Here is a 95,649-nt window from a genome sequence, read left to right on the forward strand (position 1 = left end):
AACCCCGCCTCACCCGTCATTGAAGCCGGACTCGGACCCGAACACGGCTACATGATCTACCACACCAGCAACGACAGCGGCCTGTCACAGGGCGACCCCACTCGGCCCGGCGTCGCCACCTACGACTACATGGGCAACATGCGCGAAATACCGGCCAGCGCCGAAGTACCAGTCACCCAAATACGGGATGGGCTGCGGGAGTTCTTGCAGGACGGGCGGAAGCCGACGACCCTGCGCGCTCCAGATCGTCCGGGCAACCCCAGACCTACTGGCGCACAGCCTGACGGCCGCCGAGATTAGCGCGCTGTCCGCGACCGGCGGGGCCGTTCGTCAAGTGCCATTCCGATCGACCGGACCAGACTGGAAGCGGGAGCCGTCCGGATGGTGCAACTCATGCACGGTGTTCGGGCCACTGCCTGTCAGGATGGACGTGAGCTGTGGCAGGCCCATCGACTCTCGCGCGCTATCGACGCGCAGCGGCAGCCCAAGCGCTCGCCGACTTGGGACGCGGCTGTTCGGGGTCCCACCGCCAACTGCCCGACCCAAGGTGAGAGCGCGGCGCCCGCAGCGTCGAAAAGTATGTCGTTTCGGGCCAGGCCTTCGCGAAACTGTCGGTGCTCGCCGATACCATTGCTGTAGTCGGAGCGAGGCGCTCGATGTCGACGTTCGTGCTGCACACCGCCACCAATCGGATGCTCGATCTCGCGCAGCTGAGCGAGCAGGACTACATCCTGATCAGCTCCATGCGCGGCCAGATCCGCCACGGCGACCGCGTCCTGCTCTGTCAGGCGGCGGCCGCCGGTGACGACGAGGGCGCCGAGATGTACATCAAGCAGCGCAACGACCGCTACTTCGCGGCCCACTTCCCCGGCAGCGGGTGCACCCAGGTCCATGAGATCGCTCGGGAGTCCGATGAGCACCGGCGTCAGAAGGACTACTGGCAGCGCGCCGCGGAGGAGGCCGGGTACCAGGCATCGCAGGAGCTGCGGACCGGAAACGGCACGATCCTCGACGTCGCGATCGAGGGGCCGCGGCGTACCGGAATCGAGGTACAGCACTCCGCGCTGGACACCAAGCTGGCCAAATCCCGCAGCACCCGGTCGTTCCGCGCCGGATGGCTGCCGGTCTGGTTCCTCGACTCCGATCACACCCCGCGGTGGTTTCATTCCGTCCCAGCCGTGAACTGCAACGTACAGCTCCCGTGGAGCACGACCCTGCCGCCGCGCCGATCAGCCACCGCACTGGGGCCCAGCAAGTTCGTCGCGAAACTGTGCACCGCGACAAACTTCGGGACCTGTCCTGCTGGACCCAGGAACCGCAAGAAGCGCCCATGCGGCCACCACCACCCAGCCCGCGAGCCCTGGTTCGGCCTAACAGTCGATGACGTTGCGGCCATGATCCCAGCGGAACAGATCGTGCCCATGCGCGACGTGCGCGGCAACGTTCACCTGGTCGATCACGAAAACCTCGCGTTATACGAGGAGCTCACCGGCTCTGACGCCGCCTACCGACCCACCACCTCGAAGCAACACCGCCGCAGCACCACCACAAGCAGCCGCTGCGCGAATCCGATCCACGATCAAGTCGCGGCGTACGTCGAGTCGACCTGTTCTAAATGTGGTCATGCACCGACCGGACCCGGCGGTGTGCTCTGCCTCGCCTGCCGGATGGCTTTAGAGAACCGGCCGGTCAGCAGCTACTACGAGAACCTGTTCTAACGAGTCCCGATTCCAGTAGCCGTGACGCTGGCTTGCGCTTCTCAATTCGGGCAGGGGTCATTGCGGAGTCCGCCGGTCTTTGTGCGGGACGATCACCTGGCTGCCGCCTGCCCACATCGCTCCACATACCGGACATTTGACGTACCATTCGTCGCCTGGCGCGCTGAAATCCAGTTTGACCACGCTGTCCGGTGCCCGGGCAGTTGTCGGTTGATTCGGCTTCGCGAGTAGTCATTCGGAACCCTAACTGGAGACAATTGTCAATCTGGAGCTGATCAATGTAGAAGTCAGGTGGTTTGGGCGACATAGCTGGGCGCCATGGCTTCCATCTGCTCAATCACGAGCCGGATGGCTTCGGGCTGCTTGTCTGGTGGGTACTTGTGCTTCACGAGCAACCGCTTGATGGAGGACCGCAACTTTGCGCGCACATCGTCACGCACTGTCCAGTCGGTTTTTACGTCGCGCCGCATGACTTCCACCAGCTCGCGTGCGATCTGGGCGAGCACATCATCGCCCTGCAGCTCGACGGCGGACTCGTTTGTGCTGACCGCGTCGTAGAACGCCAACTCGTCGTGAGACAGGGGCGGGCTGAAGCGCTGGCCGCGGTTGCCTTCGGCGGCGACTTCCTTGGCTAGCTCGATGAGTTCTGCGATCACCTCGGCCGAGGTGAGCTGCTGGTTGGTGTACTTGCGCATCAGCTCGGCGATTCGCTCGGAGAATGCCCGCTGGCGAACCAGGTTGTGCCGCGTAACCTGATCCGACTCCTCAACCAGAAGTGCACGCAACGCCTCGATCGCGAGATGCGGGTTCGATGAGGATTGTGCCTTGAGCTGGAACTCCGGTCCCAGGTCGGACAGCGACGGCTTCGGCAGGCCAGCGGCGTCATAGATGTCGACGATCTCACCGGACGCAGTCGAGGTCGCCACGAGTGCGGAGAGCATCCGTTGGATCTCCTCCGGCACGGGCTTGCCCTCGGCCTGCCGCTGTTGGGCGTCGAACTTGCCCATCCATACCCGGACCTCCTCGTAGAACCTCGCCGTCACGCGGAGGTGTTCGAGGGTCTCGTTGCCTGAGCACAGCGCCCACGCTCGGGCCAACTGGTTGGCCAGCTTGCGGAAACGGTCACCGAGCGTCTCTTCCCCTTCCGGTACCTGGTTGCCGGGGGTCGTGGGCGAGCGGACGTAGTTGGTGAGCCCGTAGGCCGCCTTGACCCAGCTTTTCGGGCCTCCGTCGAGCTTGGTCCGCCACGGGTAGCCGGCGCACACTTCGTCGAGCGAGGCGATGAGCGTGGTGGTGAGGTCCACCGCCTCGTCGATGTTCTTACCGACCGGCTTCTTGGCGCGGTCGGTGTCGGTGTATTCGGCGAGCGCCCTGTTGAGGTCGTCCGCCAGAGGCGCGTAGGCGACGAGCAGCCCGTCGGGCTTGCCGCGGAAGGTGCGGTTCACCCTCGCCAGGGTCTGCATCAGGAGCGCACCTTTGAGGGGGCGGTCGAGGTAGAGCGTGTGCAGTGGTGGTGCGTCGAAGCCGGTGAGCATCATGTCTTTGACCAGGACGATCTGAAGCTCGTCGTCGGCGTCGCGGAGGCGCTTCTGGATGACCTTGTTCTGCCCGTCGCGGCGAACGTGCTTGGCCACCGGCATGACATCTTGAGCCGAGCCGGAGTAGACGACCTTGATCACGCCCTTGTCGACGGCGTCGTTGTGCCAGTGCGGCTTGAGCTTGACGATCTCGTCGTAGAGGTGGGCGCAGATCTCGCGGGTCGCGCCGACGATGAACGCCTTGCCGGGGGAACCGATGAACTTTCGCATCTGCTCCGAGCGGTTCTCCCAATGGTTGACGATGTCCACAGCCAGCGCCTCCAGACGAGCAGGCGCCCCGTAGACCGCGTTGATCACAGCAACCGACTTCTCGATCTTGGCCCGCTCCACCTCGTCGAGCCCGACGGTCGCCTCGTCGGCGGCACGGTCTAGGTCGTCTTCGCTGACGTCCTTGATTAGGCCGACCTTGATCAGCCGTGGCTCGAAGTAGACCGGGACGGTGGCGCCGTCGTCGACCGCGCGAGTGAGGTCATAAATATCGATGTAGTCGCCAAATACCTCGCGGGTGTTGCGGTCCTCGAAGGAGATCGGCGTTCCGGTGAAGGCGATCAGGGCGGCGTTGGGCAGGGCGTCCTTGAGGTGACGTGCGTAGCCGTCGAGGTCGTCGTAGTGGCTGCGGTGAGCCTCGTCGGCGACGACGATGATGTTGCGGCGGTCCGACAGCAGTGGATGCTCCAGCCCGGCGTCCTTCTCGGCCTTGCTGAGCCCGAACTTCTGCAGCGTGGTGAAGTAGATGCCGCCCGTCGCGCGGTCGGCCAGCTCTTCGCGCAGTTGCGCGCGGGTCGTCACCTTGATCGGAGACTCGCTCAGCAGGCGGGACCGGTTGAAGACTTCGTACAGCTGCCCGTCGAGTTCCTTCCGGTCGGTCACCACGATGATGGTCGGGTTCTTGAGCTTGGGCTGGGCAGCCACAAGGTGGGCGTACAACTCCATCTCCATGGACTTGCCCGAGCCTTGGGTGTGCCACACGACCCCGGCCTTGCCGTTGCTCTCCACCGCAGCCACGGTCGAGCCAACCGCTTTGGTGACTGCGAAGTACTGGTGCGGCTTGGCGATCCGCTTCGCGTAACCGTCGGCTCCACCGTCGAACGCGGTGAAGTTGCGCTGCAACTGGAGGAACCGCTCCGGGTTGAACACCCCCTCGACGAGGAACTCCAGTTCGGTGCCGAGGTGCACGTCATCGAGTGGTTCGCCGAGCTTCACCGGCTTGCCGTCGTCGTCGACATTCCAAGGCGAGTAGTGGTTCAGCGGCGTGAACGGAGTGCTGTAGCGGGCGGTGATCCCGTCACTGATCACGGTCACCACAGCGAACCGGAACGCCATCGGGAACTCACGCAGGTAGGTCGCCAACTGGGCGTGTGCCGCGTCCAGATTGGCCTTGGCCGCGCCCGCCTGCTTAAGCTCGAAGATCGCGACCGGCATGCCGTTGAGGTAGAGCACCACATCGAAACGGCGCTCAACCTCAGCAGTGCGGACGGTGACCTGGTTGACCGCGAGCAACTCGTTGTCGCCGACCTGGTGGCTAACCAGCCGGATAGTCGGGTTCTGCTCAACCCCGTCAGCGTCGATGTAGCTGATCCCGCGATAGCCCTGAACACAGATCTGGTGCAACCGGTAGTTCTCCGCGATGGCGTCCTGCGAGGTCGGCTGGATGATCTCCGCGAGCGCCTGCTCCAGGTACTCAGCCGGCACCTGCGGATTCAGCTCCCGCATCTTGGCCAACATCCGCCCGGGAAGCACGATGTCATCCCACGACTTCCGCCCGTTTTCAGCGCCCGGCGCGATGGCGGTCCCTGGCAGTGGCCGCCACTCCTGCTCGGCCAGCGCCTCCAGTCCAATGTTCTCCCAATCTGCCTCGCTAAACCCCGGCTGCCCTGCCATCACACAACCCCCTCCAGGATTCTCTCGCTCTCTAGTACACGGACCTTTCCAGACATCAGCAGGGGCAGCAGTTGATCACGTGTCGTCACAAGAGTTTCGTTCTCGGACAGTGCTGCCGCTATCCGGTTCTCTATCGCCGTGAGCGCGTGCTCCACTTTTCCGCTGGCCTCGGAGCGAACCATTGGCAGGAGAACCGCTTCGAGCTGGCTCCTGTTGATGGCACCGAACACAGTGCCTTCTGCCTCGTAGGGCGCCCACGCCTCGTGTGCCGCTCGTACCTGATGAAACAGCGTCATCGGACGCTGGGAGCGAGAACGTAGGCTTGCAACACCTCGCCCGATGCACATGTCCTCGTTCGCGATATTGGTCTTTCCCACAGGTGCGCGAACGCTTACAAGAGTATCGCCGGTTCTGGCCGTTCGTACAGGCGCGGTCGTCCACACCCGCCTCCGGGGAAAGCGGATGCCGAAGTCCCGCACGCCTTGGTAGAAGGGAAGGCCATCTTCCTTTTCGTTATAACTCGTTCCCGGAGGCGACGAACCCATCGTCACGAGCGCCTGAGACGCGAGTGGGGAAGACCGACCATCGAGAGATTTTGATAGAACAGCTTCCGCTAGCTTGTCGGAGAGATCCACAACACGGTCGTTAGCGGCGATCTTGTCGTCGAGCGCTCCCAGCACATCCGCAATTGCGTGCTGCTCTAGGAGGGACGGAACTGGAAACCTCAGGCGGGCAAGTGTTTCCAGATTGATATTATCCTGGACTGAACCGTTGGCCTGGTTTTGAATACTACTCTTTAGGTATCGGAATGAATACTCAATGAAGCGCACGTCGGCTTTCGTTGGATCTGCCACGAATCCGACAATGCTATCAGGAAAGCATGCCGGGGATTGCAGGATTCCCGTTTCTGCAATATTGGCGGCAATTGTAATGCACATCGTCCCGGCTGGCCAAAGGCGACTTTGCGCGAGCCCTGCATCGCTGTAAGTTTGAGTGAATTTCGTAATGCGTCCATCCGACGCCTTGACGTCGCCTGTTTGGATGAATGGGTAGGCGCCGCCGTAGAGGTGCTCGGCGTATCGTGGACGGTGGCGCGACCGCCCACGGTTCACCTCGCCTAAGTCATTAAGATTGACTAGCTGCCACGTCCCAGAATAACTACTTGACATTGACCTCTAGCCTTTCGAGCTGTTCGCGGACGACCTTTTCTAGGTGTGCCGAGTCGTCAAATGCCGACAGTAGTTCCTTGGTCAATCGCTCGATCTTGTGGTCGATGGGTTCGCCGTCGTCTTCGATCTCAGCGGCGCCGACGTAGCGGCCTGGGGTGAGGGCGTAGTCGGCGGCCTTGATGTCGGGCAGGCCGACTGACTTGCAGAAGGCGGGCATATCCTCGTAGGTCAGGTGCTTCTGTGCGGCGGATCGGGTGCCGCGCCAGGCGTGGTAGGTGTCGGCGATCTTGGCGATGTCTTCATCGGACAACGTTCGGAGTGCTCGGTCGACCATATAGCCGAGATCACGGGCGTCAATGAATAGCACCTGCCCGGTTCGGTCTACTGCCCCATTCTTTCCGGCTCGCTTGTTTCTGGTGAAGAACCATAGACAGGCTGGAATTCCCGAGTTGCTGAACAATTGGGTCGGCAGCGCGACCATGCAGGAGACGAGATCGGCTTCGACGATCTCAGCGCGGATAGTGCCTTCTCCATTGGAGTTCGATGACATCGAGCCGTTCGCCATCACCACACCGCCGCTGCCACCGGGGGCGAGTTTGGACAGGATGTGCTGAATCCACGCGTAGTTGGCGTTGTTGGCCGGCGGTACACCGAACTTCCAGCGTGGGTCCTCGGTGTTTCGGGACCAGTGCTTGAGATTGAACGGTGGGTTAGCCATGACGTAGTCCATCTGGACATCGGCGTGCTGGTCGCGGGCGAACGTGTCGCCCCACCGCGCCCCGAGGCCCTTGTTGTCGATACCGTGGATGGCAAGGTTCATTTTCGCCAAACGCCAGGTTTCCTCCAAGCTTTCCTGGCCGTAGATGACGATATCCTTCGGGTCGCCGTCATGTTCGTAGATGAACTTGTCCGTTTTCACGAACATGCCGCCTGAACCACAGCACGGGTCGTACACCCGCCCCTTGGAAGGTTCCAGGACTTCGACGATTACCCTTACCACGCTGGTCGGTGTGAAGTACTCGCCACCCCGCCTGCCTTCTGCCAGCGCAAACTTGCCGAGGAAGTACTCGTAGACTTCGCCCATGAGGTCGCGGGCGCGGTGTTCGCCTTGGCGGCTGAACTTGGTGCTGTTGAAGAGGTCGATCAGTTCGCCGAGGCGGCGTTGGTCGATGTTGTCCTTGTTGTAGAGGCGTGGCAGCGTGCCTTGCAGGGTGGGGTTGGTCTTCATGACGAGGTCCATCGCCTCGTCGATGAGTTGGCCGATGTTCTTGGCGGGCTCGGTGCCCTCGGCGGGCTTGCCCTTGGCGTATTGGGCGAGGTAGGCCCATTGGGCGGTGGGCGGCACGACGAACACTCCGTACCCCTGGTACTCCTCGGGGTCGTCGATCAGGTCCTCGATCTGCTCCTCGTCGTAGCCCTCAGATGTGAGGTCGGCGCGGATGGTGTCGCGGCGTTCGTCGTAGGCGTCGGACACGTACTTGAGGAAAACCAAGCCGAGGATGACGTCCTTGTATTGGTTCGCGGACAGCGAGCCGCGGAGCCGGTCGGCGGCCTTCCAGAGGGTGTCCTTCAGCTCCTTCATCGTCGATGGGGCCGATGGCTCCTGCTTTTTACGGGGAGGCATGCTGCCTGTCCTTCCTATTCCGTTGTCCGCGTTGTGAGGGTTACCGCGCCGGCGGCAACCCCATCGATCATGGCCGTAACGAGATCCCGCGTCGCGTCCAGGTGCAGCCGCAGAGCAGCCTCGTGGTTCGCCGCTGCGGCAAGCACGTGTTCCAGTCGCTCCACCTCAGAGATGTCGAGGATTGGCACGTTCCACGTTTGCCAGTCGCTGGGCTCGTTCGGCAGCCGGTTGATGATCGCCGCCATCGCGTGGGGGCCGATCCCTGCCTGCGAGCCGATCCGGAGGATCTTTGACGGGGAGGCCACCAGTGATCCGCCGTGGTCGTCGACCCTCGCAGTTGGGCGTGGTCGTTCCGCGAACACGACATCCCCCGGATCTGTTCGGACTGCGCGCGAGTACAAGCGCTCCGCGTCGAACGGATCTAGGCGCGCGGTGCCGTGGGGGTCGGTCGCGGATAGGACCGCAACGGAACCGGCAGCGTTGTAGTGGCCGGGATCGATCCGGCTGCCGCGCAGCACCCGCACGTGTCGCAGGTCCTTCAACTCGCCCAGCGACCGCCTGCGTAGCAGCATCGAGCCAGAGGCGCGTTCGGCCAGCACGTCGTAGGGTCGGATCGACTCGCTCGTCACGAGGGTGGCCGCATTGATCATGGCGAGGTGTCGTTCGATCTCCGTCGTCGCGAGCCGCAATGCTCGGACCCCACGGGGTACGACGACGGCGCGGGCACTCAGGATCGGTGGGAGGTCGTGTGGACGAAGGTAGCGGAAGGCACGACCTCGCGCGGCAGCCAACGCGCCGGTCACGTCGGAGGCAAGGTCGCCGAGGTCAAGCTCATCTCGGGTGAATGCGGCCAAGTCGGCGACCATGGGCCGCCCCGTGAACCCTCCGGTCGCGCAGACCCACAGGCCCAGCGCTTGGCGGTGCGCCTCGCGCCACATGCCCCGAGGAAGACGTAGCGCGACGGCGAGGCTCTCTGAGCGGAGAGTCTGCGCTCGGTGTCGCTCCTGCTCTCCCTGCAGTTCGTCGCACAGGACGCCAGCAGGGCCGACGACGATTGCGAGTTCGCCCTCGGCGAGGTCGAGCACTAGGTTGTCTACCAGGTCGAGCACCTCGTCGGCGGTCCTGCCGATGGTCGACAGCAACCGGACGCTTGGGGCTGCCGCGTCGTCAACGGTCTCGATCTCGCGAATCGCCGCCCTCCGTCTGATGTCCCGCAACTCTGGGACGTCGCCGGGCACCACGAGGTGGGCGAAGGTGTCAGCGAGCGCGAGCGTCACGCTCGACGTCGGGCCGACGTGTACGAGCGACAGGTCCTCGGGGTCGAGGTGGAGTGCGCAGGCGTCGGCGACAGCGTGGATGAGGTCGACCGCGTCGGCGGTGAGGTCGCGAGCGCCGACCGCCCGCGCCGCCCTGCCTTGCTCCAGTCGCTCAAGCGCCTCGCGCGGGCCGTACGACGCTTCAAGCAGGTCGTCAATGAACCGCAGAGTGCGCGCAGCGGGCATGGACGCCTTGACCTCGCGCAGCAACACCCGGTCGCCGGGGTCGACACCGCGCGCCCGGGAGATACGTTGCTCTGCCGTCGTCTCCGCCAGTTCCTCCCCAGTCAACGCCGCGAGGCAGAGCCACGTGACGAGTTCGTCCAGGGCGACGTCATCGGGCACGCTCAACGCTGGTGCGTCGAGATTGGCCTCGCTGTTGTTACCGCGACCAGTACGCTGCAGCCACTCGACGATGTCTTCGCGACGGAACCGCTCCACCCCGCCGGAAACCTCGACCGGATCGGGGAAGGGCAGATGCTGACCGCGGACACGCGGCCTGTTGCGCCACATGCTCACGACCGGGCGACGGACCCGAGCCAGGTCTGCGACATCCTGCAACGTCAACGTGGGCGCGGCATCCTCCACAGCGCACCTCCCTTCGGTGATCTTGTCGATGTCACACAGAGTACTGCGTGGGATCAAGTCAGCGACGACACAAAGTGATAATCCGGCTTATCAGCTGCTTCATTCGGAGATTGACCGGGTCGCCGTCAGTCTTGCCGCACAGCTGCCGGTCGTCGGCAGCATGAGACACGGGAGAAGGCCAGTGTCCGAGCACATCAAGCACCCAGCCCACTTCGACAACGACGCCTCAGCCGTCGTGATCGAGAGCCTGACCATCCATGACCGCGAGGTGGCACGCGAGGCCCAGCGGTGGGTCTCGGGCGAGCGTGGTCCTCTCGTGGAGAATCTCGACGCGCTCGCGAGCGCCGACCTGACGAACTACGTCACCGAGGCCGTGAGGATCGGTGCCCACGCGCTGAGCGTGACCGGACAGGCCCAGGAGGCCCAGGCGCTCGAACGGATGTTGAAAGACGTCGGAGACAAGACTTCCGACTCCGCGGCCCACGCGGCCGAGCTCACCGCGCGAGCAGTACGAGAAGCGTCCGAGGCCGTGATGGCGGCAGCCCGGGACGCCAAGACAGCCATCACAGAGGCGGACACCCGCAGCCGTAACGAGCTCACCACGGCGGTGATGACGGCGAAGCAGGACCTCAATGCTGAGCTGCGTCGAATCTTCGCTGGTGAGAGTCCCGAGCTGGTCGCCCGCCTCCAGCCACTGCTGAACAAGTTCGGCACCGACCTCGATGCGAAGGTGAGTGCGGGAACCGCTGAACTGCTGACGAACGCCGCTAAGCAGTTCGACCCGTCCGAGCCGACCTCGCCGATGGCCAAGCATGCCGCGGCACTCACTGCCAACCAGGAACAGCTCACCCAGCAACTGGCCAAGCAACACGCCGAGTTGACGAACAAGATCGAGGAGGTGTCGGCGGTCCTGCGCGTCAAAGAGGCCACGACAGCGCTCGCGAGGGTGACACCAATCAAGGGCGAGTCCTACGCGGGCTCGGTACACACGGTGCTGACCGGCATCGCCACCGGACTCGGTGACGACTACACCGACACCAGCACGACCGCGGGTCGGCTGCCTCGCTGCAAGAAGGGCGACGGTGTGCTGAGCCTGAACGACGGCGCCGCTCGGGTCGTCGTCGAGATGACCGACTCGGCCCGCACCAGCTGGACAGACTACTTCGCCGAAGCCGAGCGCAACCGCGACGCCGCCGCATCGCTGGGCCTCGTACGCACCATCGACCAGAATGGCGGACAGACTCTCCGGGTGATCGGCGCCCAGCGGCTCGTGCTGGCCTTCGACCCCGACAACGACAACCCCGACCTGCTGCGTACCGTGATCATGCTCCTGCGAACGACGGCCATAGCAACAGCAAGCCGCAAGGGAGTCCATCACGTCGCCACCGCCGAGGAGAAGATCACCGAGGCGCTCAACCAGCTCGTGAAGATCGACTCGGTTAAGAAGCTGTCCGCGACGATCCAGAAGTCCGCAACGAAGATCGACAGCGAGTGCTTCGCCCTGAACTCGGCCGTTCGGCGTCTGCTCGACGAGGCGCTCGTCGCGCTGGCCGGCACTCAGGCAACTGGTCCGGAACTCGTCAGCACGGCCGACGCCCACGGTGCCGCGTGACAGGGAGGAGGGCGGGCTGCCACAGCGTGTGAAGACGGCCCGCCCTCATTCGCCTCATGCCAGGGAGACCCCGGCGCATCACAGTGGTCCGGCAACTGTCGTTATTGGTGCCTGGCTTGAAACATACCTACGAAACAAGACCAATCTCGCGAAGGAACCTACTTGGCCCTTTCTGGATTACTCGATGGTACCTTGTGACAACAAATCCTGAGTAAAAGACTCGCACCTCGTCGCGTGCTCTAGTGATGGATACATAAAACTTGCGGCGGTCCTCGGCTAGTTGTTCGGGGTTGTTGTGCGATAGGTAGTACGGGATACTGTCTTCGTCAGCACCAATCAACAGGACCACGTCGAATTCTCGTCCCTTACTCGATGTCATGGTCGTTACCTCGACCCGGTCGAGCTTGCGTGCGCGCCCAGCAAACTGCTGCACTGTCAGTCCTCGCATGCTTCCGGACGTCAGCGACTCGATCATTTGTCGCATCTCAAGCGCGTCGTCAGCCAGCGAGACCTGCTCCAAGGCGCGTTCGAGCCCGCCGGCCATGAGCGCGGCCACCAACTGCTCCATCGGCGTGTCGGGCTGGTCCGCGTACCCCATCAGCAACTCGACAAGCGCGACGTCGTCGGCCTGGGACCAGCGCGCACCCACGATCGAACGCCACCGACGCAGCTGATCACCCAGGCGGTAACCACTCAGCTCGCGCCCCAATGTCGCCCACGCGGCACATCCCTCTACAAACGCTGTGACAGTCGTCAAGCGATAGTCAGTTTCACGCACGAACGCCTGTATGTCGCTGTTTCGGAGCACGTTAGCGACTTCCTCACACTGCCGGTTCTGTGGGCAGATGACGGCGATCTCATGCAGGGGAATGCCGCGCTGCTGCGCGCTTCTCACATGATTGACCACCTGCACATATTGGTCCGAAAGGCCACCAGGGCAGAACACGGCCGATACGTGGCCGCCGTCACGATTGCTCGTAATAAGTACCTGCCCCCGCCGCCGCATGAGATTGGCGATCCGGATAATTTCCTGTCCGCACCGATAGTTATGCTCCAGCTCAACAGGTGTCACTTGTGAGTGCCGCGCAAGATCGTGCAGCAACTCGGGACGGGTCCCGGTAAAGGCGAAGACCGCTTGGTCCGGGTCGCCAACGGCGAATAGTTCAGAATTCACCGTGTAGTCGAAACACAACGCGCGAACCAACCGGTCCAACCCCGGCGCAAGATCCTGGTACTCGTCGACGTACAGATGGGGATACTCAGCGGTCAGCACCTTGCGGACGACGGTGTGCTGCTCGACGAACTCGACCGCGATCGCCACGATGTCGAGGAAGTCGTGCAAGCCCTGTGCGCGAAGCTTCGCCTCATAACGTCGCGCGACCTCCGGAACCTTCTCACCGGCAAGCGACCAATCGTGCTCGGACGCAAGGCGCTGCCGGTTGATTTCGATGGTCGACCGGACGTTGCGGGTGTCCTCGCCTGGTGCGAAGATCTCCGCAATGGCCTGGTCATACGCCTGCGTACACTGGCGCGTACTGGCAATAGTGATCTTGGTTAGTTCTGGGCGGCCCACAACCGCAGCGAACGGCTCAATGACACGGCGCAGAGCAAAGCCGTGCACTGTTCCCAGGAACAGGGTGGAACGACCTTCGACGCCGAGGTCTTCAACGCGCTGCCGCAGCTCGCCGGCAGCGGCATTGGTCAGGGTGATACACGCGGCACCCTGCGGTCTGGGGATCTTGTTCGCGAGATCGTACGCCAGTCGCGTCGCCAGCAGCTTGGTCTTTCCGCTGCCGGGCGGAGCCAGTACGGCACAGTGACCTTCGGTTGTGAACGCCTCCCACTGCCGCTGGTTGGTCTTGAGCTGCCTGATCGAGGCGGACAACGCGCTCACTGCTGCTCCAGATACTGCAGCGCGTCGGCGACATACTGGGGTGGCCTGACGTCACGCAGTGCCAGTCGCTGCGCGTAGCGGCCTTTGCCACCCGCGTTGCTGATCATACCCATGAACTCGTCAAAGCCGGGATCTTGCTGATCCCAACCGTCGATCTTGATGATCGAGGGTGCCTTGCACAGCTCTTTGAGACTTTCAAAGCATGGAGTGATATTGCTGGGATCGGCGACCAAGAGATCATGCTCGAAGGTGCTGCTACCGACGAATACGCCGTGCTCGGTGGGATCAGCGTCGGGATGTCCGAGCAGGTCCACCAGCGAATCGGCCCGGCGGTCACCTTGGCTAATCCCGTCGCCGTTGACATCGCCATCGGTGAAGACAGCCCAGGGGATCTCCAGGGCATTGCAGAACTTGATGTAGGACGCGAAATGTGTGCCGTGGATGGCACATACGGAGATACCCAGCTTGTCGAGATTCATACCGAGCGCTTCGGCCAACTTGGGCACAAGCACCTGCTCCGCAAAACCCTCGACAAGGAGGACCCGACGCGCGAATACCAGCTCGGCCCGGGTGGCGTCGAGGTATCGGGCAATATCATCCCATTCGGCCGGGTCGAGCTCCGCTTGGTGTGCTGCCGCGGCCCGCGTCTGGTTGCCCACCGTGCGCAGGACCACCAGGCTGCGCGGATCGACGACGCTGGCGATATGCGGAGATTGCGTGGTGACCAGCGTGGTGTTGGCGTACTGCTGCTCGTCCAGCAGCCGTCGAAAGATCAGCCGTTGGAGATGGGGATGCAAGTGGGCCTCGGGCTCCTCGATGGCCATGACCACGTGCGCGATATCAGCGTCGCTGTACCGCCGCACGTCCAAGCCAAGTTCGTGCAGTGCGAGATAGATGACGTTGAGGGTGCCGAGGCTGGCACTGCCCAGGCTGCGGTGGGCATCCCCGTCGAGGAACAGGCGCATGCTCCGGATCAGTCGTAGCGGATCATCAGGAGCCACCGCGAGTTCAGTATCGACAGCCTGGTTCGGCCCGACCATGTCGACCAGTCGCTGGGCGATGTTGCTTCCCAGGTCCTTCACCAAGTCGAGGTCATTGAGTTTGTCGTTCGCATCCTTCATCGCTTGGCGTACCTCGCCAAGGTCTTGTTCGGCGGTTGCGGAGGCGACGCCTTGCAGCAGTGCACGTAGTGGCGAGCGGCGCCAGTTTCGGATGTCTGACTCGACATCCCGCAGCGCGTGCAGGAACAGCAGGAACAGGTAACTGCGCAGGTCAGACGCGATAGTCCGCTCGAAGTTGTTACCGCCGTACACCGCACCGCGGTACTTCGGCGTCTGTACATCGGCACCGGTATCGACGGGCGCAAACCGATAGGTCAGCCTGGCCCGCAGAGGGTCTTCTTCGACGAGCGCGTCGCTGAGCGCCGCGACCAGCCTGGCTTCATCAGCGAAGTGGATGATGTCGATAGATGCCTCGATGACATGGCCGGCCGCCATAGGGTCCCAACCGTCCGAACCATCCGAGAGGCCGTCCCAGAAGTCTTCTCGTGTCAGTTGGCGGTCTGTAAACGACATGCTGGTATCGAGGATGAGCCGCAACGCGTGCAGGAAATTGCTCTTGCCGACCCGGTTCTCGCCAACGATCACCGTGCCCGGCAAGAGCCTCAGCTCGACGTCTCCCAGATTGCGGAAGTTCTTGACTGAGATCCGGTCGATATGCATGTGCTGCTCCGGCTACTCGCTTGTGTGCCCGAATGCTTCGCTGACGCCACGGTGATCGTGCCGACCAGAAACGACGTTACGCCCACTAACAGGTCCGGATCGGGAACCACCCGCCGCGCAGGCCGTCGGCGCGGTGAGCCAGACCCTCAAGCTGATCCACGACACGATCCGGCGCTCGTCGATCCCCGCTCCACCCGGATTGGACGACGCCGCCCGCGCACTCAAGCTCGCCCAACGGATGCCTGACGAGGCAGGAGGGGGCTCAACTCACACCACGGTCCCCTCGGACGAGGCGTAGACCGGTTCCCGCCGTGCCGGTTGCTCGGCACCGCTGTGCAGGCCGCCGAGGGCCGACGGCAGGTACCCGGCTTGCCGCCACCTGCGCAGCACTTTCCGGCCGTAGTTGTTCGTGCCCGCGAGCCGGTCCAGCTCCGCGCCGGTCGGTGTGCGGCCCTTGGCCCGCTCGGTGACGTAGTAGGCCCACATCCGCTGCTCGGCGGTGGGCTCGGCGGGCGGGCGAGACTGGTCCGGGACCACCGCGAGACGCACTACCGACCCGGTTTCCTCGCCGGTCTCGCCCGTCTCTGCGGTCTCGGAGCTGGTCTCGCTCGCAGTCTCGTCGCGGTGGCGCTTGAGCGCACGGTTGAGCAACTCGACCGCCAGCAACAACGCCAGCGGCGGGCACGCCGCCACCGCCACGGCAAACACGCTCAACTCCGGAGCCGCCGCCACGTTCGCGCACAGCGAGAGGCAGATCCCGAACAGGAAGGACGACCACGCCGCCCACCGGCCACCGGCACGGCGGCCGGTCGTCTTCCACAGCTCGACCGTCGCCATGGTCAACAAGCCGTCCACGATCAGCGGCCAGATCGTCGCGGTGGCCTCGTCCGCGCCGAACCGCAGTGCGAACTGTCGACCATGCCGGTAGGAGGCATAGGCCGCGCCGAGTGCGACCAACGCCGTGCACGCGCACTGCACCCACAGCGCGCGGTCATTCCGAACCGGGGATGCCGTGGCGCTCACCGCAGCACACCCCCAGCCGTATGCCGCCTGTCATCGAGGCAGCAGCCAACGCATGCGAACACCTGAGAGCCGGTCACCGACCGGCCCACCGGCACATGCGGCACGCGGACGCGGACGCGGAGATAGTCAGCTCCACACGACACGGACGCCAACCCATCGGCCTGCAAGGGCGACAAGCGAACGATGATCTCGTCCGTGCTCACTGCGCACCACCGCCCGAACGACGGCGACGCCGGACAACATCGACGGTGGCGGAAACCAGCAGTTCACGACGGGTGCGGTTTCGTGTAGATGCTGTACGAGCCGCGCCGGGGGCACTCGCAGCAATCACACCATGCTTGACCTGGTGTTTTTCCAGTCTGACGACCTTTGCGTCGTCGCTTGCTTCCGCAGCGGTCTGGGCGATGCCGTCGATCCTGTCGCTGGGTAGCGTGATGTCGATCATGGCGTGGTCCGTTTCGTGGTCGACGCTGACATGGAGTTTGCTGAGTTCGTAGAGCCGGGCCTGGAGCTCGACCGGCGCGCGATGGAGGTTCACCGCCAGGTGCGGTAGCAGGTTGACGAGGTCGAGGTCCTCACGGGTCGCAACAGCTGGCGACCTCTGGTCGTGGTGATCAAGTTCGGTGATCTGGTCGAGCACGAGCCGGTGTTCGACCCCGAGCGAGTTGTATCGCTCGCTGAGCCCCTGGGTAAAGGGATCGTTGGGGTCGGCGTCCTCGGCCTGGCTGAGCACGTTGCTCTGCTTGCGAGCCAGCTCCGCGGCACGCTTCTCCAGTCGCACGCGACGCTCGGCGCGATCCCGGTGTTCCCGATCATCAACCTGATCCAGCTGCGGGGCGAGTAGCTCCATCCGGCGGTCGCCGAATAGGTACTCCGCGTAGACCTGGTTCACAGCGACGAGGATCGCGTCCTCGCGCATGTACATGATCTGGGGATGGTCGGTGAACTTGTCCAGGCGGCCGCGGTTGTTGTTCTTCGGCCAGCATCGGTAATAGTTGTGGCCACGGTGGTGCTGTCCGAGCATCCGCCGCCCGCACCGGCAAACGACGCGCCCGCGAAGCACGTAAACACGTTTGGTGTTCGGATGCGGGTTGGCTTCGCTGCCGTCTCTCGATCCACGCTTGGCCAGACGGCGTGCGACCAGCTCGTCGTACATCCACTTCGGGATCAATGGCTCGTGCGCCGGCTCGACCGACCATACCCACATCTCCGGCGGGTTCACGACCCCGGTACCGCCGCGACTCCGCCGCGCGCGGCGGTTGTACACCTGATATTCGGTGTATTTGGGGTTCTTCAGCACGTCCGCAACAGCGGACTTCGACCACGCTCCCCTGGCGCGCCGACCACCAGGCGGTTCCGGCGGCGGGTGCGCCTCCAGATCCGCGTTCAGACGTTCGGCAATCGTGTCGAACCCCAGTTGCTCGTGATACCGCCACTGAGCCATCAAAGTGACCGTCTCGGCTCGCTGAGCGTCCGGCTCCAAACGGGTCTTCGTGATCCCCTTCTCTGCCTTGACTGGGGGTTTGGGTGCCGGTACTTCTTCGCCCGATACCCATAAGCGGTTTGCCGATGTTGTAACCCTCACGGACGTGCGTGCATGTCCCGCCCCACGACTGCTCGAGCATGTTGAGCACTTCGTACTCGGCCACGGACTGATTGATCCGCCGCTGCAGAATCTGTTGGGCACGACCACCACTGAGCATAATCGGTTCATTCGACGCAAACACCGTCACGCCCGCGTCTTCCAGTCGACGCTCGACACTCAGGGTCTCGTACATCTTGCGCGCGATCCGCGACATCGACTCGCAGATCACCACGTCAAACCGACGGTCTGACCGCGCAGCCTCAGCGAGCAGATCACCGATTCCACCATCACGAGCGATCGGGATGTCGTACCGCTCGTAATTCGACTTCCTACCCCGCTTGTCCAACTCCATACGTCCGGACTCGACATCGAAGAAGTGTGCGGCGATCACCCAGGAATCCGGCAGCGCGACCTTCGACGTTCAACGCCAACGTCACGGCACTCGCGCCGAGCAACATCCTCCGCGCAGGGCGCAACACTTCGAACGGCGCACTTGCATCGGACAAGTGGCGCGTCGCGATCAGGAGACCGACAACGGTCAGGTCAACCGCGGGAGCCACCAACGGGGCGACGTACGCAGGCACTCCCAACCTCAGTGCCAAACTCAGCACGTTCCCAAAACCAAACAGGAAGGTCAGGGCCACGACCACCATCATCAGGACCGACACGAACCGCACTACCGACCACCGCTCCCCCATCACCGGGAACCCCGCTTCGGCCGCCGCTCCATCGCCAACAGCACATCAGCTCGAATCAGCAGCACCAGGCACAGCAACCGGTGTGATAGCCGCCGGAATCTCGGCCTGGCTCGGCGCACTCTGGGTGAACATGCTCGTCACGCCCACACGTTCCCGGCGCCGGTATACGGCTCCACCCGGCCGCGAGTTCCCGTAACTCCGCGCGGATCGCGAGTGCCTGTGCCACCGACTGTGGCGTGATGAACACGAAATCCGCGAACGGGCCGCGAACCGGTGCGGCAGCGAATAACGCGACAGCGCCGCCACCAGCGGCGGACCCGACACCAAGCTCGGCACCCGCGGACACGCGTCCATCGTGCGCGATTCCCGGCGCACCGGCTCGACGTTCTCCGCAACCCATGCCTGCCACAGCTCGACCACGGCGGCGGTGAATTCGGTGACGCAGGGCGAACCGATCCTCGGCGGCTTGGAAAAGCGGTCGGGATCCACAGTGGCTTCCCGCTGTTCGGCATCGGTGACCAGCACCGGGGCCGCCCGCCCCCATGGCCGCCGGCCAACCGGTTCAGGGTGATCGTCCTGGCCGCGAGCAGATCCGGCTCACCCGCCGCCGCGATGGTCGGGAACAGTCCAATATGGTCGGTCAGCTGAGCGGCCCCGGACAGCACCACCGCGCGTCCAGGCAGCCGTGCAGCCGTCCCGCCTCCGGTGTCACCGGAAGCCGTTCCGATCGAACAGCGCGGGCGCCCCACCCGGGGTCTGCCACCACGCTCGATGAGCGCCGAGCCCGTCCAGCGACACGGCCCAATACGAGACCACCATCATCGGCTACCGGATCTGTTCGGATATCGCTCGGACAACGGCGTCCGCGGCCAGGCCCGCCCCGCCAATGGACACCAACCCGCACCCGGCTGGTCGCGCAGCAAGCCGACCTCGGTGGCGATGTCGTCGGTGGCCAGGCGCGCGGTACCCGCCACCACGCTCAGCGTGCGAGAGAACACCACCTTCGGGATCGGCCGCCCGACCCGGGCGAACTCCGACCCCGCCTTGCTGGACATGGTCTGCTCGGCGCTCTCCCAGACCAGCACGTCCTGATACAGCCGCGTCCACACAGGTACGCGACAATGTGACGGGTCTGCTCGACATGGACACCGAACTGCTCCGCATCAGGGGCGCTCCAGCCAATATCGCCACCCACCGTCGCAATCAACCCGTCCAGCCACCACTCATCGAGTAGATCACCGGCAAGATCAGGCACTCCTCAACAACTGGGCGGCGTTCGAGCAGGTCAAGGGCCTTACCGAGGTCGTCGATCATAGTAGTCACGCTGCGCGGCAGCAGACACAAGCATCGCCGCAGCACCCGCCATGCGGCATGACAGGACGTTGACCTCGGCAGGGCGGAGTCGGGGGTGTTTCCGCCGGGAGCGGAACCGCTGCCTCCGGGTTCCTGATCGGTGCCAGGATGGCCGGTATGGCGGACATTCTTCCCTTCCACCAGGACCGTACGCCCGCGCCGGATGGCGAGCCGGAGCCGTTGTGGCGTGAGGTGCTGGATCGGAGCCTGCGTGCGACCAGGGAGACGCAGGGTGGCCGCCGTGTGGACATCGCGGAGCGGGCCGGCATCTCGCCGCAGTACCTGTCGGAGATCGAACGCGGTCGCAAGGAGCCCTCCAGCGAGATGATCGCCGCGGTCGCCGGCGCGCTCGGTGTCGGCTTGCCCGACCTGCTCGCCGGCAGCGCCGCGGCACGAGTCCCGCAGTCGGGCGCCATCCCGCGGGACCCGTGCTCATGGCTGCCTGAGACCGCGGTCTCAGGTGCGGTGGTCGAGGACGTGGTCCGCGAGCCCGTAGCTGACGGCGCCCGCCGCGTCGAACACGCGGTCCCGGTCGGTGTCGTGCCGCAGGTCCGCGACCTCGCGACCGGTGTGTGCTGAGAGGATCTCCTCCAGTTGGGTCCGCACTCGCACCACCTCGTCGGCCTGGAGGATGAGGTCCGGGATGGTGCCGCGGCCCTGCGCCGCGGGTTGGTGCAGCACCACCCGGGTGTGGGGCAGCACGGCGCGGTGGCCGGCCTCGCCCGCGGCCAGCAGCACCGCACCGGCCGCGACCGCTTGGCCGACGCACGTCGTCGCCACCGGCGCCTTGATGTAGCGCATGGTGTCGTACAGCGCGAGCATCGCGGACGAGTCGCCGCCCTCGGAGTTGATGTAGAGGTTGATCTCCCGTTCCGGGCTGTCGGCCTCTAGGTGCAGCAACTGGGCGATCAACGCGTTCGCCACCCCGGAGTCGATCGCGGTGCCGAGGTAGACGATCCGCGACGACAGCAGGTGAGAGTAGACATCCATGATCCGCTCGCCGCCCGCCTCACGCGTGATGACGTTCGGGATGGTGTACGTGCTCATGCGCGAGCTCCCGCCGCCGAGCCGAGGCCCAGCCGGTGTGTGCGCACGGGCACGACCTGGCCGAGATCGTCGACGATGTGGTCGATGAAGCCGTACTCGCGTGCTTGCCCGGTGGTGAACCAGCGGTCGTGCAGCGAGTCTGCGAAGATCTTCTCGATCGGCTGGCCGGTGTCCTGCGCGATGATCCCGAGCACCGTGTCCCGGGTGTGCCGCAGGTCGTCCGCCTGCACCTCCACCTCGACCGCCGATCCGCCGATCCCCGCCGAGCCCTGGTGCATCAGGATGCGGGCATACGCGAGGGCGAAGCGCTTGCCCGGTGTGCCCGCGGACAACAGGAACTGCCCCGCACTGCACGCCAGCCCCAGCACGAGCGTCGCCACGTCGCACGGCACGAGCCGCATCACGTCGCGGATCGCCAGCATCGCCGGGACCGAGCCACCTGGCGAGTGGATCCACAACGCGATATCCCTCCCCGGATCCTCACTCGCGAGAGAGAGCAGTTGGGTGGCGAGCACTGTCCCATTGTCGTCGTCAAGCACGCCGTCGAGGACCAGTACCCGCTGACTGAAGGACCGTTCTCGGAGCCGATGGTCGAACAACGGCTGCTTCTCGTCGTTGGTCATGCCCCGACAATGCCGCCGCCCCGATGCCGTTCGCTGGTTTCTCTGCCGTGAGCAGATCAGCCCTCAGCAGACCGGGAACCTACCCCTCCACTGTGGACTTCACCGTGTTGAACTTGTCGTGCGACCGCATCGTGATCAGCCGCAGGCGAGCGGCTCATTGTTCAAGCTGATCCTCAATGTGGGATGTCATATGCCGCTTACCCGTAGTGACCTGGCTCTGCGGAATCCCACTTGCGACCGGCGAGACCACTCCTACCCGAGAAAGTCGCCAACGGCCTGTAATGAAGCACTGGAGTCAACGAAACCGGGTGTAACCTCTCGGAAAGTTGATCAGCGAAAATGGGCAGAGTCGGACGTTTCACAGTTCTGGGTCACCCAGAACTTGGATACTCTTCTTTATACCAATCGGTCAATTCTGAGTATATTTCGGAGAGGTCGGTTTTTGGATTCACCATAAGAGAGCCTACGATTGCCGACCCAATCAATATGAAATCGCCGGCCCGTATCCGATAGTCTTCAACCGAGCGGCCAAAGACAGTTCTAATCACGGCCTCAAGGTCTGCCACCGAGGCCTTCAAAATATGGGACGCGTTATCATGTGCCCGAACTGCAACGTCTTCAAAGTCATGTTCGACTGGTTGACGCCCAAGCGCGTCTTCGACTTGTCGCCACAGCAGATAGGTGACGTATCGAGTGGCCTTGTCGTCTACGGGGACTTCATGTTCCAAACGAAGGGCCGACGCGTGAAACCTCGCGATATCGCGCTCTCGGGCAGCGAGGATCATCTCGCACAATATACCCCAGTTCTGCGGCTCGATCACAGGACCAGACTCCCGGTTTGATGTCAATTCGCCACCTTTCATAGCCCATATTATACCGGTCGCCTCTTAGGGGCCAAAAAATCGTTGCAGACGGTGGATACTCGTGCAGCGACGCGCTTGATCGGCTCCTTTATCAACTGACCGAGGAAAATGACCGAAACTGCTAGTGCTCCGGCATCAACTGGGCCTCCGGTCACATGTGGCGAGGTCGCAACTTCCGCAATGTCGCTCGCGCGCCGGGTCAAGGCTTCTGTGGGCGAACTGTTGGGCTTATCTGCGTACTTGTCGGGAGAGGTTGCTTCTTCCCCGCCGCCGGTGCAGCCGGTGTCGTCGACGGTGGCTTGGGCGGGTGGGTGCCGCCGATCCATGTTTCGGGGCTGCCGGGCTGGATGAGGGGGGTGAAGGTTACGGGCGTTTCGCCAGGGTTGGGAGTGGCGATGGTGTTGCTGATGGGGGGTTGGTCGGAGGAGGGGCCGCTGGTGGGGGTCAGCAGACCCCATGCGGTGCGGTAGCGTTTGCGGTCCCCGATGCGGTGCGGCGCGACGGTGGCAGGGTCGACCGAGCGAGCAAAGGAGCTCGCATGTCAACAGCAACAGTCACAGAGGTGCACCGCGGAGGCGCCGGGCAAGGCACGGTCGCACTCGCCGCCGCGTGCATGCCGATCCTCGGATCCACGTCGATCGCGCCCCTGCAACCAACGATGGCCGCGGCGTTCCCTGACCAACCGGGCGCAGCGGTGCTTGCCAGCCTGATCCTTACCGCTCCCGCGCTGGTGATCGGCCTGACTGCGCTATCGCTGGTCGGATCATCGATCGGGTCGGGCGCAAAAGCGGGTGCTCGTGATCGCCCTCGTCCTCTATTCGCTGGTCGGTACCGCTCCACTCTGGCTACCGACCCTGCCCGCGATTCTGGTTAGCCGCATCCTCATGGGGATCGCCGAGGCGGCCATCTTCTCCTCGGCGATGGCTACCATCTCCGACCTGTTCGACGGACATCGGCGTGCAAGGGACTTCGGACTGCTGAACCTCGTGACCGGGCTGGCGGCGGTGGTGTTCATTGCGGTTTCGGGAACCCTCGGCAACGATAACTGGCGCACACCGTTCTGGCTTTATGCACTCGCTCTGCTAATCGCGATCGCCGCCGCACTCGTGCTGAAGCGGGATCCGACGCGCACGCAGCGGGTCGCACTGCCGAAGGTGGACTGGCGACGGCTCCTGGTGCCGATCATTTTCACCCTCGTCGGCGGCGCAGTCTTCTACGTGCCGTCACGATGCTGTCGTTCCGTCTCGCCGACCTGGGAGTTACCGCGACCGCAGAAATCGGGACCATCAGCGCGGTTGCCGCACTCGCGGCAGCACTCGCCTCGCTGGCGTTCCCCGCATTGCTGCGGCGGATACCGCGCGTGCTTCTCGCCCTCTCGCTGGGTCTGATGGGCCTCGGTCTACTCCTGATCGGTCTGCTGTCAGCACTCTCCTTCGTGATCGCCGGCGCGGTGATTGCGAACGCCGGCGGTGGTTTGCTGCTGTCCACGTTGCAGACCTGGATCGTGCAGGGACTGCCGTATGAGCAGCGTGGTCGCGCATCCGGCGCATCAACGGCCGGGTTGTTCGTCGGACAGTTCCTCGCGCCTCTGGCGGTCTTTGGCATCTCAGCAGGAGTTGGGCTCCGGCCGGCGATCGCGATCGCCGGTGTCGTCGGGCTGGTTTCTGCGGGCGTTGGCGCGGTGATCGGCCGCGTCCGTGCCGAAGTACCTCCAGAGCACACATGAGCTCGGCCGGCTCGTCGCCAGTTGCTCGATTCTTTCTTCGTCGAACCCGCGATGATCTTTGGGCGTCGGCACCAGTCGACTGAGGCCTGCGGCTCCATCTATTGACTTGGAGCAGACGCTGCGCATCGCGGACCGTTTGTCATGCTTGCGCTGTGGGGCGGACGACGACCTCACTGACGTCGATGCCTCGGGCTGCTGGATCGCATAGCCGATGACGGAGGCGATCGCAGACGGCGGCATGGCGATCTCGTCGCGCTGCTTGGCCATGGCCGCCGCGACCTCGATGCCCGCCCTCTTGCCAACGCCTTCTGTGTTCGTGAAACCAGGCCGGAAGATTGGCAACGCCGCCCGTCAACGGTCGAGCTACGGATGCGGGCGTACTTCGTGACCGAACGGTCGAAGGGTGCACGCCAACCGGCGCGGAGCTGGACCGGATCGCTGGCACGAACAACTATGGCCGCCGGGTGTTGCGGCGGTGGCGAGAGATCGGACATCCTCCGCCCCACGACCGGCCACAATGCAGTCTGGCCGACGTCCCGATCGCGGCCCGACCGGTGGTGCCGCGATTACGGGTGCGGCGATTCTTCTGCGACACGCGCGACTGTCCGGTGAGGACGTTCGCCGAACAGGTTGACGGGCTGTTGTGGTCCGGCGTGGCTCGCCGATCTCCTGCTCGAGCACGCGAACCCCGGCGGCCTCGTCTGTGCTCTCGCCGGGTGCGTGGCCGGGCCGCTCAGCCACAATCCTACGCGGGCGATGGCGCCGCACGGGCGATGGCGAGCGCTTGGTCGTAGAGGTCGACCAGGTCGTCGCGGCCCTGCCCGGCGATCCAGGTGCCGGTGGCCGCGTCGGAGCAGGCGAACGAGATGGCAATGACGGCGCGGGCCTCATGGTCCGAGGAAGCCCCATCGCGGCCGTTGGTGTGCACGCGGTCGCGGACCACCGGCATCAGGTCGTACTGCCACCGGATGCGTTTTTGCTCATAGCGGGCGCGTAGGGCGGGGGTGCGGAAGATGAGGGTGGCGATGACGAGGGCCTGCTCCGGGGTGTGGTTCGCCCCCACGATCTCGGCGAACCCGGTCCGCAGTGCCTCCCAGGCAGACACCTCGGCGGGCTGCTCTTCGACGGTCTTTCTGAGCAGCGCGCCCAAAGCGTCCTGCTCCCCGCAGACGAGGTCTTCCTTAGTGCCGAAGTAGCGGAAGAGGGTGCGCTGAGAGACACCGACCTCCCGGGCGATCTGCTCGGTCGTCGTCCCCTCATAACCCTGGGTGGTGAACAGCCGGATCGCGGCGTCGAAGATTTCCTGGCTGGCCATCTGCCGCGACCGCTCCCATACCGAGGAAGCGCTTCCATCCTGCCTCATGCCGCCAGCTTACCCCGCTGCCAGTGTGTACTAGTCAGCCAATTTGGCAGTCACTGACTCACTGCGCTACGCTGACTGAGTTGGATACCCCGGGGGATGGGAAGCGAGGCTCTTGTCATGGCCGCAGTCGTCTATCGAGGTCAGCTGACTCTGATCACCGGGGCCAGCTCCGGGCTGGGCGCCGAGTTCGCGCGGCAGCTGGCCCGGCGCGGGTCGGACCTCGTGCTGGTGGCCCGCCGCAAGGATCGGCTGGAGACCCTCGCAGAGGAGCTGTCCGGTAGGTACGGGATCGAGGTGCACACGGTGGCCCAGGACCTTGGTGAGGCTGGGGCCGGGACCCGGCTGGCGGCCGAACTGGAACGTCGGGGGCTGACGGTGACCAGCCTGGTCAACAACGCCGGGTTTGGCACGTTCGGCCCGTTCCACCGGGAAGATCCAGAGCGGCTGCGCCAGGAGATGGCGCTGGATGTGTTGACCGTCGTCGACATCAGCCGTGCCTTCATCAACCAATTGCGCGACCACGGCCGGGGAGTGCTGATCAACGTGGCCAGCATGGCTGGCTACCAGGGCAATCCGAACATGGCGGTGTACGGGGCGACGAAGGCGTTCGTGCTGAACCTGACCGAGGCCCTCTGGGTGGAGTCGCGCGGCAGCGGCCTGAAGGTGATCGCGCTCTCGCCCGGGGCCACGCGCACGGAATTCTTCGACGTCGTCGGCACCGACGATGCCGCGGGCGGGCGACGGCTGCAGGAGCCGAGCGATGTGGTCGCCACCGCATTGAACGCCCTGGACCGCAAGAACCCGCCGCCCGACGTCATCGCCGGTCGCGCCAACCGCATCTTGGCCGCCGCGTCCCGCCGCCTGCTGAGCCGGGCCCAGGTCGCCCGTGTCGTCGGCCGCATGACGGACCGCTGAAGCCACAGCTGGAGCGGCCGCGGTTCCTCCGCACCGAGGCCCACAACAAGCACGAAGGAAACGACAGCATGCGACAGAACGCCGGTTGGGCGGTTCACACCCCCGGGGCGCCCCTCACCCCCTGGACCTTCCAGCGCCGCGACCTACGGGACGACGACGTCGCCGTGCGGGTCGAGTACAGCGGTATCTGTGGCTCGGACCTCCACGCCGTCCGCCACGGCGATGCCGCGGCCATGCCGCTGGTCGCCGGCCACGAGATGACCGGCACCGTCACCGCGATCGGCACGTCCGTCACCCGTTTCCAGGTCGGCGACCGGGTCGCCGTCGGCAATGTGGTGGACTCGTGCGGAGCCTGCCCCGCTTGCGTCGAGCACCGTGAGAACTGGTGCTTCGCGTTCCCCACCGTCACCTATGGCGGCGTCGACCGCGTCGACGAAAGCATGACCCAGGGAGGTTTCGCGTCCGAGTACGTGGCCCGCGAGGCCTTTGTGTACCAGCTGCCGCCCGGACTCGACCCGGCCGGCGCCGCCCCGCTGCTGTGCGCCGGCGCCACCGTGTTCGCTCCGCTGCGGCACTGGAAAGCCGGCCCGGGCACGACAGTAGGCATCGCCGGGATCGGCGGTCTGGGCCACCTAGGGGTGAAGTTCGCCCACGCGCTCGGCGCTCACGTCATCGCTTTCACCACCTCCAAGGCCAAGGCCACTGAGGCACTCGCTCTGGGGGCCGACGAAGCGATCCTCTCCAGCGACCCTGTGCAGCTGGACGCGGCGAAGTGGCGCTGCGACCTGATCCTGGACACGGTGGGCGCTCCGCACGACATCAACGGCTACCTTCGGGCCCTCAAGCTCGACGGCACCTTGTGCACCGTCGGAATCCCGCCCCAGGACTGGCACGTCGAGCCCATGAGCCTGCTTTACGGCGCCAAGCGGCTGGCCGGAGGCAGCGGCGACGGTACCCGTCTGGTCCGCGACATGCTCGACTTCAGCGCCACGCACAAGATCACCGCTGAGATCGAGCTCGTCCCCGCCACCGCGATCAACTCGGCCCTCGACCGGCTCGAGCGCGGCGACGTCCGCTACCGGTTCGTCCTGGACATGGCCCGATGAGCCACGACCCCGCCGACCGCGGCCCGATCGTCCAGATCGACTCCGGAGACATCCTTGGCACCAGGAGCAAAGGTATCCAGGTCTTCAAAGGTGTCCCCTACGCCGCGCCGCCGATCGGCCCGCACCGTTTCGCCCTACCGCAACCGGTCACCCCTTGGCGCGGTGTACGCGACGCCACGACACCGGGCCCCAGCGCGCCACAGCATGTCGCGCTGTTCAAGGCTCTTGACCTTCCTCCGATCGTTGGTGACGGCTGGACGCGCGGTGACGACTACCTCACGCTGAACGTGTGGGCCCCCGACCCCGGAGCTCGGCCCGCCGAGGGCGGACGGCCGGTGATGGTCTGGGTGCACGGCGGCGCCTTCACGATCGGCACCAAGGACGCCGCCGTCTACGACGGCTCCGCGTTCGCCCGCTCCGGCGTCGTCTGCGTGGCCATGAACTACCGTCTGGGCGCGGAAGGCTTTCTGCCCGTACCCGGCGCGCCCACCAACTTGGGGCTGCGCGACATGATCGCCGCGCTGCGATGGGTACAGGCGAACGCCGCGGCGTTCGGTGGCGATCCCGGCAACGTCACCGTCTTCGGTGAATCCGCGGGCGGCATGGCTGTCTGTTGTCTCCTGGCCAGTCCGCTCACCAAGGGCCTGTTCCAGCGGGCCATCGTGCAGAGTGGGCACGGCTCAGCGGTCTACCCGATCGAGGTCGGGCGGCGCATGGTCGACAAGACCGCCTCGTACCTGAAGGTCAGTCCCGACGTCGGGGGATTCCGTTCCACCACCCCGGAGCAGACGCTTGCCGCGTTCGCCAAGGCCGGGCGCCCCGGTCGCGTCGACCGGCGCGACGAGCGGGGCCACGATCCCTTGATCGGCCTGTCCCCCAGCTGCCCCGTGTACGGCGACGATGTGCTCCCCATCCATCCCCTGGCCGCCCTGGAGCGGGGCGCGGGCAAGGAGGTGGACCTGCTCATCGGCACGACGGCGGAGGAGGCCCGATTCTGGTTCGAGGCCACCCCGCTTCGCCGGCTGCCCAGGCCGGTGGCACGGTGGCTGCTGCGCCGGGTCACCTCGAATGCCGACGCGCTCCTTGCCGCCTATGCCGCGGAATTCCACCACCTCAGCCCCGCCGACCAGTTCACGCAAGCCATCACGGACCTGACCTTCCGGTGGCCCGCACGGCAGTTCGCCGAGGCGCACCGAGGGCGCAGCCACGTCTTCGAGTTCGACTGGCGCTCGCCGGCACTCAATGGCCGCCTGGGCGCCGCGCACGGCGTCGACCTCGCGTTCACGTTCGACACCCTCACCACGGCGGCCGGGCCCAGGGGCATGCTCGGCGAGGATCCGCCCCAGGACCTCGCCGACCACATGCACGGCCTCTGGGTGCGTTATGCGACCACCGGCCTGCTGCCATGGGCGGAGTTCATCCCCGAGCGCCGCCTCGTGTACCAGCTCGCCGCCCGCACTGCGGTACACGAAGCGGTAATGCCGGTCCGCCCCTTCCTCTGATGCGAGGAAGGAGTGGAGCGCCGCGCTCCTCGTGACCCTCGGCTCATACTCGAGGTTCTCACCTCATCGACGAACGCGGTCAGTGCTGGACGGAGCGGGTGACGCGGGGATGATCGCTCGCTTCCTCGGCGTCCTGCGTCGCGGCGCAGGTGGCGAGCAACCGGATCGCCGCCGCGGAGCGCGATCCGGGTTCGGGCGCATAGGCGTAGATCCACCGTTCCCCATCCTGCAGTCGTAGCGCCTCCACCTGCATGGTGAGCTCGCCGACGACGGGATGGTGAAGCCGTTTGGGGCCACGGCAGCGCGCGTCGACCTCGTGCTCGGCCCACCAGCTACGAAACTCGGGACTGGCGACGGACAGTTCACCGATCAGGGCGTGCAACTGCTTGTCGCGTGGGTAGCGCCCCGCGGCCTCCCGGAGGACCCCGACGCTGATGCGCGCGTTCATCTCCCAATCTGTGAAGCGATCGCGCGTCGAGGGCCGCAGGAACAACCAGGGCGGGTGGTTGGCCGCCGCGGACGGCATCGGTTCGAGGCCGACCAGCAACGCCCGCCCCACGCGGTTCGTCGCGTGGACGTCGCCCCGCGAGTCGATGATCATCGCCGGGATTTCGAGACTGTCGAGCATCAGGCGCATGCCCGCATCGAGGGGTGCGAGGCGCAGATCGCCGGGTTCGGGTGCGGCGACGATCGAGCGGACGAGGTTGTGGAAGTACAACCGCTCGACCTCGGCCAGCCGCAATGCGCGGGCGATCGCGTCGAGCACCTGATCGGACGGCTGCAGGTGGCGGCCCTGCTCGAGGCGAGCGTAATAGTCCAGACTCACTCCGGCCAGCATCGCGACTTCCTCCCGTCGCAAGCCCGGAACGCGGCGCTGACCGCCGGTCTGGATACCGACGTCGGCGGACTGTACGCGCGCCCGCCGGGTGCGCAGGAACTCCCCCAGCTCACCGTTTGTCGGCCATGCTCCAACGGTACTGGCCGGGTGCGCGGCCGCGGGTAGGTCTGTGCGTCCGAGGATGCTCCGCCACTGGTCGGGCCGGTGCGCCGGACCCATAGTCGACGCATGACCACCATCACTCAGACCTTCCAGCTCGGCGGCAAGACGGTGCGGCGCATCGGGTTCGGCGCGATGCAACTCGCCGGCCCGGCGGTGTTCGGTCCGCCGAAGGACCCGGATGCGGCCCGCGCCGCACCGTCGAGCTCGGCGTCAACCACATCGACACGTCGCAGGCCTACGGTCCCGACGTCGTCAACGAACTCCTTGCCGAGGTGCTGTATCCGTGTCCGGACGACCTCGTCATCGCCACGAAGGTCGGCGGCACCCGCGACGAGAACGGCGGCTGGATCTGGGCCGCACGCCCCGAACAGCTGCGGGCGACCGTCGAGCAGGATCTGCGCACCCTGCGGCGGGACCGGATCGACCTGGTGAACATGCGTTTCGGCGTCGGGGGCCCGGCGCCGGAAGCCGTTCCACTCGCCGCGCAACTCGGTGTCCTCACCGAGCTGCGCGACGAAGGCAAGGTCGATCTCATCGGCCTCTCGACCGTTTCCGCCGACGTCGTCAAGAATGCTCTGGAGATCACGCCGATCGCCGAGGTGCAAAACGCCTACGGCATCGCGAACCGCACGGACGAACCGATCCTCGATCTGTGCCGTGAGCACGACATCGCCTACGTTCCCTATTACCCGCTCGGCTCCGCGTTCACCGGGAGCCCGCAGACGCTCGCCGCCGATCCGGCGATCGCGTCCGTGGCGGCCAAGTGCAACGTTTCGGCGTCGCAGACCGCGCTCGCCTGGCTGCTCGCCCACCACGACCGCATGCTGCTCATCCCCGGCACGAGCTCGGTCGGCCATCTCGAACAGAATCTGGCCGTCGACGGGATTCAGCTGGATGACCACAACCTCGCCACGCTCGAGGCCGTCATCCACCTTGGCGCGCCGAGCTTTTAACGACACCAGGATCCACCGCCAAGTGCCCGTTGACAGATCACGACCGCGTGGGCACGGTCTCGGGCTGGTTGGAGGCATGAGTAAACACCGTGATTGACAGCCTTCCGCAGGAATTCCGCCCCGTTGTCGTGCGCTTGCTCGCCGAACGGGACCCCGCGCTGCTGTCGGCCCTGCGACACAGGACAAGCCCACGCTGGATCAGCAGGAAGAGGTGATCGGCGTCCTGGGCGATGCTTTCACCGAGCACCTCGAACCCACCGGGCAAGGCGTGCTCATCGACAACGCACTGGGTGCAATCCTGACCCGGTGGCCGGCCCCACTTGGGAACGAGCGATGGCCCCACCTGCCCGAAGCGGATTCGTGCTCAGCCGGGCTCGGCCGATCCACTACGACGTTGGCCCAGGGTGGCCGTTGCTCGATCCTCGCCTGCTTGCCGGCGGCGATGAGCAGGTCTATGTGGAGCGCCCGCACGCGAAACGTCGACTTACGACGTTGACGGGCAACGAGCGGCGGCCAGGCTCGGCGAGAGCGTTGGGGCCAGACGTCACCCGTAGTCGACGGGGCGCGCCGGGATCAGGTGCAAAATCAGGAGCCCGGCATCCTGAGCAGCGTCACGCCCGCAGTTCTACTTCTCCAGCTTTTCGAAAGGGAATTCCTCGATTCGCATCCATTCGCCGGCCAGTTCGTCCGTGTCGATGACCCAGACGGCGTCCGGATTGCTTTCCACGAATTCACGCTCGTCTGGAGTGAGGCCCGGGTCTTGTTCTTGCCTGGGCTTGATCCTAAGACCATGCCGCTTGATTCGCTGCACGGCTTCGGCTCGGCCGGTGGCCGCTACCGCAACACGGACAACCGTGCAGACGCCGTACGGATTCGGCACCCAGAAGCTGAAGACCTTCATGGTGGTCACCTCCTCCTTCAGGCCTTGTAGTAGAAATTCCGCGCATGGATTTTTCATTATTACACCTGTACGTGTGTGCGGGTGCCGCAGTTCCTGCGGACGATAACTTTGCCTGGGCCTCGGTAGTTTTCGGCATGCCGCTTTTCCGCCCGCGTTGCCGTCGTGATTTTCCTGAACTCGCGGAAGTAGGAGAGCCCCTGGATCATGTACCGACGGCGGCGACACCGGACGCGATCCTGTCGATGATGGGGTCGCCGTTGGCGTAGTCGTAGTCGCTGGTGCCGGGGTTGTTGTCGGGGACGGCTTTCGTGATTTGAGCGCTGGGGGTTCACTCGGTGAGCAGCACACATTTGCGGAGCAGGTCGGGTTGACGCGGCCGAACATTTGGCGTTTGAGCATCGTGAGGCGGTTGACATGGCCTGCGACGATGCCGCTGTTCCAGCGGAGATCCATGCCTCCAGATCCCGGCCGCGCAGCGAGCACATCATGGTGGCGAAGGCACACACGTGGCCGGCCAGGGCTTTCAGTGGTGTGCTGGAGGCGAGGATCGTGTCTAATCGTTGCTGGTCAGCCGGGTCCATGTCGACGGGGTCGGCCATGATCCAGCTCACGACTCGGCGGACGGACGGCGGTTTGCGTGGTGGCCGAGGAATACACGCGGTCGTACGAAACTGGTTCAGGTAGTGGCGGACGAGGGTCGGGCCGCCGCGGTAGCAGCGTGCGGTGATCTCCTCGAAGAGAACGGCGGCGCTGGTGGATCCAGCGTTCGTGAGGGTAGGGCTTGAACTCGTTGAGCAGGCTGGGCCGGTCGCCGATTCCGTTGCGGGTCAACAACTCGTCCACCGTGTCGGCGCAGGCGAAGCCGCGCACAGTGCCGCACGCGAGGCCGAGTCGGCGGCAGATTTCTTTGATGGCAACGCCTTCGGCGAGCAAGGCGTGCACCGCTGCGTGACGTTCCCGCGCTCGCACCGCCCACCGATCCGTCCGGTCGCCCGGCTCGCGTTCCTCCCGCTACTCGAACGCGGCGTCCAAGGCCGCCATCACCATGCTCACGGTCCGCTACGCCCGGCTGTTGCCCGGCATCCGGATCAAGGCGGCCGAACCCGGCAGCGGCGGCATTGGGGCACTCGGGCCGCGAGGGCACCGACGCCATCATCTGCTTCGCCATCGGCGGGGACAAGAACCTCACCGGCCTGTACCGCGACCGCGACGGCGACGTCCCCTGGTGATCCGACCCGTCGATCTCTCGAACCCAATCTCGGCAAGGAGCATCATGTTTCTCATGACCGGAGCCACCGGAGCAGCCAGGGCTCCGGCTTCCTCCCGTCTGGGAGCCAAGTCCTTTTTCTCGTATTCCATTGTCCGCCTGGCCAGCAACGCCCCGCAGACGCGCGTACGGTTCCGACGCAGCGCCGTGGGATGAGCGTCCAGCGCAGTCGGCGCACACCCCGTCACACATCGGTCGTCCCGGTCACTGCCGAAATCACCGGGCCGCCAGAAGACTCTGGGTGTACGGGTGCTCCGGCGCGGAAATCATGCTCGACGTGGCACCGAGTTCGACAACCTCTCCCCTGTGCATGACCACGAGTTCGTCGCAGAGTCCCGCTGCCAGGCTCAGATCGTGTGTGACGAAGAGGATGGAGAGGCCGAGATCCGTGACCAGGCCTTGGATGACCGTGACTACCTCCGCCTGGGTCGTGACATCGAGCGCGGATGTGCACTCGTCCGCAATGAGCATCGAAGGACCCGGGATGAGAGCCAACGCGATGGCGATGCGCTGAGCCATGCCCCCAGACAGCTCGTGAGGGTACGACCTCATGACCCGTTGGATGTCCGATGGCAAGAACCCCAGGCGCTCGAGCAGATCCGCGTGCCCAGCCACCCCGATGCTCGCGGTGCGGTCACGGTGTTGTCGTGCCACCTCGCGCATCTGGCGATCGATCCGGATCAGCGGATCAAGCGACGCCTTCGCCTCCTGCATGATCAAGCCGACCTTCGCACCGCGTATCCGTGCGAAGTCCCGCGCCGTCGCGAGAGGTTCGCCCTCGAGAGTCATCCCGCCACCGGAGACGCGGACGTTGCTCTCGAGCAGACCGATGATGGATCGGGCCAGGGTCGTCTTTCCGCTTCCCGATTCTCCGATGACCCCGATGATGCGCGCGCGGGGAATGTTCAAGGAGACGCCGGCAATCAAGTCGGTGTCGACTCCGGCGACCGATGCCGTCACCTTCAGGTCTTCGATCTTGAGCAGCAGATCGCCCGCGGTCATCGTTTCCTCCTCGGATCCATCTCGGTCGCCAGCGCGTCACCGAGCAGGCTCACGTTCAGCACGACCAGCGCGATCGCCAAGCCGGGTATCACCGCGACCCACCAGGCCGACGTCAGCAGATCCTTGCCGTCGGCGAGCATCTGCCCCCAGCTGATATCGGGTGGTGTCACCCCGAAGCCGAGGAAGCTGACGGCACTCTCGGCCAGCACGATCGTGCCGGTCTGCAACGTCGCCACAACGACGACGATGCCGAAGACGTTCGGCAACACATGCCGCAAGGCGATACGACGCTCTCGAAGTCCCGCCGCCCGAAGCCCCATCACGAAAGGCCGCTCCCGCAACGATCCGACCTCGGCGCGGACCACTCGCGCATACTGCGGCCAGCTTGCGAGGGCGAAGACGAACACCAGCACCGAGACCGAGTTGCCACGAGAAGCGACGACGGCCATCGCGAGCAGCAGAGCGGGGATGGCGAGCTGGGCGTCGGCCAGCCGGCTGATCACCCGGTCGACGGGTCCTCCGGCATAGCCGGCCAGCAGCCCCAAGAGCGTGCCGGGAACGAGGCCCGCCACCATGGAGGCACCCGCGATCGCGAAGGTCAGACGTGCGCCGAGAATCAGACGCGCCAGCACATCGCGTCCCAGTTGATCGCTGCCCAGGGGATGTGACCAGCTACCCCCGGCCCAAACCGGAGGTTGGAGGACAGCGTTCAAATCCTGGACGCGGGCCCCGTCCAGGGGCAGCAGGGGTGCGAGCACCGCGACGCCGACCAGCAGCACCAGCGGAAGGCTCAGCCAGATCAGCGGCGCTGACGGTAGCCTCAGTCGTCCCCGTCGGGCCGCAGTGGCGGCATCGATTGCCATCATGACCTCCTAATCCGTGGATCAATCCAGGCGCACAACAGATCCACACCCGAGTTGATGACAACGAAGGCCGACGCGCCGCAGATCACGAGCGTTTCGACCAGCGGCAGGTCACGGGCCTGCACGGCCTGAATCGCCAAGGTTCCCACGCCCGGCCAGGCGAAGACGGCTTCGACCGTGACGGCTCCGGCCAGCAGCAGGCCGGCCTGGAGACCGACGACGGTGACGATGGCCAGTGACGAATTGCGAAGTGCGTGATTGACCAGCACCGATCGTGGGCTGAGCCCCCGTGCCCTCGAGGCGACGACGTACGGCGCGTTCAACGAGGTCATCATGCTGGCTCGGGTGATGCGAGCGATCTGGGCGAGCGGCAACGTCGCGAGTGCCATGGCCGGCAGGACGAGCGACCAAAGCGAGGTGAACTGTCCGACCGGGAACCAGCCGAGACGGACGGCGAACACCAGGACCATGACCAGTCCCAGCCAGTACACCGGAATCGACTGTCCCAGGACAGCGATACCGGACGTCACCCGGTCGATGAGCCGCCCGGCATGCAGAGCCGCCAGCATTCCCAGCGGAATCCCGATCAGCGCCGCAAGGAAGAGCGCCGTGCCGGTGAGGAGGGCGGTCGCCCCGATGCGATCGCCGATCATCGACAGGTTCGACTGCCCGAATCGCAACGAATCGCCGAAGTCTCCCCGTACCCACCGTCCCACCGACTCGACGTACTGGACGGGTAGCGGACGGTCGAGCCCCAGGTTGGCGCGGACCGCGTCCAGCGCCTCGGGAGTCGCACTGTCGCCGAGGATCTGCACGGCGGGATCTCCCGACGCGTGAACGAGGAAGAAGGCCACCGTCGCCGACAACCACAGCGTTGCGATCCCCTGAAGGATTCGAGATAGGAAAACCATCGTCAGGCCTTCTGACTTTCGGTGCTCGTCAGGCGTCCGTGAGCCGCCGCCAAGAGCCGATTCGTGTAGGGGTGTCCGGGGTTCGCGAAGATGTCGCCCGGGCTGCCGGACTCGACGAAAGAGCCGCGGAGCATCACATGCACCTGCTGCGCGATCGTCGGCACGATCGCCAGGTCGTGGGTCACGAGCAGGATGGCGATCGAATAACGCGCCTGGAGCTCGGCGAGCAGATCGACGATCTTGCGCCGCACAGTCATGTCGAGGGCGGAGGTCGGCTCGTCGGCGATCAGCACAGCGGGCCTCAATAGCAACGCCCGCGCGATGTAGACACGCTGCGCCTGCCCGCCGCTGAGCTGGTGCGGACGGCGGGCCAGCAGTTCAGCCGTCAAGCCCACCAAGGACAGCAGATCCTCGTCGGCGATCCAGTCCGTACGAGGTTCGTGAATGCGCCGCAACTCGGCCAGACCCGCCTGAACGGTCTGCCGCGGATCCAACGCGGACTTGGCATCCTGGAAGATCACCTGAATGTCGGCCCGCTGATCCAACGTCAGCCGGGCGCCGAGAACTTCGCCTTTGAGCGTGACAACACCCTCCGACGGCATCGCCAACCGGGCCGCCACCATCGCCAGCGACGTCTTGCCCGAGCCGGACTCGCCGACGACCGCGGTCGTCTGACCCGCCATGAGACGGATGTCCGCACGCTCGACCGCGACCAACTCCCGTCGCCGCGAGCGATGCACGACCCGGACACCGACGGCGCTGAGTACTTCGTCTGACATCGCTTACCTTTCGCGTCGGTGACGCCCGGGAGTCATGACCGGGCGTCACCGACAGATCGATTCAGCCCACGGACACCTGGGTGTAGTCCGGCACGAGGTTGAGCGGAACCTGCCAGCCCTTCACTCGTGTGCTCAGCCCGTACGTCCCGTCGTAGCGGATCAGCGGAACATCGCATACGTCGTCGGTGAAGACCCGATGGTCCAGGTCACTGAACACGCGATCCTGCTCGGCCGGCGAGGTGGCTGCCAGCCCCTTCTCCCGAGCCTCCAGGTATTCGGGATTCGAGCAGTTCTGAGTGACGCCCTTGGGGCTGAGCATGCCGAGCGACGGCACGTCGACCGATCGGTAGATGTTCAGCAACGGGCCGATGTAGATCTCCATGCCCTTGGCCACCTGCTGTTCGCGGTACTTCGCGTAGTCCAACGGATTCGTGCGCACCTGGATACCTGCCTTCTCGAGCATGCCGGCGACGGCCTCTCCCAGTTGTGCGTCCTTGGGTGCACGGTTGGTCGTGTAGCTCAGCGTGATCTCGGGCGTCCCACCGAGCTGAGCCACCAGACGCTTGGCCTCCGCGGGGTCGTAGGCCGGCGGCTCGGGGTTGTAGGACTTGGGGTCGTTGAGCAGGTCCTTGAACAGCGAGTCCAGCCTGTCGGCCCCACCGTTGGGGAACAGTGCCTTGACGATGGCCTGCTTGTCGATCGCGTGGGCGACCGCTTGCCGCAGCACGACATTGTCGAACGGCGGCTTGTCGGTCATCATCACCAAGATCATGAAACTGTCGATCGGAGACGATTCGATGGTCGTGCCGCTGCCCGATTTCGATTTGAGCGTGGCCGCGGCTTCGGGCGTCAGGTCCAAGGCGACGTCAGCCTGCCCTGTCGCCACATACGACGCCCGCGTCGAGGGATCGGCGGCCCAGGAGAAGTCGATGCCGGCCAGCAATGGCTTCCCACCCCACCAGCTGTCGTTCCGCTCGAGTTTCAGGCTGGACCCCGGTGTGTAGCTGAGCACCTTGTACGGTCCGGTCCCGACAGGGGCCCGGGAGAAGGCCTTGCCCGCCGATGCGTACTGCTGGGGCGGGATCGCGTAGATCATCGTCAACAGCTTCGGCAGATCGTTGTAGACGAGCTTCGTCTCAACCACGAGATCCGCGCCCTGGGTCTTGGCGTTCGCGATGTTGCCGCACCATGCGCCGACGATCGCCGCAGGATCGGTCCTGCACTGGTCGATGGCGAACGCCGCCGCTGTGGCGTCGAACTTCTCGCCGTTCGTGAAGGAAACACCCTGGCGAACGGTAAACGTCCAATCCTTTCCCTGTTGCTGCCAGCCCGTCAGTAGCCCGTCCTTGGTCACCTGCCCCGTGGCGGGATCGTTCTTGACCAGGGAGTCGAAGATCGGCCCCCAGACGCGGGCATCACTCGACGAGGACTGCACCGGGTTCATGCTCGGTGGTTCCGCCGCGGCGACGACCCTGAGGGTGGAGCCCTGCTGTTGGCCGGCCCCGCCGTTTACCGAACATCCCGTGAGGGCCACCACAGCGATCGCCCCGACGGCCAACCAGCGTCGCCGGGCGCCCGGAATTCTGAGACGCGCGATCATGGTCAAACTCCTCCTTGTGTCGTCACCAGACCTGATCTGCCCCCGAGCCTTCTTGCCGCGGTCGCGGCACCCCGTTGGTTGACTACGTCGACGTCCACGCCATAGACGCTGGTGGCCACCTCGACGGAGACGAATCCGTCCAGCACGTCGTCGACGACCCGCTCGATCGGACGGTCCAGCGGATCGCCGTGACCACCACCGCCACTCGTCGAGACCGAGACGATGTCGCCCTTGCGCAGCTGATAGCCCTGGCACAGCGGATGGAGCCGTACTTCTTCGGGCGTCCCGGCGTTGACGACGACGCTTCCGCCTTCGCCGGATCGGCCGCCGTCCACGCCCCACGCCGGATGTTGCACGCCTCCCACTCGGCTGGTCAGTTGCAGACCGTCGGCCAGGACCCGGACCGTGCGCGTCACGCCCAACCCGCCCCGGTGGCGTCCCGCTCCGCCGGAGTCGATGCGCAGGCGATACTGCAGCACCTCGATCGGTGCGGTCTTCTCGATGAACTCGACGGGAATGTTCTTCTGGGAGACGTAGTAGATGCAGTCGTAGCCGTCCGCGTCCGACCGGGCGCCCCATCCGGTCCCCAGACCGTCGACGAAGCGGACCGTCGAGCCGGACTTCGCATCAACGCCGCTGATGTCGTAGACCACGTACGGCGGGGTCGCCGCGGGAGAGGACTGGTTGGTGGCCTGTGCCAGCGCGCCGAGCAGCGCGTTGGTCGCACCGATCGTCAGTATTCCCCGCTGCCCCAGCGGGGCAGGACTCCTCGGCGCCAGCAGGCTACCCTCGCGCAACATCACGTCGCTGAAGGCGCGCATCGTGCCGCCGTTGATCCCCACCGAGCCGTCCAGCCGCGAGTAGAACATCGCCAGGTTCATCGCGAACACCGTGGGCGTGGCAATGAAGTTGATCGGATAGATCGACTGGTCGTCGGTCTTCGTAGCGTCAAGGACCAGGCTGTCGCCGGATCGCCTGAGCGACAGCGTCACGTGGACGGGGTCCATATCGTCCGCCGGTGCGTCGATCCACTGGACGAACTCGTACTCGCCCTCGGGGATGCCACCGACTGCCTGCCGCATCAGTTCCTCGCCTTGGGCGAAGGAACGATCGATCGCCGAGCGGCTTCGCGCCACACCGAAGGCCTCGAAGAGCTCCCGGACCCGGCGTGCACCCAGCTGACAGCCCGACAACAGCGCCTGCAGATCGCCTCGAAGGTAGTCCGGGAAGCGGCTGTTGGTCGCCATGATGCGCAGGATGTCCTCCTGAGCGACGCCGGCCCGCGCCAACTTGAGCGGAGGGATCCGGGTTCCTTCTTGGTAGACGTCGCGTGCCGCGGGCGAGCTGGAGCCGACGAATCCTCCGCCGATGTCCCACAGGTGACCGAACACCTGCGAGAACGCGACGACTTCCTCGTCGATCAGCACCGGCGCGATCATCACGAAATCGGGCGAATGCGAGATGCCGCCGTGTGAGGAATAGGGATCGTTGTAGGCGAAGACGTCGCCGTCGCGCATATCGGACAGTGGAAACTGTTCGAGTATCACATTCACCGCGGTCGCGCCGAGCGGCATGTTGGTTCCGGTGATCAGCTCGCCCGCGGCGGTGAAGAAGGCGACGAAGTAGTCCTTCTTCTCGCGGATGATGGGAGAGCGTGCGGTGCGCTCGATGACCAGTTCGACCTCACGTCGCGCCCCGGCCACGCGCCCCTTGAACAGCTCGAAGTCCGCGATTGCCAGTTCGGTCATCAGCGGCCTCCTACCTTGTGGAGAAAGTCGCGTAGCGCGGCGCGGTACGTGTTCCACGACTGCTCATGCGTGCGGATCGCGTGAGGTGACTCCTCCAGCAGCACGAGCTCGGCATTGGGGAGCCGGTCGTGCTGCTGGACGCCGAGATCCCGACCCGTCACAAGGTCGTGCACCGTCGACTGGACGACCAGGCTGGGGGCCGTGATGCTCGGCAGCAGGTCACGTGTGTCGTGAGTCCGTGACGCCGAGATGAGCGCCAGATGGCCCTCCTTGTTGTCGCGGATATCGGTCCAGCCGCCCCTGTCGCCTGTGAGCTCGTCCACGTGGGTGTTGAAGTAGTCCGGCCGGTGTGAGAGCAGGGCGGCGTTGAGCTGGTACTGCGCGAAGGAACGCTCTCGAAGCTCCATCGCGAACGCGAAGCTGTGGTCCATCCACGGGTCCGCGTAGTGCCAGGCCTGGCTGAAGACCGCCGCCTTCGTCCGCTCGGGGTTCTTCGCGGCGAAGATTTGGGCGATGCAGCCACCCAGGCCGCCTCGGCCGAAGACGACGGCGTCGGCGATTCCCAGGTGATCGGCCAGCTTGACCAGATCGTCCGCGTAGCGTTCGGTCGACGGCTCGACGGACAGACCGCCGCGCGACCTGCCGATGCCGCGGTGGTCGTAGACCACGAGGCTGAAGTGCTCGCTGAGCTCCTCCGGATACATGGCGACCCGGTGACCGGTGCCCGTGCCCCAGCCGGTCGAGCACAGGACGGGCGGGCCGGAGCCGATGACTTCGTAATACAAGTCGAAGTCGTCGATAGTCGCGTAGGGCATCAGATGTTGTCCTTCTCGATGATGAGGTTGTCGGCGGAATCGACCTGGCACGACCAGTCCGGCGGCACGTAGACGGTGCAGTCCTCCTGAAGCACCAGTGCCGGGCTCGAATACGACCAGCCGGGGGCGAGGTCCTTGCGGTCGAACACCGCGAAACTGCGGGCGACCCCGCCGGAAACGACTTGTGTCTGTGGTGCGGCGACACCTGCCGCGGTTCGCACCAGGCGACGAGGCCGAGTCACCTGACTCGGGTCGACGGCCGAGTAATGCACAGCGACCAGCTCGACTGGCGCGTCCGGAACGCTGAACCCGTTGATTTGGCGATGGACTTCGTGAAACTGCTCGAAGATGGCGGCCGGAGGGGTGCTGGGCACCATTGCTCCCGCGAGTTGGACGGCGAGCTCGTGGCCTTGGCCGACGTAGCGCATGTGAAGCGAGACGACGTCTTCGGGACCACCGGCGGCCAGCCCCGCCTGGTCACCCCGGCGTGCCAGCGCCTTGTCGCGCGCGCGATCGACCGCCGTACACACCGCGGCGTGGTCCCAGTCGTGCGAACGCATCAGCATCGTCTCGCTGAAGTCGCTCTTGGCCGGCGCTGCGAGCAGCCCTACCGCAGCCAGGACGCCGGGCGAAGGCGGCACCAGCACCCGGGACATCCCCAGGCTCTCGGCCAGTTCAGCCGCGTGCAGGGCACCACCGCCGCCGCCGGCGATGATGGCGTAGTCCCGTGGATCGAGGCCGCGCTCGACCGAAACGGACCTCATCGCGGTGGACATGTTCAGGTTGACGATCTGGATGATCGCTTCGGCGGCCTCGATGACGTCCACGCCCAGGGGACGCGCGACGTGGTGCTCGATCGCCTCGGTTGCGGCATCTCGGTCCAGTGATAGCCGCCCACCGGCGACAGAGGCGGGAATCCGTCCGAGGACGACCTGGGCGTCGGTCACCGTCGGCCGGACTCCGCCACGCCCGTAGCACGCCGGGCCGGGAACGGCTCCGGCGCTTTGAGGGCCGACGGTCAGGCTCCCGGTGAGGCTGACCGAGGCGATGGATCCTCCCCCGGCGCCGATTGTCGTGATGTCCAAGATAGGAACACCGACGGGCCAGGCGCCGATGCTGGCTTCGGTGGTCGTGGCCACCGATCCGCCGGTCGCTACCGCGATGTCGGCGCTCGTCCCGCCGATATCGATCGAGATCGTGTTGTCCCAGCCGGTGGCGCGGGCCGCATCCGAGGCGCCACTGACCGCAGCGGCCGGACCGGAGAGCGCCATCCGCAGGGCCTGCGTCTCAGCAGCCGCCCGAGCGATGACGCCCCCATTGGACTGCATGTAGGTGATGGGGCATTCGAATCCGGCTTCACCGAGCCTTGCCTCCAATTTGCCCAAGTACCCCTGTACGAGCGGTTTGACATAGGCGTTCAGTACGGTCGCCATTGCTCGCTCGTACTCTCCGTAGAGGGCGACGATCTCGTGAGAGCACGAGACCGGCAGGTCGGGGCGAGCGCGGCCGATCGCCTCTTTGAGCAGAAGCTCGTTTGCCGGCGAGAGGTAGGAATTGATCAGGCAGATCGCGACGCTCTCGGGCTGACGTGACTCGATCGCCGACAGCATGGCGGCGATGGCCTCCGTGGTCGGCGGTTGCCTATCGCCGCCGACGAAGGTTCGCTCCGGCACCTCGATGACGTCACGGGGTCTCACGGGCCTGGTCGGCTTGACCCACGAGTAGACATTCGCGTCGCGAGGCATGTCGTGACGTCCGATCTCGAGAACGTGGCCGAAGCCGGTACTCGTGATCAGGCAGGTTTTCGCTCCACCTGATTCCAGGATCGCGTTGGTGGCGATCGTGGTCCCGTGGCGAATCACTGCCGCGTCTTGCGCCCGGATGCCGGGGAGCTCGATGATTTCGGCGATCCCGCGAACGATCCCGGACTCGATACTGGCCGGCTCGGTGGGCACCTTGTGTATCCACCAGGAACCCGACTCCTGATCGAGGAGCGCTACGTCGGTGAACGTGCCTCCCACGTCGACGCCGAGGGCGTACGGTCGATGCCGACGAGCAGAGGATTCCATGCGTGACATCTCCATTCGGGTGGGGTTGGCGACGGCCACACGATAGCTCATTTCATCAGATAATCTGCGCAGTTTACCTGAACGTTACGGCTGCCCGGCCCGGCCCCCTGCCGATGACGAAGACACCGATGGGTTCGTTATCGTCCATCCACATGGGATCCGCTCGAACCGCACATCACATCCCGGACGACGATCTCGGCGCCGAGTTGCGACTGATCATCGGACTGATCGTTCGACATCTGAGAGCCGAGTCGCGCGGCGTCGCCAACTTGAACCTCACCCAGGAATCCGTGCTGGGACGACTGGACCGAGACGGCCCGGCGAGCAGCGCCGAATTGGCACGCGCCGAGGGCATCCGCCCACAGTCGCTCGCCCACATCGTCGACCAGCTCGTGTCAGCCGGGTTGGTGGTTCGCACCCGTGACGACACCGATCGACGGCGGACCAACGTGCATCTGACGGACGCGGGACGTCAACACGTGGCGGACGGCCGGCAGTTCCGACGCAGCTGGCTGGACCACGCCATCGCTGAACGACTCGACGCCGGCGAACGACGCCAGCTCAGCGAGGCGATCACCTTGCTCAATCGCCTCGTCGCCGACGCACCGAACGACCAGTGAGCCGCAGAGACGCATGGACGCGCGGCTGGAAACCGGTCGGATTGCCGCTGTTCGTAGGCCCGAATCACCTTTGTCACGCCGAATCGTGATGTCGATGGTCTGTGATCCGGGACGGGTATCACGATCGCCTTGAAACACAGCACCACGAGATCCTCCGGCGGCCCGAAGCCCCGGCCGATCCGTCCAGGGTCGCAACGAACGGCGTACCGCCACCTACCGGGACCGGATGGGTGACGATCGCGTACCGTCGATCTGCCTGTTCCGCATGGCCACTGCGGCGAGTGTGGCGCCGCCGATATCTATCGGGCCGCCGTCCTCGGCCTTGAGCCGGGTGATCTCGGTGACCGCGTCGCCGGTGACCAGGCGGGTGTTCCAGCCGGCCGTGCTGGTCGTCGAGGAGAACAGCGCCTTCGGCATGTCCCGCCAGCGGCGGGCGAACTCGATCTCCGCCGGTGTGGCACCCGGCTGCTGGTCGGCGGTCGGCCAGTGGGAACTCATCGTCTCCCACAGTTTGCGCCCGTACAGCGCCAGGTCGGTCGCCCCCACCCGGTCGGATCACTACTGGAACAGTTCGTCGCTCGGCACACTCCAGCCGAGGTCGTCGCCGGGCGCGGAGGACGACGCGGCTTCCTTGTCCTCGCGGATGGGCGAACATCGCGAGGCCACCGATGAGCGGGCCGGCGGCGAGCGCGCCGAAGAACGAGCCAGTGGCGGAGAAGACCGGGCCGATCATGGCGGGCACGAGGACGCTGCCGACTTGCCACACCGCATTCAGCGCCCCGGCCGTCGAGCCGGTGAGCACTTCGGCGCCGATGCCGAGAAACGTTGCCACGCAAAGGAACCGTGTCAGGGGGGTCATCGAGCCGAACAGCAGGAGCATCACGGCGAAGAACAGCAGGGACATTCCCATCGGGATCCTGGTGCCCTTGCCGAGCCGGTCCACAACGAAGCCGACCACGGGTTTGATCCCGGCGACGAACCAGTACAGGCCCCAAAACCCGCCGAACCCACCCAGGGGCAAGCAGGAGCACGTTGCGGTTCCTCAGCAACGGCCGGACGTCCGGCACGGCCCGGGCGGGCGCTTCGGCCGTGTCCCGCCGTCCCCGCAGGAACGAGGCACAGTAGGCCGACGACGACCGTGATGGCACCGCAAACGTGGTACGAGTGCTGCCAGCCCGCGCTGACGCGGCCTGAACCATTGGGAGATCAGGGTCAGCCCCGCCGCGTAGTCCGCGCCCGCGCACAACCCCAGCAACGCTTGCAGACGAGGCCGGCGGCCGTCGAGGGCACCGAACCGAAGCCGAACATCAGCGCACCGGCCACGATCGCGCTGACCCCGACCAATCCTTGATCTTCCTGTGCGAAAAAGGCCAAACCGTCCGGTGGCAGCCGGTATCACCGACGCTCATGGCGCGCCTGGTCCACCACGCCGACGAGCGAGCCGCGCCACGTGACCGCCAGCTGCTCCGCTACGCAGACGGCCGAGCGATCACCACCCGCCGCTACGACCACCTCTGGACACGTCTCGGCAAACATCTGCCGTGGGTCGCCACCCAGCAGATATCCACCCACTGGCTGCGACACACCACATTGACCTGGGTGGAGCGCAACTTCGGGTACGCCGTCGCGCGCGCCTACGCCGGACATACCGACTCCGGCGGAGACACCGGAACCACAACCACCTCGTCCGGGCCAGCCTCCACGAAATCGTTGCCGCACTGGCGGTCCTCACCGGAGAACCCCACCCACTCCGATGATGGGAATCGAACCAGTGACCTCTTCGGTGTGAACCAAGGACGACCTAGGGTGCCGACCTGCGGAAATGCCACTTCCGCAGGTCGGCGCGGGTCCGTTCAGAGTCGTCAGGCGCACTTGAGGACCGTTCAGCGCACATGCCTGCTCCCCACCCGTGCTTCCCAGCGCTATCACCGCCGTCCGACTCAAACTGACCGGTCACTCTCTCTGAGATGCGAGTCGAGGGCCTGTCCCGCGTCAAGTTTTTGGCTCAGTTTTCGTCGTTTGGATGTTGTGTCTGTTGATCTTGATGGTGGATCTCGGCGGATGATGTCGAACACGTGCCGGTAGTGCTCGGCCTCGACCGCGAGAGCCTGGCCGTCGGCGAGTGCGGATGTGCAGCAGCTCGGGCCGGGACGCGATGAACGCGGCGAACCGGGCCCCTGTGAATGCCCCGCCGTTGTCTGTGACGAGCTTGATCCGGCGGATTTTGCCGGTCGTGGGGTCGGTGAGCGGCTCGGACAGCGCAGTCCCGCCGGCGAGGCGTTCAGCCTCGGTGATCGCGATCCGTACGGCTAGTTCAGCGTCGAGCACGTTGCAGGTGGTGGACAGATGCCAGCCGAGCTCGTACTTCGCGTAGTAGTCCGCGCAGCCGGCGATCCGCCAGACTCCGCCGGTGGTGGTCTCGAACTCGGAGAAATCGACCTGCCACACCTAATTCGGGCCGGTCGGCCGATCGGCGAACGCTGCCTTCCGTGCCTGGCGAGCTCACGCCGCTCGCGCTGATACTCACCGGCTGCAGCAGGTTCCGCGGCCGCATCGCGCGCTCCATAGTGGACACTGAAACCTCGTGTCGGTCAGCGCGCATCAGCCCGACGCCAGACGACTTCGAGGACCTCGACCAGGTCGCCGGACGGCTCCTGTCCTTCCAGCACTGGTACAAACACCACCGCAATCCCCTTCGACTGGAGGTTCACCCGCGACGACCTCAACCGGCTGCTCGAACGGATCGGCCCTCACGACCGCCACGCCCCACCACCGGCAGCATGATCAACACCCGACGAACTAACAGGCGCGACGACGAGGAGACGCATCGGTTCCTTTCAAGTTCGACGTCCATGCAACGATCTTCGACACTGATGCGGTGAGCCTGGAAACCCGGCTCCACCGGCGTCTCAACGACCGCCGTGTCAACAGGGTCAATCACCGACACGAGTTCTTCTACGCTTCCCCCGCCAAGCTGCTGACCATCCTCGGCGAAATGGGCCTAACTGACAACCTCCTCGACTACGTTCGAGAACCGGAGGCTCATCGTGATAGTGACCCGCGGCGTCACCGTCCGCTGGCCGGGACCACTACCGGGAAGAATTCATGGCGAAACGGCTGGTCCATGACCAGCCCCAGGTTGTCCGTGACGGAGGACGGGGCACCGGTGTAGCGGGTATCGGCGCTCATGTAGGTGATGGGGTAGGCCACTCGGAGCTGGTTACTCTCGTTCTTGTCCGTGCCGTGCACGGTGAGCCCGGAGTGAATCGTGGCGTCGCCGGCATTGAGCGAGTTGGGCGCGGAGAGCTGCTCGTGTTGCTCCGGGTGCTCTGCCATCCAGTCGTTGTCCAGGCCATCGTAGCGGCCGAGCGGGCCCCAGTTTTGTGAGCCGTCGAGGAATCGCAATGTTCCCGCCGTCGCAGGCAGATCGACCAGGGCGAGCCAGAGTGTGCAGGCGAACTTCCGGTCGAGTGGCAGGTATGGCAGGTCCTGGTGATACCCCGTCGGGAGGCCGCCGTCCGCGGACGGCGGCTTGATCATGGCGGTGTCGCGGTAAAGTTGGACGCCGCGGGCCGCGAAACCAGCGATCTCACCGACGAACTGCGCGAGCTGCGGCGAGGTGACGAGCTTGCGGCAGATTTCGGAGCAGCGGCTCGGATTGGCGACCATGTGAACCACGTGCTCGAAACGTTGCGAGTCCTGCACGCGGGTTGCGCGATGGTTCTCGGCCTCCTGCCGCTCCTGGTCCTTGCGGGCGAGAAGGAATAGCTCGTCGCGGACCGCCGCGACCGTCTCGGCGTCCAACAGATTCTCGACCTTCACCCAGCCCCGGTCGAGGTATTCGTCCCGCAGTTTGTCCAGCTGCTCCCGCACGGGGAGGGCGATCACCGTCATCTGCCGCTCCTGTCCTGTCTCGTTCAATGCGGCAGCAGGGGTGTTCGCCCCCGGCCCCTTGCCCCCGCTGCTGTTGAATACAGCATCGCGCGATCGCGCGAGCTGAGGCGAGTACCGTCCCGACATCCTGAACTCCCCGGTAGAGGCGTCGATGGCCGCCCGTGGCCGGGTCGGGGCCCCGGCAGGTCCGTGCGGCACCCGCCTACGCGATCGTGGCACCGGCGTCCACCGGCAGCGCGGTCCCGGTGATGAACCGCGCTTGTTCCGACAGCAGAAACAGCACGGCGTCGCTGACATCGGACGACTCCACCCACGGGACAGGCAACGCATTGGCCGAGGCGAACCGATCCCTCGCGTCGTCCAGGGTGGGCGTGGCCAGATCGGGCCGGAACAGCCGGAACGTGCTCTCGTTGTTGATCATTTCGGTGTTCACCGTGGTCGGATTGACCGAGTTCACCCGGATGGACTCCGGCGCGAGCTCGAGTGCGAACGTGCGCATCAGGCCGATGAGTCCGTGTTTTGCCGCCACGTAGTGGCCCACGTTCGCCACCCCCCGCAGTCCCACCGTGGAATTCGTCATCACGATGGAGCCGCCCGCCCCGCTCCGCCGCAGATGCGGGATCGCGGCCTTGCAGGTATGCCAGACACCGGTCAGGTTGATGTCGAGCACGTCCTGCCATGCCTGCTCACCGAGTTCCGCGAGCGGACTGTGCGAGCAGATGCCCGCATTGGCCACCACGCCGTGCAGGCCACCGAAGTCGGCCACCGCGTCTTCGACAGCGCAGCACAGCCCGTCGAAATCGCGCACATCGGCCTCGGCCGCCGCGATCTTGCCGCCCGCCCGCTGAACCAGTTCCACCGTCTGCGCCAGGTCCGCGCGCGAGGACATCGGGTATGCGACCGTGGCGACTTGTGCGCAGGCGTCGACGGCGATGACGTTGCCGCCCTCCTCCGCGACGCGGATGGCGTGACTGCGCCCCTGCCCACGCGCGGCTCCGGTGATGAGCACGGTTTTGCCTTCGAAGCGCCTGGTCATCGCTCACCCACCTGCGCAGATGGCTGAGCGACGGGCTCGAACAGCACGGTGCGGGCTGCGCCCTGGCCCACCAGCACCATCGCGTCCGAAATCGGCATGTCCGGCGTGCCCACGGCGTCGGCCATGGCAGCGAGCGGCTCGGCGAGGTCGTCGGCCTCGATCTCCCAGAGCGTGAGATACCGGTAGCCCGGTGGCTCGGAGCCGGGCAACTGATGCGGGCTCGCCATGAAACGGCGAGCGGCGACAAATCCGGGAATCTTGCGCACATCTGCCAGGTGGACCTCGTCGTACCAGCGGTTGAACTCCTCCTCACTGCCGGGTCGCGAGTTGGCCATGACCACAAGGATCGCTTTGGGCATTTCGGGGCTCCTCCTGCGTTGTCTCACCGCACCGCGATGGCATTGGCGGGCGACCCGACACCTCCAACGAGGTTCAGCGGCTTCACCGACACCATCAACTCGTACACACCGTCCACCCGGCACGCCCTCGCCAGCGGTTCTAGCCGCCACAGTTCGCCGAGCATCAGCCCGAGCAGGGCCAGCAGCGGCCGATGCATGAGCCCGCGATGGTCGGCGCCGGTGACCGGCGGCTGCTCCTCGGGCAGAAAGAACGCCGAGTCAGGGTGCACCGGATACGCTTCGACGGAAATGTTGTCCGCTGCGATGAGTCCGATTCGGTGATCCCACAACCACTCGAGCACGGCGTGTGACTGCATCAACCCGGGGCAGGTTCCGCGGCTGCGCTCGCGTTCCTGTTCGGACAGGCTCAGGTAGTGCTCGGCCCAGCCCGTGTAGAGCAGCAGAATGTCGCCGGGCTCGACCGCGACCTCCTGGTGCCGCGTCGCGTTGTCCAGGTCGTCCGCGCTCACCGCGTGGTTGGTGGCGACGTCGTACTCGACGCCGGCCGCGGCAAAGTAGGCCGGCAGGTCGACGAGAACCGCACGACTGACGACGGCACGTTCGCTGGCCGCCTGGATGCCGAGGTGTGGCGTGCCCTCTGCCACCTCCTGGTCGACCACACCACCGTAGAACCCGTGCACCGGATGGCGGAAATGCCGCAATCCGTCGATCTGGCTCGACGATTGCAGGAAAAAGGAGTCGAGCCAATCGTCACGATGATGGGCGTTGTTCGCGAAGATGTGGTGGACGGCTGTCCCACGAGTGCCGGACAGGCTCGGGACGAACCTGTTGACGGGATAGTCGAGGTCGAACGTCTCGCCGGTCCGCACGAGACTCGCGGCGCGCCGGGCCGCCGCCGGGGTCACGTTGTTCAGCATGCCGAGCTGGTCGTTGTCGCCGTAGACGTGCCAGGACGACCCGGGCGGCGCGTCCTGACGCCGCAGCAGGTCTGCGTAGCTGGGGATGTTCTTCACCGGACCACTACCCGACCTGCTCGGCCTCGGGTGCGGGTGCGTCGTCGGCCGGCACGGGGCCGGTGCCGAGGTACCCCCGCAACAGTGCCGCCTCGTCAAGCTCCGCGGGCGTCCCCTGGAAGCCGATCTCGCCCTTCTCCATCACGTATACGCGGTCGGCGATCGGCAGGACCCGGTTGACGTACTGCTCGACGACAAGCAGGGCGACATTCGCGGACGCGAGCATGCGCAACGCCCCGAACAGCTCGTCCACGACCAGCGGTGCCAGGCCCATCGACAGCTCATCGACCATCACCACGCTCGGTGTGCACGCCCAGGCACGAGCCAGTGCCAGCATCTGCTGTTCGCCGCCCGACATGGTGCCGGCGATCTGGTCGAGCCGCGACCCGAGCCGCGGAAAGGCCTCGATGGCCCGGTCGAACGCATCCTTCGTATTTCCGGTCGACGGGGTCTGCATGCGGAGGTTGTCCCGTACGGTCAGCGACCGGAAGACACCTCGGCCTTCCGGCACCAGGCAGAGACCATGACGCACCCGGGCGTGCGGGCGGTCCCGTCGCGCGTCGCAGCCGTTGATCATGATTCGGCCGGCGTCGGGGGTGATCAGTCCAGCGATGGTGCGGAGCAGGGTCGACTTGCCGGCACCGTTCGCGCCGAGCAGCGCCACAACCTCTCCGGTGCGCACGATCAGGTCGATATCGCGCAGGACGCCGACCTTGCCGTAGCCCGCACATACGTGCCGGACCTCGATCGCCGCAGCGCCGGCAACGGACGTCGTCGCAGTCTTTCGAGATCCGCGTTCGAACACCGTTGCCTCCGCCATTGGATGCGTGCCGTGGCGTGGTGCCACAGCGTCATGCCAGTGAGTGAACCGCGCCGGGGTCTTCACCGTCGACCGGCGTTCGGAAGTGGTGAACCGCGACGGCGTCCCGCACCTCCACCCCGTCCGTGAAGCCGGCCTCGACGGTCTGGGCGATGGGCGATGGATCGCCGTGCGCGGCCGCGTACCGGACGGCCCACCGATGCGACTCCTCCGCCAGCGCGCGACGGCGCGGATCGGCGTAGTAGGCCCGCTCGCGCTCGCTCAGCGGACCCGAGTACCGCCAGGCCGAAACGAACTCGTTCACCGCAGGCAGCTGCAGCGCGAACAGCAGCGAGAAGTCGTGCTCTTCGCGCACCGGGACGATCCGGCGCCACCATTCGAGGAAATCCGCCATAGCGCCGGGCTTGATCACGTACCGGCGAAACTGCACAGCGTTCATCGCACGTCCTCAATTCGGTTCCAAACCCGAGTCAGGAAGGATCCAACCGCACGACTCGGCGGCTGATCAGCCATCGGTCACCCACGCGACGGGCGCGGAACTCGAAGTTGCCGTAGTGAACGCGACTGAGCTGGACGGCGCCCTCGTAAATGGCATGGCGGTAGACCAGGATGAAGAACGCGGTCATGAACGCCTCGTCACCATCAACGGTGGTGAGGATGTTGCTTACGTGGTGGCGGTATGGCACCGACCCGCGCATCGCGATGATGCTCTCGGCGTAGCTGCGCACCGCCGCCGCACCGGTGGCGGGCTCCCGGAAGACCCCGACGAGCACGGCATCGTCGGTGAACAGGCTGATGAGCTCTTCGGGCGTTTCGGAGTAATCGTTGAGCTGCGCGTAGCGATGAACCAGGTCCTGCAGGTCGAGACGATCCTGCAGTTGCGTGATCCGCTGCTCCACGGTCAGGTCAGCCATTCAAAGCCCTTTCGCTCAGCCGGTCGACCACCCAGTTCGGCCACCGGGCGTCGTCCTTCATGACAAGATGGACGGTCTCGGCCTTCGGGTCGGCGATCGGGTGCCGCTCGACCCACAGCGGGTGGCCGCCCTGCCGGATCGGCATGATCTCGTGGGCCAGGTGACAGCGGGCACTGTAGATCGGGTAGTCCCGCTGTCCACAGGTAATGGCGCGCCGCTCCCGCAGCAGATGCAGCCCGGCCGGGCCGGCGTATGCGCCGAAGGTCGGGTAGCGGATGCGACTGTCGGAGATGCGGCGGATCCGCGGGTCGTAACGCGGCCACCACAACCGATGGCACGCACCCAGCGGCCGGCCATGCAGGAGGAAATGGTCGTCGAACTCGTCGATCCAGAAGGTCGATCCGTGCGCCCGCCAGAAGGTGGCCAGCAGCGCGAGCCGCTCCCGCGGGCTCATCCCGGCCCAGCGCTCAATGGTCGCTGCCATGCCCAGTTGTACCGGCCGCGCCAGGGCGGGCACGACCGCCGACTCCCCGAGCACGCGCGCGATGAAGGTGAGCAAGGACGTGACGAACACCGTCAGCACACCCTCGTAGGCCGTCAGGTCGGCGTCCATGGTGCGCGCCGCAAGTCGCGCGAGGGACAGATCACCCGATTCCGCGGCGCGCCGCAACAGGACGGCTCGGCGCACCGGCACGAGGTCCGCGTCGCCGGCCAGCACGGGCCCGTCCACGGGCACCCGGCTCACCTGCGCGGGCCGAGCCACCTGCGCGCGCTCGTACACCGATTCCGGCACGTCCGCCACCGTCTTGTAGACGGTGAGCACGGTCGGGCCGGACCAGTCAGGCGGAAACGTCGGCACGGCCCACGGCTCGCCCCACTCCTCCAGCGGCAGCACGACGAGCAGCATGACCTCCAGCGCGAGCGCACATGGCAGGTCGGTGTAGCCGCCCGTCACGGGGCTGCCTTCGGCAAGCAGTGCATAACCGTCACGACCGAATCGGCCGTACGACGGATAGTTGAAGTTCTCGTCGAGGGAGGACTCCCTCGACGGTGCCGCCGGGGCGCACTGCCGGGCGGGACCCCAGGATGACGCCCGAACGGTGACCGTGTCCGCGTCCTCGTGCACCGTGAACCGCGACCCCGACGCACGCAGCATCCGCAATAGCTGCTCGACTCGCTCGGTCACCGGCGAGTGCGAGAGGCTGCGCACCACGGGCCGGATAGCTCTGTCCGCGGCCATCGTGACCGCCCGGTCGTGTGCCGCGCGCCCGCACATACCCAGGATGTCCGTCTGCAGCGACCCGATGTAGCCCTGCATGGCGTCGTATACAGCGCTCGCTTCGTCGTGCACTTCGCCGGCCAGTTCCGCCAGTTCCCTTCGGCTCCCCGCGCGAACCGCCCTTTCGACAAGGATCGACCTGGGGGTGGCAAGGCGGTCAAGTGCCTCCAACGTGAACTCCGCGGGCACATCAGACCCCCGTCGTCACAGACGTGGCACGCAGCTGCGGCAATAGCCGGGCGTGCGCCATCAGGGTTTGCACGCGCTGCTGGTCGCCCGGAGAGAGCGCGGGCGTGGGCGGGCGCACCGCGACACCACGGTGACCGGTGAGGCTCATCGCATACTTCATCAGTGCGATCGGATGCACGCCACGCGCGAAGCTCTCGCCCTGGAGCCGGATCAGTCCGCGAATGCGGGACAGGCTCGCGAAGGCCTCGGCGTGCCGGTCGCACCGGATGAACGTGGTCATCTGGTGCAGGTACGGACTCGTCCGCGTCTGCATATAGCAGGCCCGCGATGAACCGAGGATGAAGTCGGCCGCCTTGGTGGGGTAGGCCGCGCGCGAGAGCGCCCAGTACTCCTCGAACGGCGTGCCGATCTGCAGGCGGTCACCAAATGTGTCGGTCCGGTCGAGAAACTCGGTAAGGTCCCCGGTACCGTCCTTCACGCCGTACAGGTGGTCGAACTCGTCGGCGAGAATCTGGATGCCGACGTTGTCGAGGAAGTAACCGAGTTCTGGCAGGCGCGTGCTGTAGACGAAGGTCGGCAGCCGTGTGGTGCGCAACACCTGCCGGTAGAAGTCGAGCACACCTTCGTCGTTGCGCGGACCGAATATCGGCGGCCAGATCATCAGGTAATCCATCCCGATGGACTCGGCCACGGCAACGAGCTCGATCGTGTCCTGCACCGAAGCGGAGGACACCCCGGCCACCAACGGCACCCGGCCGGCGGCGGCGTCGGCGACGACGCGCATCAGCTCGATCCGCTCCGCCATGGTGAGCGTCCAGAACTCCTGGTAGACCGAGCCGAGATAAAGCCCGCCACAGCCGGGCAGCGCGAGCAGGTAGTCGACGTTGGCCGCTGCGGCATCGAAATCGACCGCCAGCTCGTCATCGAAAGGCGTCGTCGTGGTCATGACGTGGTCTGTCAACGCTCGGGGCGCGGGAACGCTCATGGGCGGTCAGCAGGATTCGCGCCAGCAGCCCGGCGAGGCCGGGACAGTGGCAGCAGGGCAAGTGCCACGCGCGGGTTGACGCCGGCGAACCGGCTGGCCCGATCCGCCTGCCAGGCCTCGATCTTCGCCGCGGCCTCCGGACTGAGCCGGTCGGGGTCCCACAGCCGGTCGGTGCTGTGCTCGATCCTGACCTCGGTTACCCCGGCGACCGAGCGCGCCGCGGTGGCGACCTCAGCCCGGATCGGCACGCTGTACAGGCAGACCGGGTCGTCGAGCAGGAGCCGCACCGTCGCCACACCGTCTGTCCCCACGTCGACAGAATCGACCATGCCGAGTTCACCAAGGGTGAGCCCGGTGCCGTTGGTGCGGCCGCAGGGATCGACCACCTGGCCGACCTGCGCACGCACGCGCTCGGCGAGGTCGACCACCGCTGACTCGTCGAAGTTCATCGTCGGCCTTCCTGGATACCGCGTTGCTCGTGCTTCGCTGTCACCCTTCCCACGCTCGTGGGCGGGCGCCTCCCGGTCAATCTTCGTTCGCATAACCGGGACCCGGACCTGCAACGGTCGCGCGCAGGAGCTTCTTGTCGAATTTGCCCACCGACGTCCTCGGCAGCGCGGTCACGAACTCCCACCGGTCGGGCAGCCACGACCTGGGGAACCGGGGCGCCAACCATTCGCGCAGTTCCTGTGGCCCTACGGCGGCTCCGGCGCGACACACCACGGCGGCCAGCGGGCGTTCGCCCCACTTCGCGTCCTCGACGGCGACGACACAAGCCTCCGCGACGTCCGGATGCGACATGATCTCGTTCTCCAGCGCCACTGATGAGATCCACTCGCCGCCGGACTTGATGACATCCTTGGCCCGGTCGGTGATCACCAGAAACCCGCGGTCGTCGACATGGCCGATATCCCCCGTGCGCAGCCAGCCGTCGTCGAACCTCTCGGGTGCCTCGCGCGCCAGGTAGCTGCCGGTGACCCACGGTCCACGCACCTGAATCTCGCCGACCGTCGCCCCGTCCCACTCCGCGACCCGGGCATCGTCGGTCACGATGCGCACGTCGACACCCGGCATGATCCGACCGGTCTTGGTGCGCCAGCCCGGGTCGCCCGGGTCCCGGGCGTCGGCGGGCGGCGCGGCGACCGCGCAGACGGGACTGGTCTCGGTCATGCCCCAGCCCTGCAGCAAGTCCACGCCGACCGCGGCGAACCGCTCGACCATCGCCCGCGGCACCGCCGACCCGCCGCCGACGAGGTGCCGGATCGAGGACAGGTCGATCTCCGGGTGGTCCTCGATGTGCGTCAGCAGGGATCGCCATACCGTCGGCACGCCGGCGGAGAGGGTTACCCGAGCCTGCTCGATCATCGTGGCGAGCTGGGCGGGGCCGAGATGGCGCGACGGCAGGACGATGTCCGCACCGGCTGTCCACGCCGCGTAGGGATACCCCCACGCGTTCACGTGGAACATCGGCACGACCACAAGGAAGCTGTCCCGCTCGGCGATGGTGAAAGCGCCACTGTTGTTCACCCCCAGCGTGTGCAGCCAGCTCGAACGATGGCTGTACACGACACCTTTGGGCTCCCCTGTCGTACCGCTGGTGAAGCAGACCACGGCGGCCGAGCGCTCGTCGAGATCCGGCCAGTCGTAGTGACCGGGTTCGGCGAGGATCTCCTCGTAAGTGTGGGTATGCGGGAACCGGTCCCGCAGCCGGTGCCGATCGGAGGGCGAGACCGCGACGCCGTCGTCGACCAGCACGAGGGCGCGAACCGGCTCGAGCCGGTCGGCAAGCGAGACGACGATCGGGACCAGGCTGTGATGCACGAACAGGACCTCATCGCCGGTGAGCTGCACGGCGTAGGCGATGTGGTCTGCGAGCACCCGGGGATTGGCGGTATGCAGCACCGCGCCCAACCCCGGCACCGCGAAGTAGAGCTCAAGATGCTCTGGCGTGTTCCACATCAGTGTGCCGACCCGGTCGCCCGCCCGGACACCGAGCCGGCGCAGGCCCCGGGCGAGCCGTTCCACGCGGGAGGCGACCTCGCTGAACCGTATCTCGCGTAGTGCCGAGCCGTCGTAGGCGTGAACGCGGCTGCGCCCGTGCACCCGGGCGCCGTGGGTGAACAGCGCCGAGATCAGCAGCGGGCGGTCCATCATCGTGCTGCACAGCGGAGCCCCTTTTCCGGTGCGCACCGCCATCACGTGGTGGTCGCCACGAGGGCGTCGGTGGCGATGGCGACATCGGAGTCCGCGGCCACGCCGCTGACGCCGATCGCGCCGAGCAGCACACCGTCACGGTGTAGCGGCTCTCCGCCGGGGAGCAGGGTCAGTCCCCCGCCGACCGCCAGGCCGACGACGAGGGCCGGGTCGGAGGCCAGCTGACCGGCCAGCGCCGCGGTGCTGTGTCCACCCACGGCGACGCTGCAGCGTGCCTTGCTGAGCGAAAGCTTGATACCGGCCAGCGCCGCGCCGTCCATGCGGAGGAAGGCGCACAGCTGCCCGCTGCCGTCGACGATGGAGATTGAGCACGCGATACCCCGTGCGGCCGCTGCCTTCTCGGCGGCCGACAGTAACACCGATGCGGTCGACGCCGAGAGCGACGGCGAGTACGGGCTAGACATGGGCGTCCTCCGGTGTGCTGGCGAGGGAACGGCGTAGGTGTGACCACGGTTCGGCGGCACCGGCCGCCGCTTGCCGCCGGGAGATCGCATCGTCAGCGATGGCGCTGCGGAAGCCTCCCGGGTCTATGCGATGCATCCGCAGGTAGTTCTCCCCGAGAATCCCGCGCCGGATGTCCGGAGTGAGATCCGGAACGCCGCATTCCTCGACGAGGTCGCGGGGCATGGTGAATTCGGTGAACGAGTCGAGCGCAATGCGTGGATGCACCATCGAGATGCCGCTGGCGTACAGGATGCGGTCCTGGGCGCCCGCGGCGAGCAGCGCCCCCAGGAACTCGGCGAAACGCCGCCGCGCGGGGCGGATGGTGGCGAAGGAGATCTCCAGGTTGAAGTAGCAGTTCGGGTGGGACCCGGCCAGGAAGGCGCTCTCCTCGACGAAGGCCATACCGGCGTGCACGACCTCGAAGTTCATCTGCGGGAAGGTTGCGCACGCGAGCGGTAAGTCGGACACGCCGTACGGCTCGTAGTGGACCGGACCGACCGGCAGCGCCTTGTGGGTCGCGATGACGCGGATTCCACGCTCGAGGGCTCGCTCGATCGCGGGGAAGGCGTACTTCTCGTCGTCGAGCCGCTGCGGGAACGTCCGTCCTCCGTCGTAACGTGCGGCGTAGAACTTGAGACCGTCCGCGCCGGCCTCGGCGGCGGCGTCCACCGTGTCGTGAATCTCGTTGATGCTGTCCAGCACGAAGGGATTGAAGGCGGCGTAGACCAGCGATCGGTCCGGGAATCGTTCCTTGAGCTGGTACCCCTTGGCGGTCGCCGAATGCCCGTCGTGCCAGTAGTCGTGGATCGGGGTCCCGTGGTATCCGATGAAATCGACACCCGCCTCGAAGAACAGCGTGTCGGCCACCTCGTCGATCTGCCAGTCGCGGGTGAACTCCTGCTCGGTCAGGCCCAGCGCGGAATCACCGGTGAGCAGTTGGTGGAAGCCATATGCGGCGTCGCGGATCGCCGGCGCCTCGCTTGAGGCCATATTCGGATCCGACCAGTTGTAGCAGTGTGCCGTGGCGTCGGCCACGATCATCCCATTCAACATGCGGCGGCTCCTCTACTCGGCACTGTTGGGCATGGTGAGCGCTTCGATTTCGGGGCGCAGGGCTTCGTCCAGAATCTCCACCCGCAACCCGAGCGGCGGCGACGGCTTGAACCAGGCCACGATGATCTGGCCATCCGAGGTGTACGAGGTCGCCTCAACTTGGAGGCCGGAGCGGACGAGCTCGCCTCGCCGCGCCTCGCAGTCACGCTCCCACATGCCTATGTGGTGGAAGCCGAGACCGTTTTCCCGGCTGAAGATGCCCGTGTCCTGCGCCTCGAGCAGTTCGTAGTGGGGCGAGCCGAGGGTCGAGTAGGCGACGCGCACCGAGGTCTCGCGGGCGCCCGCGCTGTCGTGCAGGTCCGCCACTTCCGCGGTGAACGGGTCGGTGAAGGGCACCCCGAGCCGGCGTTCGAACGCGGCCCGCGCCTCATCGATGTCCTCGACAAGCAGGGCGATGTGCATGAAGGGCGAAACGGTCATGACGCGGCGGTGGCCGGCAACGGCCAGGTCGCCGGCAGGCTGGTCAGCGACCACGTGGTTCCGGTGTTCTCCACGAGTGCGCTGCGATCGATCTCGAAGTCGGGTATCCGGGTGAGGAACTCGCCCAGTGCGGCCTTGAGCTCCGAGCGGGCCATGTGCATGCCGAGGCACACATGTGGACCTTGCCCGAAGCTCAGATGAGGGTTCGGCCTGCGCTTCATGTCAAAGTGCTCGGGGTCATCGAATTCGCCGGGGTCACGGTTGGCCGATGCGTAGAGCAGCAGGACGCGGTCGCCGCGGCGCAGCATGGTGCCGCCGATCTCGTGCTCGGCCACGACGGTGCGTGCCAGCCCCTTCGTCGGGGTCTCCCAGCGAAGCAGCTCTTCGACGAACGACGGCACCAGTTCGGGGTCATCCGCCAACGCCCGTCGCGTGTCGGGGTGCTCGCTGAGATAGAGCAGGCTGTAGCCGAGCGTGTTGGCCGTGGTCTCGAACCCGGCCGAGATCGCGACCAGCGAATAGTCGACGATCTCATCGTCGTGCAAGGGGCTGCCGCCGATATCGGCATGGGCGAGCACACTGAGCAGATCGTTTCCGGTGCCGGCCCGCCGGCTCGGGATGAGTCCGGCGAAGTACTCGTACATCTGCAGCGCGATCGCCGCGGCGCTGCGCGCCGCCTCATCGGGATTGTCGATCGCACCGACCTGATGCACCTGTGCGTTGATCAGCTCGACAAGATGCGCCCGGTCCCGCGTCGGGATGTCGAACATCGTCATGATCGTGGACACCGGGAGCGGATAGCAGAATTCGCTGCTGAGGTCGCCGTGGCCACGGCCGACGAATGCGTCGATCAGCCGCGCGGCGGCCGCGCGGTACTCCGGCTCGAGTTCACGCTGCCGCTTCCTGGCGAAAAAGCCGTTCAGCGGCGCCCGGTAAACCCGGTGCATAGGGGGATCGATCTCGATCGGAATCATCGGCCGCGGGTTGCCGAACGCGGGGATGGTGACCGGGCAGCTGGCGTACAGCTCGGGGTGGCGCAGGGCGTACAGCACATCCTCGTAACGGGTGATCACATAGAACCCGTCTTCGTGTGCCTTGCTGTGTGCTACCGGGCGGGCATTGCGAAGATCGTTGAAGACCTCCACCCAGCGGCCGCCCTTCAATGCCGGGTCGAGCGCACTGAACGACTCGTCGCTGAGGGACCGTGTGCTCTCGGGCATGATCACTCCCTTCCGGAGGAGACATCGGCGAATACCGGCAGGCGGTCCACCCGCGAGCCGGGAAAGCTGCCGGCACTTCGCAGCGCCGCATCGACGGCCTGAGCGGGATGCCCCAGCACCATCTCCTCGGCGCCGACCACGGCGGCCGTCCGCACCGTCAACGGCAGCAGAGCGCCGGCCGCGGCCCAGTCGCCCGCCGTCGCGGCGGCCACCAGTCGGCCGAATTCCGCAGGCGCCAGGTTCGCCGCGGCGACGATCGCCCCGGCACCGCCGAGCGCGAGCCGCTCGGCCACCCCGGCTCCCGACCAGCTGTACGGAAGCACGTCGACGCGCGATCCCGCCGCGGCAAGCACCTGCCCGTAGCGCGCGAGGGTGGTGTCAGCGACCGCAAGCGCACCGACGGAGGGAGCCAGCTCGCGGGTGCCCAACCGCGCCACGGTCTCGTCGTCGAGATGCCCGCCGGCAACCACGACGACGGTCGGTATCGACCACGAACCGGCGGCGTCCAGCGCGCTGTGCAACCCGAAGGTCATCGAAGTGACCAGGACAACGCCGGACGCACCGATCGACTCGGCGAACTCCACGCCGGTCCCGGCATCCGTGACGTCCTCAGCGAAGACGCCGCTCAGCACCGGGAAGCCCGCCGGCGCGGTCTCGACCGCGAGGCGCGCCAGGCGCTCCCGCTGAGTGCCGTCGAACAACTCGTGTGTCGACAGCGGACCATTGACGATCACGCCGGCGACCTCGACCACTCGACGCATCTGCTGCGCGTGCACGACGAAGCGCCGCTCGAACGGGTCGCCCCGGTCATCTCGGGGCACTGCGAGATCGACATACAGGCCGCGGTAGGTCATCTGCCTCTCCGATTCCGGGGTCGGCGTGGAATAGGGCGGGACATCTCGCAGTGTGAGCTGCGCGCCTCGATATCGACGAAGCCCGTTCAGGCATGGCGAACGTCGCGCGGCCGGGCCGGTCAGAAGGTGAGCAGCGTCTTCACGACGGTGCCGTTGAGCAGATCGTCGAAGGCATTGTTGACCTGTTCGAGCGGATAGGTCCGGGTGATCATCTCGTCCAGGTGCAACTGCCCTCGGGTGTAGAAGTGCAGATTGCGAGGCAGGTCGAGGGTGGGTGTGCCCGAGCCGTAGACGCTGCCGACGACGCCCTTTTCGGACATCGCCAACTCGAGCGGGGATACCTTGACATGGTCGTGGCTCGGGTGGCTTACACCGACCACGACGAGGATCCCGCCGTTGCGGATCGTCCCGAACGCGGCTCCGACGAGTTCCGGCGTGACATAGTCGACCGTCAGAATGGTGCTGTCCGCGCCCACCCACTCGGTGTATTCCATGACCTTCTCGGCCGTTTCGTCGCGATACGGGTTGGGGGTGCGGTCACGGTGCGGATTGAGCGTCAACGTCGCGCCCAGCTCCTTGGCCTTGGCCAGCTTGAGGTCGTTGGTGTCGATCGCCACCACCTCGCTGGCCCCGGCGATGAGGGCGCCCTGCACGGCCGAGAGCCCCACCCCACCGCAACCCCACACGGCCACCGTGTCACCGGAGCGGACGCCCGCCTTGTCGATGGCCGCGCCCAGGCCGGTGGTGACCGCGCAGCCGACGATCGAGGCGTTGTCCAGCGGGATGCCGGGATCGATCTTGATCGCGGCCTCGGCCGATGCGACCACGTATTCGCTGAACGTCCCGAGCAGGCTCCACTGGCCGACATCCTGTCCCTGCGCCGTGCGGTAACGCGGCCGCCCGTCCCGGTGCAGGCCGGACAGTGCGTCGATGGAACGCACGCACAGGGTGGCCTTGCCGCGACGGCAGAACCGGCACGCCCCGCAGCTGGCGACAATCGAGAGGATGACGTGATCGCCGGGCTCGACGTGGGTGACCTCGCGGCCGACTTCCTCGACCACGCCGGCACCCTCGTGCCCACCGATGATCGGGAAGCCGGTCGGCGCCAGCTCCCCGGTGATGATGTGCAGGTCGGTGTGGCATACGCCGGTGGCCGGTAGTCGCACCAGGACGTCCTGCGGGCCGAGTGGAGCCAATTCCAGCTCCTCGACCTTCCACAGCTGTTTGTCCAGGCTCCATTCCTGGTTGGTCTCATATGCGATTGCCGCGCGCGTCTTCACTGCGCTCACCTCGTCTCGGTGTTGGGACTGTCGGCCGCTGTCGCCGCTACATGGCGACGAAAACGCTCTTGGTTTCGGTGTATTCGTCCAGCACGGCGATGCCGTGCTCCCGTCCGATGCCGGATTGCTTGAAGCCACCGAAGGGCTGCGGCCCGGCGCTCATCACGCCGTAGCTGTTCAGCCACACGGTTCCGCAGTCGAGCCGCTCGGCCATGCGGTGCGCCCGCCCGAGATCGCGGGTCCAGACCGACGCGGCGAGACCGTACATCGTGTCGTTGCCCAGGCGGATCGCCTCGTCCTCGCTCGCGAAGCTCATCAGCACCGCCATCGGCCCGAAGATCTCCTCCTGGGCGACGCGCGAGTCGTTGCCCACGTCGCCGAAGACGGTCGGCTGGACGAACAGGCCAGTCGTCGCCGGAAGCTCACCGCCGAGCAGGATCGATGCGGTGTCGCGGCGAGCCACGTCGAAGTACTCGGTGACCCGCTCGTAGTGCTCACGGGAGGCCAGTGGCCCCAGCTTGGTGTCGGCGTGGAACGGGTCACCCAGCTGCTGTGTCGCGACGGCCTTGGCCAGCAATGACATGAAGTCCTCGCGCACCTCGTCGGCAACGAAGATGCGCGTTCCGGCGACGCACCCCTGCCCGGAGCCGGTGCAGAACGCACCGGCCGCCGACGACGCCGCCGACTCGAGGTCGGCGTCGGCGAACACGATGAACGGCGACTTGCCGCCCAGCTCGAGGGTGACCCGCGCAAGCTGGTCGGCCGACGCGGTGAGGATCCGCTTTCCGACCGCGGTGGAGCCGGTGAACGCGATCTTGTTCACCCCAGGGTGCCGGATGAGCGCATCGCCCGTCTCGCGCCCGCCAGTCAGGATGTTGACCACGCCGGGCGGCAGGTCGGCTTCCTGGACCAGCTCACCGAGCCGCAGCGCCGACAGCGAGGCCTGCTCGGCCGGCTTGAGGACGATGGTGTTGCCGGTGGCCAGCGCGGGACCGAGCTTCCACGACACCTGCAGCAGCGGCCCGTTCCATGCGGTGATGCCGACGACCACACCCACCGGCTGCCGGCGGGTGTAAGTGAGCATCCCCGGCCCGGCCGGTGCGGCATCGCCATAGATCTTGCCCGGCCAGCCGGCGTAGTGGTGCAGCACCTCCACCACGTGCCCGATCATGTACCGCGTCAGCCAGATCGGCCCGCCCATCTCCAGCGACTCCAGGACGGCGAGCTCCTCGGCGTGCCGCTCCACCAGCCCGGCCAGGCGGAGGATGGCCCGCCCACGCTCATAGGGCGACATCGCGGGCCAGGCACCTTCGGTGAAAGCCCGACGAGCCGCGTTCACCGCGTGACCGACATCCTCCGGGCTCCCCGCGCCGATGGACGCGAGTACGTCTTCGGTGGTCGGATCGACGGTCTCGATCGTGTTCCCGGTCGAGGCCGGGCGCCACTGCCCGCCGATCAAGAGCTCCTTCTCGCCGGACGCGAACGGCGTGGTCGGACGATCGGCGTCGAGCCTGAGTACGGTTGGGCTGCCCACGGTTGGTTCTCCTCGGATCATTGCGTTTCGGCCGGGTGTAGCTAGCAGATGGACGTGTGGCGCTGTTCGAGAGCCTGGTAGTCGTCCAGGTGGACGGCACGCATGAGTTCGTATCCGTCGTGATAGGCGCCGGGATTCGCCGCGAGGTAGCCGGCGTCGGTGCCCTCGCGCAGGATCGCCGCGTAGAGCGCCGCCATCGCGTTGGCTGCCGCGCCGAGCGCGGCGGAGGCGAACAGCACGAGCTGGTACCCCAGTTCGGCCACGTCGCGGGCGGTGTAACCGGGCGGGGGCGGCGCGCCGCCGGTCATCAGCGGGCCGTCGATATCGCGCGCGAGCCGCGCCAGCAGTGTCATCTGCTGGTCCGGGTTCAGCTCGGCGAAAGGCTGCCCGTCCATCAGCAGGCTCATCGGCATGGCGACGTCGGCCCCGGCCCGAAGGTAGAGATTGGACCGTTCGATCACCTCGTCGATCGAGACGACGTCCGCGTCGGTGCGGGCGACGATGAGGAAGTCGCGGTTCCGCCGGGCCTCGCAAGCCGCGGACACCCGGTCGACCGCCTCACCGCGGCTGAGCACACGCCTGCCGCCCAGCAGTGGACAGCGTTTCGGCATCGCCTGGTCCTCGATGTGCACGCCGGCCACACCGGCGCGCTCCATCTCGCTGATGGTTCGCCTGACGTTCAGCACGCCGCCGAAGCCGGTGTCGACATCAGCGATGATGGGGACCTCGACGGTCGACGTCACTCGCGCCGCGTGCGAGGCGAGCTCGGTCAGGGTGGTGAGCCCAAGGTCGGGCCCGCCGATCTGGGTAACCTCCACGCCGAAGCCGGAAAGGTGCAGGATGCCGAACCCGGCACGCTCGGCAAGCCGGGCGGACAGCGCGTCGAAGCAGCCGCCCACAAGGGACGGGCCTTCGCGGAGCGCGGCGCGCAGCCGCGCGGGTGGTGCCGAGCTGGGAGTCACAGCGCCTCCTCGGATTTCTGGGCCACCCTTGACCGGGCCCATGCGTCGCACCCGCCGGCGGCGAGGATGTCGCGGATGATCGGGTCGACCGGTGGTTGCGACATCCTCGCGCCCGTCGTGGCGTTGACGGCCAGGCCGGACGCGAGATCCAAGCTGAGGACGTCACCTGTCGCCACGAAGTCAGGAAGATCCGGAAAGGCCCAGACGAACAGTCCCGCGTCGATCGCCGCGCGGAGGAACAGCGGACTCACCCGGCGCCCGAGCACCGCGCCGATACCGGCCGTCTTGGCACCCATGATCGCGGCCATGTGGTAGTGGGCATGCCCGGTGCCGACCGGCCCGTCCGCGATGATCAGGTGTCCCGGCTGCACCCGCGAGGTGAACCCGGGGTCGATGTCGGCGAGTGTGTGCCGTGCGCACTCCGCCCAGTCGCGGCGCATGGCCGCGCGGTCCGCCGAGGTGGGCACGAGATCGGTTGCGGTGAGGCCGTGCGTCGCCTTCCAGACCGGCCCTTCGAGTTTCATCAGCGATGTCCCCCGTCACCGCGCAGGTATCGACGCGGGTCAGCGATCTGCCCGTCGATCGACGACGCCGCGACGACCGCGGCGTTGGCCAGCATCACCTCGGCGTCGGAGCTGCCCATCCGGCCCCGGTTGGCCTCAACGGAGGTGGAGATGCACCGCTCGCCGTCGGAAAGCTTGAGCGGAGACAGGTTCCCGTGGTAGCAGCCGCCGCATCCTGGCTGGGTGATCGTCGCGCCGGCGGATAGTAGCGTGGCCAGGATTCCGCTCTCCGCCGCCGATCGCGCGGTCGACGCGGAGATCGGCGTGACGAACAGCCGGACGCTGGGATGGACCGACCGGCCTTCCAGCAGCTGAGCGGCAATCGCAAGGTCGGAGAGCCGGCCGCTGGAGCAGGAGCCGATGTTGGCCACCTGAATGGGCAGGCCCAGCACATCGTCGACACTGCGCAGCAGGTCGACGTCGTGCGGGCCGGCGACCAGTGGCGTCACCTCGCCGAGGTCAAGGTCGAACGTCCACTCGTACGGCGCGTTCGGGCCGGCGCTGGCGGGTTCGAACGGCCGGCGCGCGCGCCCGGCGAGATAGTCGAGCAGGACATCGTCCGCAGGAAAGATCTCGGACAGGGCACCCAGCTGCACCGCGCCGTTGGCGATCGCCATCCGGATGTCGACGGACAGGCTCGCCAGGCCAGGGCCGCCGTACTCGATCACATGCCCATCGACCCGCTCGCCCACCTCCTGGACGAGCCGAAACGCCACGTCCTTTCCGCTGACACCCGGGGAAAGGGCGCCGTGCAGGCGCACCTGAGCCGACTCGGGTACCTGGATCCACACATCACCGGTGAGCAGGACCGCCTCGGTGCCGTAGAGCGTCGGCATGGCGAAGCAGTTCGCCGCACCCATCGTGGCGCTCTGCGTGTCCAGGCCGAGGCACACCGTTCCGGGCAGCGCCCACCCGTGTTCGACCGGAATCTGGTGGGACAGGCCGTTGCGGCCGAGGTCGTAGATGTTCTCGGCGGGGATCTGCTGAGCGCGCGCGAACCGCTTGATCTTCGGGTGCTCGGTGGCGGCGGCCACGCTCATCCACTCGGGCTGGAAGATGTGGTCGAAGCAGAAGATCAGCCGGGTCGGATCCCAGACCTTCAGCCCCTCGGACTCGAAGGTGTCGAGGAAGGTGGTGCCGTCCGAGCTGGTCATCAGATCGATGCGGGAAAGCAGGATGTCGCCGGGCTCGGCCGTGGCGACACCCGATGCCCTCGCGAGGATCTGCTGCGCCATGCTCATGCTTGAGTGGTTCACGACGCTGCCACCAGCTCGTCACCCAGGTAGGCGGCCCGCACGACGTCCGATTGGGTCATCTCCGCGGCGCTGCCGCTGAACACGAGCTTGCCGAAGTCGAGGACGTAGACGTGGTCAGCCATCTTCACGACCAGGTCCATGTCGTGCTCGACCAGCAGAACGCCGACCCCCCGCTCGGCCACGACCCGCCGCACGACTTGCGCGAAACGTGCGGTCTCGATGCGATCCAAGCCCGAGGACGGCTCATCCAGCAACAGGATGCGAAACGGCCCGGCCAGGCAGCGGGCGAACTCGACCAGACGGCGCTGGCCGGTCGACAGATCGGCGACCCGCCGCGTGGCCAGATGCCGGATACCGCACACCTCCAGTGCCGCCGTCGCGCTACCCGCGACCTGCGCCCGGCGCCGCCGGCCAGCGATCAGATGATGCAACGGGTTGCGGTCGGCATAGGACGCTTCGCGTCCGAGCGCGACGTTGTCCAGCACCGTCATCGAGTCGAACAGCTCCAGGCGCTGGTGCGTGCGCCCCAGACCGAGCCGGGCCCGCGCGGCCGGACCCAGCCGCGCCAGGTCGCGTCCGTCGAGTCGCACCGCCCCTTGCGACGGTGCGGTGAACCCGGAGATGACGTCGAACGTTGTCGTCTTGCCTGCGCCATTCGGGCCGATCAGGGCCGTGATCGTGCCGGTTTGCGCGGTGAGCTCGAGCCCGTCCACGGCGACGATGCCGCCGAACGAGACCCCGAGACCGACGACCTCCAGCCTCGCCGCCGCCACGTTCGGCCGTGTCGCCTCGGCGGCCGGCACGATCGACGCCTCGCGATGTGGCCGGCGCAACCGTAGCCGGTCGAGCCACCCCCGCAGCGCTGGTGGCACACCGCGGCGTTCGGCCGGCAGGAGCGAGTACAGCACGGCCGCCACGCCGAACACGAGCTGCAGGTAGATCATGGTTTCCGGGGAGCCCGAGAGGTAGGAGGGCAGTACGGTGACGCCCGCCGCGGCAAGGATCGCATACCAGGGTGTCTCACCGATCGAGATGATCACCACGACAAAGAAGACCAGGGACTGCAACGGCTGGAAGTTGTCCGCCGTGACGAGGCCCTGCGCGGACCCGGCCAGCGCTCCCGCGAAAGCGGCCAGAAACGATGACAGGCAGAACACCAGCACCCTGGTCACGTTGACGGAGCCGCCGCTGCTGGCCAGGCCGCGTGGACTGTCGGCAATCGCGCGCAGCAGGCGGCCGAGGCGGCCCTGAGTCAGCACCACCACGGCAATCGTCAGCACGACCGCGATCGCCAGCAGGAGGTAGTAGAAGCCTCCGTCGTCCAGCAGACCGATGCCGGGGAGGGTCGGTCGCGGGACGGTCAGCCCCAGGCCGAGAGTGCCGAACATGTACGGCTCGGCGTAGAAGACGTAGCTCACGGCGATGCCGAAGCCCAGCGTGGCAAGCGCGAGAAACAGCCCGGACTGGCGGATCGCCGGCAAGGCCAGCACGGCGCCGATCGGCACTGCGATGGCACTCGCGGCAAGCAGCCCGAACCCCCATGGCCAGCCCTTGTCCACCGTCAGGTGGGAGAAGGCGCAGGCACCGATCGCCATGAAGGTCACGCTTGCCAGTGACACCTGCCCGGAAGTGCGGACCAGCAGGCCCAGCGACAGGAACAGGATCACCATCGGCAGGAATGTCATCCAGTCGCCGAGGTGGTAGTCGGCGAACTGAGGTACCAGTACCAGCACGGCCAGCAGGGCGCACGCGCCGCCGAGCTGAACCACCGCCGGTGCCCGCCAGGCCGAGGTGAGGACTGCTCCTGCGCTGTGCCCGTTCGCGACGCGGGCCCGGCGGCGGAACACCAGCACCGCGAAGAGCACCAGGAACGGCAGCGCGGCGGGCAGCCTGGCCACTATGCCGCCGGTCGCGTAGCCCGCGGTCAGCGACGCGAGCACACCGATCACCAGACCGCCGGCATAGGTGGCGGGCAGGCTGCGGAACCGGCCGACCGCCGCGGCGCCGAACGCCTGGATGACCAGAAGGGTCAGGGTGATGCCGTCCAGGCTGACCAACGGTGCCAGCAGCAACCCCGAAACCGACGCGAGCATGCTGCCGAGAACCCAGGACCTGCGCCGGACCACGACGCTGTTCGTGCCGGCCAGTTCGACCAGGTCGCCGTCATCCACGACAGCACGCATCGCAACGCCGCCGCAGGCACGCCGGAAGTAGATGGACAAGCCCGTCGTCGCCACCAGCCCGAAGGCGATGATCGCCAACGTCGCCCAGGAAGTCTGGGCCCCGGCGATGGTCACCGACCCGCTCGGCAGGTACTGCGGCACCTCCCGGTTGCGGCCGAAGCCATAGATGAGCACGACGGCGGCCTGCACGGTGAGCAACAGGCCGACCGTCGCGACCACCTGTGTGGCCAGGCCCGCCCGGGCAAGCGGCCGAGCGAGCAACTCCAGGCCGACACCGAGCAGCGGTGCCGCGACCAGCACACATGCCGCGGCGGCCAGCGGCCACGGAACACCATTCTGGACGTGCAGGAAGTAGAACAGGAACGCCGAGATGGTGGCGAGCGCGCCGTGGGCGAAGTTGAAGATCCCGGCACTCTTGTACGTGAGCACCAGCCCCACACCGGCCAATCCGTACACCGAGCCCGTGGCCAGCCCGGCGATAATGAACAACAGCATCGGAATCTCCCTGTTGCAGCCGGCTCAGGACCCGGACGTCCGCTTCGCTTCCTCGATCACGTCCTTTGGCGCGCATCCCGTACTCGGTTCCGGGACCGTGAACGCGTTGTTCTGGATCGACCCGATGAAGTAGCAGAGAATCGACGTGCCCGCGTCCTTGGTGTAGGTGAGCGGCGGTGCCAGCCCGTCGAGCGTTTCGTCCTTCATCGCGTACAGGGCGTTCTTGAGCGCATCCGCGGTCACCGTGCCATCGACCGCTTCGGCTGCCTTACGGAACAGCTGCGCACCGGTGTAGCTGAAGATCGCGCCGCCGCCGGGTGTCACGCTCTGCTTGTTGTCCTCGAGGAGCTTGAGCATGGTGCGCATCCCGGCAACCGAGTCGTAGTAGTAGGGCGGGTTGAAGTGAATCGTCCGCACGCCCTGGGCAGCGGGCTCGTTGAGCCATTCGCGCGTGACGGTGCCTCCCGGCTGCACCAGCTGCGCCCGCAGACCCTGGGTGTAGCAGGCCTTCGCGATGCGCAGGGCGATCTGGGCCGCGGTGTTGATCATGACGACCTCGACCTTGGAGTCGATCAGAGCTTGGCACTGCGACGTATAGTCCGGCGCCGACGCCGACACACTCTGCGCCAGCTTGAGCTGTACTCCGACCTGCTTACCGAAGCTGCGGTACAGGTCAAGCGACTGCTCGCAGATGGGGGCCTCGGCGCAGTAGAGAACGCCCATGGTCTTCCCGAACGACTTGGTCACCTGCATCGTCCCGTAGGCCGACGGGAGTGGGGTCGTCCCCGATGGGAAGAAGGCGGGATTGCGCTCCGCGGGCGGGTCATACGAGCCGCCGCCAATGACCGGGATTCCGGCGGCCTGCGGAATCGATGCCCACGCGCTGTCGACGTAGCTGTTCTGGCCGACGATGGCGACGACCTTCTCCCGCTGGATGAGTTCCTTGACCTGCGTGACAGCCGTGCTTGCGTTGCCCTGGTCGTCCTTGATGATCAGTTCGACCTTGCGGCCCTTGATGCCGCCATGCGCATTGACGTCCTGCTCCCATGCGCGCAGCAGCTCAACGGTGCCCACGTAGGCCGTGCTCTGTGGGGACGTGTACGACCCGATATTGCCGATCTTGATCACGTCGTTCGACCCGTCACCGCTGGCTTTCGACCCACATGCCGCTATCGCGGCCGTGACGAGTACGCCAACGCCAACGAGTACGTACGAACGCCATTGTCCGTTCCGTGAGACCATTGGTCTACTCCCACTCGGCTGTCTGACCGCTGCTGGCAGCGGTACGTGGTCCCCCGCGCTCCAGCAGTCAATGTCCGGGGAGCCGGTTCAGCCAGCACGGTTCGCGAATCGCGAACGCCTCCACCCCGACGTGAAACATCTTGTCAATGTCTAGGCAATGCGCCCGACCCTGCGTATGCTCATAAACCCACGGCGGAATAGGTGGTCAGCCTGTTGTCCAACCCAACGCTCAATGCCGAGCGTCCTCCTTGGCACGTATACGGTCCGGTCTGCCGGTCGGTCCGGGGTCTCGCACGATCGCCTCGCGGGTCATAGATGCTTGGCACAATCGCCAAGGCGGGCAAGGTCCTCGACCTTTTCAGCGCCGACGCACAAGAACGGGGAGTCAGTGAGGTTGCGGCCGAACTGAAGATCCCGAAGTCGAGCGCACACGCACTGCTCGCAACGCTGTGCCAGCTGGGATTGGTCCGCCAGCTCGAGAACAGCCGGTACCGGCTCGGCTGGCGGCTCATGGAGCTGTACCGCGCGCTCGTTGACACCACGACGTTGCTCGGGCCCCCGCACCTTCAGCTGCAACGCGTCGCCGACGCGATGAACGCGATCGCCCACGTCGGCGCCCTCGAAGGGCCGAAGGTGGTGTTCCTGGACGAAGCGGTCGGTGGTCAGGAGCGCAACTTCGCCGTCTCGCAGATCGGCCACCGGGCGCCTGCGTTGACGACCGCGCTCGGCAAGGTCCTGCTCAGCTTCGAGGAACGTCAAGCTGACGGGCTTGCCCTGCAGGAGGCCGGTCGGCAGGCCCGCAATGAGCTCGATCAGGTCTGCGCGCGCGGCTATGCAGTCGACCTGCAAGGGTGCGTGCCCGACCTGCACTGTGTCGCTGCTCCGATCTTTGACGCATCCGGGTGCGTGCAGACCGCGATCAGCTTCGCGGTGCCGCCACACCGTTTCTCCCGGGACTTCCCTCGCCTGCTGAACTGCGTGCGATGGCTCACGCGAGACGTCACGAAGGCCAGCATGCTGATGCATACCAAGCGCTGACCACCGCCGAACCGTTTGGCGATGCTGAACACCGCTTGCCCCGGGTACGTCGGGCCGCTCACTCACCCGACGCTGCCTGGTATCCGATGTTCCGGCATGGACCGTTCCCGGTTCGGTGGACACGGAGTGAGGGTCGCCCGGTCCTTCGGGAGTCCGATGACTCGGCGGATAAGCCGTTGAAGGATTCCGAGCGTGCCGAGCTGGAGCGGCTGCGCGCGGAGAACGCCGAATTGAAGATGCAGGTCGAGTTCGCAAAAAAGTAGCGACCTGGTTCGCGAAAGACAAGCAGTGAGATTCGCTGCGATCGCGGACTGGGCGGATTCCGGCGAGTTCGAGATCGGGTTCATGTGCCGGGAACCGGGGGTGTCCCGCTCGGGCTACTACGCCTGGCGCAGGCGCTCCCCCAGCCCGCGCGAGCAGGCCGACACGGGCCTGGTCGCGGCCATCAAGCAGGTGCACGAGCGGCTGCGCGACAACCCGGGCGTGCGGCGGGTGCACGCCGAGCTGATCACGCTCGGGCACACGGTATCGCCGAAGCGGGCCTGGCGGCTCATGCGGGATGTCGGCCTGCACCGCCGCCACCCCAAGGCATGGAAACGCACCACCGTCGACGCTTCTGCGACACGGCTGCACGGTGGTTGAGCCTCGCTTCACCTCGGGCGAGGCGATACGCGAGATACTGTTCGAAACCTTCGATGCCGTTCTGTCGGCCTAACCACTCTGTTCGCTCCCAGCCAGGTCGTATGACGAGTCGGTCGCGATACGGATGGTGTCATCCTCGTCTTCATAGGGAATTGCGACCGGTACCGGTCCGAAGATCTCCTCCTGGACGATGCGCATCGTTGTGTGCTGCTGATCAGCGGGCCATCAGCACGTTCAGGTCGTACGGATCCCCGTAGGGAACCTGGTCATCTCGGCGGCGGCGCGTTCCACGATCGCGTCGTGGGACGACCGGGGTGCCAGTAGCCGGGTCGGCAGCATGCAGCCCTGTCCGGCGTGCACACACATCCCCGCGTCCGCCGCCGGAATACGGCGATCGAGATCGGCGTCGTCGAGGATGATGTTGGCCGACTTCCCGCCGAGTTCGCGGAACAGCCGTTTGAGCACGACCGTGTTGCCGGTGGGCTGTGCCTGTCCGAATTTGTTCAGGGTGATCTCCATCGGCACGTTCCACGGGACGATGGCGCCAACGCTGGGTGTCCTCCAGTACCGAGTCCACTGCGACGAGTGCGTCAGTTTCCGGGGAACCCGGTCTCGTCGATCAGTTCTTGGTCGTTGTGGGCGTGTGCGCTCACTCAGATCGCTGTGCCGCCGGTGGCATCGATGACCTGGCCGGTTACCCAGCGCGAGTCGTCAGAGGCGAGGAACGCCACGAGGTCGGCCACGTCCTCGGGTTGGCCGAGTCGCCCGAGCGCGACTCGCTTGGCCTCCTGGGCGGCGGCTTCGGGGTTCTCCATCAGGCGGGTGTGGTTCCTGGTGAGGATGATGCCGGGCGACACCGAGTTGACCGTGATCCCGCGGGGGCCGAGGCCCTTGGCCAGGGAGAGGGTGAACGCGTCCAACGCGCCTTTGCTGGCGCTGTAAGCGATCGTCTCCGGTGTCGCGAGCGTGGCCGCAAGGCTGGAAATGTTGATCACCCGCCCGCCGTCGCGCAGCCGTGGCAGCGCGGCTTGGGTGATGAAGAAAGGTGCTCGCACATTGACGGCGAACACCCTGTCGTAGTTCTCCCCCGTCAGGTCGGACAGCGGGGCGAAGCTTCCGGCGGCGGCATTGTGGATGAGGATGTCGAGCTTCCCATCGGGTACGTAGTCCGCGCCGGCGGCGTCGAACGCGTCCCAGAGACGCGTCGCGTCGTCGGGCTGTCCCAGTTCCAGCTGCAGTGCGAAGGCGCGCCCGCCGTTGTTCTCGATGCCGTCAACAGTCTCTTTCGCGGCTGCCTCGTCACGGGCGTAGGTGGTGGCGACGGTGGCACCGTCACGGCCGAGGCGTTCGGCGATTGCTCGCCCGATGCCGTTGCTGCCGCCGGTGATGAGCGCGACCTTGTTCTTCAATGGTGTGGACACAGCGGAATTCCTCTTTCCCAGGTGGTGGATCGATGTGGTCGGTGGCGGGGTCTTGCCCCAGGAGCTACCCGGCGAGCGTGTTCGCCATGGTTCGTTCGGAGCGGGTAAGGCGCCGGTCCGTGACGACGAACACGACACTGGTCACGACCGTGAGTGCCGCTCCGACGAGGGGGAGGGTGGTGATGCCGATGCTGGCGATGACGAGCCCGCCGATCACACCGGACAGTCCCGATCCCAGGTAGATCGCGGAGGCATTGAGCGCGAGCGCGAGCCCGCCCTGTTCACCGGCAGTGTCGAGCAGAAGGTGCTGAAACGGTGGATTGAATCCCCAGGTGGACAGGCTCCAGCCGAAGAGCGCAATGACAGCCCCGGGGATCGTCGTCAGGGTGAGCGGAAGCGTGGCCAGTACGAGGACGATGACGGCCAGCGCGACGTAGAGAGTGGGGCGGCTACCGAATCGGTCCGTGGCACGGCCGCCGAGCAGGTTGCCGATGAGCCCGCCGAGGCCGTACACGAGCAGCAATGCGCTCACCAACGCACCGGTTGCATGTGTGTACTCACCTAGCAGCGGCACTACGTAGGTGTACACGCTCATCGAGGACAGCACGCCCAACACTGTGACGACGAGAATGGCTTGCAGGCGCGGGTTGGCCGCGACAGCCAGCCGCTCGCGCAACGGTACCGCCGCGGGTGCTTCGACGGAGGGGATCATCAGCCGCGTCCCGAGTGCCGCCAGCACGGACGCGCCCGCGACCAGTATGAACACGCCGCGATAGCCGAGCGGGCCGCCGAGGATGGTACCGGCGGGAACGCCGAGGGCGAGGGCGAGAGTGAGCCCCGCGAAGACGATCGCCACAGCGCGTCCGCGCTGGTGCGGGGGATGGAAATGGGTGGCGACGAGTGTCGCGGCAGGGGTGTAGGCGGCCGCGCCCAGAGCCGCGACGACCCGCCCAAGCAGGACCAGCCAGTAGGTCGGCGCGACCGCCGTGAGCACGTTACCCGCGGCCGCTGTCAGCAGCGCCACGACGAGCAGGGTGCGCCGATTCCAGTGCCCTGTGGCGGTCGCTACCAGTGGCGCGCCGATCGCGTAGGCGAGCGCGAACGCCGTGGCGAGTTGGCCTGCGGCGCTCACCGAGACGCCGAGCCCGGAGCTGAGCTGGGGTAGCACACCCGCGACGATGTAGGCGCTGGTCCCGACGGCGAAAGCGCCGCCGGCAAGCAGGAAAGTCCGACCGGACACCGTCGTCGTCGGGGTTGGGCCGCTCATGTCTTCTCTCTCCTTTTGCGTCAATGGGCACACAAATCGATGCCGACATTTCTGTACCGATTCTGGGAGCACGGTTTCGCGGACTCTGGTCTTACGGACCAGACACGGATGGGGTCGCCATACAGATCGCGAGCGTGTCGGACGTATCGGGCCCCAATTGGTGGTCGACGCGAAACCGGCTCCGGTCCGACTCAGCTCGTCTTGATCATCCCGCCGTCGATCACGATGTCGGCGCCGAGCATGTTGGCCGCCTTGCGGGAGACGAGGAGGTCACCAATGTGGCGACCTCCTCGGGTTCGGTGATGCGCCCCGACGTGATCCGCGCTCGCGCGGGCAGCGCGCCGAGGAAATCGTCGAGCGAAACTCCGCTCACACCGGCCCGCTCAGCTCCGACGCCGTCTGCGCCGCGCCAGATATCGGTTCCGGTCACGCCGGGCGAGACCGTGTTGACGCGCAGCCCCTGCGGCCCGAACTCCTCGCTGTAGCCCACCGGCCCGGTGGAGGGGACGCGCGCATTCACCGAGGAGACGAACACCACCGCACCGCAGCGCTCGATCAGGTGGGGCAGCGCCGTCCTGCTGGTCCACACGGCGCTGTAGAGGTTGCGGGCGAACAGGTCGTGCCACTGCTGGTCGTCGACGTCGAGGAACCCGCCGAGCTCACCACCGTCACCCCCACCGACGTTGTTGATCAGGATGTCGACGCCGCCCAACTCGGCGAGCGCGGTCTCGACGACAGTCGTGGCGCCTTCGGGCGTGGCGAGGTCGGCCGCAATCGTGGCGACAGCAACCTTCTCCAACTCCGGGGTGACAGTGCGGGCTGCGCCGACCACGCGCACACCTTCATCGGAGAGATCCATGATGACGAACCCTTCTGGAATCAGAGGTCAAAAATTAGGCCGGAAAAAACTTCGGGCGAACGAGGAGTGACGTCAGAGGTTTGACAATGCGGTGTCGATAACGCGGTACAGACGGGGGGCATCGTGGATCCTGGTGAGCACCCGCAGTCCGGCGATCGTCACCTCCAGCAGTTCGGTTGCCGCCCGCACGTCGAGAGCGGGATCGAGGTCGCCGTCGAGGCGCCCCCGGTCGATCCGAGCGGCGATCACCTCGAGGGTCCGCTCCTGCGACCGCCGCACCGCGCGAGCAATCTCCGGATCGTGACGTGCGAGTTCGACAGCGGTGTTGACAGCCAGGCAGCCCCGGCGATCGGCGGCCAAGTCGGCGTCGACCAGGCTGCGCAGGAAGGAGCGGAGGACCTCACGGGTGGTGCCGGGACCGGACAGCCGTTTCTCGACGGATTCGGCACCCATGCGGTCGTAGTGAGCCAGCGCCCGGTTGAACAACTCGCGCTTGCTCCCGAACGCATTGTAGAGGCTTCCCTTCGCAACACCCGTCGCTTCCGCGAGCATCGCGGGCGACGTCTCAGCGTAACCGTGGGTCCAGAACGCCTGCATCGCACGATCGATGACTTCCTCGTCGTCAAAGGTGCGCGGCCGTCCCATGAGACGACCATAGCCGATTATTAACCTCCAGGTCAAGAACTGGGTTCCGATGCGTTCTAGACCGTGCCCGCATGGTGTTTTGTCGTTGTGGTCCGCCTGGCGAGAGGCGACACTTCCGCGATGACTCCACCACCAGGCTGCCGGTATGAAATCGCCGGCCAGCCCTGTTCCCATCCTTTGGTACTCCTGCCAGGGCACCAAATGGTCGAGGTTCAAACCTGCGCAAGCGAAACAGGGTCGCGGGTGGCGATGTCTCGCGTGTGAGTGGCGGGGTCGTCTGCCCAGGTCTCGGCGCGGACGTGGTTGTCCACGTCGATGTGGAGCTTGGTGAAGAACGCCTGGTCGCACAGTCGCAGGGTTTCGTCGTCGCCGCGCTCGTGGATGGCTGCGGCGTTGCTCAGCAGGTCAAGGCGGTTGCGGTGGGTGGTCAGCTCGGCCAGTTCGGCGTGCGAGCTGGCGAAGTACCGGTAGATCGCGCCGGATCGACTCTTGGCGTTCGAGATCACCAGCCCAGCGGACCAGCTCAGCGCGGTCCTGATCGACTTGCACGGTGCGTGCGGACGTCACGGCCCTACTCGTCGCGGACGTGCACGTTGAGGTAGCCGACGGGGGCCTTGGAAGAGGTTCCGCCGGTCGCGGCCTTCTAGGTCATGCCCTTGACGACCTCGGCGACGATCCGCGCCACGATCGCGGCGGCTTTGTGCGTATTCGCCTCACGCTGCGCGGGGATCGAGGATCCTGCGCGTCGGCCACCCTTCTGTGCCTGCGTTGTCATAGCGCCTCAGACGACACCCCAGGATAGCGAGGCGGATCCATCGATCAGCGCACATCGCCTCGTGATGATCGGGCCGTAGTCGCGGATGGCGCTCCGGCATCAAATGGGGACCGCTCGTCGGCCTGGTTGGCGTCACCGTCTACGGCACAATCAGCGGCCGTGCCGATGACGTTGCTCGTCAACAGAGTCAAACCGCCAGACCCGGCGCCGCCACCGAAAACTACACATGGATCCAATACGCACCCAGATCTACAACACCGCCGTCACCCAAAGCGTCGCCATGATCGACATGCGCCAATACATCCCACCCGCCGACAGCACCAACCTCCCCAACCCCAGCCCATGGGACTCCAACAACATCCACCTCAACGACGCCGAAAACCTCGCCGAATACGGCGGATTCTGGGGCTGGGCCTCCGCCATCGACTCCATCTGCTAAACCGCGCCGCAACGTTAATCACGGCATCGACACGAACACCGTCACCCCTGATCACGCTGCACGGTCCGGAAGTTCCCGGCAATAGGTGCCTCAAACACGTTCGCGCCCATGCCGGCTTCCATGCTGCCGGGCCCGGTGAGCCCGATGACCGACGCCACGCTCCGATCGACTGCCTACATCGGTGCCTGTTTGACATCAGTCGAACTGCTGCGCGCCGCACTCTCTCGACGTCAGCACCGAAGCCTCCACGACACTCTCGCAGTTACCGCCGGTCAGCGAAAACTGTTCTCAACACATGTAACGCGAATTTCAGTTGCGACCATCGCAATAAGCTCTTGCGACTGTCCTATCGCGCGGCACCTTGCATGTGGCTCACGCATTTCCGCGACTGACGACTCCACCAATCCGAAAATTCCCTGCTTCCCGCCATTTTCTTTCCCTGCAGAATGCGCCTCCAAGGCGCTCCCAGACCGGGTGCGCCTTGTCTGATGGGAGGCCTGTTATGGCATGGGTAGAGAAGATCGCGTAACAGTCGTGGCGGGTACGGCACCGACGCGACGGCAACAGCGTCGAGTCGATCCACGGAATCGACAACGCCGAAGCCGCGCAGGAGATTGCCGGTACGCCCGACGACCATCGGAGCCGCACCAGCTGGCTGAACGCCCCAAACGACCACACCCTCGCCGACTGGGTCCGCCCGGGACGGACCTGGGCCACCCCGGAGCAGGTCCTCGCGGTGGCCGAGCAGGCCGGCATGCTCGGCGGCCCCACCGCCCGCCTGTTGATCATCACCGCGGCCTCGACCGGCTGCCGCTGGGGCGAACTCACCGGACTACACCGCAACAACGTCGACCTCCACCACGGCGTCATCACCATCGACACATAGGACGGCGCTCCACGAATCCAACGGGCAGCGCTCGATCGGGCCACCCAAAACCGCCTGCACCGGACCGCCCGCGTGGTGCGCGTCCCGGTGGACGCGGTACGACCAACATCCACTCCGCGCAATTTGGGGATCGGCCGGAACCACAGAGCGGAACACCGCGAATGAAGCGACACCAAGCCATAACCGAGGCTCAACCGGTCCCATTTTCGGCTCTTAATTCTGGCTGACCTCGAACGTGGAGCTAAGGGGACTCAAACCCCTGACACCCTCACTGCCAGGTGCGCATCACCCTAAGTCTCCAGGTTAAAGGTAGCAGGTAGAGAATCCCTACGTCGAACACTGCCCCAGCGATAACCGCGTGAACGATAACGGCGCGTCGTCACAACGTGTAGCGACCTATCGCTTCGGCCTGCTCACTGCTCGCTGGTTCGACTACGTCAAGCGTCCGTCTTGCCGTCATGCGATTATCGCCTGCTGCCCTGCTACGCCGAACTCGAGCTCACCGCATCACAACGGAGGCGGTGTTGGCGCGGGCGGCACTGTGCGTGGCCACGCCATCCGCGGTGGCTTCTTCGCCGGCGTCGTGGCGCTTCTAGGCGGCGTCAAGATACTCCCGGTACCCGCACGAGGGGTTTTCACAGGCGCATCAGGCCAGCCATACCGTAGAAGAAGGCATACAGGGCTATCAGTCGCCAGATTCCGAATCGTCTTTGCTGCTCAGCTATCGGTTCCAAAGCGGAGTCGGCGCTGGCGCGGGCTCCGTCGATTCGGTCATGCAAGTCTCGTTGCTTCCGGTTGGCACGCAAGGCGGATGCTATTGAACCGCCGCCGACGGACGGGTGGATGTGATGGCCATTGTTCAGGACAACCACGAGATCGTCATCGACGTCGAGTTCGGCGATCGCGCTCCACGTCACCCACCACGAGAAGAACCAATTCCGAACGTAGATGCCATCTTTTCGGACCACCACTTTGGCTTGCATCACTGCGATGATCAGCCAGATGGCTGGCGTTGTCACGAGGATCACGCCGACGAGGGCTCCGATGTTATCGGTGACCGCGTCATCGGGCGCGATACCTGCCAGCGCAATCAGGACACAGAACACCAGCGCGGCGATGCTGAATATCCGTTCGCCATTCCGGTAGACCACTGTGATGATCTCCCCGGTGCCGGGAGTTCCAACTAGAACATGCATGCACGGCTTCCTTGCTGGCAGATCACAGTATTGACGCCGGTGCCGTAGGAATACCATACGCCGGATTGGCCGACGTTCCACACGTAGTTCTGTCTGGTGGCCGTGGCGTTCACCGGTGCACGGTGGCCGTCCTCGGTTACGCTGCACGGGTGGCTGGCTATGGTTTGCAGTTCCGTCAAGATACCGAGCTACACGATGATGTTCACCAGGAGTGAAACGCCAATGAAGAATGTATACAGTGCTAGAAGCCATCTCAGACCGATGGTCAGTCTAGGCTCGTTCGATCCGTGTTCGTCAAGCTGCGCTTGATTGCGAGCATGTTCTATCCCCTGCCGCATCGACCGCTGAGCGCGATTGCCGCGCATCGCTCCAGCCAACGAGCCGCCCCCAACCGAGGGTCGTATAACGCGACCATCGCGGAGGACAATGGCGAGGTCTGGGTCCAATTCCAATTCGTCCACTGAATTCCAGGGTATCCAGTAGCAGCGGAACCAATTTTGTATGTACAGCCCACCTTCACGCACAACCAATTTTGCTCGCGTTACCAGAAGAATGAACCAAAACGCAGGCACGATGGCCACAACCGAAGCAAGTACCTTTACTAATGCGACCTTCTCGAAGGTCAGAAAGACGATCGCGTACCCATGTTCACGCCGGTGCCGTAAGAGTGCCAGACGCCTGACTGGCCCGCGTTCCACACGTAGTTCTGCCTGGTGGCCTTGGCGTTCACTGGTGCGCGGTGCCGCCCTCGGTCGCGTTGCGCGGGCGGCTGGCTGCGGTCCTGCACGATATTGCGGTTACGGGGATTTAGGGCGCCGCCGCCGCCCACGACGCGTGCGAGCCCGGCGCCCGCAGCGAGCCCGGCCAGATTCATTCCCGCCGCTGCCCAATTGACATTGCCGCGTGTTCGGATGGCCTCTTCGGTTGTCTGCGCCGCCCACAGACCTGCCCCCGCAATTGCGCACGCTCCTGCACTGACAAATACACAGCCCACTGCCAATGCGATACCCGCTGCCTGCCAAGGATTGGCTGCAACCCATCCACCCAAGGATCGGGATATGTGGCGAGAGCGAGCGGTGAAGCTGGAAGCCACCGGCCCCGAAGCGCTACGTGAACTAGCCCGCTGCATCGCGGCTACCGGCGAACGGGTCGAGCAGGAAAGCATCGAGTTAAGCAACCTGGTCATCCGCACGCTCGTCGACGACCTCGACAAGATCACGGCAAACCGTACGGCCGCACGACCCGGAGCCTGCTGACCCCCGGGTCTCGGCAAGCGAGCTCTTGGCTGCGGGATCACGGCTGGCCCGGGAAACTACTGGCACACGACTGCTCCGACAGGACAACTCCTGGCGGCCTCACCCCCGTGATGGTCGACTTGCACACCAGCCACCATGACGGTAAGCCACAGCGATGGAACACGAGGACAATGAACCGCATGCTGCCACGTCTCGCGATGAGGGATACGTTCTCCAAGACGGAGACATTCTGCGGTTCCCACCTGTCGAATACCCTGCCAAAGGGAACAGCCGAGCTATGACCGTCCAATACGAGATCGAAGTGGCCACCGGCGAACGAGGCAAGAGGCTAGCGAAGGCACAGGCCGAAGCCATTCACGACGTGCTCCTGTACCTCGCCAGTAAACGCGAGAACACCGAGGAGGCGCCCACGCACGAGGAAGACTGAGGCAACCCGACAAGGCATATCAAAGACCGCCGGGTGATGCGGGCAGCGCGTCGTCAAGTCGAACCGCCGCGGCCAACACACGAGACCTGGCAGCACCGACATGCAGCTTGCGCCGCAACGTCTCGGCCGAGATCGGCCGGCGATGCTCAGCCCAATGCTGGGCATTCTCGAGCCGCGCCTGGTGGAACAAGTCGTCCACACCCCCGCCATTCGACGATCGTTGATCTTCTGCGACGCTGGATCGGCCGCGCAAGCGCTTACGTGCGGGACGTCAGTCCGTCCATGCGAAGGACGCTGCGCGGGACCAGGTTTCTCCATGTCGCTCAGCAAAGCGGGGCCAGCCTCCGACCAACCGATCAGCAGCAGAGGACCAACCGCATCAAACGCCGCCCGACCCCAATGGCCAGCCAGCAGTGGATCAATCACGTTCAACGCCAACGTCGCCGCACTCGCGCCGAGCAACATCCTCCGCGCCGGCCGCAACACTTCTGACTGTGCACCAGCATCGGACAAGTGGCGCGTCGCGATCAGGAGGCCGACAACGGTCAGGTCGACTGCAGGAGCAACCAAGGGCGCGACGTACGCAGGCACTCCCAACCTCCGTGCCAAGCTCAGTACGTTCCCAAAACCGAACAAAAAGGTCAGGCCCACGACCACCATCATCAGCACCGACACGAACCGCAGTACCCGCCGCCGCTCCCCCATTATCGGGCTCCCCGCTTCGACCGACGCTCCATCACCAACGGCACATCAGCCCGAATCGACAGCCCACCAGGCACAACAACTGGTGTGATAGCCGCCGGAATCTCACCGGGGGCACTCGCGGGATGCGCAGGTCAGGAGCCCTACTCCAGTGGCGCTCTGACACCGTTCAAGATCGGAAACCCCTGACAAGCCCTCACTCGGGGGCGTTGTGGCGCGGGGACACGAGCCGTTGCAACTCATCGGAACGCGCCACAGACACGCCGACGCGCAGCCTTCCAAGTCATGCCGGACCGCGACTAGACCCACGAGTTGGCTACTCCGAGCCCTACTCCCCCAACGCCGTGACTCAGCGGCATAGGGACATGGCGGACCGGTTGGCGAGACGCCGACCTCTATCAGGCCCTATGAGTCCGTGTGACGGCTCGGAAGTACGACGCGCCACTCTGCTCGACTACGGGATCAGCAGCAGCTTTCCCGTGGTGCCGCGTGACGCGATGTCGACGTGCGCCCGGGCCGCCTCCGCGAGGGGATAGCGTCCGCCGACCCGGACATTGAGTTCACCTTTCTCCGCCATGGAGAACAGCTCGCCCACATGCGTGGCGAACTTCGCCGGCGTACGAAGGTGATCTTCCACATTCGGATAGGTGATCCGGATACTGCGCGGAATCGTGTCGAGTTGGAGTGCGGGCATCGGATCGCCGAGACCAGTCGCGTAGAACACCAGGGTGCCGTGCGCGCGCAGGACTTCCATCGAGGCATAGAACGTGGCCGCCCCGCCGGCGTCGTACACCACATGGACGCCCTCGCCACCCGTCAATTCGCGCACCGGCTCCACGAACGCACTGCCGGTCGAGACCACCACATGATCGGCGCCCGCCGCCGTCACGACCTCTGTCTTCTCCGGACGTGACACGACCGCGATGACGGTGCCGCCACGAGCCTTGACCAGTTGCGTCGTGAACAGCCCGACCGAACCTGCCGCGGCCAGAACGAGCGCCACATCGCCGGGCTGCACAGGGTGGGCGACGGTCGTGTGGTGGTGTGCCGTCGCACCAGACACGACCAATGCGGCCGCTGTCTCATCATCGACGCCGTCCGGCACGCGAATCGCGGATCCGGACGAGACGACCACCTGCTCGGCATAGCTGCCGTGACTCATGGACATCCATGCCACCCGGTCCCCCGGTGCGAAGCCTGTGACGCCGGGGCCAATCTCCGCGACCACACCGGCGCCTTCGAGGCCGGGTACCTCAGCCTGCGCCCAGCGCCGCACGACCGTGTCGAAGAAGTTGACCGCGGCCGCACGCACCGTCACAAGGAGGTCGTCCGGCCCGGGGCGCGGTGCCGGCCGCTCGTCGAGTTGGAGGACCTCGGGTCCGCCTGCTTCCCTGATCACGATTGCCTTCATGCCAGTCACGCTATTGACGCAAAATTGTACCCGCAAGTACAGTTTGGGAGGTGCCGACGAAGAAGGGCGCCGCGACTCGGCGGCGCATCATCGAGGCCGCCGCGGCCGAGGTGCGCGAGCGCGGCACGAACGTGGTCACTCTCGACGACGTGGGCCGGCGCAGCCGCACCGGCAAGAGCCAGCTGTTCCATTACTTCCCCGGTGGTCGTGAGCAGCTCTTGCTGGAGGTCGCCGAGCATGAGGCCGACAGCGTCTTCGGCGACCAGCAGCCCTATCTCAGTGAGCTCAATTCGCGCGCTTCCTGGTTGGTGTGGCGCGACGCCATCGTGGAGCGACATCGCGATCAGGGCTTGAACTGCCCGCTGGCGGTGCTGATCGCCGATGTCGGTCGACACAGCCCCGCCGCGCAGGCCGTAACGGCACAGCTGATCAGGCAACTGCAACAGTGCTTTCGTGACGCCATCCAAGTCACCCAGGCCGCCGGCGAGGCCTACCCCACCCTTGACGCCGACCGCGCGGCCGCGGCCATAGTCGCCGCGTTCCAGGGCGGGGTCTGCGTGCTGATCGCCACCGGATCAGCCGACCACCTCGAAGCCGGCCTGGACTTCTGCCTCGATCACCTACTCCTGTCGCCATGAAATGTGGCGGTCAGGACTCAGCACAGCCCGGGCGTTGGTGATCACCTGTGCACGGTTGCGAGCGCCCAGCTTCTGCGTCACGTTCTGCGGATAGGTCTTCACGGCATTGAGCGACAGGCCGAGCTGCTCGCGATCTCGCCTATACCGGGCCCGTTCACCGCTGTCTGCACTACAGTGTTGCCTGTTGCAGGCAAATGGCCCAGGTTGCCAAGTCAAGCGATGCGCCCTGCGCAACTTGCCGGAGGCACCGCAGAAAGGACATCAATGATCCCGGGGAGCATCCACACGGTCGACTACCACACCGGCGGTGAACCTTTCCGGATCGTCACAGACGTACCAGATATTGCCGGTGACACGGTCGCCGAGAAGAGGATCAACGCGCCTATAGACCCGGTAATCGACGGGACCCGCAGGCTTCTGTGCTCGGAACCACGCGGCCACGCCGACATGTACGGCGGGTTCATCACGCCTCCCGACGACGAGGGCGCACACTTCGGAGTCTTGTTCTGGCACAAGGACGGCTTCTCGACGGCCTGCGGCCACGGAACGATCGCTCTCGGAGCGTGGGCCATCCATACAGGCCGGGTCTCCGAGGATCCCTCGGGAACAACCGACATCATCATCGACGTGCCATCCGGACGTGTGACAGCCAAGGTTCACTCACGCAACCGGAGGATCTCCAGTATCGACTTCGTCAACGTGCCGAGCTACGTCCTCCACGACCGTGTCGAGGTCGACACCACGGCCGGCAAACTGGACGTTGCCATCAGTTTCGGCGGCGCCATCTACGCCCAGGTCGCCACATCGCAGACCGGTATCCAGATCACCGGCGCCGACCTGACAAGGCTCATCGGGCTGGCCCGCGGGATCAAGGCCCAACTGACCGGCACCAAGTACTCCGAACATCCCTCGGACAGCCGGCTGGACGGCATCTACGGCGTCATCTTCTTCACGGATGATGGCCCCGACGAGCACGGGAACGTCCAGCAGACGAACGTCACCGTGTTCGCCGACGGAGAGGTAGACCGCTCTCCCTGCGGATCTGGCACTTGCGCACGCGTAGCGACCCTGGCTGCAACCGGCGCCCTGAACAGCGAGCAGATGCTGATCCACAGATCCATCGTCGACTCGGTCTTCACTGCACGAATCGCCGGACTCACCACCTCCGAGGGCCACGCGGCGGTGCTCCCTGTCGTCACCGGCACCGCACACAAGACCGGCGAACACCACTTCACCGTCGACCCCGACGACACCCTCACGCCGGGGTTCGTGCTCCGGTGAGCCACCGCCAGCGCGGAAAAGGTCACCAACCGCCGACCCAGCCTCGGAAGAGTGCTTTCGGTTCACTGTCCGGATCTTCGGAACGCCCGACCAAGAAGTCGAGGTCGCAGCCGTCGTTTGCTTGCAGGACGTGATCGACGTACAGCGCGGCATAGCCTCTCGCGGGCGCGGCACCGGTCTCCGTAACCGCCTGACGGCGTTGTTCCAACTCGGCCGCGGTGAGTTCAACCGACAGTGTGCCGGCCAATGCATCGAGATGAATCATGTCGCCGTCTTGGACCAGTCCCAAAGGTCCGTCCGCTGCGGACTCCGGGCTCACGTGCAGGACGCAGGTGCCGAACGAGGTGCCGCTCATTCTGGCATCGGAGATGCGAACCATGTCGGTCACGCCTTCGCGCAGCAGCCGGGTCGGAATAGGGAGCTGACCCCACTCCGGCATTCCCGGAGCCCCCTTCGGGCCTGCCGAACGCAGCACGAGAACCGAGTCGGCAGTGACCGGCAGATCCGGGTCGTCGTACCGCGCCAGCAGATCCGGCATGTTGTCGAATACGACCGCAGGACCTCGGTGGTCGAGCAGCTCGGGTGTCGCCGCGCTGCACTTGATCACCGCGCCATTCGGAGCGAGGTTACCGCGCACCACTGCGAGGCCCTGAGGACCCTGGAACGGCGCGTCCAACGTGGCGATGACCTCCGGCGCATCGGCCGGCTTCTCGGGCAGTCCGTCCCGCACCGGACGTCCGGTGACCGTCAGTGCTTCGACGTGCAGTAGCGGCTCGAGCGCCTTGAGGACGGCGGGGATGCCGCCGGCGTGGAAAACCTGCTCGACCAGGTGCTGACCGGCCGGCCGCACGTTGACCACCAAAGGTGTGCGGGAGGACAGCTCGTGGAACCGGTCCAACCGCAGGTCGACGCCCACTCGACGGGCAATGGCGAGCAGGTGGATCACCGCATTCGTGGAACCGCCGACCGCGAGCATCAAGGTGATCGCGTTGTCGAACGCCTCGGGCGTGAGCACGTGTGAGGGCCGCAACCCCTCTCGCGCCATCTCCACGGCCCGGGCGCCGACGTCCTCGGCGATTTGCATTCGGCGCGAGTCCATCGCCGGGATGGCTGCCGCCCCGGGAAGCGTCATCCCGAGTCCCTCGACGATCGCCGCCATCGTCGAGGCGGTGCCCATGTCGGGACAGTGGCCCATGGACGGGCTAGCGGAAGCCTCCAGGCGTTCGTATTCGGCCATCGACATCCGGCCGGCTCTGACCTCGTCGACGTATTTCCAGAGATTGCCGACGCCGATCTGCCTGTCGTTGAAAACGGCCGGTGTCGCGGTGCCGCCGGTGAGCATGATCGCGGGTACGTCGGCGCTGGCGGCTCCCATCAGTTGCGCCGGAGTGGTCTTGTCACACCCCCCGAGCAACACGACCGAGTCGAAGGGATAGGCCCGGATCGACTCCTCGACGTCCATCGACATGAGGTTGCGGAACAGCATTGTGGTCGGTTTCATCAGCTGTTCGCCGAGGGAGATCGTCGGGAATTCCAGCGGAAGGCCCCCGGCCCTCAGCACTCCTCTGCGAACCGAGTCGGCGAGACCGCGAAAGTGCATGTTGCAGGCGACTGCTTCCGACCACGAGTTGCAGATGCCCACAACCGGTCGACCCTCGAAAGCAGATCTTGGCCAGCCTCCGGCCCGCAATGCCGAGCGGTGGATGAACGGGGGGACGTCATCGCCCGCGAACCATTTGGCGCTTCTCAGCGGATGTCCCTGAGCGGGCGCCCCTCGCTCGTCAGTCACGGCGTTCTCCTCGGCAAGGGGCGTGGGCGAATCGCTCATCCGGCGGCCCGCTGCATCTCCGGCACGGGCGTGAGCAGCCGCCCCTCGGTCATGTACGCGCGGACGTTGGCCATCGCCACTTCCTCCATCGCTGCGCGCGTCTCGACGGTTCCACTCGCCAGGTGCGGCGACAGCACAACGTTGTCGAGCGTCAGCAACTCCGGGGGCACGTGTGGCTCATGGGCGAACACGTCGAGGCCGGCGCCGGCGATACCGCCCTCCATGAGGACCTTGACCAGCGCTTCCTCGTCCACAAGGCTTCCTCGAGCGATGTTGATCAGGTAGCCCGTCGTCCCCAGAGCCTCCAACACGGCCTGATCGACCAGGTGATGCGTCGCCGGCCCTCCCGCCGCGGCGACGATCAGAACGTCCGCTCCGGCCGCCAGCTCCACGGGCGAGGAGGCGTAGGCGAAGGGAGAATCCTCGAATTCGCGCCGATCGTGATAGCTGATCGTGCAACCGAGGGCCTGGAAGCGCGTCGCAATCGCCCGCCCGATCCGACCTAGTCCGAGGATGCCGACCCGGGCACCGGATACCTTCCGCATCAGCGGGAACGCACCGTCTGCCCAATCACCGCGGCGCACGAACCGGTCACCTGCGCTCAGGCCACGCAGCACATCGATGGTCAGTCCGAGTGCCGTGTCGGCGACGCAGTCGGAGAGCACGTCCGGCGTGTTCGAGACCACCACGCCGCGCTCGATGGCAGCGTGCACATCTGTGGTCTCGTAGCCGGCCCCATAGTTCACGACCGCCTCCAGGGACGGCAGTGCCAGGATCAGCTCGCGCGAGACGCCAGTCGCGACGCTCGTGGCTGCGACCCTGACGTCCCGGCCGGGACCGGCGAGGAATGCGTCCCGTTCACCATCGTCGGGCAGGACGAGCGCGCGGTACTCGTCACGGAGTGCACCCGTCAGCCACTGCGGAAGTGCGCCTACTTGCAGCACCAGGCTCACGAGCCGACACCCTCGTCCCAGCCATAACCGTCCTGAGCGCCGGCTTCGGTGACCTGGCCCTCACGGATGTCGGCCTTGATGTCGTCCACCGAGCGCAGCGACGGGTCGCCGTACCCGCCGCCACCGCCGCTGCGGGTAAGGACAACGTCTCCGTGCTGGAGCGGGTGACCGGTCGCCTTCATCAGCCGTCGCTCGTCGGCACGGCCCTGGTTGATGACGACTTCGGGCGGTTGGGCGGACGAGCCGCCGAAGATTCCCCACGCCGGCGTGACGGACCGGTCCCACCACAGGTTCACGTACCCGTCATCGCCGGTGAAGACGAACTCACGTTCGACGCCGTTTCCGCCGCGCCACTGTCCCGGCCCACCCGAGTCCGGGCGGATCGCATACTTCGTGACCCGAATCGGGAACTTGGACTCGATCACCTCTGCGTTGAGATCCTTCATCGCGCCGTTGACGTTGTTGATCATGGCGTCTTGGCCGTCCGTTCCGTGCCACGCGCCCCAACCGCCGACCGTCGGTTGCGAGAACGAGAAGCGTTGGCCGGTGTCAGGATTCGTGCCACCGAACAGGACCACCATCGAGTCGCCGTAGCTGGCCGCTGCCACGCGCTCGGGAAGCACGTGTGCCAACGCTTTGGCCACCAGGTCGATGAGCATGCCCAGCGGCGTGAAGTAGTACGAACACGGCACCGGCTCTTCCGCTGCGAACAGTGAGCCCTCCCGCACATTGACCGAGAGCGGCCGGAAGGCACCTCCAGTGAGCGGGCCATCAGGATTCACCAGCAACTTGAATGCGACCCGGGCCGCGGCGACGGCCTGCGGGGCACCACAGTTCACGGGTCCCTTCGTCATGTCGTCGGTTCCGCTCAGGTCGATCAGGATGTTCTCTCCCGACACCTCGACTCGTACGTGTACCCGCAGCGGTGTGTCGCCGACGCCGTCGTTGTCAATGTGACCCTCGGCTTCGTAGACGCCGTCGGCGATCGCGGCGACGGCCGCACGTTCCATCCGCTCGGTCTGGGCGAAGACGTCGTCACGCGCTGCACGGAACGTCGCAAGTCCGTAGCGCTCGATCACCGCGTCCAGCCTTGCCTGGCCCTCGCGGACGCAGGCGATCATGGCGAACAGGTCGCCGTGGACGAGGTCGGGGTACCTGCTGTTGCGGGTGATGATGTCGAGGATGTCGCGTCTCGGCTCGCCGCCCTCGACCAGCTTGATGGCGCCGAGCCTGAGCCCTTCCTGGTAGATCTCCGTGGAGTTCGTCAACAGACCGGGTCGCATACCGCCGAGGTCGCGCAGGTGCGCCCGGCACGTGGCGAATCCGACCAGGTCCTCTCCGGCGAACACCGGGCCGTAGACGGACACGTCATTGAGGTGTGTACCGGCGATGTAGGGGTCGTTGAGGATCCACACGTCACCGGCTCGCCAACCGTCACGGCCGTGCTCGCGTTCGGTGTGCTGGGTCACCACTTCGAGGTTGCCGAGGAAGATCGGCACGCCGAGGGACTGGCCGAGCACACGGTGGTGCTCGTCGAGCAGTGCGACGGAGCAGTCCTTCATTTCGTAGATGGTGGGCGTGTACGCCGATCGGATCAGCGTCTGGTTCATGTCTTCTGCTGCTGCCCCCAGTGCACACCTGATGATCTCGGTGGTGACCGGGTCGGTGACGGTGTCTGTCGGGTTCACGTCAGCTGTCCTCTCGAACGTTGATCACCAGGGTTCCGCTGGCATCGACCCGCAGCGCCGCGCCGGGTGGGATCACATTGGTCGTCGTCGCCTCGAGGACGATGGCAGGGCCGCGTACCTCGGCACCCAGCGGCAACTCGTCGCGGTGATGGATCTCGGTGGCCATCGGGACGCCGTCGAAGACGACCTCTGCGGTGCCCGCGGGAGCGGGGACGCTGCGGGTCGTCTCGACCGGGGCCGCTGCTGCCCGGCTGCTGCCGATGTCCCCGACCGCGGTGGCGCGGATCGTGACGCACTCGACCGGAGCCCCGACGTTGGCGTGCCCGTACCTGCGCTTGTGAGCGTCGTGGAAGCGCTGTGCGATGGCAGCCGCGAACTCTGGACTGCGGGTCTCGTCCATTCCGGTGAGCGGCACGGTGAGCGTGTAGGCCTGGTCGACGTATCGCAGGTCCAGTGCGTAGCTGACGCTGCGCAGTGACTCCTCTACCCCTTGGGCATCGAGCATCTGGCTGCCTTCGACGCTCATCTCGGCGAGCATTTCCGGCAGCTTTGCCATGGCGCCGGCGTCGACTGTGGTGAGGAACGGCCGGGACCCGTCGTGACGGAAGTCCGTCGAGAGCATGCCCCAGGCGGAGAACGTTCCCGCGTTCGGCGGCACGAGCACCTCGGCGATGTCCAGCTCACGCGCAAGGTGGACCGCGTGCAGTGCACCAGCGCCGCCGACCGCCACCAGGGAGAAGTCACGCGGGCTGATCCCGCGCGCGACGGTGAGTGTGCGGATCGCCTGCGCCATCGTCGCGTTGACGACCTCCACGATGCCGCCGGCCAGCTGCACCGTGGACATCCCGAGTTCGTCGGCGAGACGGCTGACCGCCGCCTCGGCGAGGCCGCGGTCGAGTGTCATGCGGCCGCCGCTGAACGAGTCGGGGATGAGACGGCCCAGCACCAGATTGGCGTCGGTGACGGTCGGGCTGGTTCCACCGCGCCCATAACAGGCCGGTCCGGGTACAGCTCCAGCGCTCGCCGGGCCGACCCGCAAGCCACCACCTTCCGCGTACGCGATGGACCCCCCGCCCGCGCCGACCGTGTGGATCTCGACCACCGGCAGCAACAGCGGAAATCCCTCGAGCTGGGTCTCGGAGACCACCTCGGGCTCGTTGTCGACGACCAGGCTCACGTCGAAGCTCGTGCCGCCCATGTCGACGCAAACCAGGTTCGGGCGGTCCAGTTGCTTGGCCAGCGCCACGCCTCCCATCGTGCAACCGACCGGACCGGACAGGAGCGTGCTGAGCGCGTACTCGCGGGCCGCCGCCGCTGTGGCGACACCGCCGCTCGACTGCATGATGTGGATGGGTACGTCCAGGCCGCGTCCGCGCAGCTGCTCGTCGAACCGCCTCAGGTACCGGCGAACGGTCGGGGCGATATACGCGTCAGTGACCGCCGACGAGGTCCGCTCGTATTCGCGCCACTCGCGGGCGATGCGGTGCGAGAGCGTGATCGCGACATCGTCGCCGAGTTCCTCGCGCAAGATCCGCTCCGCGAAGAGCTCGTGCTTCGGGTCCAGATAGCTGAACAGGAACGCCACCGCAACAGCCGAGATCCCAGCGTCGCGCACGCGCCCGGCAGCCTTGCGCAGCGCCTGCTCGTCCAGCGGCGCGAGCTCAGTGCCACGCGCGTCGAGCCGCCCACCGATCTCCACGATGTCACTGAGCGGAACGAGCGGCGTCGGCTTGCGGTAGTGCAGGTCGTAAAGGCTTCCCCTGCTGCCGCGGGCGATGTGGAACACGTCTCCGAGACCCTCGGTCGCCAGGAGTAGCACCCGTTCACCGCGGCGCTGCAGGAGCGCATTGAGCCCCTGCGTCGTGCCGTGTACGAGGAATCCGATCGCCTCCGGCGCGTCGACGACCTGGTCGAGGGCGCTCAGCACGCCCTCGACCAGGTCGTGATCCGTCGTGGACGACTTGGCGACAGAGAACGTGCCTGTCTGTTCGTCGTAGGCCACCACGTCGGTGAACGTCCCACCGATGTCCAGCGCCACGCGGTATCGACCGGACAAAGTCATTCCCATCCTCCTGAGCGGCATCGCCGTGTCTCACCGTGGTGTTCACTATGGTGTAGGCCGTAGCATTGCATCAGAGCGAGATCGGATCAAGGTCCGTGCGGTTTTTTTGTTTGAACTCGGCCGCGGCCAGTCGCGCGTCGCTGCCGCGCGCGCCTCTACACATTCTCGGCACGCAAGAGAGTCCAGAACAGGGGTCAAGCCACAGCCGGGCTACCGCACGCCGTCTGGGGGCAGTATTTCGCAGCGGAATGACTGGCTCACGCCGAAATGCACTGGCACATCCCGCTGACCGACACCTTCTTTGCGACTGCGGCGAGGGTGTAGAAGCGAGTTGCAGCACTTGAGCGGCTCCCACCACCGCCCGGGACCAGGCTTGCCGCCGCCGTGGGCACCTCAGCCTCGGTCGTGCCTGCGTGTCAATCGTGAGCGGACTCCGTGGCGGCATTGCGCTCGGAGAGCAACCTTGCAATTGCCCAGTCCTGCGCAGCGATGCCAACGGTCTTGAAGACGGTGCGGCCGTCCCGGCGCAACCCGGTGTCCTGGAGTGCTCGACCGATCTCTTCGAGATTCGCTTCGTCGAGGGCGCCAGAGGCCAGCGCGTGGATGACTTCGCCCGACTCCTCCAGGATTGCTTCCTGCTGGTCGATGTAGACGACGCCGGCGTCCGCGAGCAAGTCGTCGGGAAGTTCACGCATTGTCGGGCGGAACGCCCCGATCGCGTTGACATGCACGTCAGGCCGCAGCGCGCTGAGGGGGAAAAGGGGTTCCGTCGCAGTGGTGGCGCAGCAGATGATGTCGGCGTCCGTCACTGCATCGACAACGTCGGTGCAGACCTTGATCTGCAGGACCGGCATCTCGCGGCGCAGCACCTCCGCCAGCGCCTCCGCTCGTTCTGCGATGCGGTCGACCAAGATGACGGCGGCGATGGGTCGGACCGCACACACGGCTCGAACCTGCATCGCAGCCTGTCCGCCTGAACCGACCACGGTCAGGGTCGCAGCGTCCGGTCGTGCGAGGAGGTCGGTTGCCACGCCAGACGCTGCGCCTGTCCGCAGTGCCGTGATGGCGGAAGCGTCGGCGAGCAGGTGGCCAGTGCGATGCAGGTCGTTCCAGCTCACGGTGCCGACGATCGCCGGGTCACGTCCGTCGAAGTTCAGGCTCATCGTCTTGACAACGGCAGTGGCGGTGGGAATGTGGTGCGTCGCCATGACAAGGAACTGACCGTCGCGAAGGTTGGTCCGGAACGGCACCTCGAATTCACCACGAGAGACGCCGACGAATGCCTGGCGCACGGCCTCAATTGCTTCGCGCATCGGGACAGCTGCGAGGACCTGCTCGGGCGAGAGGAAGATGGGCTCCATTGGCACTCCAGTGGGTTGGTTCGGGTGTTCGGGGCTTGGCCGAGACGGTTGAAAGGCGGGCGAAATCAGGTCAGCTCGTCGCGCGATCCGCGTCGCGGAGGACTCCGAACAGTTCGAGTAGCAGCCGCACTCCGTAACCGGTCGCGCCGATCGGGTTCGCGTCGTACTCCGTGTCGGTCCAGGCGGGTCCGGCGATGTCGACGTGGGCCCACGAGCCGCCGGCAGGGACGAACTCCCTGAGGAACATTGCGGCGGTCGATGCGCGCGCCTTCGTCTCGTACGGGAAGTTCTTCAGATCCGCCACTCGGGAGCGGATGGTCGGCATCAGATACTCGGGCATCGGCAGCTTCCACACGGCTTCGGCCGACGTCTCGGCTGCTCGCTCGATCAACTCTGGAGCGGCTCCCTGTCCGAACAGGGCCGCCATCCGCGTTCCGAGGGCGTTCGGCGCTCCGTAAGTCAACGTGGCGACGTCCACGATGTGGCGCGGATGATGCTCGGCGGCAAATGCCAGACCGTCGGCCAGGATCACCCGGCCTTCGAAGTCGGTGTTGAGGACCTCGATGGACTTGCCGTTCCGGGCGGTCACGATGTCGCCCGGGCGGGTCGAGTACGGTCCCGGCATGTTCTCGACCAGCGGGCAGAACGCGCGTACGTGAAGGGACGGCGCCACGGCGGACAGGAATGCCATCGCATGCGCGATCGTGGGCACAGCAGCCATGTCGGACTGCATCAGCATGATCGCGGTCTCGTTCTTGAGGGACAGTCCGCCGGCATCGAAGGTGACGCCCTTGCCCACCAGGCAAAGATCGACGTCACCGCCACTGCCTTCGTGGATGATCTCGACCATCTTGGGTCGCTCGGCAGATCCCCGCCCGATGGCCAGGATTCCGCCGGCGCCTTCGCGTTCGAGCCACTCCTCGTCGCGGACGACGACGCGCAGTCCCGAGGCTTCACCGAGCTTCACGAGGTAATCGGCCAGGGACCCGGGATTGATCACATTGGCGGGCTCGTTCACCACGTCACGAACCGCGTTGACGGCCGTCGCAAGTCGCACGCCTTCGTCCCAGGCGCCGGAGTTGACACGCGGACGCCAGTGTGGCCTGCGCGCAGGACTTTGCTGGTGCTTGTCGAAACGGTAGGACCCCAGCAGTAGTCCCTGCGCGACCTCTCTGTCGCGCGCGTCGGCCGGCAGGATGGCAGGGCCGATCGACGTCACGTCGATCTCGACGTCTTCGAGGGGACCGATTCCCCGACCGGCGGCGGCGAACGCGTTTCGGAGGATTGCCTCGGTCAGATTCTCCGGATTTCCGCAGCCGACGAGCAGGGTCGGCAGGTCCGCAGCGGTCAGCAGACAGGTCCCCACTTCCGCCGTGAACCCGGCGGCCGCGGCAAGAGCTGCGAGTCCTTCACTTTCTGCGATGTCTCCTGGGAAGCACGGAATGCAGCGAGCTTTGGCTGTCACGACGATCCCTCCTCAGTTCGTGGCCGGGTCGGCGAGTGCGGCCACACAGTCGAGTTCGATGCGGTACGGCGCGAGCATGCGTACCTGCACGGTCGCCCTGGCCGGCCGGGGCTCGGGCACGCTGTCGAGGTAGATCCGGTTGAAGGTGTCGGCGAGCTCGACGTCCGCGATGTAGCAGGTGATCTTCACCAGGTGACTCAGGCGGGATCCGGCGGCGACCAGGACTGCCTCGAGATTCGCGAGCGCCAGCCGTACCTCGTCGTCGAATCCATCGGGGACTGCGCCTGTCTCCGGATCCTCGCCCACCTGACCTGACGTGAAGACCAGCCCTGCGCCCACGACCGCCGGCGTGTACTTCGCGCCGGGGGTGGGGTCGATGTGTGCGATTTCCATTTCTCCTCCAGGTCTCAGGCCGTCAGAACGACTAGGTCGTGAGTAGCTCGGTTGAAACGTTCCGCCCCGTTCCCGGTAACGGTGACGATGTCTTCGATTCGGGCGCCGTGTCGCCCCGGTAGGTAGATGCCGGGCTCGATCGAGAAACACATCCCCGGTTCCAGGGTTTGCTCGTTGCCCGCGCGCATGAACGGTGACTCATGCACGTCCAATCCGATCCCATGGCCGGTTCGGTGGCCGAATGCCGGGCCGTACCCGGCCGCCGTAATGACGTCGCGCGCCATTCGGTCGACTTCCCCGGCTGGAACACCGGCTGACACGCTTGCGAACGCTGCGGCGTTCGCCTCGTCGACTATCCGGTAGTAGCGGGCGAACTCGTCGTCGGGCACGTCACCGACGCAGTAGGTACGCGCGCAGTCCGAGAAATAGCCACTGTCTGTCGGCCCGGCCAGGTCGACGACGAGGACGTCCTTCTCCCCCACGCGTCGAGCACCCGGAGCGTGGTGGGGGCTCGCGCTGTTCGGCCCTGACGCGACGTTGCCTCCGGCCTCCAGGTGGCCCACGGCCAGCATCAGTTCTCGGAGATCCCGGTAGATCTCGCGCTCGGTGCGCCCGATCACGGGCACCTCACCAGCAGCCAGAGCGTCGTGGACACGATCCATCGCGTGCGACGCGTCACGCAGTGCGTCGACCTCGGCCGACGTCTTACGCATCCTCAGCGGACCGAGGATCGGGCCTGCGGAAAGAAACTCACCTCGGCCGAACGCACGCTGCAATGCGATCGCGTGGTCGAACCAGGTGCGTCCCGACAGCGCCACCCGCTCGGCGCTCTCGGGTAGTGCCGATATGGCCAGCGCAGCGGGATCGCCGGTCTCATGCCACGTCCTGATCGTGACGCCGGACCTTCCGGCCGCACTGTTCGCCGCCTCTGCCTCCTCGAGACTCGGCACGACAAGAGCCGGTTCGCCCTGCGAAGGAATGACGAAGCAGGTCAGCCGGCTCAGCGCGGGGATGTGGTAGCCCGCCGTGTACACGAGGTCGGAGCCGGGCGTGACCAGCAGCCCGTCCACACCGAGTTCGGCCATCTGCTCGCGGGCACGGTCGAGCCGATCTGGCGTCCAGGTGACATCCGTTTGCTCGCCATCATGAACCCGTGTGACCAGAATGTCGGTTGGCATGGTGTCTCCGGTGTTGGTGTGTGAGGCCAGCATCACTATAGTGGTCACTGTAGTGTAAGTGTGGTGGGGAGAGGAGTCGCTTGTGTCCAGGACTGCCGCGGCGCGGTGGACGGTTG

At 66.0% G+C, this 95,649-nt stretch carries 87 protein-coding genes and 5 pseudogenes (1 of these 92 only partly in view); 20 read left to right on the forward strand and 72 right to left on the reverse strand.

The genetic code is table 11. The features are described from left to right. Together LOZ83_RS22970 and LOZ83_RS22975 are read left to right on the forward strand one after the other, a co-directional pair. Positions 1–300, forward strand: the 3' portion of a protein-coding gene (locus tag LOZ83_RS22970) for an Imm1 family immunity protein (RefSeq protein WP_236793313.1). The gene continues 168 nt to the left of window position 1, outside the view; the window shows 300 of its 468 coding nt (coding positions 169–468); the start codon falls outside the window, past its left edge; it ends in the stop codon at positions 298–300. 314 nt (positions 301–614) lie between these two features. Then, on the forward strand, positions 615–1,718 hold the full coding sequence (locus tag LOZ83_RS22975; RefSeq protein WP_236793315.1) for a hypothetical protein: 1,104 nt from the start codon (positions 615–617) through the stop codon (positions 1,716–1,718). Between the two features lie 287 nt (positions 1,719–2,005). On the opposite strand, the gene LOZ83_RS22980 is transcribed toward LOZ83_RS22975, so the two are convergent. From LOZ83_RS22980 to LOZ83_RS22995, 4 genes are read right to left on the reverse strand one after another with little or no spacing between them, the layout of a single operon-like run. Further along, positions 2,006–5,197 (reverse strand): type I restriction endonuclease subunit R, encoded by a 3,192-nt coding sequence (locus LOZ83_RS22980; protein WP_236793317.1) that lies wholly within the window; start codon positions 5,195–5,197, stop codon positions 2,006–2,008. Then, complete coding sequence (locus tag LOZ83_RS22985) at positions 5,197–6,366, reverse strand: restriction endonuclease subunit S (protein ID WP_255824519.1); 1,170 nt, start codon at positions 6,364–6,366, stop codon at positions 5,197–5,199. The genes LOZ83_RS22980 and LOZ83_RS22985 overlap by 1 nt, the downstream gene beginning before the upstream one ends. Next, complete coding sequence (locus LOZ83_RS22990) at positions 6,356–7,990, reverse strand: type I restriction-modification system subunit M (protein WP_374202689.1); 1,635 nt, start codon at positions 7,988–7,990, stop codon at positions 6,356–6,358. The genes LOZ83_RS22985 and LOZ83_RS22990 overlap by 11 nt, the downstream gene beginning before the upstream one ends. A 14-nt stretch (positions 7,991–8,004) precedes the next feature. Continuing rightward, positions 8,005–9,894, reverse strand: a complete 1,890-nt coding sequence (locus LOZ83_RS22995; RefSeq protein ID WP_236793323.1) for an AlpA family transcriptional regulator — start codon at positions 9,892–9,894, stop codon at positions 8,005–8,007. Positions 9,895–10,075: 181 nt separating this feature from the next. Between LOZ83_RS22995 and LOZ83_RS23000 the strand changes: the two genes are divergently transcribed. After that, on the forward strand, positions 10,076–11,506 hold the full coding sequence (locus tag LOZ83_RS23000; protein WP_236793325.1) for a Fis family transcriptional regulator: 1,431 nt from the start codon (positions 10,076–10,078) through the stop codon (positions 11,504–11,506). A gap of 127 nt (positions 11,507–11,633) precedes the next feature. Here the strand turns inward: LOZ83_RS23000 and LOZ83_RS23005 are convergent, their stop codons facing one another. The 8 genes and pseudogenes from LOZ83_RS23005 to LOZ83_RS23035 all read right to left on the reverse strand — a co-directional run bounded on the left by LOZ83_RS23005 (position 11,634) and on the right by LOZ83_RS23035 (position 19,536). After that, positions 11,634–13,400: an ATP-dependent helicase gene (locus LOZ83_RS23005; protein ID WP_236793328.1), complete on the reverse strand. Its 1,767-nt coding sequence runs from the start codon at positions 13,398–13,400 to the stop codon at positions 11,634–11,636. Continuing rightward, positions 13,397–15,121 carry an ATP-dependent endonuclease gene (locus LOZ83_RS23010; protein WP_236793330.1) on the reverse strand — a complete coding sequence of 575 codons (1,725 nt, stop codon included), beginning with the start codon at positions 15,119–15,121 and terminating at the stop codon, positions 13,397–13,399. The genes LOZ83_RS23005 and LOZ83_RS23010 overlap by 4 nt, the downstream gene beginning before the upstream one ends. Positions 15,122–15,388: 267 nt before the next feature. Next, complete coding sequence (locus LOZ83_RS23015; protein WP_236793332.1) at positions 15,389–16,144, reverse strand: DUF2637 domain-containing protein; 756 nt, start codon at positions 16,142–16,144, stop codon at positions 15,389–15,391. Between the two features lie 199 nt (positions 16,145–16,343). Continuing rightward, positions 16,344–17,588: a recombinase family protein gene (locus LOZ83_RS23020; RefSeq protein ID WP_236793334.1), complete on the reverse strand. Its 1,245-nt coding sequence runs from the start codon at positions 17,586–17,588 to the stop codon at positions 16,344–16,346. 226 nt (positions 17,589–17,814) lie between these two features. Continuing rightward, a pseudogene (locus LOZ83_RS40815) lies at positions 17,815–18,081 on the reverse strand (recombinase family protein); the annotation flags it as partial. Between the two features lie 64 nt (positions 18,082–18,145). After that, positions 18,146–18,427: pseudogene (locus LOZ83_RS23025) on the reverse strand (hypothetical protein); the annotation flags it as partial. A gap of 45 nt (positions 18,428–18,472) precedes the next feature. Further along, positions 18,473–18,952 (reverse strand): hypothetical protein, encoded by a 480-nt coding sequence (locus LOZ83_RS23030; RefSeq protein ID WP_236793336.1) that lies wholly within the window; start codon positions 18,950–18,952, stop codon positions 18,473–18,475. 293 nt (positions 18,953–19,245) lie between these two features. Continuing rightward, positions 19,246–19,536, reverse strand: coding sequence for a hypothetical protein (locus LOZ83_RS23035; protein ID WP_236793338.1), 291 nt, complete (start codon positions 19,534–19,536; stop codon positions 19,246–19,248). A gap of 361 nt (positions 19,537–19,897) precedes the next feature. Between LOZ83_RS23035 and LOZ83_RS23040 the strand changes: the two are divergent. After that, positions 19,898–20,226, forward strand: a pseudogene (locus tag LOZ83_RS23040) (helix-turn-helix domain-containing protein). Between the two features lie 10 nt (positions 20,227–20,236). Here LOZ83_RS23040 and LOZ83_RS23045 read toward each other — a convergent pair. The 3 genes from LOZ83_RS23045 to LOZ83_RS23055 all read right to left on the reverse strand — a co-directional run bounded on the left by LOZ83_RS23045 (position 20,237) and on the right by LOZ83_RS23055 (position 22,313). After that, positions 20,237–20,827, reverse strand: coding sequence for a ClpP family protease (locus LOZ83_RS23045; RefSeq protein WP_236793340.1), 591 nt, complete (start codon positions 20,825–20,827; stop codon positions 20,237–20,239). Further along, positions 20,824–21,450 carry a ClpP family protease gene (locus LOZ83_RS23050; protein WP_236793342.1) on the reverse strand — a complete coding sequence of 209 codons (627 nt, stop codon included), beginning with the start codon at positions 21,448–21,450 and terminating at the stop codon, positions 20,824–20,826. The genes LOZ83_RS23045 and LOZ83_RS23050 overlap by 4 nt, the downstream gene beginning before the upstream one ends. 371 nt (positions 21,451–21,821) lie before the next feature. Beyond that, complete coding sequence (locus LOZ83_RS23055) at positions 21,822–22,313, reverse strand: hypothetical protein (RefSeq protein WP_236793344.1); 492 nt, start codon at positions 22,311–22,313, stop codon at positions 21,822–21,824. 743 nt (positions 22,314–23,056) lie between these two features. Between LOZ83_RS23055 and LOZ83_RS39940 the strand changes: the two genes are divergently transcribed. After that, positions 23,057–23,701 (forward strand): MFS transporter, encoded by a 645-nt coding sequence (locus LOZ83_RS39940; protein ID WP_308190282.1) that lies wholly within the window; start codon positions 23,057–23,059, stop codon positions 23,699–23,701. Beyond that, entirely contained in the window at positions 23,599–24,039 is a 441-nt protein-coding gene (locus LOZ83_RS23065; protein ID WP_236793552.1) for an MFS transporter, read from the forward strand. The genes LOZ83_RS39940 and LOZ83_RS23065 overlap by 103 nt, the downstream gene beginning before the upstream one ends. A 745-nt stretch (positions 24,040–24,784) precedes the next feature. Here the strand turns inward: LOZ83_RS23065 and LOZ83_RS23070 are convergent. Then, positions 24,785–25,354, reverse strand: coding sequence for a TetR/AcrR family transcriptional regulator (locus LOZ83_RS23070; protein WP_236793348.1), 570 nt, complete (start codon positions 25,352–25,354; stop codon positions 24,785–24,787). Between the two features lie 165 nt (positions 25,355–25,519). Here LOZ83_RS23070 and LOZ83_RS23075 point away from each other — a divergent pair, with 165 nt between their 5' ends. From LOZ83_RS23075 to LOZ83_RS23085, 3 genes are all read left to right on the forward strand, one after another. Then, the gene (locus LOZ83_RS23075; protein WP_236793350.1) at positions 25,520–26,317 is read left to right on the forward strand and encodes an SDR family oxidoreductase; all 798 of its coding nucleotides are present in this window, start codon (positions 25,520–25,522) and stop codon (positions 26,315–26,317) included. 68 nt (positions 26,318–26,385) lie between these two features. Further along, positions 26,386–27,423 (forward strand): NAD(P)-dependent alcohol dehydrogenase, encoded by a 1,038-nt coding sequence (locus tag LOZ83_RS23080; RefSeq protein WP_236793352.1) that lies wholly within the window; start codon positions 26,386–26,388, stop codon positions 27,421–27,423. Further along, positions 27,420–28,925, forward strand: a complete 1,506-nt coding sequence (locus LOZ83_RS23085; RefSeq protein ID WP_236793354.1) for a carboxylesterase/lipase family protein — start codon at positions 27,420–27,422, stop codon at positions 28,923–28,925. Before LOZ83_RS23080 ends, LOZ83_RS23085 begins: the two co-directional genes overlap by 4 nt. 79 nt (positions 28,926–29,004) lie before the next feature. On the opposite strand, the gene LOZ83_RS23090 is transcribed toward LOZ83_RS23085, so the two are convergent. After that, on the reverse strand, positions 29,005–29,982 hold the full coding sequence (locus LOZ83_RS23090; protein WP_236793356.1) for a helix-turn-helix transcriptional regulator: 978 nt from the start codon (positions 29,980–29,982) through the stop codon (positions 29,005–29,007). A gap of 161 nt (positions 29,983–30,143) precedes the next feature. Here LOZ83_RS23090 and LOZ83_RS23095 point away from each other — a divergent pair, with 161 nt between their 5' ends. Beyond that, positions 30,144–30,878 (forward strand): aldo/keto reductase, encoded by a 735-nt coding sequence (locus tag LOZ83_RS23095; protein WP_308190283.1) that lies wholly within the window; start codon positions 30,144–30,146, stop codon positions 30,876–30,878. Positions 30,879–31,503: 625 nt separating this feature from the next. On the opposite strand, the gene LOZ83_RS23100 is transcribed toward LOZ83_RS23095, so the two are convergent. From LOZ83_RS23100 to LOZ83_RS23140, 10 genes and pseudogenes are all read right to left on the reverse strand, one after another. Further along, positions 31,504–31,788 carry a hypothetical protein gene (locus LOZ83_RS23100; RefSeq protein WP_236793358.1) on the reverse strand — a complete coding sequence of 95 codons (285 nt, stop codon included), beginning with the start codon at positions 31,786–31,788 and terminating at the stop codon, positions 31,504–31,506. A gap of 1,474 nt (positions 31,789–33,262) precedes the next feature. After that, entirely contained in the window at positions 33,263–34,048 is a 786-nt protein-coding gene (locus tag LOZ83_RS23105) for an ABC transporter ATP-binding protein (RefSeq protein ID WP_236793361.1), read from the reverse strand. Then, positions 34,045–34,914 carry an ABC transporter permease gene (locus tag LOZ83_RS23110; protein ID WP_236793363.1) on the reverse strand — a complete coding sequence of 290 codons (870 nt, stop codon included), beginning with the start codon at positions 34,912–34,914 and terminating at the stop codon, positions 34,045–34,047. Before LOZ83_RS23110 ends, LOZ83_RS23105 begins: the two co-directional genes overlap by 4 nt. Next, positions 34,911–35,591: an ABC transporter permease gene (locus tag LOZ83_RS23115; protein ID WP_236793364.1), complete on the reverse strand. Its 681-nt coding sequence runs from the start codon at positions 35,589–35,591 to the stop codon at positions 34,911–34,913. Before LOZ83_RS23115 ends, LOZ83_RS23110 begins: the two co-directional genes overlap by 4 nt. 39 nt (positions 35,592–35,630) lie before the next feature. Then, positions 35,631–35,822: pseudogene (locus tag LOZ83_RS40820) on the reverse strand (ABC transporter permease); the annotation flags it as partial. Positions 35,823–35,824: 2 nt separating this feature from the next. Next, on the reverse strand, positions 35,825–36,538 hold the full coding sequence (locus LOZ83_RS23120) for an ATP-binding cassette domain-containing protein (RefSeq protein WP_236793366.1): 714 nt from the start codon (positions 36,536–36,538) through the stop codon (positions 35,825–35,827). Between the two features lie 124 nt (positions 36,539–36,662). Then, positions 36,663–38,201 (reverse strand): ABC transporter substrate-binding protein, encoded by a 1,539-nt coding sequence (locus LOZ83_RS23125; protein ID WP_236793368.1) that lies wholly within the window; start codon positions 38,199–38,201, stop codon positions 36,663–36,665. Between the two features lie 2 nt (positions 38,202–38,203). Then, complete coding sequence (locus LOZ83_RS23130) at positions 38,204–39,949, reverse strand: hydantoinase B/oxoprolinase family protein (protein ID WP_236793371.1); 1,746 nt, start codon at positions 39,947–39,949, stop codon at positions 38,204–38,206. Further along, on the reverse strand, positions 39,949–40,764 hold the full coding sequence (locus tag LOZ83_RS23135) for an alpha/beta fold hydrolase (RefSeq protein WP_236793375.1): 816 nt from the start codon (positions 40,762–40,764) through the stop codon (positions 39,949–39,951). Before LOZ83_RS23135 ends, LOZ83_RS23130 begins: the two co-directional genes overlap by 1 nt. Beyond that, positions 40,764–42,884, reverse strand: coding sequence for a hydantoinase/oxoprolinase family protein (locus LOZ83_RS23140; protein ID WP_236793377.1), 2,121 nt, complete (start codon positions 42,882–42,884; stop codon positions 40,764–40,766). The genes LOZ83_RS23135 and LOZ83_RS23140 overlap by 1 nt, the downstream gene beginning before the upstream one ends. 62 nt (positions 42,885–42,946) lie before the next feature. On the opposite strand from LOZ83_RS23140, the gene LOZ83_RS23145 reads away from it, so the two are divergent. Then, positions 42,947–43,453: a MarR family winged helix-turn-helix transcriptional regulator gene (locus tag LOZ83_RS23145; RefSeq protein WP_236793379.1), complete on the forward strand. Its 507-nt coding sequence runs from the start codon at positions 42,947–42,949 to the stop codon at positions 43,451–43,453. 181 nt (positions 43,454–43,634) lie between these two features. Here LOZ83_RS23145 and LOZ83_RS23150 read toward each other — a convergent pair. After that, positions 43,635–44,098, reverse strand: a pseudogene (locus LOZ83_RS23150) (dihydrofolate reductase family protein); the annotation flags it as partial. 1,347 nt (positions 44,099–45,445) lie between these two features. Continuing rightward, entirely contained in the window at positions 45,446–45,901 is a 456-nt protein-coding gene (locus LOZ83_RS23160) for a transposase family protein (RefSeq protein ID WP_236793381.1), read from the reverse strand. 430 nt (positions 45,902–46,331) lie between these two features. On the opposite strand from LOZ83_RS23160, the gene LOZ83_RS23165 reads away from it, so the two are divergent. Further along, positions 46,332–46,625, forward strand: a complete 294-nt coding sequence (locus LOZ83_RS23165) for a GIY-YIG nuclease family protein (RefSeq protein WP_236793382.1) — start codon at positions 46,332–46,334, stop codon at positions 46,623–46,625. On the opposite strand, the gene LOZ83_RS23170 is transcribed toward LOZ83_RS23165, so the two are convergent. From LOZ83_RS23170 to LOZ83_RS23280, 23 genes are all read right to left on the reverse strand, one after another. Continuing rightward, positions 46,520–47,347, reverse strand: coding sequence for a phytanoyl-CoA dioxygenase family protein (locus LOZ83_RS23170; RefSeq protein WP_236793384.1), 828 nt, complete (start codon positions 47,345–47,347; stop codon positions 46,520–46,522). The genes LOZ83_RS23165 and LOZ83_RS23170 overlap by 106 nt on opposite strands. A gap of 202 nt (positions 47,348–47,549) precedes the next feature. Then, positions 47,550–48,383, reverse strand: a complete 834-nt coding sequence (locus LOZ83_RS23175) for a mycofactocin-coupled SDR family oxidoreductase (RefSeq protein ID WP_236793386.1) — start codon at positions 48,381–48,383, stop codon at positions 47,550–47,552. Continuing rightward, positions 48,380–48,742 (reverse strand): DUF4286 family protein, encoded by a 363-nt coding sequence (locus LOZ83_RS23180; RefSeq protein WP_236793388.1) that lies wholly within the window; start codon positions 48,740–48,742, stop codon positions 48,380–48,382. The genes LOZ83_RS23175 and LOZ83_RS23180 overlap by 4 nt, the downstream gene beginning before the upstream one ends. Before the next feature lie 23 nt (positions 48,743–48,765). Further along, the gene (locus tag LOZ83_RS23185) at positions 48,766–49,755 is read right to left on the reverse strand and encodes a cyclase family protein (RefSeq protein ID WP_236793390.1); all 990 of its coding nucleotides are present in this window, start codon (positions 49,753–49,755) and stop codon (positions 48,766–48,768) included. 7 nt (positions 49,756–49,762) lie between these two features. Beyond that, a complete protein-coding gene (locus LOZ83_RS23190; protein ID WP_236793392.1) occupies positions 49,763–50,560 on the reverse strand; it encodes an ABC transporter ATP-binding protein in 798 nt (265 codons plus the stop codon). 46 nt (positions 50,561–50,606) lie between these two features. After that, on the reverse strand, positions 50,607–51,014 hold the full coding sequence (locus tag LOZ83_RS23195) for an NIPSNAP family protein (RefSeq protein ID WP_236793393.1): 408 nt from the start codon (positions 51,012–51,014) through the stop codon (positions 50,607–50,609). 31 nt (positions 51,015–51,045) lie between these two features. Continuing rightward, positions 51,046–51,489 (reverse strand): nuclear transport factor 2 family protein, encoded by a 444-nt coding sequence (locus LOZ83_RS23200; protein ID WP_236793395.1) that lies wholly within the window; start codon positions 51,487–51,489, stop codon positions 51,046–51,048. Continuing rightward, entirely contained in the window at positions 51,482–52,939 is a 1,458-nt protein-coding gene (locus LOZ83_RS23205) for a hypothetical protein (protein WP_236793397.1), read from the reverse strand. The genes LOZ83_RS23200 and LOZ83_RS23205 overlap by 8 nt, the downstream gene beginning before the upstream one ends. A gap of 19 nt (positions 52,940–52,958) precedes the next feature. Further along, complete coding sequence (locus LOZ83_RS23210; protein ID WP_236793399.1) at positions 52,959–53,903, reverse strand: dihydrodipicolinate synthase family protein; 945 nt, start codon at positions 53,901–53,903, stop codon at positions 52,959–52,961. Between the two features lie 35 nt (positions 53,904–53,938). Further along, positions 53,939–54,391, reverse strand: a complete 453-nt coding sequence (locus tag LOZ83_RS23215) for a metal-sulfur cluster assembly factor (protein ID WP_236793401.1) — start codon at positions 54,389–54,391, stop codon at positions 53,939–53,941. A gap of 76 nt (positions 54,392–54,467) precedes the next feature. Continuing rightward, positions 54,468–56,138, reverse strand: coding sequence for a long-chain fatty acid--CoA ligase (locus tag LOZ83_RS23220; protein WP_236793403.1), 1,671 nt, complete (start codon positions 56,136–56,138; stop codon positions 54,468–54,470). Beyond that, positions 56,138–56,560, reverse strand: a complete 423-nt coding sequence (locus LOZ83_RS23225; protein ID WP_236793405.1) for a heme-binding protein — start codon at positions 56,558–56,560, stop codon at positions 56,138–56,140. Before LOZ83_RS23225 ends, LOZ83_RS23220 begins: the two co-directional genes overlap by 1 nt. Then, positions 56,553–57,653 carry an amidohydrolase family protein gene (locus LOZ83_RS23230; protein WP_236793409.1) on the reverse strand — a complete coding sequence of 367 codons (1,101 nt, stop codon included), beginning with the start codon at positions 57,651–57,653 and terminating at the stop codon, positions 56,553–56,555. Before LOZ83_RS23230 ends, LOZ83_RS23225 begins: the two co-directional genes overlap by 8 nt. 12 nt (positions 57,654–57,665) lie before the next feature. Continuing rightward, on the reverse strand, positions 57,666–58,133 hold the full coding sequence (locus LOZ83_RS23235) for a VOC family protein (RefSeq protein ID WP_236793412.1): 468 nt from the start codon (positions 58,131–58,133) through the stop codon (positions 57,666–57,668). After that, positions 58,130–59,353: a cytochrome P450 gene (locus LOZ83_RS23240; RefSeq protein WP_236793414.1), complete on the reverse strand. Its 1,224-nt coding sequence runs from the start codon at positions 59,351–59,353 to the stop codon at positions 58,130–58,132. The genes LOZ83_RS23235 and LOZ83_RS23240 overlap by 4 nt, the downstream gene beginning before the upstream one ends. Before the next feature lie 2 nt (positions 59,354–59,355). Then, positions 59,356–60,207, reverse strand: a complete 852-nt coding sequence (locus LOZ83_RS23245) for a dihydrodipicolinate synthase family protein (RefSeq protein ID WP_236793416.1) — start codon at positions 60,205–60,207, stop codon at positions 59,356–59,358. Positions 60,208–60,326: 119 nt separating this feature from the next. Further along, the gene (locus LOZ83_RS23250; RefSeq protein ID WP_236793418.1) at positions 60,327–61,487 is read right to left on the reverse strand and encodes a Zn-dependent alcohol dehydrogenase; all 1,161 of its coding nucleotides are present in this window, start codon (positions 61,485–61,487) and stop codon (positions 60,327–60,329) included. 46 nt (positions 61,488–61,533) lie between these two features. Next, positions 61,534–63,021: an aldehyde dehydrogenase family protein gene (locus LOZ83_RS23255; RefSeq protein WP_236793420.1), complete on the reverse strand. Its 1,488-nt coding sequence runs from the start codon at positions 63,019–63,021 to the stop codon at positions 61,534–61,536. Positions 63,022–63,062: 41 nt separating this feature from the next. After that, on the reverse strand, positions 63,063–63,983 hold the full coding sequence (locus LOZ83_RS23260; RefSeq protein WP_236793423.1) for an oxaloacetate decarboxylase: 921 nt from the start codon (positions 63,981–63,983) through the stop codon (positions 63,063–63,065). Then, entirely contained in the window at positions 63,980–64,507 is a 528-nt protein-coding gene (locus LOZ83_RS23265) for a hypothetical protein (protein ID WP_236793425.1), read from the reverse strand. Before LOZ83_RS23265 ends, LOZ83_RS23260 begins: the two co-directional genes overlap by 4 nt. Beyond that, positions 64,507–65,787: an aconitase family protein gene (locus tag LOZ83_RS23270; protein WP_236793426.1), complete on the reverse strand. Its 1,281-nt coding sequence runs from the start codon at positions 65,785–65,787 to the stop codon at positions 64,507–64,509. The genes LOZ83_RS23265 and LOZ83_RS23270 overlap by 1 nt, the downstream gene beginning before the upstream one ends. Positions 65,788–65,798: 11 nt before the next feature. Then, complete coding sequence (locus tag LOZ83_RS23275; RefSeq protein WP_236793429.1) at positions 65,799–68,480, reverse strand: branched-chain amino acid ABC transporter permease/ATP-binding protein; 2,682 nt, start codon at positions 68,478–68,480, stop codon at positions 65,799–65,801. A gap of 24 nt (positions 68,481–68,504) precedes the next feature. Further along, positions 68,505–69,608, reverse strand: a complete 1,104-nt coding sequence (locus tag LOZ83_RS23280) for an ABC transporter substrate-binding protein (protein WP_236793432.1) — start codon at positions 69,606–69,608, stop codon at positions 68,505–68,507. 429 nt (positions 69,609–70,037) lie between these two features. Between LOZ83_RS23280 and LOZ83_RS23285 the strand changes: the two genes are divergently transcribed. Then, positions 70,038–70,760 carry an IclR family transcriptional regulator gene (locus tag LOZ83_RS23285; RefSeq protein WP_236793435.1) on the forward strand — a complete coding sequence of 241 codons (723 nt, stop codon included), beginning with the start codon at positions 70,038–70,040 and terminating at the stop codon, positions 70,758–70,760. A gap of 288 nt (positions 70,761–71,048) precedes the next feature. Further along, positions 71,049–71,402: an IS3 family transposase gene (locus tag LOZ83_RS23290; RefSeq protein ID WP_236793438.1), complete on the forward strand. Its 354-nt coding sequence runs from the start codon at positions 71,049–71,051 to the stop codon at positions 71,400–71,402. 69 nt (positions 71,403–71,471) lie between these two features. On the opposite strand, the gene LOZ83_RS40825 is transcribed toward LOZ83_RS23290, so the two are convergent. The 8 genes from LOZ83_RS40825 to LOZ83_RS39945 all read right to left on the reverse strand — a co-directional run bounded on the left by LOZ83_RS40825 (position 71,472) and on the right by LOZ83_RS39945 (position 76,369). Then, positions 71,472–71,600: an aldehyde dehydrogenase family protein gene (locus LOZ83_RS40825; RefSeq protein WP_374202690.1), complete on the reverse strand. Its 129-nt coding sequence runs from the start codon at positions 71,598–71,600 to the stop codon at positions 71,472–71,474. A gap of 36 nt (positions 71,601–71,636) precedes the next feature. Next, the gene (locus LOZ83_RS23295) at positions 71,637–72,104 is read right to left on the reverse strand and encodes an aldehyde dehydrogenase family protein (RefSeq protein ID WP_308190284.1); all 468 of its coding nucleotides are present in this window, start codon (positions 72,102–72,104) and stop codon (positions 71,637–71,639) included. Further along, positions 72,056–72,823, reverse strand: coding sequence for an SDR family NAD(P)-dependent oxidoreductase (locus LOZ83_RS23300; RefSeq protein ID WP_236793441.1), 768 nt, complete (start codon positions 72,821–72,823; stop codon positions 72,056–72,058). The genes LOZ83_RS23295 and LOZ83_RS23300 overlap by 49 nt, the downstream gene beginning before the upstream one ends. Before the next feature lie 64 nt (positions 72,824–72,887). Beyond that, positions 72,888–74,090, reverse strand: coding sequence for an MFS transporter (locus tag LOZ83_RS23305; RefSeq protein WP_236793443.1), 1,203 nt, complete (start codon positions 74,088–74,090; stop codon positions 72,888–72,890). A gap of 220 nt (positions 74,091–74,310) precedes the next feature. Next, on the reverse strand, positions 74,311–74,949 hold the full coding sequence (locus LOZ83_RS23310; RefSeq protein ID WP_236793445.1) for an SDR family NAD(P)-dependent oxidoreductase: 639 nt from the start codon (positions 74,947–74,949) through the stop codon (positions 74,311–74,313). A 72-nt stretch (positions 74,950–75,021) separates the two neighbouring features. Beyond that, the gene (locus LOZ83_RS23315) at positions 75,022–75,594 is read right to left on the reverse strand and encodes a TetR/AcrR family transcriptional regulator (RefSeq protein ID WP_236793447.1); all 573 of its coding nucleotides are present in this window, start codon (positions 75,592–75,594) and stop codon (positions 75,022–75,024) included. Positions 75,595–75,806: 212 nt separating this feature from the next. After that, a complete protein-coding gene (locus LOZ83_RS23320) occupies positions 75,807–76,100 on the reverse strand; it encodes a hypothetical protein (protein WP_236793449.1) in 294 nt (97 codons plus the stop codon). A 137-nt stretch (positions 76,101–76,237) separates the two neighbouring features. Continuing rightward, positions 76,238–76,369, reverse strand: coding sequence for a hypothetical protein (locus tag LOZ83_RS39945; protein WP_255824526.1), 132 nt, complete (start codon positions 76,367–76,369; stop codon positions 76,238–76,240). 226 nt (positions 76,370–76,595) lie between these two features. Between LOZ83_RS39945 and LOZ83_RS23325 the strand changes: the two genes are divergently transcribed. Together LOZ83_RS23325 and LOZ83_RS23330 are read left to right on the forward strand one after the other, a co-directional pair. Further along, positions 76,596–76,808, forward strand: coding sequence for a hypothetical protein (locus tag LOZ83_RS23325; protein ID WP_236793451.1), 213 nt, complete (start codon positions 76,596–76,598; stop codon positions 76,806–76,808). A 736-nt stretch (positions 76,809–77,544) separates the two neighbouring features. Next, a complete protein-coding gene (locus LOZ83_RS23330) occupies positions 77,545–77,694 on the forward strand; it encodes a hypothetical protein (RefSeq protein ID WP_236793453.1) in 150 nt (49 codons plus the stop codon). A 635-nt stretch (positions 77,695–78,329) separates the two neighbouring features. Here LOZ83_RS23330 and LOZ83_RS23335 read toward each other — a convergent pair. Beyond that, a complete protein-coding gene (locus LOZ83_RS23335) occupies positions 78,330–78,890 on the reverse strand; it encodes a PH domain-containing protein (RefSeq protein WP_236793455.1) in 561 nt (186 codons plus the stop codon). A gap of 1,076 nt (positions 78,891–79,966) precedes the next feature. On the opposite strand from LOZ83_RS23335, the gene LOZ83_RS23340 reads away from it, so the two are divergent. Both LOZ83_RS23340 and LOZ83_RS23345 read left to right on the forward strand, forming a co-directional pair. Continuing rightward, positions 79,967–80,146: a hypothetical protein gene (locus LOZ83_RS23340; RefSeq protein ID WP_236793457.1), complete on the forward strand. Its 180-nt coding sequence runs from the start codon at positions 79,967–79,969 to the stop codon at positions 80,144–80,146. Between the two features lie 277 nt (positions 80,147–80,423). After that, positions 80,424–80,573: a hypothetical protein gene (locus LOZ83_RS23345; RefSeq protein ID WP_236793459.1), complete on the forward strand. Its 150-nt coding sequence runs from the start codon at positions 80,424–80,426 to the stop codon at positions 80,571–80,573. Positions 80,574–80,592: 19 nt separating this feature from the next. Here the strand turns inward: LOZ83_RS23345 and LOZ83_RS40490 are convergent, their stop codons facing one another. Both LOZ83_RS40490 and LOZ83_RS23355 read right to left on the reverse strand, forming a co-directional pair. Further along, positions 80,593–80,772, reverse strand: a complete 180-nt coding sequence (locus LOZ83_RS40490; protein WP_308190276.1) for a hypothetical protein — start codon at positions 80,770–80,772, stop codon at positions 80,593–80,595. 957 nt (positions 80,773–81,729) lie between these two features. Further along, positions 81,730–82,686, reverse strand: a complete 957-nt coding sequence (locus LOZ83_RS23355; RefSeq protein ID WP_236793461.1) for a quinone oxidoreductase — start codon at positions 82,684–82,686, stop codon at positions 81,730–81,732. Between the two features lie 50 nt (positions 82,687–82,736). On the opposite strand from LOZ83_RS23355, the gene LOZ83_RS23360 reads away from it, so the two are divergent. Next, positions 82,737–83,324 carry a TetR/AcrR family transcriptional regulator gene (locus LOZ83_RS23360; RefSeq protein WP_236793463.1) on the forward strand — a complete coding sequence of 196 codons (588 nt, stop codon included), beginning with the start codon at positions 82,737–82,739 and terminating at the stop codon, positions 83,322–83,324. On the opposite strand, the gene LOZ83_RS39950 is transcribed toward LOZ83_RS23360, so the two are convergent. Next, on the reverse strand, positions 83,307–83,558 hold the full coding sequence (locus tag LOZ83_RS39950) for a LuxR C-terminal-related transcriptional regulator (protein WP_308190277.1): 252 nt from the start codon (positions 83,556–83,558) through the stop codon (positions 83,307–83,309). The two genes, LOZ83_RS23360 and LOZ83_RS39950, sit on opposite strands and share 18 nt — an antisense overlap. 30 nt (positions 83,559–83,588) lie before the next feature. On the opposite strand from LOZ83_RS39950, the gene LOZ83_RS23365 reads away from it, so the two are divergent. Next, on the forward strand, positions 83,589–84,605 hold the full coding sequence (locus LOZ83_RS23365; protein ID WP_236793464.1) for a proline racemase family protein: 1,017 nt from the start codon (positions 83,589–83,591) through the stop codon (positions 84,603–84,605). A 22-nt stretch (positions 84,606–84,627) separates the two neighbouring features. On the opposite strand, the gene LOZ83_RS23370 is transcribed toward LOZ83_RS23365, so the two are convergent. From LOZ83_RS23370 to LOZ83_RS23405, 8 genes are all read right to left on the reverse strand, one after another. Continuing rightward, complete coding sequence (locus tag LOZ83_RS23370; RefSeq protein ID WP_236793466.1) at positions 84,628–86,394, reverse strand: dihydroxy-acid dehydratase; 1,767 nt, start codon at positions 86,392–86,394, stop codon at positions 84,628–84,630. A 35-nt stretch (positions 86,395–86,429) separates the two neighbouring features. After that, positions 86,430–87,386 (reverse strand): 2-hydroxyacid dehydrogenase, encoded by a 957-nt coding sequence (locus LOZ83_RS23375; protein WP_236793468.1) that lies wholly within the window; start codon positions 87,384–87,386, stop codon positions 86,430–86,432. Then, a complete protein-coding gene (locus LOZ83_RS23380; RefSeq protein WP_236793470.1) occupies positions 87,383–89,074 on the reverse strand; it encodes a hydantoinase B/oxoprolinase family protein in 1,692 nt (563 codons plus the stop codon). The genes LOZ83_RS23375 and LOZ83_RS23380 overlap by 4 nt, the downstream gene beginning before the upstream one ends. Before the next feature lies 1 nt (position 89,075). Next, positions 89,076–91,136, reverse strand: a complete 2,061-nt coding sequence (locus LOZ83_RS23385) for a hydantoinase/oxoprolinase family protein (protein ID WP_236793472.1) — start codon at positions 91,134–91,136, stop codon at positions 89,076–89,078. A 416-nt stretch (positions 91,137–91,552) separates the two neighbouring features. Continuing rightward, on the reverse strand, positions 91,553–92,497 hold the full coding sequence (locus LOZ83_RS23390; protein WP_236793474.1) for an ornithine cyclodeaminase family protein: 945 nt from the start codon (positions 92,495–92,497) through the stop codon (positions 91,553–91,555). A 70-nt stretch (positions 92,498–92,567) separates the two neighbouring features. After that, on the reverse strand, positions 92,568–93,962 hold the full coding sequence (locus tag LOZ83_RS23395; RefSeq protein WP_236793476.1) for a leucyl aminopeptidase family protein: 1,395 nt from the start codon (positions 93,960–93,962) through the stop codon (positions 92,568–92,570). A 12-nt stretch (positions 93,963–93,974) separates the two neighbouring features. Continuing rightward, entirely contained in the window at positions 93,975–94,355 is a 381-nt protein-coding gene (locus LOZ83_RS23400; RefSeq protein WP_236793477.1) for a RidA family protein, read from the reverse strand. Between the two features lie 14 nt (positions 94,356–94,369). Next, complete coding sequence (locus LOZ83_RS23405) at positions 94,370–95,581, reverse strand: Xaa-Pro peptidase family protein (RefSeq protein ID WP_236793479.1); 1,212 nt, start codon at positions 95,579–95,581, stop codon at positions 94,370–94,372. Between the last annotated feature and the right edge of the window lie 68 nt (positions 95,582–95,649).

The sequence above is a fragment of the Amycolatopsis sp. GM8 genome (assembly GCF_021653975.1).
In the GTDB taxonomy this organism is placed as follows: Bacteria; Actinomycetota; Actinomycetes; order Mycobacteriales; family Pseudonocardiaceae; genus Amycolatopsis_E.

Excerpts from the sequence above, each read along its gene's own strand:
- LOZ83_RS23275 (WP_236793429.1), bottom strand. The coding sequence starts at position 68,480 with ATGCTGTTGTTCATTATCGCCGGGCTGGCCACGGGCTCGGTGTACGGA.
- LOZ83_RS23385 (WP_236793472.1), bottom strand. The coding sequence starts at position 91,136 with ATGACTTTGTCCGGTCGATACCGCGTGGCGCTGGACATCGGTGGGACG.
- LOZ83_RS39945 (WP_255824526.1), bottom strand. The coding sequence starts at position 76,369 with ATGACAACGCAGGCACAGAAGGGTGGCCGACGCGCAGGATCCTCGATC.
- LOZ83_RS40825 (WP_374202690.1), bottom strand. The coding sequence starts at position 71,600 with ATGCGCATCGTCCAGGAGGAGATCTTCGGACCGGTACCGGTCGCAATT.
- LOZ83_RS23305 (WP_236793443.1), bottom strand. The coding sequence starts at position 74,090 with ATGAGCGGCCCAACCCCGACGACGACGGTGTCCGGTCGGACTTTCCTG.
- LOZ83_RS23325 (WP_236793451.1), top strand. The coding sequence starts at position 76,596 with ATGGATCCAATACGCACCCAGATCTACAACACCGCCGTCACCCAAAGC.
- LOZ83_RS23355 (WP_236793461.1), bottom strand. The coding sequence starts at position 82,686 with ATGAAGGCAATCGTGATCAGGGAAGCAGGCGGACCCGAGGTCCTCCAA.
- LOZ83_RS23140 (WP_236793377.1), bottom strand. The coding sequence starts at position 42,884 with ATGAGCTATCGTGTGGCCGTCGCCAACCCCACCCGAATGGAGATGTCA.
- LOZ83_RS23210 (WP_236793399.1), bottom strand. The coding sequence starts at position 53,903 with ATGACCACGACGACGCCTTTCGATGACGAGCTGGCGGTCGATTTCGAT.
- LOZ83_RS23170 (WP_236793384.1), bottom strand. The coding sequence starts at position 47,347 with ATGACGGTGATCGCCCTCCCCGTGCGGGAGCAGCTGGACAAACTGCGG.
- LOZ83_RS23105 (WP_236793361.1), bottom strand. The coding sequence starts at position 34,048 with ATGACCGCGGGCGATCTGCTGCTCAAGATCGAAGACCTGAAGGTGACG.
- LOZ83_RS23270 (WP_236793426.1), bottom strand. The coding sequence starts at position 65,787 with ATGAGCATGGCGCAGCAGATCCTCGCGAGGGCATCGGGTGTCGCCACG.
- LOZ83_RS22990 (WP_374202689.1), bottom strand. The coding sequence starts at position 7,990 with ATGCCTCCCCGTAAAAAGCAGGAGCCATCGGCCCCATCGACGATGAAG.
- LOZ83_RS23235 (WP_236793412.1), bottom strand. The coding sequence starts at position 58,133 with ATGACCGTTTCGCCCTTCATGCACATCGCCCTGCTTGTCGAGGACATC.
- LOZ83_RS23125 (WP_236793368.1), bottom strand. The coding sequence starts at position 38,201 with ATGATCGCGCGTCTCAGAATTCCGGGCGCCCGGCGACGCTGGTTGGCC.
- LOZ83_RS23200 (WP_236793395.1), bottom strand. The coding sequence starts at position 51,489 with ATGGCTGACCTGACCGTGGAGCAGCGGATCACGCAACTGCAGGATCGT.
- LOZ83_RS23245 (WP_236793416.1), bottom strand. The coding sequence starts at position 60,207 with ATGACCTACCGCGGCCTGTATGTCGATCTCGCAGTGCCCCGAGATGAC.
- LOZ83_RS23130 (WP_236793371.1), bottom strand. The coding sequence starts at position 39,949 with ATGACCGAACTGGCAATCGCGGACTTCGAGCTGTTCAAGGGGCGCGTG.
- LOZ83_RS23310 (WP_236793445.1), bottom strand. The coding sequence starts at position 74,949 with ATGGATCTCTCCGATGAAGGTGTGCGCGTGGTCGGCGCAGCCCGCACT.
- LOZ83_RS23080 (WP_236793352.1), top strand. The coding sequence starts at position 26,386 with ATGCGACAGAACGCCGGTTGGGCGGTTCACACCCCCGGGGCGCCCCTC.
- LOZ83_RS23075 (WP_236793350.1), top strand. The coding sequence starts at position 25,520 with ATGGCCGCAGTCGTCTATCGAGGTCAGCTGACTCTGATCACCGGGGCC.
- LOZ83_RS23145 (WP_236793379.1), top strand. The coding sequence starts at position 42,947 with ATGACGAAGACACCGATGGGTTCGTTATCGTCCATCCACATGGGATCC.
- LOZ83_RS23110 (WP_236793363.1), bottom strand. The coding sequence starts at position 34,914 with ATGATGGCAATCGATGCCGCCACTGCGGCCCGACGGGGACGACTGAGG.
- LOZ83_RS23225 (WP_236793405.1), bottom strand. The coding sequence starts at position 56,560 with ATGTCTAGCCCGTACTCGCCGTCGCTCTCGGCGTCGACCGCATCGGTG.
- LOZ83_RS23195 (WP_236793393.1), bottom strand. The coding sequence starts at position 51,014 with ATGAACGCTGTGCAGTTTCGCCGGTACGTGATCAAGCCCGGCGCTATG.
- LOZ83_RS23265 (WP_236793425.1), bottom strand. The coding sequence starts at position 64,507 with ATGAAACTCGAAGGGCCGGTCTGGAAGGCGACGCACGGCCTCACCGCA.
- LOZ83_RS23045 (WP_236793340.1), bottom strand. The coding sequence starts at position 20,827 with ATGAGCACGTACACCATCCCGAACGTCATCACGCGTGAGGCGGGCGGC.
- LOZ83_RS23175 (WP_236793386.1), bottom strand. The coding sequence starts at position 48,383 with ATGACCAGGCGCTTCGAAGGCAAAACCGTGCTCATCACCGGAGCCGCG.
- LOZ83_RS23020 (WP_236793334.1), bottom strand. The coding sequence starts at position 17,588 with ATGGCTCAGTGGCGGTATCACGAGCAACTGGGGTTCGACACGATTGCC.
- LOZ83_RS23135 (WP_236793375.1), bottom strand. The coding sequence starts at position 40,764 with ATGCCCTACGCGACTATCGACGACTTCGACTTGTATTACGAAGTCATC.
- LOZ83_RS23285 (WP_236793435.1), top strand. The coding sequence starts at position 70,038 with ATGCTTGGCACAATCGCCAAGGCGGGCAAGGTCCTCGACCTTTTCAGC.
- LOZ83_RS23335 (WP_236793455.1), bottom strand. The coding sequence starts at position 78,890 with ATGCATGTTCTAGTTGGAACTCCCGGCACCGGGGAGATCATCACAGTG.
- LOZ83_RS22985 (WP_255824519.1), bottom strand. The coding sequence starts at position 6,366 with ATGTCAAGTAGTTATTCTGGGACGTGGCAGCTAGTCAATCTTAATGAC.
- LOZ83_RS23180 (WP_236793388.1), bottom strand. The coding sequence starts at position 48,742 with ATGCCCAAAGCGATCCTTGTGGTCATGGCCAACTCGCGACCCGGCAGT.
- LOZ83_RS23220 (WP_236793403.1), bottom strand. The coding sequence starts at position 56,138 with ATGGCGGTGCGCACCGGAAAAGGGGCTCCGCTGTGCAGCACGATGATG.
- LOZ83_RS22980 (WP_236793317.1), bottom strand. The coding sequence starts at position 5,197 with ATGGCAGGGCAGCCGGGGTTTAGCGAGGCAGATTGGGAGAACATTGGA.
- LOZ83_RS23345 (WP_236793459.1), top strand. The coding sequence starts at position 80,424 with ATGACCGTCCAATACGAGATCGAAGTGGCCACCGGCGAACGAGGCAAG.
- LOZ83_RS23230 (WP_236793409.1), bottom strand. The coding sequence starts at position 57,653 with ATGTTGAATGGGATGATCGTGGCCGACGCCACGGCACACTGCTACAAC.
- LOZ83_RS23090 (WP_236793356.1), bottom strand. The coding sequence starts at position 29,982 with ATGGGTCCGGCGCACCGGCCCGACCAGTGGCGGAGCATCCTCGGACGC.
- LOZ83_RS23400 (WP_236793477.1), bottom strand. The coding sequence starts at position 94,355 with ATGGAAATCGCACACATCGACCCCACCCCCGGCGCGAAGTACACGCCG.
- LOZ83_RS23315 (WP_236793447.1), bottom strand. The coding sequence starts at position 75,594 with ATGGGACGGCCGCGCACCTTTGACGACGAGGAAGTCATCGATCGTGCG.
- LOZ83_RS23055 (WP_236793344.1), bottom strand. The coding sequence starts at position 22,313 with ATGAAAGGTGGCGAATTGACATCAAACCGGGAGTCTGGTCCTGTGATC.
- LOZ83_RS23050 (WP_236793342.1), bottom strand. The coding sequence starts at position 21,450 with ATGACCAACGACGAGAAGCAGCCGTTGTTCGACCATCGGCTCCGAGAA.
- LOZ83_RS23070 (WP_236793348.1), bottom strand. The coding sequence starts at position 25,354 with ATGGCCAGCCAGGAAATCTTCGACGCCGCGATCCGGCTGTTCACCACC.
- LOZ83_RS23390 (WP_236793474.1), bottom strand. The coding sequence starts at position 92,497 with ATGGAGCCCATCTTCCTCTCGCCCGAGCAGGTCCTCGCAGCTGTCCCG.
- LOZ83_RS23085 (WP_236793354.1), top strand. The coding sequence starts at position 27,420 with ATGAGCCACGACCCCGCCGACCGCGGCCCGATCGTCCAGATCGACTCC.
- LOZ83_RS23365 (WP_236793464.1), top strand. The coding sequence starts at position 83,589 with ATGATCCCGGGGAGCATCCACACGGTCGACTACCACACCGGCGGTGAA.
- LOZ83_RS23010 (WP_236793330.1), bottom strand. The coding sequence starts at position 15,121 with ATGCATATCGACCGGATCTCAGTCAAGAACTTCCGCAATCTGGGAGAC.
- LOZ83_RS23215 (WP_236793401.1), bottom strand. The coding sequence starts at position 54,391 with ATGAACTTCGACGAGTCAGCGGTGGTCGACCTCGCCGAGCGCGTGCGT.
- LOZ83_RS23240 (WP_236793414.1), bottom strand. The coding sequence starts at position 59,353 with ATGCCCGAGAGCACACGGTCCCTCAGCGACGAGTCGTTCAGTGCGCTC.